General features: G+C 48.8%; 95 protein-coding genes (2 of these 95 cut by a window edge). 53 read left to right on the top strand and 42 right to left on the bottom strand.

All coding sequences use genetic code 11. The features are described from left to right. From SD10_RS05110 to SD10_RS05030, 17 genes are all read left to right on the top strand, one after another. Positions 1-538 carry the 3' portion of a sugar transferase gene (locus tag SD10_RS05110; RefSeq protein ID WP_046375978.1) on the top strand. It extends 140 nt beyond the left edge of the window, so only the last 538 of its 678 coding nucleotides appear in the window; the start codon falls outside the window, past its left edge; it ends in the stop codon at positions 536-538. A gap of 34 nt (positions 539-572) precedes the next feature. After that, positions 573-1,355: a WecB/TagA/CpsF family glycosyltransferase gene (locus SD10_RS05105; RefSeq protein WP_046375977.1), complete on the top strand. Its 783-nt coding sequence runs from the start codon at positions 573-575 to the stop codon at positions 1,353-1,355. Continuing rightward, positions 1,352-2,335 carry an NAD-dependent epimerase/dehydratase family protein gene (locus SD10_RS05100; protein ID WP_046375976.1) on the top strand — a complete coding sequence of 328 codons (984 nt, stop codon included), beginning with the start codon at positions 1,352-1,354 and terminating at the stop codon, positions 2,333-2,335. The genes SD10_RS05105 and SD10_RS05100 overlap by 4 nt, the downstream gene beginning before the upstream one ends. Further along, complete coding sequence (locus SD10_RS05095) at positions 2,335-2,679, top strand: cupin domain-containing protein (RefSeq protein ID WP_046375975.1); 345 nt, start codon at positions 2,335-2,337, stop codon at positions 2,677-2,679. Before SD10_RS05100 ends, SD10_RS05095 begins: the two co-directional genes overlap by 1 nt. A gap of 23 nt (positions 2,680-2,702) precedes the next feature. Continuing rightward, the gene (locus SD10_RS05090; RefSeq protein WP_082111524.1) at positions 2,703-4,136 is read left to right on the top strand and encodes a flippase; all 1,434 of its coding nucleotides are present in this window, start codon (positions 2,703-2,705) and stop codon (positions 4,134-4,136) included. Positions 4,137-4,138: 2 nt separating this feature from the next. Further along, positions 4,139-5,053: a glycosyltransferase family 2 protein gene (locus SD10_RS05085; RefSeq protein WP_052731077.1), complete on the top strand. Its 915-nt coding sequence runs from the start codon at positions 4,139-4,141 to the stop codon at positions 5,051-5,053. A gap of 26 nt (positions 5,054-5,079) precedes the next feature. Beyond that, complete coding sequence (locus SD10_RS05080) at positions 5,080-6,249, top strand: glycosyltransferase family 4 protein (RefSeq protein WP_046375974.1); 1,170 nt, start codon at positions 5,080-5,082, stop codon at positions 6,247-6,249. 44 nt (positions 6,250-6,293) lie between these two features. Then, the gene (locus tag SD10_RS05075; protein ID WP_227699148.1) at positions 6,294-7,514 is read left to right on the top strand and encodes an O-antigen ligase family protein; all 1,221 of its coding nucleotides are present in this window, start codon (positions 6,294-6,296) and stop codon (positions 7,512-7,514) included. Beyond that, complete coding sequence (locus tag SD10_RS05070; protein ID WP_046375972.1) at positions 7,511-8,395, top strand: glycosyltransferase family 2 protein; 885 nt, start codon at positions 7,511-7,513, stop codon at positions 8,393-8,395. The genes SD10_RS05075 and SD10_RS05070 overlap by 4 nt, the downstream gene beginning before the upstream one ends. A 4-nt stretch (positions 8,396-8,399) precedes the next feature. Then, the gene (locus tag SD10_RS05065; protein ID WP_046375971.1) at positions 8,400-9,668 is read left to right on the top strand and encodes a glycosyltransferase family 4 protein; all 1,269 of its coding nucleotides are present in this window, start codon (positions 8,400-8,402) and stop codon (positions 9,666-9,668) included. Between the two features lie 56 nt (positions 9,669-9,724). Further along, positions 9,725-10,612, top strand: coding sequence for an aldo/keto reductase (locus SD10_RS05060; protein WP_046375970.1), 888 nt, complete (start codon positions 9,725-9,727; stop codon positions 10,610-10,612). After that, a complete protein-coding gene (locus SD10_RS05055) occupies positions 10,609-12,282 on the top strand; it encodes a GMC oxidoreductase (RefSeq protein WP_046375969.1) in 1,674 nt (557 codons plus the stop codon). Before SD10_RS05060 ends, SD10_RS05055 begins: the two co-directional genes overlap by 4 nt. Positions 12,283-12,364: 82 nt before the next feature. Continuing rightward, a complete protein-coding gene (locus SD10_RS05050) occupies positions 12,365-13,633 on the top strand; it encodes a glycosyltransferase family 4 protein (RefSeq protein WP_046375968.1) in 1,269 nt (422 codons plus the stop codon). A gap of 79 nt (positions 13,634-13,712) precedes the next feature. Continuing rightward, a complete protein-coding gene (locus SD10_RS28600; RefSeq protein WP_052731076.1) occupies positions 13,713-14,963 on the top strand; it encodes a glycosyltransferase family 4 protein in 1,251 nt (416 codons plus the stop codon). 45 nt (positions 14,964-15,008) lie between these two features. After that, the gene (locus SD10_RS05040) at positions 15,009-16,592 is read left to right on the top strand and encodes a hypothetical protein (protein WP_046375967.1); all 1,584 of its coding nucleotides are present in this window, start codon (positions 15,009-15,011) and stop codon (positions 16,590-16,592) included. A 47-nt stretch (positions 16,593-16,639) separates the two neighbouring features. Further along, the gene (locus SD10_RS05035; protein ID WP_046375966.1) at positions 16,640-18,328 is read left to right on the top strand and encodes an IPT/TIG domain-containing protein; all 1,689 of its coding nucleotides are present in this window, start codon (positions 16,640-16,642) and stop codon (positions 18,326-18,328) included. A gap of 238 nt (positions 18,329-18,566) precedes the next feature. Then, positions 18,567-19,406, top strand: a complete 840-nt coding sequence (locus tag SD10_RS05030; RefSeq protein WP_046375965.1) for a LytTR family transcriptional regulator DNA-binding domain-containing protein — start codon at positions 18,567-18,569, stop codon at positions 19,404-19,406. A 111-nt stretch (positions 19,407-19,517) separates the two neighbouring features. Here the strand turns inward: SD10_RS05030 and SD10_RS05025 are convergent, their stop codons facing one another. Beyond that, the gene (locus SD10_RS05025) at positions 19,518-20,000 is read right to left on the bottom strand and encodes a response regulator (protein WP_046375964.1); all 483 of its coding nucleotides are present in this window, start codon (positions 19,998-20,000) and stop codon (positions 19,518-19,520) included. A 361-nt stretch (positions 20,001-20,361) separates the two neighbouring features. Next, entirely contained in the window at positions 20,362-20,682 is a 321-nt protein-coding gene (locus SD10_RS05020) for a hypothetical protein (protein ID WP_046375963.1), read from the bottom strand. Between the two features lie 917 nt (positions 20,683-21,599). Between SD10_RS05020 and SD10_RS29035 the strand changes: the two genes are divergently transcribed. Further along, entirely contained in the window at positions 21,600-22,067 is a 468-nt protein-coding gene (locus SD10_RS29035) for a response regulator (protein WP_082111522.1), read from the top strand. Positions 22,068-22,500: 433 nt separating this feature from the next. Then, on the top strand, positions 22,501-25,653 hold the full coding sequence (locus tag SD10_RS05015; protein WP_227699147.1) for a right-handed parallel beta-helix repeat-containing protein: 3,153 nt from the start codon (positions 22,501-22,503) through the stop codon (positions 25,651-25,653). An 84-nt stretch (positions 25,654-25,737) separates the two neighbouring features. Here the strand turns inward: SD10_RS05015 and SD10_RS05010 are convergent, their stop codons facing one another. Both SD10_RS05010 and SD10_RS05005 read right to left on the bottom strand, forming a co-directional pair. Beyond that, positions 25,738-26,454, bottom strand: a complete 717-nt coding sequence (locus tag SD10_RS05010; protein ID WP_046375962.1) for an outer membrane lipoprotein-sorting protein — start codon at positions 26,452-26,454, stop codon at positions 25,738-25,740. A gap of 103 nt (positions 26,455-26,557) precedes the next feature. Then, on the bottom strand, positions 26,558-29,128 hold the full coding sequence (locus tag SD10_RS05005; protein WP_052731074.1) for a TonB-dependent receptor domain-containing protein: 2,571 nt from the start codon (positions 29,126-29,128) through the stop codon (positions 26,558-26,560). 291 nt (positions 29,129-29,419) lie between these two features. Here SD10_RS05005 and SD10_RS05000 point away from each other — a divergent pair, with 291 nt between their 5' ends. From SD10_RS05000 to SD10_RS04970, 7 genes are all read left to right on the top strand, one after another. Further along, a complete protein-coding gene (locus tag SD10_RS05000) occupies positions 29,420-31,915 on the top strand; it encodes an SMP-30/gluconolactonase/LRE family protein (protein ID WP_046375961.1) in 2,496 nt (831 codons plus the stop codon). Between the two features lie 170 nt (positions 31,916-32,085). Next, positions 32,086-32,898, top strand: a complete 813-nt coding sequence (locus SD10_RS04995) for a glycoside hydrolase family 16 protein (protein WP_046579065.1) — start codon at positions 32,086-32,088, stop codon at positions 32,896-32,898. A gap of 70 nt (positions 32,899-32,968) precedes the next feature. Beyond that, positions 32,969-33,901, top strand: coding sequence for an SGNH/GDSL hydrolase family protein (locus SD10_RS04990; protein ID WP_046375960.1), 933 nt, complete (start codon positions 32,969-32,971; stop codon positions 33,899-33,901). A gap of 628 nt (positions 33,902-34,529) precedes the next feature. Further along, positions 34,530-35,060, top strand: a complete 531-nt coding sequence (locus tag SD10_RS04985) for a hypothetical protein (protein WP_046375959.1) — start codon at positions 34,530-34,532, stop codon at positions 35,058-35,060. A 620-nt stretch (positions 35,061-35,680) separates the two neighbouring features. Continuing rightward, positions 35,681-38,809, top strand: a complete 3,129-nt coding sequence (locus SD10_RS04980; RefSeq protein ID WP_046375958.1) for a SusC/RagA family TonB-linked outer membrane protein — start codon at positions 35,681-35,683, stop codon at positions 38,807-38,809. Between the two features lie 21 nt (positions 38,810-38,830). Then, positions 38,831-40,255 (top strand): SusD/RagB family nutrient-binding outer membrane lipoprotein, encoded by a 1,425-nt coding sequence (locus SD10_RS04975; protein WP_046375957.1) that lies wholly within the window; start codon positions 38,831-38,833, stop codon positions 40,253-40,255. A 429-nt stretch (positions 40,256-40,684) separates the two neighbouring features. Next, positions 40,685-41,128: a DUF1810 domain-containing protein gene (locus SD10_RS04970; RefSeq protein WP_046375956.1), complete on the top strand. Its 444-nt coding sequence runs from the start codon at positions 40,685-40,687 to the stop codon at positions 41,126-41,128. Positions 41,129-41,408: 280 nt separating this feature from the next. Here SD10_RS04970 and SD10_RS04965 read toward each other — a convergent pair whose 3' ends face one another. Continuing rightward, complete coding sequence (locus tag SD10_RS04965) at positions 41,409-42,536, bottom strand: LytTR family transcriptional regulator (RefSeq protein ID WP_046375955.1); 1,128 nt, start codon at positions 42,534-42,536, stop codon at positions 41,409-41,411. A gap of 187 nt (positions 42,537-42,723) precedes the next feature. Between SD10_RS04965 and SD10_RS04960 the strand changes: the two genes are divergently transcribed. The 4 genes from SD10_RS04960 to SD10_RS04945 all read left to right on the top strand — a co-directional run bounded on the left by SD10_RS04960 (position 42,724) and on the right by SD10_RS04945 (position 46,557). Next, positions 42,724-43,326 (top strand): DUF305 domain-containing protein, encoded by a 603-nt coding sequence (locus tag SD10_RS04960; protein WP_046375954.1) that lies wholly within the window; start codon positions 42,724-42,726, stop codon positions 43,324-43,326. 4 nt (positions 43,327-43,330) lie between these two features. Next, on the top strand, positions 43,331-44,731 hold the full coding sequence (locus tag SD10_RS04955; RefSeq protein WP_046375953.1) for a YncE family protein: 1,401 nt from the start codon (positions 43,331-43,333) through the stop codon (positions 44,729-44,731). A gap of 334 nt (positions 44,732-45,065) precedes the next feature. After that, positions 45,066-45,506 carry a MarR family winged helix-turn-helix transcriptional regulator gene (locus SD10_RS04950; RefSeq protein ID WP_046375952.1) on the top strand — a complete coding sequence of 147 codons (441 nt, stop codon included), beginning with the start codon at positions 45,066-45,068 and terminating at the stop codon, positions 45,504-45,506. Positions 45,507-45,564: 58 nt separating this feature from the next. Next, positions 45,565-46,557 (top strand): NADP-dependent oxidoreductase, encoded by a 993-nt coding sequence (locus SD10_RS04945; RefSeq protein ID WP_046375951.1) that lies wholly within the window; start codon positions 45,565-45,567, stop codon positions 46,555-46,557. Between the two features lie 468 nt (positions 46,558-47,025). Here the strand turns inward: SD10_RS04945 and SD10_RS04940 are convergent, their stop codons facing one another. Next, positions 47,026-47,607, bottom strand: coding sequence for a GrpB family protein (locus tag SD10_RS04940; protein WP_046375950.1), 582 nt, complete (start codon positions 47,605-47,607; stop codon positions 47,026-47,028). Between the two features lie 518 nt (positions 47,608-48,125). On the opposite strand from SD10_RS04940, the gene SD10_RS04935 reads away from it, so the two are divergent. Then, positions 48,126-50,051 carry a glycoside hydrolase family 97 protein gene (locus tag SD10_RS04935; RefSeq protein ID WP_046375949.1) on the top strand — a complete coding sequence of 642 codons (1,926 nt, stop codon included), beginning with the start codon at positions 48,126-48,128 and terminating at the stop codon, positions 50,049-50,051. 729 nt (positions 50,052-50,780) lie between these two features. Beyond that, entirely contained in the window at positions 50,781-52,052 is a 1,272-nt protein-coding gene (locus SD10_RS04930) for a hypothetical protein (protein WP_046375948.1), read from the top strand. A gap of 94 nt (positions 52,053-52,146) precedes the next feature. On the opposite strand, the gene SD10_RS04925 is transcribed toward SD10_RS04930, so the two are convergent. Continuing rightward, positions 52,147-53,229, bottom strand: a complete 1,083-nt coding sequence (locus SD10_RS04925) for an endonuclease/exonuclease/phosphatase family protein (protein WP_046579064.1) — start codon at positions 53,227-53,229, stop codon at positions 52,147-52,149. A 744-nt stretch (positions 53,230-53,973) separates the two neighbouring features. On the opposite strand from SD10_RS04925, the gene SD10_RS04920 reads away from it, so the two are divergent. Both SD10_RS04920 and SD10_RS04915 read left to right on the top strand, forming a co-directional pair. Continuing rightward, complete coding sequence (locus SD10_RS04920) at positions 53,974-54,426, top strand: YsnF/AvaK domain-containing protein (protein ID WP_082111518.1); 453 nt, start codon at positions 53,974-53,976, stop codon at positions 54,424-54,426. A 70-nt stretch (positions 54,427-54,496) separates the two neighbouring features. Next, positions 54,497-55,468, top strand: a complete 972-nt coding sequence (locus SD10_RS04915) for a YsnF/AvaK domain-containing protein (RefSeq protein WP_046375947.1) — start codon at positions 54,497-54,499, stop codon at positions 55,466-55,468. 97 nt (positions 55,469-55,565) lie between these two features. Here SD10_RS04915 and SD10_RS04910 read toward each other — a convergent pair whose 3' ends face one another. The 19 genes from SD10_RS04910 to lysM form a co-directional block, all read right to left on the bottom strand. After that, positions 55,566-56,447 carry an alpha/beta hydrolase gene (locus tag SD10_RS04910; protein ID WP_046375946.1) on the bottom strand — a complete coding sequence of 294 codons (882 nt, stop codon included), beginning with the start codon at positions 56,445-56,447 and terminating at the stop codon, positions 55,566-55,568. A gap of 106 nt (positions 56,448-56,553) precedes the next feature. Continuing rightward, entirely contained in the window at positions 56,554-58,128 is a 1,575-nt protein-coding gene (locus SD10_RS04905) for an ABC transporter permease/substrate-binding protein (RefSeq protein ID WP_046375945.1), read from the bottom strand. After that, complete coding sequence (locus SD10_RS04900; RefSeq protein WP_046375944.1) at positions 58,121-58,855, bottom strand: ABC transporter ATP-binding protein; 735 nt, start codon at positions 58,853-58,855, stop codon at positions 58,121-58,123. The genes SD10_RS04905 and SD10_RS04900 overlap by 8 nt, the downstream gene beginning before the upstream one ends. Further along, the gene (locus SD10_RS04895; RefSeq protein ID WP_046375943.1) at positions 58,852-59,133 is read right to left on the bottom strand and encodes a DUF427 domain-containing protein; all 282 of its coding nucleotides are present in this window, start codon (positions 59,131-59,133) and stop codon (positions 58,852-58,854) included. The genes SD10_RS04900 and SD10_RS04895 overlap by 4 nt, the downstream gene beginning before the upstream one ends. Before the next feature lie 61 nt (positions 59,134-59,194). Then, the gene (locus tag SD10_RS04890; RefSeq protein ID WP_046579062.1) at positions 59,195-61,123 is read right to left on the bottom strand and encodes a CocE/NonD family hydrolase; all 1,929 of its coding nucleotides are present in this window, start codon (positions 61,121-61,123) and stop codon (positions 59,195-59,197) included. A gap of 131 nt (positions 61,124-61,254) precedes the next feature. Next, positions 61,255-61,422: a hypothetical protein gene (locus SD10_RS29955; protein ID WP_227699146.1), complete on the bottom strand. Its 168-nt coding sequence runs from the start codon at positions 61,420-61,422 to the stop codon at positions 61,255-61,257. A 182-nt stretch (positions 61,423-61,604) separates the two neighbouring features. Beyond that, positions 61,605-61,805 carry a helix-turn-helix transcriptional regulator gene (locus SD10_RS04885; RefSeq protein ID WP_046375942.1) on the bottom strand — a complete coding sequence of 67 codons (201 nt, stop codon included), beginning with the start codon at positions 61,803-61,805 and terminating at the stop codon, positions 61,605-61,607. Beyond that, the gene (locus SD10_RS04880) at positions 61,802-62,275 is read right to left on the bottom strand and encodes a hypothetical protein (RefSeq protein ID WP_046579061.1); all 474 of its coding nucleotides are present in this window, start codon (positions 62,273-62,275) and stop codon (positions 61,802-61,804) included. The genes SD10_RS04885 and SD10_RS04880 overlap by 4 nt, the downstream gene beginning before the upstream one ends. A gap of 220 nt (positions 62,276-62,495) precedes the next feature. Beyond that, the gene (locus tag SD10_RS04875; protein ID WP_046375941.1) at positions 62,496-62,822 is read right to left on the bottom strand and encodes an L-rhamnose mutarotase; all 327 of its coding nucleotides are present in this window, start codon (positions 62,820-62,822) and stop codon (positions 62,496-62,498) included. A gap of 4 nt (positions 62,823-62,826) precedes the next feature. Continuing rightward, on the bottom strand, positions 62,827-64,290 hold the full coding sequence (gene fucP / locus SD10_RS04870) for an L-fucose:H+ symporter permease (protein WP_052731073.1): 1,464 nt from the start codon (positions 64,288-64,290) through the stop codon (positions 62,827-62,829). Then, a complete protein-coding gene (locus SD10_RS04865; protein ID WP_046375940.1) occupies positions 64,250-65,035 on the bottom strand; it encodes an L-fucose dehydrogenase in 786 nt (261 codons plus the stop codon). Before SD10_RS04865 ends, fucP begins: the two co-directional genes overlap by 41 nt. Before the next feature lie 223 nt (positions 65,036-65,258). Further along, positions 65,259-66,239: a type I phosphomannose isomerase catalytic subunit gene (locus tag SD10_RS04860; protein WP_046375939.1), complete on the bottom strand. Its 981-nt coding sequence runs from the start codon at positions 66,237-66,239 to the stop codon at positions 65,259-65,261. 46 nt (positions 66,240-66,285) lie between these two features. Next, positions 66,286-67,647: an alpha-L-fucosidase gene (locus SD10_RS04855; RefSeq protein WP_046375938.1), complete on the bottom strand. Its 1,362-nt coding sequence runs from the start codon at positions 67,645-67,647 to the stop codon at positions 66,286-66,288. Positions 67,648-67,703: 56 nt separating this feature from the next. Continuing rightward, positions 67,704-68,789: a M20 family metallo-hydrolase gene (locus SD10_RS04850; protein ID WP_046375937.1), complete on the bottom strand. Its 1,086-nt coding sequence runs from the start codon at positions 68,787-68,789 to the stop codon at positions 67,704-67,706. Positions 68,790-68,858: 69 nt separating this feature from the next. Beyond that, complete coding sequence (locus SD10_RS04845) at positions 68,859-69,293, bottom strand: OsmC family peroxiredoxin (protein WP_046579058.1); 435 nt, start codon at positions 69,291-69,293, stop codon at positions 68,859-68,861. A gap of 128 nt (positions 69,294-69,421) precedes the next feature. Beyond that, the gene (locus tag SD10_RS04840) at positions 69,422-70,306 is read right to left on the bottom strand and encodes a S1 family peptidase (protein WP_046375936.1); all 885 of its coding nucleotides are present in this window, start codon (positions 70,304-70,306) and stop codon (positions 69,422-69,424) included. Positions 70,307-70,403: 97 nt separating this feature from the next. Next, complete coding sequence (locus SD10_RS04835) at positions 70,404-70,676, bottom strand: hypothetical protein (protein WP_148562381.1); 273 nt, start codon at positions 70,674-70,676, stop codon at positions 70,404-70,406. Positions 70,677-70,795: 119 nt separating this feature from the next. Continuing rightward, complete coding sequence (locus SD10_RS04830) at positions 70,796-71,707, bottom strand: DUF937 domain-containing protein (RefSeq protein WP_046579055.1); 912 nt, start codon at positions 71,705-71,707, stop codon at positions 70,796-70,798. A gap of 174 nt (positions 71,708-71,881) precedes the next feature. After that, complete coding sequence (lysM, locus tag SD10_RS04825) at positions 71,882-72,349, bottom strand: peptidoglycan-binding protein LysM (RefSeq protein ID WP_046375934.1); 468 nt, start codon at positions 72,347-72,349, stop codon at positions 71,882-71,884. A gap of 223 nt (positions 72,350-72,572) precedes the next feature. On the opposite strand from lysM, the gene SD10_RS04820 reads away from it, so the two are divergent. Next, positions 72,573-73,877 carry an SGNH/GDSL hydrolase family protein gene (locus tag SD10_RS04820; RefSeq protein WP_046375933.1) on the top strand — a complete coding sequence of 435 codons (1,305 nt, stop codon included), beginning with the start codon at positions 72,573-72,575 and terminating at the stop codon, positions 73,875-73,877. A gap of 10 nt (positions 73,878-73,887) precedes the next feature. After that, positions 73,888-74,679: an outer membrane beta-barrel protein gene (locus SD10_RS04815; protein ID WP_046375932.1), complete on the top strand. Its 792-nt coding sequence runs from the start codon at positions 73,888-73,890 to the stop codon at positions 74,677-74,679. A gap of 134 nt (positions 74,680-74,813) precedes the next feature. Here the strand turns inward: SD10_RS04815 and SD10_RS04810 are convergent, their stop codons facing one another. Next, on the bottom strand, positions 74,814-75,320 hold the full coding sequence (locus SD10_RS04810) for a hypothetical protein (protein WP_227699145.1): 507 nt from the start codon (positions 75,318-75,320) through the stop codon (positions 74,814-74,816). A gap of 148 nt (positions 75,321-75,468) precedes the next feature. Beyond that, positions 75,469-75,807: a winged helix-turn-helix transcriptional regulator gene (locus tag SD10_RS04805; protein ID WP_046375930.1), complete on the bottom strand. Its 339-nt coding sequence runs from the start codon at positions 75,805-75,807 to the stop codon at positions 75,469-75,471. Between the two features lie 415 nt (positions 75,808-76,222). Here SD10_RS04805 and miaA point away from each other — a divergent pair, with 415 nt between their 5' ends. Then, positions 76,223-77,110 (top strand): tRNA (adenosine(37)-N6)-dimethylallyltransferase MiaA, encoded by an 888-nt coding sequence (miaA, locus tag SD10_RS04800; RefSeq protein WP_082111516.1) that lies wholly within the window; start codon positions 76,223-76,225, stop codon positions 77,108-77,110. Positions 77,111-77,162: 52 nt separating this feature from the next. Here the strand turns inward: miaA and SD10_RS04795 are convergent, their stop codons facing one another. From SD10_RS04795 to SD10_RS04760, 8 genes are all read right to left on the bottom strand, one after another. Beyond that, positions 77,163-77,456, bottom strand: coding sequence for a rhodanese-like domain-containing protein (locus SD10_RS04795; protein WP_046579053.1), 294 nt, complete (start codon positions 77,454-77,456; stop codon positions 77,163-77,165). A 103-nt stretch (positions 77,457-77,559) separates the two neighbouring features. Further along, a complete protein-coding gene (locus SD10_RS04790) occupies positions 77,560-79,425 on the bottom strand; it encodes a T9SS type A sorting domain-containing protein (RefSeq protein WP_046375928.1) in 1,866 nt (621 codons plus the stop codon). 24 nt (positions 79,426-79,449) lie between these two features. Next, complete coding sequence (locus SD10_RS04785) at positions 79,450-80,226, bottom strand: PASTA domain-containing protein (protein WP_046375927.1); 777 nt, start codon at positions 80,224-80,226, stop codon at positions 79,450-79,452. Positions 80,227-80,314: 88 nt separating this feature from the next. Further along, positions 80,315-80,917, bottom strand: a complete 603-nt coding sequence (locus tag SD10_RS04780) for a riboflavin synthase (protein WP_046375926.1) — start codon at positions 80,915-80,917, stop codon at positions 80,315-80,317. A 22-nt stretch (positions 80,918-80,939) separates the two neighbouring features. Continuing rightward, on the bottom strand, positions 80,940-81,704 hold the full coding sequence (locus SD10_RS04775; RefSeq protein WP_046375925.1) for a class I SAM-dependent DNA methyltransferase: 765 nt from the start codon (positions 81,702-81,704) through the stop codon (positions 80,940-80,942). Positions 81,705-81,765: 61 nt separating this feature from the next. After that, the gene (locus tag SD10_RS04770; RefSeq protein WP_046375924.1) at positions 81,766-82,701 is read right to left on the bottom strand and encodes a glycosyltransferase family 2 protein; all 936 of its coding nucleotides are present in this window, start codon (positions 82,699-82,701) and stop codon (positions 81,766-81,768) included. Between the two features lie 63 nt (positions 82,702-82,764). Continuing rightward, positions 82,765-83,880 (bottom strand): DegT/DnrJ/EryC1/StrS family aminotransferase, encoded by a 1,116-nt coding sequence (locus SD10_RS04765; RefSeq protein WP_046375923.1) that lies wholly within the window; start codon positions 83,878-83,880, stop codon positions 82,765-82,767. Further along, a complete protein-coding gene (locus SD10_RS04760; RefSeq protein WP_046375922.1) occupies positions 83,877-84,284 on the bottom strand; it encodes a sugar 3,4-ketoisomerase in 408 nt (135 codons plus the stop codon). Before SD10_RS04760 ends, SD10_RS04765 begins: the two co-directional genes overlap by 4 nt. Before the next feature lie 185 nt (positions 84,285-84,469). Between SD10_RS04760 and SD10_RS04755 the strand changes: the two genes are divergently transcribed. The 9 genes from SD10_RS04755 to SD10_RS04715 all read left to right on the top strand — a co-directional run bounded on the left by SD10_RS04755 (position 84,470) and on the right by SD10_RS04715 (position 94,967). After that, positions 84,470-85,114: a DUF1684 domain-containing protein gene (locus SD10_RS04755; protein WP_046375921.1), complete on the top strand. Its 645-nt coding sequence runs from the start codon at positions 84,470-84,472 to the stop codon at positions 85,112-85,114. A 97-nt stretch (positions 85,115-85,211) separates the two neighbouring features. Beyond that, positions 85,212-87,656, top strand: a complete 2,445-nt coding sequence (pheT, locus tag SD10_RS04750; RefSeq protein WP_046375920.1) for a phenylalanine--tRNA ligase subunit beta — start codon at positions 85,212-85,214, stop codon at positions 87,654-87,656. Between the two features lie 91 nt (positions 87,657-87,747). Next, on the top strand, positions 87,748-88,086 hold the full coding sequence (locus tag SD10_RS04745; protein ID WP_046375919.1) for a hypothetical protein: 339 nt from the start codon (positions 87,748-87,750) through the stop codon (positions 88,084-88,086). A 47-nt stretch (positions 88,087-88,133) separates the two neighbouring features. Continuing rightward, positions 88,134-88,421, top strand: coding sequence for a cell division protein ZapA (locus SD10_RS04740; RefSeq protein ID WP_046375918.1), 288 nt, complete (start codon positions 88,134-88,136; stop codon positions 88,419-88,421). A gap of 104 nt (positions 88,422-88,525) precedes the next feature. Further along, positions 88,526-90,136, top strand: coding sequence for a ribonuclease Y (gene rny / locus SD10_RS04735; RefSeq protein ID WP_148562380.1), 1,611 nt, complete (start codon positions 88,526-88,528; stop codon positions 90,134-90,136). A 229-nt stretch (positions 90,137-90,365) separates the two neighbouring features. Then, a complete protein-coding gene (locus SD10_RS04730) occupies positions 90,366-91,031 on the top strand; it encodes a DUF4230 domain-containing protein (RefSeq protein ID WP_046375917.1) in 666 nt (221 codons plus the stop codon). Between the two features lie 53 nt (positions 91,032-91,084). After that, entirely contained in the window at positions 91,085-93,106 is a 2,022-nt protein-coding gene (locus SD10_RS04725) for a M1 family aminopeptidase (protein WP_046375916.1), read from the top strand. A 14-nt stretch (positions 93,107-93,120) separates the two neighbouring features. Further along, the gene (locus SD10_RS04720) at positions 93,121-93,579 is read left to right on the top strand and encodes a VOC family protein (RefSeq protein WP_046375915.1); all 459 of its coding nucleotides are present in this window, start codon (positions 93,121-93,123) and stop codon (positions 93,577-93,579) included. Between the two features lie 173 nt (positions 93,580-93,752). After that, positions 93,753-94,967, top strand: a complete 1,215-nt coding sequence (locus SD10_RS04715) for a glycosyltransferase family 1 protein (RefSeq protein WP_046375914.1) — start codon at positions 93,753-93,755, stop codon at positions 94,965-94,967. A gap of 73 nt (positions 94,968-95,040) precedes the next feature. Here the strand turns inward: SD10_RS04715 and SD10_RS04710 are convergent, their stop codons facing one another. Further along, positions 95,041-96,717 carry an NFACT RNA binding domain-containing protein gene (locus SD10_RS04710; protein WP_046375913.1) on the bottom strand — a complete coding sequence of 559 codons (1,677 nt, stop codon included), beginning with the start codon at positions 96,715-96,717 and terminating at the stop codon, positions 95,041-95,043. A gap of 289 nt (positions 96,718-97,006) precedes the next feature. Between SD10_RS04710 and SD10_RS04705 the strand changes: the two genes are divergently transcribed. From SD10_RS04705 to SD10_RS04675, 7 genes are all read left to right on the top strand, one after another. Further along, positions 97,007-100,297: a SusC/RagA family TonB-linked outer membrane protein gene (locus SD10_RS04705; protein ID WP_046375912.1), complete on the top strand. Its 3,291-nt coding sequence runs from the start codon at positions 97,007-97,009 to the stop codon at positions 100,295-100,297. Between the two features lie 85 nt (positions 100,298-100,382). Next, a complete protein-coding gene (locus SD10_RS04700; RefSeq protein ID WP_046375911.1) occupies positions 100,383-102,131 on the top strand; it encodes a RagB/SusD family nutrient uptake outer membrane protein in 1,749 nt (582 codons plus the stop codon). A gap of 124 nt (positions 102,132-102,255) precedes the next feature. Next, positions 102,256-102,513 carry a hypothetical protein gene (locus SD10_RS04695; RefSeq protein WP_046375910.1) on the top strand — a complete coding sequence of 86 codons (258 nt, stop codon included), beginning with the start codon at positions 102,256-102,258 and terminating at the stop codon, positions 102,511-102,513. 212 nt (positions 102,514-102,725) lie between these two features. Then, positions 102,726-105,143 carry an endonuclease MutS2 gene (locus tag SD10_RS04690; protein ID WP_046375909.1) on the top strand — a complete coding sequence of 806 codons (2,418 nt, stop codon included), beginning with the start codon at positions 102,726-102,728 and terminating at the stop codon, positions 105,141-105,143. A 95-nt stretch (positions 105,144-105,238) separates the two neighbouring features. Further along, on the top strand, positions 105,239-105,901 hold the full coding sequence (locus SD10_RS04685; protein ID WP_046375908.1) for an HAD family hydrolase: 663 nt from the start codon (positions 105,239-105,241) through the stop codon (positions 105,899-105,901). A gap of 90 nt (positions 105,902-105,991) precedes the next feature. After that, positions 105,992-106,774, top strand: coding sequence for a hypothetical protein (locus SD10_RS04680; RefSeq protein WP_046375907.1), 783 nt, complete (start codon positions 105,992-105,994; stop codon positions 106,772-106,774). A 389-nt stretch (positions 106,775-107,163) separates the two neighbouring features. Then, the gene (locus SD10_RS04675) at positions 107,164-108,102 is read left to right on the top strand and encodes a DUF535 family protein (RefSeq protein WP_046375906.1); all 939 of its coding nucleotides are present in this window, start codon (positions 107,164-107,166) and stop codon (positions 108,100-108,102) included. A gap of 28 nt (positions 108,103-108,130) precedes the next feature. Here the strand turns inward: SD10_RS04675 and SD10_RS04670 are convergent, their stop codons facing one another. From SD10_RS04670 to SD10_RS04650, 5 genes are all read right to left on the bottom strand, one after another. Continuing rightward, positions 108,131-108,874, bottom strand: coding sequence for a response regulator (locus tag SD10_RS04670; RefSeq protein WP_046375905.1), 744 nt, complete (start codon positions 108,872-108,874; stop codon positions 108,131-108,133). A 16-nt stretch (positions 108,875-108,890) separates the two neighbouring features. Continuing rightward, positions 108,891-110,696 (bottom strand): histidine kinase dimerization/phosphoacceptor domain -containing protein, encoded by a 1,806-nt coding sequence (locus tag SD10_RS04665; RefSeq protein WP_082111515.1) that lies wholly within the window; start codon positions 110,694-110,696, stop codon positions 108,891-108,893. 317 nt (positions 110,697-111,013) lie between these two features. Next, positions 111,014-111,499: an MOSC domain-containing protein gene (locus tag SD10_RS04660; protein WP_046375903.1), complete on the bottom strand. Its 486-nt coding sequence runs from the start codon at positions 111,497-111,499 to the stop codon at positions 111,014-111,016. A gap of 84 nt (positions 111,500-111,583) precedes the next feature. Then, positions 111,584-112,504 (bottom strand): metallophosphoesterase family protein, encoded by a 921-nt coding sequence (locus SD10_RS04655; RefSeq protein ID WP_046375902.1) that lies wholly within the window; start codon positions 112,502-112,504, stop codon positions 111,584-111,586. Positions 112,505-112,635: 131 nt separating this feature from the next. Next, on the bottom strand, positions 112,636-115,343 hold the 3' portion of the coding sequence (locus SD10_RS04650; protein WP_046375901.1) for a DUF5686 and carboxypeptidase regulatory-like domain-containing protein. It continues 13 nt past the right edge of the window; the window shows 2,708 of its 2,721 coding nt (coding positions 14-2,721); its start codon lies off the right edge, out of view — the gene reads right to left on this strand; it ends in the stop codon at positions 112,636-112,638.

The raw sequence follows: 115,343 nt of genomic DNA, 5'->3' as shown, positions 1-115,343 counted from the left end.
CTCTATTCTTATTTGGCTTATACCTATACTAGCTCTATTGATCAAGTTAACCTCGCCGGGACCAGCCATTTTTGTGCAGTCCCGCACTGGGCGCAACGGTCGGGTATTTCCCTGTCTGAAATTCCGGACCATGACCTACGACCGGAATGCCGAATTTCATCAGGCAACCCAGCACGACATGCGCGTGACGCGCATCGGGAAGTTTCTACGCAAAACGAATCTGGACGAGATGCCCCAGTTTCTGAATGTGTTGGCGGGCCATATGAGCATTGTGGGGCCACGGCCGCACCCAATTCCGCTCGATGCCCAGCACTGGCATACGCTGCCCGGCTATAAGGAACGCTACACCGTTCGGCCCGGTATCACCGGACTGGCGCAGGCCAGAGGTGCCCGTGGCGAAACAGCCGAGTTGTATAAAATGAAAGTCAGGGTTCGCTACGACCATCTGTACATCCGTCGTCAATCGACCCGGCTGGATGCCAAAATCTGCTGGTGGACCGTACAGGCCGCCATCAAAGGCAACAAAAATGCCTGGTAGATCCATCTCCTTAACGCGTAAATAGTCCATCACCATGACAAAAGTCCTACAAGTGCAGCTCTATGATGCCGGTCTGCCCTCAGCAGTTCAGGACATCATCCAGCAGTGCCAGCCAACCGCTACCCGGCAGAATAAGTGCGTCAGTGCCACCGGAGCCCACGGCCTGGTAACGGCCTTCAAAGAGCCGGAGTTTAAGTCGGTCCTCGATTCGTTCTACTGGAATCTACCCGATGGCATGCCCGGCGTCTGGGTTGGCAAACTCAAAGGGGCCAAACAAATGACCCGTTGCTATGGGCCCGACTTTTTCAAATATGTATTTGAAAGCAGCGCCGATAAGTCGATCAAACATTTCCTGTGTGGCGGTCAGGAAGGAGTAGCTGAGGAGTTGAAACAGGCCGTTGGCCGGAAGTTTGGCAACTACCAGGTGGCCGGTACGTTTTGTCCGCCCTTTCGGGAAATGTCGGATCAGGAGTTTCAGGCATTGGGCGAGCAGATCAACCGATCGGGAGCCAACATCGTCTGGATTGGTTTGAGTACACCCAAGCAGGAACGCTTTGCCCGGCGGCTGGCCCAGTGGGTCGATGTCAACTTCATTGTGACAGTTGGAGCGGCCTTCGACTTCCACACGGACCGGGTCAAGCAGGCGCCAAGCTGGATGCAACGTATGTCACTGGAGTGGCTATTCCGGCTAATGTCAGAACCCAAACGGCTCTATAAGAGATACTTAGAAATTGTTCCTCTGTTTATAATCCTTAATGTAAAAGAATTTTTCTCACCCATTAAACAAACAACCGCTTCGGCGAATCAACAATTATGAAAAAAGCTCTCGTCTGTGGTGCTGGTGGCTTCATTGGTGGTCACCTTGTAAACCGACTCAAATCTGAAGGATACTGGGTTCGTGGAGTCGATGTAAAAGAAAACGAATACGGCAACACCAACGCCGATGAGTTCGTTATCGGCGATTTAAGAAACCCGGAAGTAGCCGACGAGGTGATCACGTCAGATCTGGACGAAATCTACCAGTTGGCGGCTGATATGGGCGGGGCAGGGTTTGTCTTCACGGGTACAAACGATGCTGCCATCATGCACAACTCGGTGCTCTGTAACCTGAACGTTCTCGAAGCAGCCAAGAATAAAGGCGTGAAACGGATATTCTATTCGTCATCAGCCTGTATGTATCCTGAGCACAACCAGATGGACCCCAACAACCCAAAATGCTCGGAAGAGTCGGCTTATCCAGCCAATCCGGACAGCGAATACGGTTGGGAAAAACTCTTCTCGGAGCGGTTGTTCCTGGCTTATCAGAAGAATCACGGTATCGAAGCCCGCATCGCCCGTTTCCACAACATCTTCGGACCAATGGGTACCTGGGATGGTGGCCGCGAGAAAGCACCCGCTGCCGTTTGTCGCAAAGTGGCAATGGCCGAAGATGGTGGTTCGATCGAAATCTGGGGTGATGGCAAACAAACCCGTTCGTTCCTGATCGTAGACGAGTGTGTGGAAGGTATCCGCCGGTTGATGAGTTCTGATTTTTCGGGTCCGGTAAACATCGGGTCGGAAGAGATGATCTCGCTCAACGACTTCGCTAAAATGGTCATCGACATTTCGGGCAAAAACCTGTCGATCAACAACATTCCGGGTCCATTAGGTGTGCGGGGTCGTAACTCCGACAACCACCTGATTACCGAGAAATTAGGCTGGGCTCCCTCGACTCCCCTACGGAAAGGTGTTGAGAAAACCTACGACTGGATTTCGGAACAGATCCAGAAGAAAGAACTCGAACCAGTAGAAGCCTAATGGAACGGATCACGGCCTCCCTTATGCACCTTGAGCGCGAGCTTACCGCTCATGCTCAGGGTGCGAAGCAGGTTTTCCTCCGGAATAGTGATACGCCAACGAATGTGACGCAGGTAGCGTATGGCACATTTACAAAGGCGGACTACTGCGAGCTACATGCCCACGCAACAATGGAAGAGTGCTTCTTTTTCCTGAAGGGCGAGGGTGTTTATGAGGTTGCCGATCAGCAGATTCCGCTGCAACACGGTGTTTTTGTCAGGATTCCGGCGGGGGTGCCCCATCGGCTCGAAGCGACCGGTGACGAACCCCTGGAGTATGTTTATTTTGGAATAGCCACGAATTGAGCTCTTTAACTAACAATCAAAGTATGGTAAGCAAGCAGGCAGCAACTGTCGATATAGCCGATGTGACCCTGCTGGATTCGGTCGCCGTGGATTCGGTCGCTGTGGATTCGACTAGCTCGAAGCCAAAGGCATTATCGAAGCCCGTGCTGAAGCGGTTTGCTATTAATGTAGCGTCGCTGTTCAGTGTTCACGTGGCCAATATGCTGTTGCCCCTGCTGACCGTACCGTATGTCGTTCGCATCATTGGGCCGGAGCGCCTGGGTCTGCTGAATTTTTCGCAGGCTTACGTTGCCTACTTCACGCTATTGATCAATTACGGATTCGATATGGCCGCCGTTCGAACGATTGCGGCCAACCGAACGGATAAAGCGCTGGTGAATCGGGCCTTCAGCGAGGTTATTGCCGGGAAAGCCCTGCTGTGGGTTTTATCGACTCTAATTTTTATGGGAATCACGTGGTTCACTCCCGAGTTCCGGTCGCATATTGTGCTGCACACCTGCACGTACATCACGTGTATTGGCATTGTTCTGTTTCCAGTATGGCTTTATCAGGCCATGGAAGATCTGGGGCGGGTGGCTGTTTTCAATCTGGTTGTCAAGGCCTTGTTCACCCTGGCCGTGTTTTTGCTCATCCGGAAGCCTGAAGATTATTTTTACCAGAACCTGTCTGTTAGCGTAGCGCAGGTACTGGTCAGCATCATTGCCATTACGGTAGCCATACGGCGCTTTAAACTAACATTCACCTGGCCAACGATTAGCCAGTTAGTCAATCGGTTTCGGGAGGACAGTACCCTGTTTTTCTCCTCGGTGATGATCACTCTGTATGCCGGCTCGACGGTCTTTCTGCTCGGTTTGCTTAGCAATGCATACGACGTAGGTATTTTTTCGGCGGGCACCCGGCTCGAAAGTATCTCGCGTTCCTTTGTTACGATGGGGCTGAATCAGGCATTCTTTCCCATTGTTGCCAGTGCGTTTGGCGCCAGCCGGGAAAATGGCCTGCACGTTGTTCGAATAACATTTTTCCCCTTAATGACCTGCATGGTCCTGGTATCGCTGGGGTTATGGCTGGTTGCTCCGGTCTTTATCACTTTATTCTACGGAGCTACGTTTCAGGGTGCCATTCCGGTATTACGGATTGTGTCACTGTTACCGATCATGATTGGGATCAGTAATCTGCTGGGCATGCATACTATGCTCAATTTGCGAATGGACAAAGCGTTCTTCCGGATAACCGCTCTTGGGTCCGTTGTTGGCCTGGTGGTCAACGCGGTACTGATTCAAAAAATGGGCTATGTGGGGGCGGCTTATGCCTGGGTATCGGCCGAAGCCTTCATTGCCTTATCCATGTACCTCTACCTGCGCAATCAGGGCATACAAGTCATTCAGTTGGCTTACTTCCGGGAAGCTGTTCAGTTCACGCAGGCCCGATTAGCCACACTTTTTAAACGAACGAATTGACAATGGCAACAGTAGCCGCCGTGGTTGTGACCTATAACAGGCTCGAAGACCTCAAAAAATGCATCGTTAGTCTGCAGACGCAAACGCACCCGCTTGATGCCATCTTTGTCATCAATAATGGCAGTACCGACGGGACCGACAAATGGCTGGCCGAACAAACCGGCCTTCAGATCACCACTCAGGCAAACCTGGGCGGAGCGGGTGGCTTTGCAACGGGTATCGATACGGCTTATCAGGCCGGATACGACTGGCTGTGGTGCATGGACGACGATTGCCTGGCCGCGCCCGATGCGCTGGAAACCCTAATGACGGCGCCCAATATTGGCCCCTGCATAAAAAACTGCGTCTCGGTCAGCAATAAGGATCATAGCGAATTAGCTTTTTACGTAGACCGGCCTAACCGCAACTACCGCAAAGTGGCGGATATGTCGCCCTTTGACCTGGTCTATGGGGTCGCCTTCTTTTTCAACGGCACGCTGATTAGTGCTGAAGTGGTTAAAAACGTTGGCCTGCCCGACAAGAAATTATTCATCTGGGGCGACGAGGTGGAGTACATGACCCGCGTCCAGAAAATGGGGTATCCGGTTGTCACCGTGCCCCGCTCCAAATTTTATCACCCACCTTCCTTTGATCGGGATGGTATCCCCTGGCCAGGTGCCTGGAAGCAGTATTATGCCGTACGAAATCAGCGCCGGGTATTCCAAAATATCCACGGCGACAAATACGGCAAACTCGTTTTTCTGCGATGGTCCATCCGGGCTACCCTAGGGCAGGCCGTAACCAGCCATAACAACAAGCTGTATAATTTCCTGCTATACAGCGAAGCGGCTCTCGACAGCCTGTTCAATAATTTCCGTAAGAAACCCGGCAGTATTCTCACCCTGAAACTGTACCGACTTCTGAATAAACAACCTTAGCAGCCGATAAAAAAGATCTGTTCAGTATGAGAGTTTTACTCGTTTCAACGGCCACTCAAACTTCCCGCACGGGCGTCACAGCGCATTACAATCGCTTGTTGGCCGAGTTGCCGGGCCGGGTAGACTCTGTCCAGCTCATAACCCCGGCCGATGCGCCTTTCCTTGTCAAAAAGACGTTTGGTCTATTACGCCGGGTTGCGGCTTTATTTGGTCAGAACGGCCGAGCGCTTTATTTGGAGCTGGAAAGTTTCATCAGCATATGGGCATCGGTTCGGCTAAAAAATTCAGGTTCATTTGATATCGTCCATGCGCAGGATACTACGTCCGGGGCGGCAGCTGCCATTGGTTTATTGCGTAAGGTGCGGGTGATCACTACTTGTCACTTCAACGACAACCCAATAGCTGAATACCGGGAAGCGTACAAACTCAATGCCTGGACCGACCAACGTTTAACCGACTGGTTTACTTACCTGTTCAAACAGCAGGACGCCTTTATTACGGTCTCCGGGTATACTAAGCGCACTTCTGCTTTTTTACGCCCGCAGGGGGCCGTCTGTACCGTTATTCACAACGGCGTTACGTTTCCACCCGTATTACCCCGGCAGGATAAAGGGCCTTTGACGATTGTTAATATTGGCACCATTGAGCCCCGAAAAAACCAACGGTTGCTCATCGATGCTGCCGATGAATTACGCAAGCAGGGCTTTACTAATTTCCAGATTCTGCTGCTCGGTGATGGCCCTAAACGGCAGGAGTGGGAAGCGCTCGTGAAGGCAAAAGGTCTGGAGGGTCTTGTTTCATTCCTGGGGTTTCAATCGGACGTTACACGCTTCCTGCAACAGGCTAGCCTGTATGTGCATACGGCCGCTAATGAATCCTGGGGATACACCATCACCGAGGCCATTTCGGCCGGAACGCCCGTACTGGCCCTGGCCACGGGAGGCATCCCCGAACAATTCGATAGCCAGAAGCCGGGACTACTGTCCGCCAAAGCGACCGCTTCAGAACTGGCTGAGGCCATTTTACGCTATCAGCATCCAGCCGATAGGCAACAGTTGGCGGATCGGCAAATGCAGTACGCCCGTGAACGGTTCCGAATGGATATCATGATCGATAAACACCTTACTTTTTACCGGGATGTTATGAACCGGCAGGAAGCAAGTTTCACCCACGAATCAACAGCCCTGACGGTATGATAACCTGGATATATAGATTCGTACTTTTTATGCTCCTCTTTGGGATGAGTGCCCTCATTTATGGGGGGAATTCGCTCCATCCTCTGTTGGATAAAGCCGTTAGCGGAACAACGCTGATTGGCATTCTTGCCCTGATCGTTTGTTACTTCTGGCAACCACCGCTCTACAAAACGGTAGCCTGGCTGCTGGGGTTAGGCGTCATTGGGCTGGTACTTGAATCGAAGTATGAATACGGGCAATTTGTATACTCGTATTTCGTCATCAAGCGATTTGCGTATTGTGGCCTTGCCCTGTTGGCCTATGTGGTCGCTACACAGGCGGGCCCGTTGAAGATCAAGTACGCGGTTTACCTGATCTTCGCCTTTTACGTCATCAATCAATTGTTTCTGGGCCAGATTTTCAGCTACAACCTCACCTCCGAGAGCCGGACGGTGACCTCAAACGAGGCTCTGTATCTGGTTATTCCGTGCCTGTACTACTTGCTGATGTATCTGAAAGATCGCAAAGTTCCCGATCTGCTGCTAACCTTATTTAGTTTCGCCTTAATCGTATTTCTGCTGCACCGTTCCGTGATTTCGGCTGCGATTGTGGCCATTGGTGTCGTGGCGGGCCTGTCGATGGTGGGCAAACTGTCAACGAGTGGTTTTCCCGTGGGTCGTACGCTGGGTACGTTTGTGATTTTGCTCATTCTGCTGGCTCCGGCCCTGGCCATGATGCCGGGCAATAAAGTCGATGCCTTTCTGGAAAACATCGGGGGAATTCTCGACCCTAAAGAAGACAACACCGGAAGCTGGCGGCTTGAGCAATCGGAGTATTATTTGAGCCAGATTCCCGACAAACCATTGCTGGGCTGGCGCTATGAAGGCTACGACCGGGGCGAGATTATGGTGAACGAAGACTTCCCCGAAAAAGGAACCATCATTCACTCGCAGTACATCGACATGCTGTATAACTACGGCGCAGTTGGCCTGGCCATCAATCTGCTGATTATCCTCGGCACGTTGCTGATCATGTATCGCCGAAACAAGACATTTACCACCGAGCAGACCGTGCTATTCGGCTTCCTTATCAGCGGTCTGGTCTACGGTGTCTCGTATCAGTTGCCCGTATTTTTCTGGGGTTTTGTTGGCCTGGCTATGTATTACGCCCTCAAACGCCCGGATGAAGAGTACCCAGACGATGAGTATATCACAGTGGACATTACCGAGTCATCGGATACGTCCCTACGCCCTTTTGTATCGACTAAAACTCAACAAGTTCTATGATTAGTATTGTTATCCCTGTCCACAACCGTTTAGAGTTTACCCGGCAATGCCTGGCGTGCCTGTCTGTTCAGACGTACCGAAACTTCCAGATTATCGTGGTCGACGATGGGTCGACTGACGGTACCGACCTCATGATCAGCCAGGAATTTCCGGAGGTCGTTGTGTTAAAAGGAGATGGCAACTTATGGTGGACAGAAGCTACCAACTGGGGCATCCGTTACGCCCAGAAACAGCAGGACAAACGCCAGGAAAGTTTCGTATTAACCCTCAATGACGACACCCGTGTGGCTCCCGATTATCTGCAAACCATGCTGGATGCCTATCGAAAACACAAGCCCTGCCTGATCGGCTCGGTTAGTGTCGACAGCGATAATCCCGAAAAACTGGAGTACGCCGGCGCGGCCTTTGAGCTGTATACGGCGGGGGGCCGGCACTTATCGGAAGATTACCACAACAGTTACCGGGAACTGTCATCGCGTACATCCTATGTGGAATCGCACTCGCTGCCGGGCCGGGGAACGCTGATCCCGATGGAGGTTTTCGACAAAATCGGGCTGTTCGACTCCAAGAAATACATCCACTACATGTCTGACATCGAGTTTTCGGTGCGGGCACGGAAAGCAGGCTATCGACTCATTGTTAATGTGCCCAGCGTGGTCTATGAATTCGTGAAGGCAACGGGCATTCAGGTTGAGCGCAAAGTAACCCTGAAAGAGTTTATCGACGGCTTTACATCGATCAAATCGCCCACGAACCTGCGCGTCCGCTACAACTTCGCCATCGACCATTCAAAGACTAAAGCGCTCTACTTCTGTTTCGACGTTGGTCGGATTTGCACGGGTTTTTTACTGCGTAAAGTTCGGATCATGAAATCGTTATAAGGCCATGAAAAAAGTGCTTCTATCTGCCTACGCCTGCCTCCCCAACCACGGCTCCGAAGAGGGGACGGGCTGGACGTATGCAACCACACTAAGCCTGAATGAGCTGGAAGTACATTGCCTGACAAAAAAGGACGGTGAAGTGGCTATCGATTCGATCCTGGACAGCGGCCAGTTTCCGAACCTGATGGTGCATTATGTGCGGCTGCCTGCCTGGGTCGATAAGTTCTGCGACTCTAACCTGATTGGCATGTATTTCCATTACATCTACTGGCAGTGGAGCGCCATGAAACTAGCCCGGCAACTGGATCAGCAGCACAATTTTGACATCGTGCACCACGTTACCTACGGCAGTATTCAGCTAGGTAGCTTCCTGTACAAACTTCGCAAACCGTTCATTTTCGGGCCGGTAGGTGGCGGGCAGCGGGCACCCAAAAATATGAAACGGTATTTTGGGGCTTACTGGACGCGGGAGTGGATGCGCGACTGGGTTGGCACGATACTTCAATATACCAACCCCGGCTTTTTCAAATCCGTACAAACAGCCGACCGCCTGGTAGTCACGAATCTGGACACCTACGCGCTGGCCCGTAAACTACGCCCGAACCTACCCATCGACCGGATTTGGGATGCGGGTCTGAATTCGACGTTTTTGCCCAAAAAGGCCATTGAACACTACCCCGACAGTACACTAAAATTGCTGTGGACAGGCCGATTACTTCCTCGCAAAGCCCTTGAACTAACCATTCAGGCCTTGGGAAAAGTGGACCCAGCCATTCCGGTTACGCTGACCATTGTGGGCGGCAAAGGCGAAATGGCCGAGTATGTTCCGCACTACATCGAGCAGTATGGCGTCAGCAAGCGGGTGAACTGGGTTGGCCACGTATCCTTTCAGGAAGTCAAGAATTACTACGAGCAGTCGGATGTATTCTTCTTTACGAGCCTGCGCGACTCCTGCCCACACCAGTTACTGGAAGCCATGGCCTACTCGCTGCCGGTGGTCACGCTGGACTTGCACGGGCAGGCCGAACTGGTCAACGACAACACCGGATTGCGTGTACCGGTAACCAACGAAGAACAGGTTGTGTCAGATCTGGCACGAGCCATCGAGTGGATGTACACGCACCCTTCTGAACGGATGGCGATGGGACAGGCAGGCTATTCCTTTGCCCAGTCGCAGCTTTGGGAAACAAAAATCCGAACCTTCATTGACGAATTATATCCGGCGGTGTTAGCGAAGCCGGTTGCCTATTCACCTGCTTTCAGGCGAGGGTAACGAATGACGCTACGCATTACTGACTCAACGACAACGTGTAAAACTAACTTCTCAACATGATTACCCTAGATCAACTGTCATCCTTAGGGATTGGAACAAGTCGGGCGGCATCGCTGGGAAGTCGGCTTTCTTCAGACTTTTTTGCCGGTTTCCTGCGCTTAGCGTCTGAACAAGGCGTTAATTTGATTGATACGGCCGATTTTTATGGCTCGGGCGATTCGGAACGGCTGATTGCCAAAACCCTGAGCGCTACGGGTCTTCCTTTTTTTGTTGTCACCAAAGCGGGGCTTCCCTGCGTGCACACACCCGGCTGGCTCTCGCCCCTCAACCAGATCGGCAAGAAGCTAAAACAACGGGCTGGTGCCAAGAGCAACTACACAGCGTCTTACCTGATCGAGAGTGTTCAGAAAAGCAATAACCGCCTGCGAGTCGAGGCCGCCGATGCCTTGCTGCTGCACGAACCGACCTGGGATGACATCGCCGATGCCGACTCCTGGGATGGCCTGGCCAAGATAAGGCAGCAGGGACTGGCCCGGTATACGGGGGTTTCCTCCAACGACTATCGGGTGGTGGAAGAAGGAATTCGCAGTGGGCAGGTTCAGCTCGTGCAAACGGCCACAGCCTGGCAGGCTGACGGCACGTATTCCATTCCTGATCTTTGCCAGAAACATAACATTCCGGTGATAGGCAACCAGGCATTGCGCCCCTATAAATCGCTTCAGGAAAAATTCAAACAGCACGAAACGGCGATTCATCAACTGGATGGTCTGGCTACTATGTCATTACCTCAATTCTTGCTGGCCTCCCTATTGGCTGACAAGAAAGTAAATACGGTGCTGTTTGGCACCAGCAATCTGACACACTTAGCGCACAATATTGCTTCCCTGCGCTATGTCGCTGCGTTAGCACCCTCATTGTCGAGATTAAACCAACTCCTGTCATGATCGTTACGAAAAACACGTTTCAGCCAGGGCAAAAACTCGACGCTGATATTTGCATCATCGGTTCAGGACCGGCCGCTATATCCATGGCCCTGAGCCTGAATGGCTCGCCACTTTCCGTTATCTTGCTGACGGGCGGAAGCTGGACCGAAACCATCGCCAATCAGGATCTATACCGGGGCGGTGTTTTTCCGGCGGGTTCACACGAGCCGTTGGAAGAGAACCGTCGGCGCCAGTTTGGGGGTACTTCGTCGGCCTGGGGCGGGCGTTGCATTCCCTTCGAACCCATTGATTTCAAAACCCGCTCCTGGGTACCCGATGGGAAATGGCCTATTACGTATGATGACCTGCTGCCCTATTATTACGAAGCAGCCGATCTGTGCCAGATTGGCCGTTTTGAATTCGATGCCCAGAAAGCGTTTCCGGATAGTAAGCGGGAAATCCTGGAAGGGTTAGATTCAGAGGAATTAATTTCCTATCCGCTGGAGCGCTGGAGCCCCCCGGTACATTTTGGCAAAGTCTATCAGGGAACGCTGGAGAACAGTAAAAATATCCAGGTATTGATGGATGCCCACGTGATTTCGCTGCAAACGCAGGACAATCCGAGTCAGGTAAGCCATGTAGACATATCCATGAGCGGCACCCGGCTATCCGTTCAGGCTCGTCGGTTTGTGCTGGCCACCGGTGGAATCGAAAATGCCCGCCTGTTATTGAGTTCAAAAAACGACCGCTTTCCAACTGGCCTTGGCAATCAAAACGATAATGTAGGCCGCTATTACATGGTCCATCTGAGCGGTATTTTCGCTGAAGTCAAACTTCGCGATAAACAAAAGCTCATGGCCGAATTTGAACGGGATGCCGGGGGCGTTTACTGCCGCCGACGCTGGTGGTTTCCCGAACCCGTTCAGGAAGCCAACAAACTACTGAACAGCATCTTTTTCCTTTACCACCCCAACACCACAAACGGACACCGCGACGTTCTATTCTCTTCCCGGTTCGTTGCCAAGTCAATGCTTTCGATACTGAGTCAGAAATCCGTAAACCGGTCGATCAGTAAGGCCCGGCAACTGATGCCTGCCCTCCGCGAGCATTCGGTCAATATTGCCAAAAACGGGTTGCTCGAAGTGCCTGACCTCATCCAGCTTAGCCTGAAACGAATGGCTAAACGGCGGTTGCCCTTCCTGCTTCCATCGAAGCGAAATGATTATTGGGGGTTGTATTTCCAGACAGAGCAGGCCCCCAACCGAGAGAGCCGGGTTTGTTTGTCTGAATCGCAGACGGATTCATTCGGCGTTCCTAGAGCGGAGGTTAAACTCGCTTTTCTGGATGCCGATATTGACTCGATCGTAAAAGCGCATACCCTCTTTGTAGATGCATTTACCAGCAAGGATCTGGGCGAAATACGGTATAGCGAAACGGGTCTCCGTACCTATATGCAGGAACGGCTCAAGGCATTCAACTCCGCATCGCACCATATCGGAACCACCCGCATGTCGGATGATCCAAAAACTGGGGTTGTGGATAAAGATGCCAAAGTGTATGGCTTAGACAATTTATATGTAGCGGGTTCTTCTGTATTTCCGACCGGCGGACACGCCAATCCAACCTTGACCATTGTTGCTCACGCGCTGTTGCTGGCCAATCATTTGAAACATAAACCCTTATCTGAATGACGCAAACCGGCCCTATCGTTCAACCAACTATCGGCCTGCATCTCTGGTAAAATTGACTCGTATTCCTCTTCCTACTCCCGTTATGAAAAAAATATTGGTTTCCGCTTATGCCTGTATTCCGGATCTTGGATCCGAAGAAGGGAATGGGTGGTTTTATTCATCCTTAATTAGCCAGCAGGGCTATCAGGTTACGTGCCTGACGAGAGACGTTGGCAAACGCCAGATTGAACAAAAACTAGCCCAAAACCAATATCCAAACCTAACGTTTGCGTACGTTACCTTGCCCAGTTGGATCGACAAGCCCTATTCCTTTGGCCTCCTGGGTATGTACTTCCATTATATTTTATGGCAGTGGGCAGCCATGCGGCTTGCCCGGAAACTGCACAAAGAAAGTCCGTTCGATTTGGTGCATCACGTTAGTTATACGAGCCTTCAACTGGGAAGTTTCATGTACAAGCTCAACATTCCGTTCATCTATGGACCCGTCGGTGGTGGCCAGGAAGCTCCCAGAACAATGCGCCATTACTTTAAAGATAACTGGGTGAAAGAACGGATGAGATCGCGGGTTAGTGCTCTAATGCTTCGCTTTAACCCCGGCTGCTACCAATCGGTCCGGCACGCCGATTATGTACTGGCCTGGAATGAGGATACCCGACGGATGATTCATTCATTGGGCCGCACGAAACAGGTTGAAAAGGAATTCGGGGGCGTTGGCAAACACTTTATTCCCTCGGAGCCCATTCATCGGCCCAGCCATAATTCGCTGGAACTGGTCTGGGTTGGTCGCCTGATGCCGCGCAAAGCACTGGAGCTTTCATTACACGGTTTCAGCCAGGTAGATCCAAAATTGCCTGTCCGATTGACGATTGTTGGCGATGGCGAAATGGGTCGATACGTACCCGAATACATCGCTAAATACAAGCTGGAGGATCGGGTAAACTGGGTCGGCAAAGTAAGCTATGACCAGGTGAAAGAATACTACCGGAAAGCGGATGTTTTCCTGTTCACCAGCCTGCGCGATACAGGGCCTGCACAACTGATGGAAGCCATGGGCTATTCGCTTCCGGTGGTTACCCTCGACTTACACGGACAAGCTGAGTTAGTGAACGATCACACAGGTATTCGGGTGCCCGTGACGGACCCGGATACCGTTGCCCTTAACCTGGCAAAAGCCATTACGTGGATGTACCACAATGAAACGAAACGAATGGAGATGGGTCTGAATGCCTTCCGGTTTGCGCAACAGCAAAAGTGGGAGTTGAAGATTAATCACATCGTCCAGAAATACTATAATCCGCTCTTGGAGCAAAGCGTCGGTCTGGCGTTTGCCATGAGCAATTTTATTGATTGACTGTACCAGATTCTGATGGCTCCAGCCAGGCAGGCTATCGAGTATGTATCTATCAACCCAACTAAACGAAATCAGTCCTATGTATATCAGCATTTTAGGCTCCATTGCAACCGACGACCTGTTGTCAGAAAACGCCCGGCAACAATTGGGCTCGTATCCAAAAGGGCAGGCTGGCGCCCCACTGATTAGCAATCTGATCAAAGAATATCTGGTACGCGGCCACAAAGTACTGGCCATCACGCAGGATGATAAATTGCCTGACGACGAACCACCCTTTGTGTATGAAGATCAGCAATTGACGTATGTCATTGTACCCAGACGGAAGCATACGTTTCGCCCCAATGGCAAACGGCCCGGCCGGACAGCCGATTTTTTCAGCTTTGAACGGGCTCAGTTACTGGCCGTTCTCCGGCGCTACAAACCGGATGTTGTTCATGCTCACTGGACCTACGAATATGCCCTGGCGGCCCTGTCGTATACACCCGATGCGGTGATCACGGTTCATGACAACGCCCGTATCATTTTCAATTACGTCCGTACCCTCAACCGTTTTTTTCACCTGCTGTTGGCCCGGTATGTCTTCCGAAAAGGCCAGCGATTTACCGCCGTGTCGCCCTACATGGCGGCAACAGTACAAAAGTGGACCTCTGCCCCGGTTACCGTCGTGCCCAATCCCGTGCCGATGCCTGCCAAACCGGGTAAGCCATCTAAGCCAGAAACGCCGATCATCAGCATGGTTGTAAACGGCTGGGACGATCGAAAAAACAGTAAAAATGCTCTGCTGGCGTTCAAAGGCATTCAGCAGGTGCATCGAAATGCCGTGCTTTGGGCCTTTGGAACGGCCTTCGAACCCGGTGCCGAAGCGGAAGCCTTTTGCCGGGAACATCAGATTCCAAATGTGGTGCTTCATGGTATGACGCCCTATGTTGAGGTATTGGAAAAAATATCGCAAAGCTCGCTGCTGCTGCATGCATCCCTGGAAGAATCGTTTGGGATGGTACTTGCCGAAGCCATGAGCTATGGTGTGCCGGTGGTGGCGGGCAAAAACAGCGGGGCTGTTGCCTGGGTGGTGGAAGATGGCGGACTACTGGTCGATGTGACAAAGATTGAGGAGATGGTTGGCGCCGTCGATACGCTCCTGTCCGATACCGCCCTTTATGAGCAATGTTCGGCAAATGCCATTCGGGTGGTACAAACACGATTCCCCGTCGAGCAGATTGCCGATCAGTTTCTGGCACTCTACCCGGCTTACCAGACGAGCCCACAACCAGCGGAACGCACCCAGCCGACCCACAACCAGTTAAGTCTCGATCCAGCTTACAAAAGCTAAGGCTCAGGAATAAAGTAAGTCGTTCAACATTTACCTGCGATGCATATGAACCAGCAAAAAGATAAAACCCGGTTATTAAGCATCGGCATGCTGTTAGTGATTTCTGTTAGCCTTATCACATCGCTATTTTTTAAGGAAAAATGGCTGTGGATGGATGAAGTGTTGAGCTACTTATTGATTTCAGACCCGTCGATCGTGCACATGAACGATGCACTGGTTAGCAGTATGGACCAAAACCCACCCATTTTCCCAAACGTGTACTGGGTTATCGGTCATTTGGTCAGTGAGAATCCGCAGTTCCTCCGGGCGGTAACGGTCGTAACGTTCGCGATCACAATAGTGTTACTGTACCAATACACAACAAAGCTGATAGGCAATTCTGTCCTGAACTTTGTGCTTATCGCGACGATTGTTGCCTTTACGTACCTGAACCTGAGCCTGTCGACACAAATACGTGGCTATGCGCTCTTCCTGCTCGTCAGTCTGGGATATTTTGTAATCATGCACCGGCTTATGGCGTCGCCCAATCGGGTAAGCTTGCTGGTAGCCTTTGGTTTGCTGGCCTTGCTTATGGTGTTCAGCCACAGTTTTGGCTTGTTTTACGCAGCGGCTTCGGGTGCTTTTTTTGCGGGGCTGTTTCTCCTGTCCAGAGATCGGCGTTACCTCCTCGTGCTGGCTGTTCACGCACTGATTTTAGTCACCTGGCTTTTAGTCTGGTACCCGAACTTTGTTATTCAGACCCAGGCAGGCAAACCGCATTCCTGGATTCCGCTTCCCACATTCTGGTCTTTTTTTACAATTGTAGGCGAACTGGCACCCAGTATATCATCGACGCTGGAGCGAAAATCGGTATTTCAGATTTTACCAATTCTCCGCTTTTTGGTGCTCATTGGATTGTGGGTATACATTGCGCTGCCCCGTTTGACCAGCCATAAATTCCGGGAGCTTCTCCGTGACCAGGCCTTTACTTTTTACCTGCTGTCTGGGTTTATGTATCTGCTCCCAATGGCTATTTCAGTGGGCGTATCGCTCTTTTACAGATCGGTGTTCATCAGCCGGTATTTGTGGCCGGGCCATTTGCTGGTCATTTATCAATTGGTGTACGCATTCTATTTTTTCCGCAGCCGCTGGAGCATCCGTCCGAACAGACTGGTGCTCATTACCAGACTTTTACCCTTGTATATGCTGTTGCTGGCTGGTTTCATTTTTTATCAGAACCGAAAACTCACGGCCTTCCCCAGTGGCGTACTGGCTTACTTACCTCAATTAGATAAACGTTATCCTGTTTTTGTCGAAACCGCCGACTACTTTCTACCCATCTGGTTTCACGACAAAACGACCAAAATCCGGTATCTGCTGGATTGGGAAACCGCGATGAACAAAAGCAATATATTACAGGCAACGGTAGAGCATAAGGTATTGAAATCTGTCCGGGAAAAGTACCATGTAACGAATATCATGACCGGACAGGAATTCAACCCGGTTACAGTACCACATTTTTATGTAATTGACGAAAGCAGTAATTATCAAATTGAACATTTTATTGAAAACGGCAAAGTCCAGATCATCCGCGAATTACCGATTGATATTGCCGGACATCGGATTCTTGAATGCAGGTTCCGCTCCTGACCGATGTTCTTTTCTCAATAATTAGTTTTAACCCAAAACAACGTGCTATGAAACAGGTAAAACAATTTTCGACCGGGTTACTCCTGCTGGTTGCCCTGATGGTGGTGATCATTTCCTGTAAGAAAGAGCCCACCGATGATCCACTGCCGCAGCCTGCTACCACTACAATCACCACGATTAGTCCGGCGACGGCTCCGGTAGGTAGTACTATTGCCATTACGGGTACGAATTTCAGTACCGACCCAGCCAGCAACACGGTTACCATTGGGGGCGTAACGGCCACCGTTGTATCGGCCTCCCCAACCCAACTGGTGGTGGTTGTGCCAACGGGTGCTGCGAACGGTCCGGTTTCGGTAACGGCCGGTGGCCAAACGGCCCAGAGTCAGGCAACGTTTACGGTGAGTATTCCGGCAGCCAAACCTGTAAAGGAAGTGCAGGGCACCCTTTTCGCGAATGTAACCTGGAAAAAAGATACGGTCTACCAGCTTCGCGGGATGGTCTACGTCCCGGCAAACTTCACATTAACGATTGAAGCGGGGACCGTTATCAAGGGATCAGGACCCGAGCTGGACCCAGCGGGTACGAATTATGCGGGTGCACTAATCGTTGAACGTCTAGGGAAGATCATCGCACAGGGTACGGCTGCTGCACCCATTGTATTTACCTCGGCAAAAGCGGCTGGCCAACGGGCACCTGGCGATTGGGGTGGATTGGCTTTGGAAGGTAAATCGCCGGTAAATCAGGCAAGGGCCGCGGCTTATCCTAACGGTATTCGCGGTAATGTGGAAGCCTATGGCGAGCCCTTCGATAACTCCGGCACATTGCAATATGTTCGCATCGAATACGCTGGCGCTGTTCAGCCGACTACTCCGGCAACCCGAATGGCGGGCTTAACGCTGATTGGTGTCGGTACGGGTACGGTCATCGACCACGTTCAGGTTTCGTATAGCGGCAGCGACGCCTTCGCGTGGTTTGGCGGCACGGCTAAAGTAAAAAACCTGGTTGCCTACCGCAATACGGATGATGACTGGAGCATTGACTGGGGCTTCGTCGGGAACACACAGTTTGGTGTATCGCTGCGCGACCCGGCCGTAGGCACCTCAACAGGGTCTAACGGATTTGAAGCGGAAGGCTATCAGGCTGCGGAGGCCGCTGATGTTACGCCGGTCGTTGCCATCAATGGGTACACGCAAACCGCACCAACATTTGCCAACATAAGCAATTTTGCGTTCAGCACGACACCAACCACCGGGCTTTATCAGGCCGGTATCTATTTGCAACGCAACACGGCGATCAACATTTATAACTCCTTAATTTATGGCTATCCGGAAGGGCTGCACCTGGCCGGTTCGACTACGGGTGCACTGGCAAACCTGACCAGCGGTACGCTCGATCTGAAAGGTATTGTACTGGCCAACGTGTCGACACCCGTAGTCGGCGTGGGAGCAATTACAACCGATCAGGCTACGGCTTACTTCACCACCAATGGGCGTTCCAATCAGGTCATTCAAACGTCGGATTTAGCATCGCTGTTGCTGCCGGGCGAAACCTTCAGTTTGAGTGCACCCAACTTTTTACCGCAAACGGGCTCTCCCCTGCTAACAGGTGCGGTGACGGGAGGCAAACTGGCCGATTCGTTCTTTACACCAGTAACCTACCGCGGGGCTTTCGGTACGGACAACTGGACAACGGGATGGACGAGTTTTAATCCTCAGGCTAAGGATTATGACCGCTAGCTCACTAAATTATACGTTGGTGATCCTAGGTTGTTGTATCTAGATGTAAAATGCGGAATGAACACACGGTTAAGGTATACTTCGTGTTCATTCCGCACTCAAACTTCCTGATCTAATGACGAACACAAAACTTTAATGGACATGTACAAACATATTATCTACTAGAACTATATGAATACATCTTTATATTAAAAAATACCTTAAGCAAAGCGAGTGTATATCTCAATGTATTGTTATTATGAGCGTTATTAAACCTGCCTTACAGTATCCAGAACTTATAACCCACTTGTCGGGGGCTAACAACTACTGCTGGCTCCACTTTCGGAATGGCGAAAAAAAATTGCTGGCGAAACCGATTAGTTACCTGGAATGTGAATTACCCGGATTTATTCGGGCGCACAAAACTGTCCTTATTAACCCAGAGTATGTAAAAAGTCTACATCAACCACCCCGCCAAAAAATGGCCGGTGAAATCCAACTAAACAACGGGCTTTCTTTTCCCGTTAGTCGCCGGCGCTGGAATCAGGTGGTCGATGCTTTAGCGTATCGTATCTCGCCCATTTCTAGTAAAGGTGCTGTAGACTATCCCGGCAGTACTGTTCCGCCCAAGGCGCCAACCCCGGAGGTAACGATACCAGAAAAATCTATTCTACTGGTTTCAGATGATGAGGCCAGCGCCTTGCTGGTAGGTCAGATGATTGATAAGAAGTGGCCAGGCTATCGGTTCCATACAACCAATCAGGCGAATCATTTGCCCGATTTGTTGGCGGGAGTTTCCGAGGAAGAATACCCAGCCCTATTGATATTGGACGCCCGCACCACCACGCTAGAACGTTTGCATACACTGCAGAGGCTCAAACAGCATCCTCAATTATGTCGATTACCCATCATTTTGCTGGTTTCACCCACAGATAGTTTAGTCACGGACGGGTATAGACGGCAGGCTAATTCGGTCATATCCCTGCAGGATGGGTACATCACATTTTCCCAAACGATTGAGCGGGTTTGTCAGTTCTGGCTCTTAACGGCGGCTTTACCAGGGGCAGCAAAAACAGCGGCCGTCGACGAGGTGAGATAAGTTTCTTTTGGCTAGAGGGTGGCTTTCCAGTTTGTGACCTCTGCCAACAAATTTGTTGTCAGAGTAACAACTAGTTATTTTATAGGAAAACCACCCTTAAAAAATTTTGGCTTAAACCGAAAATTGCAAGGGCGGGAGCGTAACGGTTTCCCACCAGTAGGTGCGAAGTTCTTTAAAATAAGCCAGCCAACCCGAGAACTCGTTTGGTTTCACGATGTAAGAGGAACTTCCCAACTGGTAAGAATCAGCTATATCGGTAGAATCATTTGACGTACTTAGAATAATAACGGGAATTTGATTACAAGGTGAAGGTTGATTTTTGATCTGCCGAAGCAATGCCCAGCCATCGGTACGTTCAGGCAGGTACAGATCCAGTAAAATCAGTTTTGGCGCGTCCCACTCCTGGCAATGCCATTCATTGAGCATCGTTATCGCTTGCTGAGCAGTGGTCGCTAGTACCGGAGTGACTTCGGCCAGGCATTGATCCATAGCCTTTTTCATAATCATCCAGTGATCCAGGTTATCTTCTACGATAAGTAGTTTAGCTCGATTGAAATTAGTTTTAATTGTATCCAGAGGTTGTGAAACGGGCATAAAATGTCATTGATAGCTTGTCCCCAAGTTACTAAATAGCTATCAATTAGCGCCAAACGTCAATTGAAAATTAATGTAAACCTTTTAACGAAGGTATATGCAACCATAAGATACATTAAGAACGCGCGCGTGCAATTTTGATATACCGGTGGTTTAACGGCTCAATAAAACTGATACTAGTTTTGTCTTGTAGCTAGTATCTATTTACAAAAAGTGAAACGAACATTCTATTAATTTCTCAGTTGCTACCTACTGGCTTACCGATACTTTATTTCTTATCAGCCGTAAATTTATTTACGCCACAAGACCATTACCTCATTAATTAACGATTATAGTCAATTAAATAATGTAATTGTGTCAATTAACTTGATAAGACAAACGTGATAGTCTTTGAGGATCCATCAATAGCGCGCTCCTGAATCATTAAGCCCAGATCTTCGTCGGAAAGTCGGTCACCATATTGGGGAAGATAGCCGAATGCGTCATAAAACTTTTCGAGGTTAAAAAAACACACGTCTAGCTTGACCATCCAGTCATCTATAACTGACTGATTTTCATACCAATCCTCAATAGGAGATAACTTTTTAATTAAATGCAGTTGCTTCTCTGATAATATAAATTGTACACGCCAATCGTTAACAGTCCATTTTTCATGCTCGATAGCGTCGATCAAGGTTCGCATAACGTTTTTTTCAGTAACAAATAATTATTTACCAACTTGGGGTAAAGTAAACTATTGTTTTTTGCTTTTCACAAGAATCTTAAACTGTTAGTTATCTACACATATGTTTTGTACCATTTTTAAAAAGAACAGCTACAATTTTATGGTACTTATAAATTCGATAATGGGGAATAACTTCCAGGCTTGCAGATGGAAACGCTTATTTTCCATAGCCAGCGCTCTTTTCAGGTAGTGTCGTTGTTCAGGGATGAATTTAAATAATTTTTCATCGTAGAAAACGGAAGCAACAGCTAAAGCCTGCAATCAAAACACATCCTCATGATAAACTCATAACCAGTCATCGATTATCCTGGACTCTTACCCACTTATATGTACAGGCTTATTTTTTTAAACTATAACACGCATTGTCAGGACACCATTAACCCTGCACAACCCGGATTTTTATCTATACAGTATCCGGCTTATAAATCGTTGGTCCCGCTCCGATACATTTCTCTGATTACAACACAACTATTAACCATCTGATCCAGACTTTGTGAACAGGCTAACATAAGTTATCAATTCAGCCAAATGATAAACATGATTGCCGAAATTTTTAGTAGTGTCGTAAATAGCCTGCTACGGCTCAGTAAAGGGCATTTAAGGTTTTTTCAAGAGCAGGTTCTTAAACCTACTCTCATTAACACAGTACGAGATTTATAACCAGGCAATATTGGAAGATGTAAAAACAGTTGAGCGCCCTGAATATATATAATAAATTTATGCGTTTACTAAGAAGGTATTGGCTAAAAAAAATAAATGCGTACGATAAGTATATCATGAATAAAATAGGAAATCGGTTTTATTACATAGGCGACTGCTTACTTTGTCAGTATATTTGGTATGAGTAAGTTTTCCAAGCAATTATATTAGCCTATATGACAAAGTTACCCACTACGAAACGTCGAAAATTACCTAGAATTCCGATTTTAGTCGTTGAGGATAACGCTGATCAATGGCTTATTATCCGCTCGGCTCTTGCTCAGTGCTTTCCAGAAGTAGAGCCTTTGTGGATGAACAATAACTTACAGGTTTTACAGTATTTGGAAAACTGTTTGTCAACAGAAAAACAGTTACCGCGTTTGGTATTAACTGATCTATATTTACCTCGCCGAGAAGATGGCTTTTCGTTGCTGGAATCAATAAAAGGCCATTCTGTTTTTCGCCAATTACCCGTCGTTATTTTAAGTAATTCTGAGGATAGTAAAGACATTGAAAAGTCGTACGCGCTCAGTATAGCATCTTACATTGTTAAGCCGGTTACGTATCACCAATGGCTGAATTGTTTTTATACATTCAGGCGTTACTGGCTGGAAGCGGTCCGGCTGCCTTCTCACTCAAACTGAGGCATTTTTTAAGTATTCTTCTTTATTAATTTAATATACGAATCGTCTGATTTAACTCCTGCAACTTTGATTTTAAGGCGCTAGTTTAATTTATATACGAACAAAAAAGTAGGTGCTATTACCCGTTTAAGCTGGGTAGTAGCACCTACTTTTTGTTTGTATGTATATCTAAGTTAAATTAGTAAATTTTTAATTTATTAAGCGGTTGACAAATTAGTAATATAAGGATAATAAATAGAATATCTTCTTACATTTATTCGTCATTATAGAATTAAGTAAACAAGGCTATTAGGTTATCACATCGGCCAATATTGTAAACTAAATTAGGTGGTAAGATTACCTATTTCACGTGTTTGTTAATTCATAAATACCTGTTCACACCACTTTACATGGATAGGATACGTTTATCTGTCCTATTCGAATGACGAACAAAATGTATTCAACATTACGGAAAATACTAACTCATTGTTTAACTATACTTGCGATTACTACTCAGTTATCGACCAGTTTAGCGCAATCGACCTATTACATAGCCAACTCGGGCAACGATGCAAACGAGGGTCGTTCTGTTACTTCTCCTCTTCGAAGTTTGAACCGGGTCAACCAGTTGAATTTACAGGTTGGTGATTCCCTCCTATTCCGCCGGGGCGATACATTTAGTGGAACTCTTATTCTTAGAAAATCGGGGACGTCAGCTAAACCGCTCTTCATTGGTGCCTACGGACAAGGGGCAAAGCCGACGCTCTCAGGGGCCGTTCCGGTAAAAAATTGGGTCAATTTAGGTAACAATCGGTGGCAGGCACCGTGTCCTGGCTGCGGAGATCGGTTGACAGGCGTGTACCGAAATGGACTGCCGCTCCCGTTAGGGCGCTACCCTAATTCAGACGCGCCAAATCGTGGCTACCTGACTGTACAAAGTCATGCAGGCGCTACTCAATTGACCAGTCAGCAAGCCTTAACAACGAACTGGACTGGTGCAGAAGTTGTACTTTTTCCGACTTACTGGATTATTGACCGGGCTACTATAACGCAGCAAACGGGCAACACACTTACCGTTGCTAACTCGTCTACCTATAGCCTGACCGACAACTGGGGCTTCCTGATTCAGAACCATCCAGCTACCCTCGATCAACCTGGCGAATGGTATTATAATCCGGCTAACCAGACGTTACAACTCTATGCAGATAGCGGCAATCCTAACAATGAAACGATCATAGCAAGCGCTTATGACCGAACCATTGATATAGCTAACTCGGCTTTTATAACGATCAAAGGCCTGACTATCGCGGAAGCAAACCATGAGAATTTATACGCCAACAGTGTATCCAATCTCGTTTTAACTGACAATGATTTTACCAGGGCCGGCGAGAATGGCCTGGTTTTTAACGGATCTGGCAGCAACATTCTTGTTGAGGATAACGCGATTACTCATATCAACAACAATGGTGTTTATATAGCTGCTTATCAGAACGTTACCTTCCGAAAAAATACCATTCGGGACGTTGGTGTTTCGCCTAATCGTGGAAAAAGTGGTGATGGACAGTTTACTGCTTTTCAATCCTTTGCTACCCAGAATACGCTGATTGAAAATAATGTAATTGATAGTGTCGGTTATATTGGCATGTCGGTGTTTAGCAACAGCATAATCCGGCAAAATCTGATCAGTAATTTTTGTATGGCGAAGAGTGATGGTGGTGGCATCTACCTTTGGAACGGAGCCCAGTTACCGCTGCACAACATTCAGATTCAATCGAATATTATTCAGAAAGGGATCGGCACATTTGGTCCTCTGTCAGCAACGGAATACAGTGGTGCACACGGTGTATTTCTGGACGATTGCGTTGAATCCGTTACCATGACTGACAACACCATAACGGATTGTCATGGGCTGGGCATTTACCTGCATGCGGTCAACCATGTGAATTTGATTCGTAATACATCCTTTAATAATACGGTTGGCCAGCTTATTCTCTATAATTACGATGCGCCCTGCCTGCCACGTGACAATATTCTGAATCAAAATAGCCTGGTTGCCAAAACCGCTACTCAACCAGTGGTCGGCTACATATCGGGCGCAAACGACTTAAGCAGTTTTGGCCGGATGTCGCAGAATTATTATGTCCGCCCATTTAATGACGCCTTTACCATACGGGCCGTTTATAACCGAACCGTCGTCAATGACCTAAACCTGGCACAATGGCAAGCCCAATTTAGTCAGGACCTTACCTCCAAAAGCAGCCCTATAACGTATAAAGATTACCGGTTGAAAAGTCTGAGCAGCACGAACCTCCTGGCCAATTCATTTTCTTCAACAAACGAAGGCTGGACAACCTGGAGCCCTTATAACAACGGGCAGGTTAGCTGGATTAGTAACGGCCTTCTCGACGGAGGTAGTCTACAAGTGGGGTTTTCTACGTCTTCTGGTCATGCAGACTCCTATGTGCTGGCTTATAAGAATATTCAAGCCATTACTAAATCAAAAACGTATCTGCTTCGGCTTGAAGCCCGCTCGCCAGCCTTAAAGAAAATCGTTGTGTTTATTCGGCAGCAGAACAGCCCTTATCAGGACTTGAGCCGCCGGTATGAGTTGCTGGTCGAACCAACTAAGAAGAGCTACGAACTAGCTTTGACAGCGCTGGCCAATGAATCCAATGCTTTATTGACGGTTCAACTACAGGAAGACAATCAGTCGGTTTGGCTGGATAATGTTTCGCTCCAGGAAACGAGCATTGATTCTGTTGATCCCAACGAGTTGATCAGGCTCGTTTATAACCCAACGTTAAAAGACAGTCTGATTACGCTCAGCCGTCCGTTTCGGGATGTTAAAAACCGGTATTATGCCCGTCAAATCTTATTAAAACCGTTTACATCGGCGGTTCTGTTACGCGACTCCCTGCCATCGGTCGATGTTAGCCTCACGCTGAAAAGCGACCGTACATCGATTAAAGTGGGGGATGTGGTATCGTTCTCACTTACCCTCCATAACGAACCTATAAGTCGTGGAAAAACGGCCAGTCAGGTGCAGTGGTCGTGTCGGCTGCCGGCTTCCCTGACGATGGTGAACCAGCTAAACTTACCACATGGCGATAGTCTGTTACGGGGAACCGTTCAGAAACTACTCACCGACACCACCATCGTGTTTCGCATGAAAGCAACAGCCGCCGGGAGCTATGATGTGGCGGCTCAGGTAACAGCCTCCACGTATGCTGACCCCGACAGCACACCGGACTCCGGCACCGACGATGGTGAAGATGACAGAGCCAGTGCCAGCCTGTTGGTTCGGCAACTGACCATCGCTGATACAACAGCCATTGTCACGGCGACAGAACCTACAGTAAATAGGGCGACACATGCGGTTTACCCTAACCCAACCAGTTATGACTTTTCGTTTGTCGCCGAAGCGGATATTACTTCCATTCGGCTCACCGACATGTTGGGCCGCGAATATTTTCGTCAGGAAGGAATCCGGCGTGATCAACTCATTCAATTTGGTCAATATGCATCGGCAGGGTACTATCTGCTGTCTATCCACTATAAAACGGGTGAACAACGAACGGTGAAGCTGGTGAAAATGGCTAGCTTATGAGTATAGCTAAGCTGGTTCTAAAATGCAGAAAGCCACTCGACGTCGAGTGGCTTTCTTTCATAAACTGAACATTTAGTCGGCCCCTTACTTCGCGGGTTTTTTAAAGATAGCCTCATCCACTTTAGGGTTGACCGTGATTTTGGTCGTTACCATTGTCAAAGCGCCCATTTGTGGGTTGGCAATTTCCATGGTGTTGGCAAACTTAATCCCGTCAACATCTTTGTAATCCGAAAAGCCCATTTCACCTTCCTGCCCGTTCATGACCATTTTAACTTTGTTGACCAGATACGTTTTGGCATCAACGTACTCATCGACCGTTTGACCATCTTTCGTCGTTACTTTCAGGTGATAAGCATCCTTACCATCCACTTTCTCTTTCCCAACCAGATCGACCTTGTTTCCTTTTTCTTTGTAGTTGACCAGTGGTCCAAAAGGATCCAGTTGACCAATTTGCTGCTTGATCTGGTCGGCAGGCATGTCTTCGGGCTCACCCGTTCCCTGCATCATGGTTGGCCGCAGCATCCAGCCGGTTGTTCCATTGACAACCTGAATCATGGAATTGCCCATCACCGATGATTCAGAGCGCATAGCCTTGCCCACCACGATCGTTGTTTTGCTCGGTATCTCCATACCCTGCACCGAAAGCGACCGTTCGGTAACCAGCGTAGATACGCCTTTCAGTTTGTCCATGCCGCCCAGGGCAGCAATGTGTTTGTCAATAATTTCATCGGCCGTTTGGGCATAAGCGCCTGCGGATACGAGAGCGGCCATTGCAACGGCCAGGAGTCGGGTAGTTTTCATGCGGTAAATAGAACTGTGCGTTCGTGTATTTTTAGGAAAAGTAATCACTTAACTAGTAACTCGGTGCTTTAATCAGAATAAAGTAGCCGGATCAGGCCACGCCTTACTGCCGGGGCGTACCACCGCCCGACGAACTGCCGCCTGCCGGAGCCTGTCCACCACCGTCGCTTTTCACGTCATCGTTGTTGACTGATTTGGCCTTTTTACGGGGCGCATCCATCGTCATCTTCCCAATCTTATACGTAAATGTCAGTCGAACGCCCCGGTTGTAGAGGTACACATCGTTTACCTGGTTGAACTGCGGTGAATTCAGGACCGTATGGATATTGAACCGGTTGGAAAGAAAGTTCTCGGCGGCTATGCCTACGCTTCCTTTCTTACTTTTAAAGTCCTTCTTGACACCAACTGTGTAGAACCCGAAACCGCCCTGGGTTCCCTGTAGCTGCACCTGTGAGCCCTGCATAAATCCGAAGGCCTGAGCGCCCCATCCGTTGCTAAACTGCGCCGAAGCAAACGAACCTCCGCCAACGTTGAACCCCGTATTCGTCAGGCTCTCCGAAACACCATCTGCATTGGTTGTCTGTCCGGTTAAGCTGGTGTAAAATACGTTCAGGAATATACCAACGTTAATTTTCGAGGTCACGGCTACGTTGGCAAACGTATTGGTACCATACGTGTACTGACGGCCAATATTCTGATAAGTCGTCACAATGGCTCCCACCAGCGTGTCGGATGGCTGCCGGACCTGTGTGATGGCGTTGTTGGTTGAGCGACCGAAGAAAGTGGCGTTGATAAACGTCTTTTTGATCGTTTTACTCACGCCCAGTTCAAAGTTATTGGTCAATTCAGGGCGCAGCGATGGGTTACCAATCGTAATGTTCTGAGGGTTGGCTGTGTTGAAGTTGGGGTTCAGCTGCTGCAGTCCGGGCCGTTGAATCCGGCGGTTGTAACCCAGTTTCAGCGTTGTTCCCTTAAACGTTTTCGAGGCATTAACGCTGGGGACTAACACGCCATAGTTTCCAATGCCAAGCGTTCCATCCTGTTCGGTACTGGCGTCGATAAAGGTGTGCTCATAACGCAGTCCGCCTTTCAGGGTATACCGTTTTTTGGTCGTGTAGGTATACGAGCTGTAGGCAGCGGCAATATTCTGGTGGTAGAGCAACGCGCCCTGGGTCCCATTTTTCTCGGTGGTAAATTCACCCGTTGGGCCAGCCAGTAAATAGCGATAATCGCTGTTAACCTGCCGAATAATGCCTTTGGCGCCGAACTCAATCAATTGATTTTTCCTGATAGGCGTCTGGTAATCAGTTTGCAGCGTAAATTCCTGGTTCACATTCTTGTTCAGGTTTTGCTGACGCCCGGTGAGCGCACCCGAACCATTCAGCAGATCGGCATCGAAGTTGTTTGTCAGATCGTTGCGGCTGTAGAGCGTCGAAACACTCCATTCCTGCTGAGGTTTGAACGTGTGCAGATAATCCACATTGGCATCGACTGTTCCCGAGAGATTTTTGGTATCCACGTCTCGGTTTGAGCTGGCCCCAGGTGTGCCGTTGGTAAATAGCCGCGTCACCAGATCCTGCTGGCTAAGCATGTTGCGAACACCATACCGCACACCAGCTGTCAGGGTTTGGTTTTTAGCCAGATCATAATCAAAACCCAGGTTATATTGCCCAAACAAGCCATTGCTGGTGCCATCGCCCGACTGGCGGGTCAGTGTAGTTACGCCGTTTACCTGGCTGGTTTGATCGAGATTGGTTTTCGTGATCGTGTTGTACATGGCCCGTCCAAACCCACCGATGGTAAAACCGGCCTTGCCTTTCCGGTAGCTCCCGTTCAACGACAGCATCGAACCCCGGTTACCTACCCCCGAATCTACGTTCAGGTTCAGCCCCTGCAAGCTGTTCTTTTTCGTGATAATGTTGATGATCCCTCCTGATCCTTCGGCATCGTACTTGGCCGACGGGCTGGTAATCACCTCTACCGTTTTGATCTGATCGGCAGGAATCTGCTTCAAGGCATCGGCAACGCTGCTGGCCACAATCGTACTGGGCTTGTTGTTGATGAGCACCCGAATGTTGGAACTCCCCCGCAGCGAAACGTTCCCATCGAGATCTACCGTCAGCAATGGCACTTTGCGCAGAATGTCGGTAGCATCTCCGCCCTTGGCGGTAATGTCTTTATCGGCATTGTAAACCAGGCGATCTACTTTTTCTTCGATCAGGGCCGCCTGTCCGGTTACGGTTACCTCCTCCAGCGTTTTAATACTTGAGCTCAATTTGATAACACCCAGATCTAGCGCCTGCCCATTGGTCAGCACCACATTATCGATCATTTTATTCCGGAAGCCAACGAAGGTGACGAGCATTCGGTACTCGCCCGCAACTAGTTTCGACAGCACGAATTTACCTTTTTCGTCGGCCACCGTTCCATCGACTGTTTTTCCTGTAGCTTTGTTAATCAGAGCAACACTGGCAAATTCAACGGCTTTGGCTTGCGTTGAATCTATGACGGACCCCGTTAATTTGGCATTTCCCTTCGGACTTTGATCTCCGGCGGTGCCGGGCAACGCTTTTGATTGCGTGGCGCCCCCCATACCCGGAAACTGGGCTTTGGCGGGTGTAAGCAAACTGGCAGCAAGTAACGTTGTGGCAATAAGTATAGCGTTCGATTTCATGGCATTGCTTTAAGTCGAACAAAGGTGTAGACAGCCTCGGACACCCGAAATCAAAACTGGACAAAGGGCAGAATAAACCGGATAGACATCGGTTTATTCCTGACGAATGAAATTAGTATAACGCCCCAACCCGTCGGTTTGGCACGAATCAAAAAATGGATTGGCTAGCGCTTATGCCGCATGGTGAAGCGCGTTAGTTAACAATCATTTAATCAACCAATCGCTCAGCAAATCAGTAGAATCTGCGAAAAACGCGGTTATTTTACCCAAAAATTAACAGGTATCGATTGTATGGCACAACGTACAACGCTTCTCTCCGTAGTAAGCTTCCTTCTTCTTTCGTTTCTGATTATCAGTTGTCATCGGACGAGCAGCAAAACCAGCTCAGCCGACGAAGCCGCTGTATACCAGAAGCTGGCTGCGGCTCGTGTTCAGCTTCCCAATGGCTGGGCCTTGACCCCACCAGGGCAAAGTGTCAACTTGGACGATTTGCCGCTAAACCTGGTCGTTTCTCCTTCCAAAAAATACCTGGCTGTTACAAACAATGGGCAGAGTACACAGAGTATTACGTTGCTGGATGCCCAAACGCAGCAAGTGCTGGATACGGCTAAAGTGAGCAAAGCCTACCTGGGGCTGGCGTTCAGTGCCGACGAAAAGCGGCTGTACGCGTCAGGCGGGAACGATAATAAAATCCTGGTTTATACCATTGACAACGGGCAACTAATGCCCGATGAACCGATTCTGCTGGCCAAACCCTGGCCCGTAAAGCTATCGCCAACGGGTCTGTGCGTCGACGATGCCAAAAACCGACTCTATATTGTCACCAAAGAAGACAGTGCCCTGTATGTTGCAGACACGCAGACCAAGAAGACACTCAACCGGATCAACCTTGGCAAAGCAGCTTATACCTGCCTGCTATCGCCGGATAAGAATGAGTTGTTTGTATCGCTCTGGGGCGGGTCCGGCGTGCTGGTGATCAACACGAATACCCTGGCTATAACGGCTAAGATTGCTACCAACAAAAACCCCAATGACCTGCTGCTCACCCACGACGGCAAGTATCTGTTTGTGGCCAATGGAAATGACAATACGGTTGCGCTGATCGATGTAGCAAAACGGCAGGTAATCGAAACGCTGACCACCTCGCTTTTCCCGAACGCGCCAGTCGGCACCACACCAAACGGGCTGGCTCTGAGCGATGACGAGAACACGCTCTACATCGCCAACGCCGACAACAACTGCCTGGCGGTGTTTGACGTAACCCGCAAAGGCCATAGCCACTCCAGCGGTTTTATTCCAACCGGCTGGTATCCAACGTCGGTCAAGGTTCTCGGCTCTAAAATTCTGGTCACCAACGGGAAAGGCTTTTCGTCGAAGGCAAACCCCAAAGGCCCAAATCCGGTGCGCTCGCGCGCATCGCAGCAGGTTGGGCCAAACCCACAGGCGAACGCTGGTCCCGTACAATACATCGCTGGATTGTTTAAAGGGACACTCTCCATTATCGACGTACCAACGGTTAATGTGCTAGCGGCCTATTCGCGGCTGGTTTATGCCAATACACCCTATACCAAAAGCAAGGAACAACGGGCTGAAGGCGAAGCGGGCAACCCAATTCCGATGCGGGTGGGCGATAAGTCACCCATCAAGTACGTGTTTTATATCATCAAGGAAAACAGGACCTACGACCAGGTTCTGGGCGACATGTCCGAAGGCAACGGCGATCCGGCACTTTGCCTATTCCCGCAAAAAATAACGCCTAATCAACACGCGCTGGCAAAGCAATTTGTGCTGCTGGATAACTTCTACGTCGATGCGGAAGTCAGTGCCGACGGACACAACTGGTCGTCGGCGGCTTATGCGAACGATTACGTCGAAAAAAACTGGGTGACCAGCTACGGCGGTCGGGGTGGTACGTATGATTATGAAGGCCAGAAAGAAATTGCGCACCCACGTGATGGATTCATCTGGGATCACTGTCAGCGGGCAGGCATCTCTTTCCGCAGTTACGGCTGGTTTGTGGATAATAAACCCAATATCAAGGTGCTGGAAGGTCATAATTGCCCCGATTTCAAAGGGTTCGACCTCGCCTATCAGGACACCAGGCGGGAGGAAGTATGGGAGAAAGATTTCGATCAGTTGCTGGCCGCCGGAACCTTGCCCAAACTAAACACTGTGCGGTTCGGAAACGACCATACATCGGGCGCTCGTGTTGGATTGCCAACCCCCGAAGCCGCCGTGGCCGACAATGATCTGGCCGTTGGCCGATTTGTCGAACATATAGCCAAAAGCCCTATCTGGAAAGAATCGGTCGTCTTCATTTTGGAAGATGATGCTCAGAATGGCCCCGACCACGTGGATGCTCACCGGTCCATTGCCTTTGTTGCCGGAGGCTTCGTGAAACGGGGTTACGTGGATCACACCATGTATTCGACCTCGGGATTACTTCGCACAATGGAGTTAATTCTAGGCCTCAAACCCATGAGCCAGTACGATGCCGCAGCTACGCCCATGTGGCGGTGCTTTGCCAAAACGGCGGATTCAAGCCCGTATGTAGCCCAGGCAGCCGAAGTCGATATCAGCGAGAAAAACGTAGCGGTCAACTCAAATTCAAGACGATCTTCTCAATTCAACCTCTCGCGTCCCGATGATATTGACGACCTTGTTTTCAGTGAAATCGTGTGGCAAACGGTACGAGGCTCCAAAAGTACAATGCCCGCTCCCCGCCGGGGTGCCTTCGTGCGGCTAGGGAAAAAGGTCGATGACGATGACGACGACGATGATGACTAAGTAAGCGTTGGATCCGTTGTTCTCATAACGCGCTAGCAACCTGAGAATGTTGGGTAGTCGCCGATCGTAAATTCACCTGTGCCATCATGAAAGATCCGCTCTTCACATCCGCCCAACAAATCAGTACGAGTCGGCTTGCGGTCAGCTACCCGTTCATTTTCCTGCTGCTCATGAGCAGTTATGGATTTTGTCAATCAGCCGAGGTAGCGGCTTCCAGGCCAAAGACGACCTGGAAACTGGTTTGGGCCGATGAGTTTACGGCCAATGGGGCACCCGATCCGAAAAACTGGACGTTCGAAAACGGGTTTGTCCGAAACAATGAGCTTCAATGGTATCAGCCTGACAATGCCCGTTGCGAAAATGGACTGCTCATTATTGAAGGCCGACGGGAGAAGCGGCCTAACCCGGCTTATCAGACCAACAGCACAACCTGGAAAACCAGTCGACCCTCCATCGACTACACGGCATCCAGCCTAACAACGAAGGGCCTGCATCAGTGGCAATATGGGCGATTTGAGATGAAAGCCCGCATCGACACCCATCCGGGGTTATGGCCTGCTTTCTGGACGCTCGGCGTGCTGGGAGAGTGGCCATCGAACGGCGAAATCGACATTATGGAATATTACCGGAATATGCTGCTGGCCAATGTGGCCTGGGCAACCAGTAAACGGTATACAGCAAAATGGAGTAGTATAAAAAAGCCCATAAATACCTTTTATGATCCGGACTGGTCAGCCAAGTTTCACATCTGGCGCATGGACTGGGACGAAAACGCAATCAGCCTGTACGTTGATGATCAACTACTTAACACAATTTCATTAGCCGAGACCATCAATCAGGATGGCACCGGCACAAATCCGTTCCGACAGCCACATTACCTACTGCTGAACCTGGCCATTGGGGGCGATAACGGGGGTGACCCATCGGCGACCTCCTTTCCGAGACAGTTTGTGGTCGACTATGTACGGGTTTATCAGCAATAGTTTTTGTTATCTATACGCAGTACCCTTGCCTACTCTTACGCCTATGACCGCCTGCCGCCTAATTATACCAATGACTTACCTTCTCCTGTTAGTCAGCCAGTTAGTTAGTTGGTGTTTCGCTCAATCTCCGTTCCCGGCCAACGTCCGCCGGGTTGTTTTTATCGGCAATAGCATCACCTATGCGGGTGCTTACGTTGTGGATATCGACGCTTATTTTACAACGCATTACTCGCAACAAGCGCCTGAATTTATTAATGTCGGGCTGCCGAGTGAGACCGTTTCCGGCCTATCGGAAGAGGGCCACGCAGACGGAAAATTCCCTCGCCCCGACCTGCACACACGGCTCGCCAGGGTGCTGGCGCTCACTAAGCCCGATCTGGTTTTCGCCTGTTACGGCATGAACGATGGTATCTATTTACCCTTTGACGAAAGCCGGTTCCAAAAATTTAAGGAGGGTATAAACTGGCTGCATGAAGAAGTGATTAAGTCGGGAGCTAAAATCATTCACCTGACGCCACCTATTTTCGACGAACTGAAAGGTGGTCATCCGGGCTACGCGGCTGTCCTGGATCGCTACACGGATTGGTTATTGGCCCAAAAAACAGCCTCAACCTGGGATGTCATTGATATTCATTATCCAATGAAGCAATATCTGGACGCCCACCGAAAAGTCGATTCCAGTTTTGCTATTGACGGTTTTGCTCTGGCCGAAGACGGCGTTCATCCGGGTGCCGTTGGGCATTGGATTATAGCCAAAAGTATTCTGCTGGGACTGGGAGAAAAAGCCGTGGCAAAGGCGCCCACCGTAGCAGCCGCAATAGGACCGATACCTAATACCGCACAAATTATTTCGCTGGTAACGGATCGTCAGAACATTATGAAAGACGCCTGGCTCACCACGGCCGGGCACGACCGCCCGGGTATGAAAACAGGCTTACCGCTGAAGGAAGCCAAAGTGAAAGCCGCCAGCATCGACGCCCAGATCAAGGCACTTATCCATTAGAAATCGTTCGCCTTACAGGTAAGCCTTCCTTCCTGAGCTACGTCTTTCAGTTAGCAGGTATAAAAAAATAGGTGAACCACGGAGGCACTTAGGCTAGAATCACCCTCATCTCAGTAAAATCGCCCGGAAGGCATCGGCTGTCAGGTAGCACAAATTGGCCTGGGTAGCTCACACCCACTTGCCAATTAAAGGTAATCAGATCATACCGCTTGCTCAGTGGGTGTAAAGGGTTATGGCGCATCGTAAAATGGCTGACGAAATTTGAGCCAGCAATCAACCGTTTTCGTTGAGCAACACCATAATTAATTCAGCACGGTACCGCTGCGTTTGGTTACTCATTAGTTTGCTGCTGGCAAGTCTTCTCAACCAGGCTCAGTCGATCGCTGCCCACCTTACTACCCTAACCTCAAAAGTAAGGAAAGACGAAAAAGGCGAAAGATTATCTGTAAACGCTGATAAACGTTTTGGCAGTGATAATTTAACGGGCCATGATCCAGAGTATGGTTTGTCGATTTTAATCATTACGCGCGCTCTTATATCAGCCGTAAGAAGACGCTTCCTAGTTTGGCCGCAACCAATCCGGTTGAAACGTTAAAAAGAGGATAACCACTCTATTCGAAATCACTACATGGAGCTTCCCCTATGGTTTATAGCCATTCTTCTGATCCTCGTGGGTAGCCTGTGGCTCCGACAAGGTATCCGACAACTGATCAAGTGGGCGGCTAGCCCCATTATAGGCAAGCTACCGGCGCTTCAGCAGAGCAGTCCTTTTGTGGTGACCAAAGCCGGCAAGTACGCCATCTGGCAGAGCCGTAAAACCTATGGACAGGCATCGGTGAAGATGTTCACGCCCACCATAACCTCGGTGCCGACGGGTAAAAGCTTGACGGTTTACAAAGTTTATTCCAATGTGATGGTCAGTGGTGTAGGGGAAACGCGTTTCCAGTTGTTTACCTTCTGGGCCCAGCCTGGAGACTACAAGCTCGAACTACCAGATCTTGGTCCGGAGCGAACCTACGCGCTTGAGATCCGGGAATACAAGCCAGCCTACCAAATGGTTTTGGCCATTCTGTTGACAATCATGGGGGCGGCTGCTTTCATCGTAGGCATCGTTATACTGATTCAACGTGTAATGCCTGGAGGCATGTCGTTGCACTAAAGTAACTCCCATCAGGACTCATGTATTGCTGTTTTTTATACTTGGCCTGGTCCTTCGCAGGCTACTACCTGGAGCGCGGTGGCGGGCCACTTGACAGTTATTAAAAAATAATCGTCTTATTAAACGCTCCTACTTGAGACGCATGAACGTTAACAGGTTTGCTTTTTAAAAAGAGGTCCATCATCAATGCGGGGTCGCCCGTGCGGAACCTTCCGCCAGGAAGCATCAGATGCTCAGTTATTTACAAGTATTCGACAAGTACGCCAACCTGTGGATGCATAGCTGGTGGAGTACAACACAGAACGGCCTGATGAGGCCGTCCAACTCAATCAGTGGCATACGGCCATGAAGTCCTATACAAGTAAGATTCCTGTTGAGCTGGGGGTGATTATCCAGAGCCAAATGTCCTCTACGACGATGATGCTAACCTGAGTTTTTCTCTTTTAGTAGACAAAAGGTTAATAAACATTTGCTCAGTCAAATGTAGTAGCCTAATAGACATAAGTCATATAAAATTGTACAAAACAATATTTGTTCATTTAAAAGCTTTGCAAAATTTTTGCTACGCCCTACATTTGCGCGTTTATGTATTTTTATTATTTGCTAACAACTACTCAAACATGAAGAAAATCTTACAGGTCTGCACGGTGCTGACTTTGCTACTCAGTTCATCGCTTGTTATGGCACAACAGGCCGAAGTAAGTGGAATTGTTTCTACGGATGGAGATGGTACTGTCTTGCCTGGCGTGAATGTATCTGTGAAGGGCACCACAACCGGCACCTTGACGAATGCTGACGGGCGTTATAGTCTCCGGGTGAATTCAGAGAAGGCTATATTGGTGTTCAGCTACATTGGGTATGAAAACCAGGAGGTTGCCGTTGGCAGCCGCCAGAGTATCAATGTAGCGTTAAAGCAGGACAACAAAGTGTTGAATGAAGTGGTCGTGACCGCCCTGGGGATCAGTCGCGAAAAGAAAGCACTTGGCTATGCTGCACAAAGTGTTAACTCGGAGCAGCTTGTGCAAAATCATCAGACGAACCTGGTTAATGCGCTCCAGGGGAAAGTAGCCGGGGTAACCATCTCCAGCACGGGCGGTGCACCTGGTCAGGGTGCCCGAATTTTGATTCGTGGCATAAACTCCATCGATGCAACCCGCGATAACCAGCCACTTTTTGTGATCGATGGTGTTTTACTCGACAACAGCACATCTACTGGGACCACAAATTCAGGTGCGGATGGCCGGGGTATGACAAACCGGGCCGCCGATATTAACCCGGACGATGTTGAAACCATCAATATTCTGAAAGGGGGCGCTGCTACCGCTCTCTATGGCCTGCGTGGTGCCAATGGTGTGGTTGTAATAACAACCAAGTCGGGGAAAGCCGGTGCCTTGCGCGCTAATTATAGTGGTACGTACGGGTTTGAGAATGTCAATAAATACCCGGAAGTACAGGATAAATACACCATTGGCTGGCAGGGGCAATATGATCCGCACAGTTTCTGGCCCTCCTTTGGTCCTACCGTAGCCGATGCGATCAAGATTGACCCAACGCACCCGGCAAAACTGTACAATCAATTCAAGGACGCTTATAATACCGGGAAGCAGTTTCAGAACAACCTGTCTTTTTCAGGAGGTACGGATAAGATTAACTTCCTGTCGTCGATTTCGCATTTGACGCAGGATGGCATTATTCCCTTTACAAACTACGGGAAGTTATCGGTTCGGCTGAATACGAACGTCAAATTCAGTGACAAGTTCAGCACGGGCGTTAACCTGAATTACATCAACTCCGGGGGCGATCGGTACAACGCCGGGCGTTACAGCGAACTCCTGAGCTACTGGTCACCGCGCTATGATGTCCGGGATTATCTGAAGCCCGATGGCACCATGAATACATATTCGGGAGACAATGCGAACCCGATCTATACGGCCATGACCAACAAATTCAGAGACAACGTAAACCGCCTGATTGGTGGTGTAAACTTCGTTTATTCGCCGTTGAGCTGGCTTACGCTGAATTACCGGGCGGGTCTGGATACGTATTCCGACGATCGGCTTGGCACGGGTCCTGGCCCCACGGGTCTGACAGGCGAATACATATCGGAGGACAACGGATTGGGCTTCATCAATCAGTATCACACGAACTTCCGGGCGATTACCTCAACATTTGCGGCCAGTGCGACGCATAAATTTGGGTCTGATTTTAACACCACGCTACGGGTTGGACACGATTTGTATGACCGAAAAATTCGCGGGTTTGGTGCGGAAGGTACCGAACTGACCGTATACAACTATTTCGACCTGCGGAACGCCAAAACGGTGGTACCTACCCAAAGCGCCGAAGACTATCGCCTGATGGGGATATTTGGCGAGTTGACGATGGATTACAAAGATTACCTCTACCTGACGCTAACGGGTCGAAATGATATTACTTCCTCGCTTCAGGCACCGAACAATTCCTTCTTCTACCCGTCAGTGAGCCTTGGGTATTTGTTTTCGCAGCAGTTTAAGTTGCCCCAGTTTATCAGCCTGGGCAAACTGAGAGCGTCTTATGCCAAAATTGGGAAGGATGCCGCCCCCTACTCGACGGCTACCGGCTATGGGTCCTATCAGAGTTTGCCATCTGGTTTGACCGGATTCACAAGAGGCTACTTACTAGGAAATCCAAGTCTGCGACCAGAATTTACGGATACATTTGAAGGGGGGCTAGAAATGAGCTTTCTGAATAACCGCCTGGGCCTTGACCTGACCTATTACAACTCAACCAGTAAGGATCAGATCATTCAGGTGAATGTGTCGTCGGGGACAGGCTATGAAAAAGCAGCCATCAACTCGGGCCAGATGCGCAACCAGGGGATCGAACTGATCCTGCGGGGCACACCCGTCCGGAAGGGGAAACTGAGCTGGGACGTCAACTTGAACTTCTCGGCCAACCGGAATAAAATTCTTAGCATTCGGGAGGGGTTAACCGAAATAAGTTACGCCACGGAGTATGGCTATGCCAACTCGACGGTCACCATGAAACTGGTGCCAGGTCTGGCTTACGGAAATCTGTATGGCCGGAGCTACCAGCGATATTATGCCAATGCCGGCGAAGACAATGCCACGACGGTCGATAAAAGTCGCCCGATCGTAATTGGTGCCAATGGCTTCCCGGTTATCGATACCAAACAACGGTTGTTGGGCAATACGCAGCCAAAGTGGATTGGCGGTCTGACAAATACTGTACGGTATGGCAACTTCACGCTGACGGCTTTGATGGACGCCCGTGTGGGTCAGGATCGGTACAACCAGATGGGTAACTTCTTCTCGGCCTTTGGCATTGCTAAATACACTGAAGATCGCAACGACATCAAGGTATTTGATGGCGTGCTGGCCGACGGCACCAAAAATACGAAAGCGGTTTGGCTGGGACAGGGCAAAGGCCCGGACGGCGTAGACTACGGTAATGGATTCTATCGAAACGTACACCGGGGTGTGTCTGAAAACTTTATCGAAGATGCCTCCTGGGTTCGGATTCGCTCGGTTGGGTTGTCCTATAACCTACCGACATCGATACTCAAAAAATCATTTGTGAAAAGCGCACGTGTGGGCGTAACGGGTAATAACCTGGCCTTGTGGACCAAGTATACGGGCTATGATCCAGAAGCTACGACCACAAACAGCGGCAGCAATATAGACGGTTTCTCTGGCTTCACGTATCCGGCCGTACGAAGCTTCCTGTTCACGCTGAACGTTGGATTTTAATTCATTTCTTTTCTGATCTCCATGAAACCATACACAAAACGATATACATTACTGATTCTGACGGCGTTCGTGATGAGCCTGCTGAGCAGTTGTAAGGATTATTTCGATCTCAACAGCAATCCAAACCTGATATCGAACCCACCGTTGGCGTCGTCCCTATCGACCACGACCCAGAAGACCGGTTTAAATTCGCAGCGGGTAGCTAATATTACGTCTTACTTCGTGCAGTATCTGGCTAGCCCAGGTACGGCCAGCCCGACCGATACTTACCAGAGCACGGATTATACGGGCACCTGGGATTATGTTTATTTTGGCATGGCCGATTTGTACGACATGAAAAAAAATGCGCAGGAACAGGGCGCATCGGAGTATGTGGGCGTAGCAGATGTCATGTTAGCCTACCACCTGACGCTCATTGCGGATATGTTTGGCGACGCGCCATTTTCAGATGCGTTTACCGGCACTACCCTCACACCCAAGTACGATACAGGGCAAACGTTGTATTCGACGGCGCTTACCTTGCTCAACGAGGGAATTACGGAACTCGCCAAAACGGATTCGAAACTTAAATTAAGTGCGCCCAACGACCTGATTCATAAAGGCAGTACGGCCGCCTGGACAAAAACAGCCTACATGCTGAAAGCCCGGATGCTCACGAAAGTATCGAAGCAGGGTACCTACAAAGCAGCCGACGTACTCGATGCGGTATCGAAATCATACGCGTCGAATGCCGATGACGCCCAGATGGCCACGTTTCAGTTGCGGAACCCCTGGGCGCAAATAGCCCGCGACAATGCCAATTTATTGCTCGATGGCTGGCTTTCGGCGCAGTTAATCAATCAATTAAATGGCACGACGTATGGGGTTTTTGATCCACGAATTGAGAAGATCACGGATAAAACCGTCAATAACGATTATAAAGGAACCGTAAATGGCCAGGGCAATGTGGGGGCGGCCAACACCATAAAAGACGAAAATTACATTTCGCTCAATTCGCCCCTTACCGGCGATGCATCACCCCTGCTGATTGCGACCTACGCGGAGTTGAAGTTTATCGAGGCCGAAGCGGCTTTTAGAGCGGGGGATAAGACCCGTGCGTATACTGCTTATTTAGCCGGGATTCAGGCGAATATGGATAAATACGGCGTTGCTGCTGCTGCCCGGGATGCCTATCTGGCCAATCCGGTGGTGGCTGTCGGTGCAACGGCGCTAACGATTGATCTTATCTTTAAGGAAAAGTACGTGGCCACCTACCTCAATCCAGAAGCCTGGAATGACGCACGTCGGTATGATTATCAGTACAAAGGGTTTAAATTACCCGCAAATGCGGCCCTTCCTACGTTCATTCGGCGGGCAGCGTACCCAAGTGGGGAAATCTCCAAAAATGGCATTAACGTACCAACGGAAGCTACGTTGTCAGAACCGCTCTGGTGGGATAAAAAATAAGTTGATCCTGGAGTCGACTTAACAGAAAGGCGTGTCACTGGTCTAACCAGTAACACGCCTTTCTGTTAAGTCATTGTTCTGTACTCTTACTCAAGACGGAATTGGATTTATAACAAAGCCCTGGTCGCGGTCCCTGCCGACGTGAAATGAAACAAACCTTAAACAACTAGTCGGAGTTGCCCACTATAGCCAACGCAGAATGCCTTCGTTGGCGCAGGACAGCCCTTTAGGTTTGGGGCTTTTACAGCTTAGATACGTATTGGCAATTCTCGTTCAGGCCCGTCATTCGGGTTTGATCCGATTCTGCAAACGGCCCCTTCCTGGTTAAGTTGGAGCCGAGTGACCACTGGCTTAGCCAACAATTGGCCCTCTTGTCAGGTTAAGTGTACGCTCCGATGTGGGCCAGGTTCATTCTCTCCAGATACGTTCATGAAAACAGATCATACCCTGCAACGCTTTATAGACGCTCAGCAGAGTAGCTATTCCAGAGCCCTGGCCGAAATTCGGAACGGACGAAAACAAAGCCATTGGATGTGGTACATCTTTCCCCAAATTGCGGGCTTAGGCTTTAGCGAAACGGCCCAATTTTATGCCATCAGCGATTTACAGGAAGCCCAGCTTTATGTAGAGCATCCACTCCTGGGAAGGCGCCTGATCGAAATTGCCCATGCCCTGCTTGACGTTGACGGGAAATCAGCCCATCAGATTCTAGGCAGTCCGGACGATCTGAAACTACACTCCAGTATGACCCTGTTTACTCTATTGACACCTACAGATCCTGTTTTCCAGGAGGTTTTAGCGAAGTACTTCAACGGCTCACCGGATGCACGAACGCTGGCGATTATCAACAATAGTTCTTCAGCCGCTAATTAACGCATCTGATAAACTGAGTTGAGAGACCGCCTGAGTAATCGCTGGGCTATCATCAAATAGCGTGCATTTGCTGTTTCGGACAAAATACACGGTCCGTCGTTGCGGTCACTTGCCATTAAAAAGTGCGAGTAGCAAGATTTTGAGAACTACGTTCGTCATTATTTTTAAACGCAATTAAGTGGCAACTGTATCAAACAGATAAACCCGTTGGATCAACGCCAACTAACAACGGATCATCGAGTTGACAGCTACCGAGTACCTGGCCATCAACAGCGGCCAATTACCGGTTGAGCCATTGCTTGAACTCGGCCGCCTTGTTTTTGCTGATTAGAATAGCCTCTGGCGGCTGAGGGCTAATGGCGATTTTCAATTGATGCTTGCCATACAGAAAAATCTTCTCAATGGCCCGAATGGAAATAAGAAACTGCCGGTTGGCCCGAAAAAACTGATCACCATCGAGTTCCTTCTGAAGTTCATCCAAACTCGTGTTGCTGGTATACACCTTGGCATCCTGGCAGTAAATGTAGGTCAGGGACTGCTCGGTATGAAAGTAAGCGATTTGATCGGTACTAATCACGACTAGCTCGTCTTTCCAATAGGTAAGAATACGGCGTCGGCTCCCTCCTTCTTCCGTCGGTACGACCGGCCCCTCGGCCGATGATTCTACCGGCTCGTTTTGAACCTTCAACTGATAACTCACCAGGCTGGCATTCAGGGCCGTTAAGCTTTTGACTTCATCGGTTAGCTGGTTCTTTTCCCCTTCCAATTGTTGCTGGTACCGATTGCCAATCCACCGAACGGCTAAAAAGGATAACAAAACCATCAAGGTACCGGCCAGTCCCTGGGCTAACAGAAATTGGGTATGTAGCTCATCCAATTGTCGACGGATGGCATGCAGATTCGCGTGGGAGGCCAACATCCAGCTCGTGTTCGCAATCGGTTGCACATAAATAATCTCCGATCCACGTCTATGGTCGCTAAACGTTCGCAAGCCTCCGGCGGCTTTCCCGTCGTTGAGCAATTCATAAAACGATTGGCTTTCACTTCCTGTAATCGGTCTAACCACTGAATTGTCCTGGTCGATCTGCTGACCGATTCGACTCGGATCGGGGTGACAGATTTCTTTTCCCACCGTGTCATACATACACACGAAGCCCGTTTGGGTATCTGTATTTTCGATGCTTTTCTGCAAACTAGCGGCTACCTGCTCCTTCCCCATACCATTACGCAGCTGCCCCTCCAGCAGCCGCTGAATTTCCCGAATCTCCCGTTGGCTAGATTCCAGTTGCGCATCGAGTAGTTGATTGGTCACTCTGGAAAACAGGTAATTTAGGGTCAACAGACTAATCAGCAGGACAATCAGCGAGAGCGCCAGCACCGTGTAGAGATATACCTTTTCTTTTTTCATTTCATAGAATTTACCAAACGACGTCTAGAGAAATGACTTCCTAAGCAGGACTTTTCAATGCGTTTTATTCGGCTTTACCACCCATTTTTGCCCATTGGCGTCCATTTCCCGGTATGCATTACGTTCAGACTACCATCTTTGTCAGACAAGCTACGAAGCTTATTCGAACAGTAACACACGGATGCTTATGAAAACAGCCTGCTTACTTTTTGTTCTCCTCCTCATCAATCCGTGGGTCCATGCCCAGCATACTCACCATACCCAGCCTGCACCAACTGCTAAAAACGTTTATCTGGCCATGATGGATACGATGATGGTGCAGATGGACCAAGCACCCATGGGCAATTCGCCAGCGGCAACTTTTCTGCACCAAATGCTGGCCCATCATCGGGGTGCCATCGCCATGGCAAGCTACGAGATCGCGAACGGTCACAACCGGGAGATGATTCAATTAGCGAAAAGTATCCTGATTGAGCAACAAAGCGAGATCGAGCAAATGCAGCTCTGGCTGAAACAGCTCAGGGCCGACACCGCTCACCCACCCGCTGCCTTTGGGGCCGCCATGAAGCAAACGATGGATGGCATGATGAATGCCCTGCCGGCAAATAAAGCCCTGTCTGACACGGATCGAGCGTTTGCCGCTGTTATGAAGCCCCACCACCAGGCGGCCCTTGCCATGGCAAAAGTAATTCTGCAATTCAGCGATGAGCCAGTTATTCAAGCTTATGCCCGTGGGCTTATGGCCAGTCAGCAGATCGAAATTGACCAGATGACAGATTATTTAAACTAAGACGATGAATCAGAAGAATCTTCTTTTGGGTCTGCTGCTGGTCAGCAGCGTCCCTTCCTACGCCCAATCCCGGTACGCCCACGACCGGGTGTATACGGCTAACCAGGTATCCAATACCGTATCGGTCATCGATCCCGCTACAAATCGGCTGCTGGGCGAGATCGATCTGGGTAAGCCTTACCCAAACGTCCTATCGCCCCTTTACCGAGGGCAGGCCCTGGTGCACGGGCTGCGCTATCTGGCTGCCAAAAGGCTGCTGGCAGTGGTATCGATCGGCTCCAACGCCCTCACCTTTATTTCGACCCAGACCAATCAGGTCCTTAAAACGGTCTATGTGGGCCGCTCCCCCCACGAGCCGACCTTCACGCCTAACGGCAAACAAGTCTGGGTTTCAGTACGGGGGGAAGCTTACATTAGTGTTATCGATGTGGCCAGTATGACCGAAGTCCGGCAGGTACCCGTCGCGGATGGTCCCGGCATGGTATCGTTTTCGCCCGATGGTAAGTTGGCCTATGTGTGCTCCAGCTTTACCCCTGAGCTTGATATCGTCAATACATCCACCTACCAGATCATAAAAAAAATACCCGTTGTCAGCCCTTTTTCACCCAACATCTTTACCAGCCCTCAGGGGGAATGGGTGGCGTTTACCCACAAAGATGTGGGCAAAGTGACGGTACTCAATGCCAAAACACAGCGCATCGCCAAGGTCATCAATACGGGCGCCATCACTAACCACGTAACCTTTACCTACCTAGCCAAAAAGCTGCGGATGCTGGTTACGGTAGGGGGCGAGAACAAAGTTCGGGTATTTGATCCGGCGCAGGATTTCCACCAGACAGACACCATCAACGTTGGCGCGCTGCCGCACGGGTTGTGGGCGGCTCCCGATGGTAACCTTCTGTATGTCGGCCTGGAGTATGCCGATCAGGTACAGGGCATTGATCTGGAAACTAGGCAACCGCTGCCGCCGGTTAAGATCGGCCAAAGTCCACAGGCCCTGGTGTACGCCGAAAATGCTGTTAGTAATGTAGGCAACCAGGTCAACCTTAGGCCCCTATCTGATTCCACGGCTACCCAGTTGATTGTACTTAACGCTACTGGCCAGGATAGCCAGGCCCAGGGCAAGCTGGCCGTACGGCCCATCGGCTTAACCGACTTGGTGGAACAGATTTTTTCGGGCCTTCAGCCCAATAGCTCGTACACGCTGGCCTTCAGCCGTTCAATACAGGCTCCCTACGCGATTGATTACGAAATTAATCAGTTCCATACCGATGAAAAGGGGCGATACATGGGTCAGTCGACTGGCTTAGTGCACTCGGTTCAGGACCAGGCGACTTCCACTTACCAGCACATTATCCTGATTGATAATCGAACGAACCAACTCCTCTTACTGGATAAGCCTTAGTCGGTAGTCCTAAAGCTACTTAGTGGTGAGATAACAAACGTCTGTCTCGATGTTGTGGCTCCCCTGACAAACGCGTGGCCGCTCCACGGTGGAGCGGCCACGGTGGAGCGGCCCCAATAATTCGTCGTTAACTGGACTAGATACCTAAAACGTACTTGCGGTAACGAATAAGGTTGCTTTTACGCTTTGTTACTGAGGCCATGCTTCCCTATACGACCGCTATTCCATGCAATTATATTCCCTGGAATATAATTGCATGGAATATAGTTTGAGCGCTATATTTGCATCGGTATAGCTTAACGGCCGACTTGGCGAGTAGCATCTTTTTACGTTTATGACTATTGAAGACGAGATAAATCAGCAGCGTTTTGAGAATGCGCAGCAGCAGGCGGCTATGAACGTCATCTTCACCGCCAATTGGCTGACCAATACCTACGCGCTTGCTCTTAAGCCATTGGATCTTTCGTTGCAGCAACTGAACGTCTTATCGATTTTAAAGGGGCAGCCAAAGCACCGGGCAACGGTTAATTTTATTCGGGAAAGGCTGATCGATCGAATGCCCAACGTTTCCAGGTTACTCAATAAATTAATGGAAAAAGGCTTGATCCAGAAAGACAGGAACACCTCGGATCAACGGGTTGTTCATATCCTTCTTACTGAAAAAGGGGCGGAAGCGGCTCGTAAAGGGCGAACGATTTTTCAGGCAGTTACCTATGAACTAAGCCATGACAAAGCCGTCTTACTCAATGATCTGCTCAATGAGTTTAGAGCGTAAGCTGTAAAATTTTTAACTTATTATAGTCCATGGATTATAAATCCATGATTACTTCATCATGAAAACAAAAACGATCCGATTAAAGAACCGTCCAGTGGGAGTGCCAAAACCAGGCGACTTTGAACTGGTTACTCAAGAGCTGCCCGGACTTTCCCAGGGAGAGATCTTACTCGAAGCCTCATATATTTCGGTAGACCCTTACCTGCGGGGTAAGATGTCGGGCACTAAAGAACCGCGGTTCGAACTTGGACAACCCATCACGTCAAAACTCATTGCCCGGGTGGTGGAATCCAGAAACCCGCATTTCAGATCGGGCGACTACGTGAGTGACTACCTGTTATGGCAGGAGTTTCAAATCGCCGGGGGCAGTGGCTTAACGAAAATTGACCCCCATCAGGCCCCGTTACCGGCCTATTTGGGTGTACTGGGCATTACCGGATTATCGGCTTACCTGCCCTTGTTAGACTATGGTCAGCCCAAACCAGGGGAAACGCTGGTTGTATCCGGGGCCGCCGGTGCGGTGGGAAGCATTGCCGGTCAGATCGGAAAGATTCTGGGCTGTCGGGTGGTTGGCATTGTGGGCAGCGAGGAGAAAGCAGAACTGGTAAAAGAGAAGTTTGGCTTTGACCAAGCAGTCAATTACAGGGGTTCCAACGACTTAAACGCAGCCATCGCTTCAGCCTGCCCTCATGGTGTCGATCTCTATTTTGACAATGTAGGCGGTCCGATTTCAGAGGCTGTCATCGCCAACATTAACCCGTATGGCCGGATCATCGTTTGCGGTGCTATTTCCAATTACAATGAAACAACGCCTGCCTTGAGCCCGAGTCTACTCCCCTTGGTCGTGTATAAATTTCTGCGAATTCAGGGATTTCTGATTGCTGACTTCTCAAGCCGTTTTCCACAAGCCCTTAATCAGCTACATGAATGGTTGCAGCAAGGGAAAATAACGTATTCAGAAACCATTGTGCAGGGCTTTGAAAATCTTCCTAACGCGTTTATCGGCTTATTTGAGGGGCTGAACCAAGGTAAAATGATCGTTGAAATTTAAGTAGCATCCGATGCCTGTCAGGAGCGTATGACTAAAGCCCTTCTTGAACTCGGGCAGGCCAAGACCCGCTTCGGGTCGTTTTGCCGTTTCATTCAAAATCCATCCCTTTAAAGAGTCCGTGCAACACGCATTCCACGCCATCAAAGCCATCCGGAACATTTTCTCCGGATTGATTATCGTGCTGTTGGCTTGGTCTCACTACCGCTGTTTCTGACCTTACTGGCCGGTTCCATTACTCTTCGTTGATTCGCTCATCGTCTGGCATAAGCCCGACAGTAACCCTTGGGCCATGCTTATTCACGGTGGTCCGGTCATCACGCTTTGGATACTCTGTTGATTTTTAGGGCAGTCAAGGCCAGAAACGACGAGATTTACCCTACAAGAAGGCTCGGCGGAACTGAGTCACAGAGCAGGCACGACGGGCCGAAGCGCACGGGGATGCAAGTCGCTCCAACTCCCGTACACCCATTAGCGGGTTTTGTTTGCCTGAGCAATGCTTTCCAGAGACGCGTTGTTAAACCCAGCCTCTCGAAGGATGGCCAGAATAAAAGGCGTCTTTCCTGCCACATATACATCAATATCAGTAGGATTTTCTTGGGCTAATCGCTTTTTGAGTTCGCCATATTCCTGGGCTTTTAGCGGATTTTGGCATAGATAGTCCCGAAGGACCAGATGATTTTTCAAGCTAAGGCTGTCTGATGGACAGACATATAAATGATGGTTTTGCCAATAGCGGGAAGATCCATCCAGGGGTACCTGATCTGACCTACGTTTAAAGGACTCTCTGTCTATAATTCCTAAGTTGCCCTGGTAATCGTAACCAAGCTGATCAAGTTCTTCTATGACAGCGTTTAAGGTTTTCCGGTTGCTGATTATCAGATCAATATCTAGAATCGGTTTTGCCGCAAGACCAGGAACAGACGTACTGCCAACATGCTGAATATCAGTCACCAAATTACCCAGACGCCTTTGGTAGACAGATTTTAATTGCTGGAATGTTAAGGGCCAGGCCGGGGAGTAGTCCTCAATACGTATGCTTGTTTTAGTCATAGTATAGCTTTAGGGTTGGTTTGTCATATACTCCAAGTTCTACAGGGAATCCAGCCTGTAGCCAGTTGGGGGCTTCTTTTTAAAGTCTAGCCGGTTGCAGCAAACTAAAGTCGACAGGTATAAAAAATGGGTCTATCTGAAAGTAGCTCTTTGGCTCTCAATTTGGTTCAATGAAACCGCCAATTTTAAACAGAATAAGACAACTATAAACCGGTGCTGCAGACTTCAATAAAATGATCATTTCTTTAGGCATATGAAAGTGCGCTGGCCATTATAAAGTTGCAATTCCTCGTTACCCGAAATATCCCGATGTGGCTCACCATGCTCAGGGAAGTTATCAAGACAGCCAGCTTGTGGGACTGGTTATCTGCTCAGAAACAAGTGAATCAATCAATAGCAACGACAAGCAAAGGGGGATTACAAAAACACTATTTTTAATGAGAATAAGTACTTTTTGTTACAAATTATCTTTTTTGACAGGCCCCTCACGTCACTACTAAGAACCCCAAATCAATCGTATGAGAGATGTATTTATTTACAAAGTATTTCCCTTTTTTGCCGGAGTCATTTTTCTTTTCAGCGGCTTTCAAGCCGTAGGCCAATCGATGAACCTGAGTTCAAAGTCTGGATCAAACAGAATTACCTTGTCTTTAACCAGAAAGGGAGAATTGCATTACCAGGTAGCACACCGGGATAAGCTCATTATTGCCGATTCTCCGCTTGGCCTTAACTGTGATGATCAAAATTTTACGGCTGGACTCTCTCTCGTAAATGTTTCACCCACTGAACCAAGACGGGAGACATATGACTTGAAGGTGGGGCACGTCAAAACGATCGATCATGTTCTTGAACATAAGAGTATAACGTTTAAAAACAGCTCTGGCGCGCTCATGATTGTTGATTTGGTGACCGGGAAGGAAGGCGTTGCTTTTCGCTACCGGTTTCCGGATCAGACGTCAAAAATACGGGTAATCAACTCGGAGCTCACAGGCTTTCAGATTGAGAAAAAGGCGAAGGGCTGGTTGCAGCCTTATAACAAAGCGGGAAAGGTAACCCCGGGCTATGAAGATTTTTACTTTAATATACATCCCGGCGACTCCATCAGTAACCCCCGTAATCCGTCGGTGGGATGGTGTATGCCGGCCCTTTTTCAAGTAAATGACAACAAAACCTGGGTGTTACTGGCCGAGTCCGCCACGGATGGTTTGTTTCCAGGTTGTCATTTGCAAGCTGATTCCAGGGATGGACTGTATAAAATCGCCTTTGCTGAAAAAGACGAAAAATATAACCTTCCTTTAAGCGACAATAATCATCCAACAGCCAAGCTCCCCTGGACGATGCCCTGGCGGGTGATCATTATAGGTGATCAGGCTGGGGACATCCTACTCTCAAGCTTGATTACCGATTTAGCGCCAGCCTCTAAACTGGAGGATGCTTCCTGGATCGAACCGGGCAAAGCTACCTGGTCCTGGTGGTCCCATCCTGAGGATCATTCCCCTGAAATCTATAATCAATTCACAGATCTGGCTGCCTCTTTGGATTTCGGCTATACGCTGTTTGATGCGGGCTGGGAGAAAGCCAACACCGAAGGGGGAATTATTGCCAAGGCTACTGCTAAGGGGATCAAACCCATGGTGTGGGCCTATTCAGCCGCGTATTTCGAGCCAGAGAAAAGAAGAAAGCGCTTTAAAGAATTGGCGGCTATGGGCGTCAAGGGAATTAAGATTGATTTTTGGTGCTCAGACCGGCAGGAGGTGATGGCCTGCTTTCAGTCATTGTTCGAAGATGCCGCCAAGGAGCATTTACTGGTCAACCTGCATGGTACGACTGTTCCAAGAGGCTGGCACCGAACGTGGCCAAATTTGATGACCGCCGAAGCTGTTTTAGGCACGGAACATTATTTTTATGAAGCTAGATATCCAGCTCTGGCCGCCGAGCAGAATACCCTGTTGCCCTTCACCCGAAATGTCGCCGGTCCTACCGACTACACTCCGTTTGCTCTAACCATTCGAAAATATCCCCGGTTGAACACGGGGGTTCATGAGCTGGCTACGGCAATGATTTATACGTCAGGGATTATTGATTTTGCGGATTCAAAAGAGGTATTTGATTCACTGCCTATATCGGTTCGCCAGTTGTTGAAAGATATGCCCGCCACGTGGGATAAGACGGAAAGTGTTGTAGCCCAACCGGGAGAACAGATCATACTCTTTCGTCAGAAGGAGAACCTTTCTTACATGGTGGGTATTAATGGTACCAGTAAAGTAGTGCCCGTCAAGTTAAATCTGGCCAGGTACGCCAAGGGGTTTTCTAAATTTAGAATCATTAGAGAAGGTGAAGATCCCTTGATGAGCTTTAAAACCGAAACCTATCCCATCACGTCCAGTTGGCAATACGCTTTTGCTCCTAGAGGAGGCTTTATTATCCAGTTTGTTAATGAGTAGGACTGGCCCAACAGGCAATTGCCCTTATCAGTTAACAAGCCCAAAATATGAGATTGGCGTTTCGAACTGTTAGTTGCGGTTCTGGTACGCCTGGGTGGTCCAACGGCGTACCGGTCACTACGGTAAGTAGTCTGGTTTAGAGCCTATAGCAACAGATGATCGCACAGCGGATACTGTATCGTCCGAAAATAAGTTGACCGTTTTGAGTTAGTCGTTCAATGCGGTTACCATTTTTTCTTAACCCGGAGTTACGCTGCTTTTTGTTGTTTGAACCCGCTGGTTTCTAATCGCTTTTCCAGCACCATTCCAGCGGACCATATTTGCTACGGGCCTCATTGGGACTGAGCCTGTTGCAGTTGCTACGTCTGCCAAGGGTTGTGTCCTGTTTCACTGTAAGTCATGTTACCCGCTTCGTGGCCCGTGAGGATACGGGTCACGGAGCGGGATAGCTGGGCCGTTGTTATTACCTGTCGGCAAACAGCGTCGGGCAGCGTCATAAGTAACCGGCAGCGCAAACAGTAAATGCGACAGTAAGAATAGCGATCGACCCTACTGAAAATAGATTATGCTGTAGAAACTTCTGGCCCATCTGTCAATGTTGTTTGTATACAGATCAGCACGTTGGTAACCTCCCTAAAAATCGTTACTTTAGCTCGTAGATAGCAAACCTATCTGCGGCTGGATAACCGACGCGCCATCTTACCACTCTTTAATACCATACATCATTCAATGAATAAAACCGCTGGGACATTCTTTGATCAGAAAAGCCCCAACAGCAAACTAAACATTCAGCAAACAAACTACACCATTGAGGAGGCCGAAGCGGCTAATCATGGTTTCGATCTGGCCGTTAAGCAGTTCCTGCGCGACTGGATTGAACAAGGTACCGTATCGACCAAAAGCCTGGAGGGCGAAGGCGATACAGAAGAATTTGTGGAGCAAGGCGCCCTGCGCAGCTTCTTTAAACACCGGGAGGATGCCTTCGAGCGGTTGCTCGAACAAGAGCCTATAGCCCGCCACCTACTTCGGCCTATCGACGAGGTTTATTTTCAGAATGACGCTTATGAGCCCTTACTGGCTCAATTCGAGAAGCGTATCTACAACATTGCCGCCCAGCGTGAACATCTGGAAGTGCCCTTTCGCTACAGCCCGCTCAGTCGGCAGGGCACCTATGGCGACACTATTCAGCTAACTGATACGAATGGTGAGCCCCCCAGAGAAGACATAGGCGTTTATTTTGGTACCCGCCGTACCGATAGCACAGCCTTAACCATTCTGGCGCACCAACTGCGCTGGGAAGCGATGGTGCCTTCTGAATTTGAACTACCCGTTCATGTGATTACGGAAGGATACATGGACGATTCGTTACGGTCTGTCAAAGCCATGACAGAACAACTGAACGAAGAAGGGGCGACCCAACCACATTGCTTCGTAATTCAGCGACGACACGCAGCCGACGACCGCCATTTAGGAGCCGCGCTGCTGGTGATGAACCCTGAGTTACCTTCGTTGCCCCAACGGATCATTTTCTGTGACACCCTCAATCCGGGCCAGCGACCGCCCTGGTGGGACAAATTCAAACAGAAAATTGACGCTGTTTTTCCTCAACCAGCCGACCAGGCACCCGCTTCAGACAGGCTTGAAGATGGGGGCGTAAAACTCCAGCGACTGCATGATGGCGTCCCCGTTCGTCATCAGGATATTGACTGTGCCTTTTACACCGCATCAATGTGCCGTGCGCTTATTCAACTGGCGAAAGCCGATGCTGAGTTGATTCTGAATGGTTCCATCGAAGCGGTTGTCAGCCAAATGACAGCTCGGATGCCCGAGTATTATGAACAGCCGAACCAACCCAAGGAGCCTGCCGAAGTACGGGAAGTTAACGTAGTTCGCCGGTGGAACACGGGATGGCAAGCGTTGAAGAATATGATGCAGAACCGTCTTACAGACTTGGCTGCTCAACTGACGGTTTCCAGCGAACAGCCTCTGGAATTTTCCTAACAAATTGATTAGCTATTTCGGGCAACCTTATGCGGGTTGCCTGAAAGGCTATAAAGCAACAGAACGCGTATATAGCAGACCGTTCAGTATTAAGTTAATTCTCCCTTGCTTCAACTATCTTTTCATGAGCCTCCTCTAAGTCGTCTTTCTCAGGCTGCGGCACCTCTTCGAGCACCCGCTCCGGTTCGGACACGTACGTTAAGGCAATAAACATGGGAAAATGATCGGAGCCGCCATTTGGCAGGCGGAGGATTTTCTGCAACTGAAAATGAGTCGAAACAAATACATGATCCAGTGGCCAGCGCAGAAAGAAATACCAGGCATGAAACGTATTGTACAGCCCACGCCCAATGCGAGGATCGAGCAGACCGCTTACGCGCTGAAACAAACGGGTTGTATGCGACCACGCCACATCATTCAAATCACCAGCGATAATGGTGGCGCCCCCTCTTTTTCGGGCCTCTTTGCCCACTAACAGTAGTTCGGCATCTCGCTCCGTTGATCGGTAGTGCTCTGTCGGGCTGGGTGGCATGGGATGAACGCCGTAAAAGTTTATTATTTGCCCGGAGGGTAACGCCAACTGCGCATATACGGACGGAATATCATCCTGAATCAAAAAGCGTAACTCATGGTGGCGAATCGGCAAGCGCGAATAGAGCAACATGCCGTACGTATTTTCCAGCGGGTGCAGCACCTGATGAGGGTAATCAGGGACGATTGACGCTAACGCATCCTGCCATTTCTGATTGGCTTCCAGCAGCAGAAGCACATCGGGTTTGTGCTTGTCAACCAGCTTCACGACGTGGTCCGTTTGGGAGTTGTCCATAAGTACATTGGCCACCAATAATCGAATCGTGTTAGTATCAGATCCACCGTTGCCGGTTCGGTTGACAACCCGAACAACCTGCTTTCGATGCAGGGGTGTAAACGGATAGATCAACCATCCCTGATAACACAGGGTTGCCAACAGACCAATGGGTATGATGGTATAATAACCCGTCAGGGTGTGGTCGACTGCCAGCCAGCCAATAAGCCCGATAGCGGCCAGTACGGTAAGCTGTAAATGAGGGAAATCCCACATCCGAATCCACCAGTAATCCAGACGGATAAAATTAAGAAATGAAGCTACTGTTACAACAAGGGCATAGACAAGCAGGACATAGTCAACAAAGTGCATGATGGTTTTCAGGATGGCGGTTGACAATTATAACCGCAAAAGTCAGGTAGCGGTTTTATAATCAATAGCAATTAACTTACTGTCAATGCCTTATGAAATCACAACTTGACAGGGAAAGAGTAAGACCGATGCGTTAGCTTTCGGGTGCTATCTATTTCATCCGCAATTTTTCAGGACTGCTAGCCGAAACGTTACCTGCCGATACAAATCAATGGGAATATAGGGGGTATTATTTACTGGAGAACCTTTCGTTTGACCCCCTATCCCACTCCAAGCTAGTTAGTCCATTTTAAACTGGCCCTTTTGTGTAGTTAGGGACAATGGGATAGGCAGAGCGAACGGTTTGTGCCCCTGTAAAGCAGTGCCAACGCTAACGTAAATAGCCAACTAGGCAAGTTCATCCTTTTCCCTGCGGTTGCAACAACGAATGGCGGAGCTTAATCAGGTATTGACTACTGAGATGACCCACTGCCTAAATTCGTCGGGAAGAGACCGATTGGCAAAAACCCGCCTACCACACATGGAGTTTTCATTGTCTGAAGACGATTGTACAGTGTATCGCCTGGGCTTATAATTTATGTGCACTTATCCAATCACATACAATGAAATACGAAAACACAAATCATTAACTATCAATTATATACCTCTCAAAAAATGAGAAGTTGGCAAGCAAATTACAAATCCCATAAAATACATAGGACAAATATTTTAAACAAAATTTGCCTTTCTCGTCTTTAAGATTGCATGAACTACGAAGCGGATTCAACTCAATTACCCAACCAAACTCAGCCTCCTGCAGCAGCAGCATGGACGGAGCAAACCCACCGGTTTGACGTCATCCAGGAGCAGGTGCAGGTCGACAAAGAGGTGGTCGAAACGGGTGTAGTTCACATAATAAAACGAGTGAATGAAGAACGTCAGATTGTTGGCTTACCAACTACTCGGGAGGAAATCACGGTCGAACGGGTTGCCGTCAATCGGTATGTCGAAACGCCCCCGAGCGTTCGTTACGAAGGCGATACCATGATTGTTCCTGTCTTGCAGGAAGTGATTGTTACACAGAAAAAGATTCTGTTAGTCGAAGAAGTATATGTAACAAAACATAAGGTACACGAATATCAATCGCAGGAGGTCCTTCTGCGGAAGGAAAGTATCGTGGTCGAACGGACGCCGGTTAATCCGGATAAACCAATCTGATTGTAACACCTAGGCTTTGCATCACCCTTTATTGCAATACATACGTTAAACTCAACAAAACCACAGACCAATGGCACAACAAACAGTAATCGGCGTATTCGATGACGCATCAGATGCGCAACGCGCCGTAGACCAACTAATCAGCAACGGTTTCTCACGTGACAGCATTGACTTGTCAGCTCAAACGTCGTCGAATTACAGCGACAGCACCACAACCCGCGTTGATCGGGATGATGACGACGATCACGATAGTGGGATTGGCGGCTTCTTCAGTTCGCTGTTTGGTAGTGATAGCGATGAGTCGCGCAAGTATTCGCATGTAGCCAATCGTGGCTCACTTGTAACGGTTCATGCGCAATCCGCGGATGAAGCCGAACGGGCTGCCGATCTGCTCGACGAATATGGCGCTGTTGACGTTGATGAGCGGGCGAGCGAATATGGATACGCAAATTATAACCAAAGCAGTAATACCCCGAACAGCGTAGAATACGGGGCTGCGAGCACAGGCGCTGCCACCACTGGTGTTGGTGCTACAGGTACAGGCTATGGTGTAACAGACGACCTGACAAACACAACGGATCGTTTACCAACAACGGATGCCGATCAGACAATTAAAGTCATTGAAGAGAACCTGGAAGTAGGCAAACGGGAAGTTGAGCGTGGTGGTGTGCGGGTGCGCAGCCGCATCGTTGAGCGCCCGGTGGAAGAAAGTCTGCGTCTACGGGAAGAGCGTGTGCATGTGCAACGGACTCCCGTTAACCGGCCCGCTACCGCCGATGACCTGAATGCATTCCAGGAAGGCAGCATTGAACTGGTCGAGCATGCCGAAGTACCTGTTGTTTCGAAAACGGCCAACGTCGTTGAAGAAATATCGGTCGGCAAAGAGGTTAACGAACGCGTTGAAACCATCCGGGACACCGTTCGGAGCACGGATGTAAATTTTGAAAACCTGCCCTCAACAGATCCATTGACTCAGACAAATCAAACAAACCGCACAATCGATCTGGACGATGACGCAAACACGTCCTACACCAATCGGTAATCGTTTGTATAAATAAGAAGCCCGGCTGTGTCTGCACAGCCGGGCTTCTTTATGGATCATATCTGTACCACTGAGTTTTAAGCTGACGCAATGAAACTTATTTATCATTGACTAAAGCGCCATTTGCCTGAAGGATTTTGCTAAAAAACAGCAGTTGGTAAGGCAAAGCGTTCCCCCAATATTCCCAAGTGTGAGCACCAGGGCGCTCCGTGTAATCATGTGGAGTTTTATTCGCCATGAGCCGGCGGTGTAGATCGCGGTTTGTTTCGATCAGGAAATCATCTACCCCAATGTCAAAAATCAACGGTAGGTTGTTTGCTTTCAGCTTGTCAGCCAGGGTCACCAGGGTATAGCCCGGATAGGGGGCATCGCCGTCTTTGGGGGGACCAATTAGTTTGGCAAAGTTATCGGCCCGTGATTTGGCAAAATCAGCAGGCACTTTCCAGGTTGCCGTGTTGATGTTCATGACACCACTCATGCTTCCGGCAGCAGCGTATAGGTCGGGATGACGGCTCGAGATAAACATAGCCCCGTGGCCACCCATCGACAAGCCTGCAATGAGCCGCCCTTTTTTATCCTGGATGGTTCGGTAGGTATTGTCAATTTTATCAATCAGTTCCTTCGAGATGAAGGTCTCAAATTGGCTGCTCTTGACCAGCGGGCTATCGAAATAATAGCTAGTGGGGTCGCCGTCTGGTGTAACGATGATCAGTTTATATTGATCGGCCAGTCGTTGAAGGAGCGTTTTGTCCGGTGTCTTGGTGAGCCAGTCCCGAAAACTACCACTTCCTCCATGAAGCAGGTACAATACCGGCAGCGGCTGCTTTATTTTTTTGTATCGCTGGGGCAGCACAACGGCCGTCCGAAGTGTTCGGTTCATGGCAGCACTGGGCACATCGAGTGTGTCAACTTTTGCATAAATAGCTGATACAGGAAAAGTTAGTAGAAGAACACAGGCCAACAGACGAGACAAGGTCATAACGAACACAGAAGTTAAGCGAGTTGATATACAGTAGGGCGATTGGGCCACAAAAACCAAAATTGACTTTTCGTCAAATGTAAACAAACGTAAAGTAGGTATCGGGCTATTTTTTGCTTAAATAACTGACCAAATCATCAATTGACTGGATACCATCCAGGCGAGCCTGACTCCGGCGCATCATCAGGCAATAACTGTTGCTGAACCCCAGCGGGCTTAACCAGTCGAGTTGGTACTTCTCCCGAAATTGTTGTCGGCAAAACTGATAGACGGAATCCGACTGCATCGTCAGTTTCGTCAGCGTTGCCACCGGGGGCTGCAACACCACCAGCAAACCCGTACCCGTGTATTCAGGATAGAAATCAATAGCACCCGTCCGCAAGGCATCGAAACAAATTTGCGTACCGCCAAGGCCGGTTTTGGTAATGACCCGCAGACGCGTTTGTCCCTCAATGAGTTGTCGATAAATTTCAGCCAGAATATACTGCTCAGTAAACACCTTTGACCCCATTACTACCGTTTCCGTACGCCTGTCGGGTGAATCCGCAGCGAGCCGGGGGTCTTTGTACAACCCTACTCGCTTCAGAAAAAAACGAGCAACCAGTTCCGGCGATTCCTTTTTATAGTCGACCTGATAGTTCAGGGCTGTCATGACCGAATCAGTCAGTTTTCCCGCCAGTAAATTTAGCGTTGGGCCAAGCTCGGGGTGACGTTTGAGCGTTACCTGCCGAACAACCGGGGCCGCATCGTAAGGTGGAAAAGCATGTTTATTATCCGTCAGAACCAGCAAGTCGAAGGCTTTAATCCGACCATCGGTGGAATAGCCGCTAATGATATCGACCTGCTCCCGCCGGATAGCTTCGTACATCAGATTCTGATCAATAAGCCGGGGCCGCAGGTGCAGGCCATAGGTTTTTTGCAAGCCCGGATAACCGTCGGCACGACCATAAAATTCGTGCGCAAAACCTGCAATCAACTTATCCTGCCGACCGGGCAACAAATAAAACGCCGACAGAAACGGGACTAAGAACACAAACACCAGCGCCCCAACGCGGAGTTTTTTGGCAGATAAACGCTGCAGGCGGGCCAGTCCAAAATCAAATCCGACGGCCAGTAAAGCGGCTGGAATAGCACCCGCCAGCATCATATTGACATTGCTGAGCGCTATACCACTAAAGATAAATTCGCCCAGGCCACCCGCAGCTACATAAGCCGCCAGTGTTGCCACGCCTACATTAATGACCGTTGCCGTTCGAACACCGGCAAAAATAACGGGCAGGGCCAGCGGCAATTCCACTTTGGTCAGTACCTGGTTCCGGGTCATGCCGACACCCGTTGCAGCTTCCTTTATCAATGGACTCACTTCGGTGATGCCAACGTAGGTATTTCGGATGATGGGCAATAAGGCATAAAGAAACAAGGCTACGAGAGCCGGGCCAACCCCAATGCCGAGCACCGGAATCAGGAAGCCAAGTAAGGCTACACTCGGTACTGTTTGCAACACGCCCGCAACGCCCAACACACCACTTGCCAGCCGGGTTTGGCGAGAGATAAAAATGCCAAGAGGCACGCCGATCAGCAAGGCGACCAACAACGACACGAACGTCAGACCGATGTGCGTGAGCGTCTGTTCCAGCAACTTATCAGCATGATCACGAACAAATGCGAAGAAGTCAGTCATGCAGCCGGTGGGGTTTGTCATCCAGAAAATCGCGCACGAAATCAGTAGCCGGATTGGTCAATAACTCGTCCGGGGGGCCAATTTGAACAATACGTCCCTTGTCCATAAGGGCAATGCGGTCGGCCAATTCCAGCGCTTCATTGACATCGTGCGTTACCAGGACCACCGTCGTTTCACGTAGTTCGCTCAGGCCGAACAGCTCTCGCCGAACGTGTTTTCGGGTAAAGGGATCCAGGGCGCCAAATGGCTCGTCCATCAGTACTACGGGTGGATGGACGGCCAGCGCTCGTGCCAGTCCAACGCGCTGCCGCTGCCCGCCACTCAGCTCAGCCGGATAGCGCATGAGCAGGCTCGTGGGCAGTTGAAGTTTGTCCATCAGTTCACGAATTCGCTCCTGAGTCCGGGCAGTCTCCCAGCCGAGCAGTTTCGGAACGGTGGCAATGGCATCGGCAACCGTGTAGTGGGGAAACAAGCCGCCATCCTGAATCACGTAGCCAATTCGTCGGCGTAACGCAGGGCTGGGCTGCTGCTGAACGTCCAGACCATCGACTTGAATGGAGCCACTTGTGGGTTCAATCAGGCGATTGATCATTTTAAGCGTTGTCGTTTTGCCACACCCACTGGTGCCGAGCAGCACGAGTGTTTCTCCCCGGCCAACCGTAAGCGACACATCCTGAACGGCCGTATGCGAATCAAAACGTTTTGTCAGCTTGCGGACCTCAATCATTCGACAACCTGTACGCCTTTCCAGAAGGCTATCCGGTTTTTGATTTCGCTGGCGGCTGGTTTGGGCTCGGGATAATACCAGGCCGCATCGGTATTGGTTTTGCCATCGACCGTCAGTGAGTAATACGATGCCAGGCCTTTCCAGGGGCAGGTCGAATGCGTTGAACTATCAGTCAGAAACGTAGCGTTGACCGATTCCTTCGGAAAATAATGATTGTTTTCAACAACGACCGTGTCGTTACTTTCGGCGATGGTTTCGCCGTTCCAGATGGCTTTCATGCGTGTAATGCGTTAGGAGTTTATCAATTCTACTACAACCGTATAAGCGAACAACTGGTTTCTATTTCAGTACCTGAACCTCGATCACCGAGTTGTCATACACGCGATGCGTCGCCTTCTGAAAGTCGGCGGCATCAGCTTTATAAATGTTGTCCACGTATTTCTGCGGGTTCCGGTCGATGAGCGGGAACCAGGTACTTTGCACCTGAATCATGACCCGATGCCCTTTTTTGAAGGTGTGAAGAACATCCTGCAACCGAAAGTTCACATCGGTTATTTCGCCCGCCTTAAAGGGTTCCGGCTTCTCGAATGAGTTGCGGAACCGACCCCGCATCGCTTCCGAACGAACCATTTGCTGGTAGTTACCCAGCGTGATGTTTTTGTTGGGCATGTATGGATGATTGGGTTCGTTGGGCGGGTACACATCGATGAGTTTAACAACCCAGTCGGCGTCGGTGCCGGTCGTACTCACTTTCAGTTTGGCCATTATTTCACCGCCCAGCGTCATATCTTCGGTCAGCACATCCGTCTGGAAGGTAAGCACATCCGGCCGACGCCCGGCAAACCGCTGGTCTTCAGACATGTAATTGAAGGGCGTAAAGCCTTGCGTTGTCGTAATGTCTTCAGTGTACGGTACAGGCTTCATTGGGTCGCTGATGAACTCCGAGAATAGGTTATTTGTCGTGTTCATCGTCCGGTTGTTTGCCAGCGTTCCATCCGACATCAGGAAAAATTGCATTTTGGGCGTATCGGCAACCGGCCATTTATCGAACGTTTTCCATTCGTTACGGCCGGTATTGAACAGATACGCTTCGGGCAAACCCGTTTTGCCGTCACCAGCGCCTTTCAGAAAATGGGTAAAGAATTTTGCTTCGATATTCCGCTGGTAGAACGTAGCGATGCTATCGCCAAAATAGATGTTGCTATGCAGGGTATGGCCCGTCTCGCGCGACCAGCGACCATGCCCGAACGGTCCCATAACCAGCGTGTTGTACGTATTGGGATTATTCTTTTCAACCGTTTTGTAGATGTTCAGCGGGCCATATAAATCCTCAGCATCGAACCAGCCGCCTACCGTCATCACAGCGGGCCGGACATTTTTAAGGTGAGGAATGATGCTCCGCTTTTGCCAGAACTCATCATAGTTGGGGTGATTGACCGTTTCCTGCCAGTAAAAATTATCCTTATAATATTTGTCGGCATTCTTGAGCGGCCCCAGGTCATATTGCCATTGAAAGCCATCATTCGAGCCCGTCTTGATCATCTGATCGTTGTACCAGGGCTTCGTGGTCGGCTCAGGATGCTGCACGCCAAACACCGGAAAGGTGAACAGGTAGGCCTGAATGAAAGCGCCATTATGGTGAAAATCGTCGAAGAAAAAGTCGGATACTGGCGCCTGTGGCGAAGCGGCTTTCAGGGCCGGGTGCGCGTTGGGCAATGAGGCCGCCGTATAGAAACCCGGATAACTGATTCCCCACTGTCCTACCCGACCGTTGTTGTTGGGCACATTTTTCAGCAGCCAGTCGATGGTATCATACGTGTCCGAACTCTCATCGATAGCCGTGGTACTTATGGGTACTGAAGCTTTCTTTTTCCCTTTTGCGGCCACGGCTGGTTGTTGATCCGTTACGGTCGGTGTCATATTTGTCCACGTTCCCTCCGACGCCCAGCGGCCCCGAACATCCTGATATACAAAAATGAATTTGTCACGCATGAGGGTTTGGGAGGGGCCAAGCTGTGCCGGATACGCATCGGCGCCATACGGGGCAACGCTGTAACAGGTGCGCTGCATCAGAAACGGATACGTTGTTGTTTTCGACGCATCCTTCGGGACGTAGACAGTTGTATGCAGTTTTGTCCCGTCGCGCATGGGGATTTTGTACTCAGTTTTCTGGTAGTTATCGCGAACGAAACTGCTGGTTGATGTCTGTTGCGCCTGTGCGGAAAGAGTTAACGCAATGACGAGAAAAGCGTAAAGCCAATAGTTCATACGAATCAGCATGTATTGATGGAGTTATGCCGGTAAAGATAGCGATATGCGCAACATGGGCTACCAACAAAAAACGCCTGACCGAAGCAGGCGTTTGACACTAGTTTACGTTGACTGCACAAGCAGCATGATTACAAATCGCAGGCTCTAACATAGACAGGCTTCCCGTCCCGTTCGATGACCAGCGTGTCGTCTTCACCTTTTGCCTTCTCCACTAACCGTTTGTGAGCCAGCCGAAAGCCGTCCATGACCTTTTTGAAATACTTTCCTGTTTGACTGGCGTTTCCATAGCGATTCAACCAAATAATTCCACAACGTCTGACAATGCCCGTTCATATCTTCGATAAATAACATCAATAGGAATGTTATACCCACCCATTGATACTCGTTTCGCTACGAAATCAACGGTCATCGTGGTTTTGCCGCCGGTTCGGCGTTCCGACCGTTTGGCGCGGCCATAATATACAAATTCGGCATCGCGTCAGTCGGTCTCTTCAAGCGTAAAGATATGTTCTACCGCTTTATTAAAAACCCGTGCCAGCTTCAGGGCCAGGATAGCCGAAGGGACGTAGCGCCCCGTTTCAATTGAGTTGATCGTCTGCCGACTGACACCAATGCGGTCGGCGAGCTCAGCCTGCGATAGGTTATGCTCCGCCCGCTCTACTTTCAGTCGGTTTTTCATAAAGCCAGCAAGATGTGGTTATTCCGGTAAATGAGCCATCGAAACCGGATGATGAAGACCAGCAACACTGTGAACATGTTGTAGATCATGACGTTAAAAAAAGCATCATCGTAGACCGTCAAAATAGCGATGGCCAGAATGATGTAATTGGCATAAACGCTCCACTGCAACGCTTCGAGCCGCAACTGACCTATCATTTCATCTTCCACTTTTTCTCTGGAAAAGGCGATTAGCAGCAAACCGGCGATGATACCGATAGCGGCTACTTCATCGGTTAGATCCTGATTATCCATCAAATGCGTTATCGAATTACCAGACGTTATCGTGATCGACTCGCTCAACCAATGTGCCGTTAACCAGCCAATCTTGAAATCAGCATACATAGCCGCCAGCCCAAGGATTGTTGATGGAACGAATACCAGCCAGCCAATGAGCCAGAAACGGTTCGGAAAAAGCCACTTTGTTTTCATGAGCATGTAAAGTTTGTTTGACATTTCAAACGTAAAGCAAATTTACCAATATATCAAATAAGCTTTACATTATTAGCTACAAAAAACAGCAGACTCTAGGGGTAGAGTCTGCTGTGTGAGTGCTATTCAGTTCCTGTCAGTTTTAAGAATTGCATCGGTGACCCGGCTGACTCCACTCAGGCAAGACACTGCTGAGTTCAGGAATCTCCTGCCCCCAAACTCACAATTTAAAAAACCGCTCCATCAGCACCCACTTCTCACCTGGTTTCGCGGTGGGCAGGGCTTGCTGGTAGCTCCACATCAGGGTCTCCCATTTCTGCACAATCGGACTGGCGGCATCGGCAGCGGCTTTGGCCTCGAATGAAAAACTTTCGTCGGTTTCCATGATCATAAACAGCCGATTGCCGGTGCGGTAAAGCTGCATGTCGGTAATACCCGACTCACGGATACTAGCCTCAATTTCAGGCCAGATCTGCAGGTGATGACGCTCGTACTCGGCTATGGATGTCGGGTCGTCTTTAAGGTCGAGGGCGAAACAGTAACGCATCGAATTAAGGAGCTATTCCAGGAGGAATGACTGGCGAATGCAGGTCGTCGACGGTAATCTGATAGCCCCGTGTAGCGTAATACAAAATGTAAGCAAAACAAACCAGAGGTACCAACAGGGCATAGACCGCACCTTTGGCAAAGAGCGCCCCGGCAACCAGCGGCAACAGAGCACCACCCACAATGCTCATGATGACTAGGGACGACGCAATTTTCGACTCCACGCCCAGCCCTTTGGTGGCCAGTGCAAAGATGGTTGGAAACTGAATAGACTGGAAAAAGTATGTAAAGCTTAGGGCAATAACGGCCGTTAAGCCACCGGTTGCCATTGCCAGAACAACCATAGCCACGGCCCCGGCGGCATACATGGCCAGCACGGTATTAGGCCGAATACGCGTCATCAGTGAGGTACCGACGAAGCGGCCAAGCATAAACAGCACAAGCGCAAACGATGCGTGGAAGCCTGCAATCTGCGTCGGCGACATATCCGTTGGCGAACCCGTTACTGAATTGATAAAATTCATATAGCCTTCGGCTAATGCCCAGTGGCCCTCCCGCGAAAAATCAAGTTTAAGATCAACAAAATACCCCCAAAGCGTAGCCTGCGCCCCAACGTTCACAAACTGGGCAATGATACCCAGCGTCAGGTGCCGGTGCCGAAACAGGCTCGTAATGGGAATATTACCGGCCGACTGCTCTTCCTCTTCACCCACTTCAGGCATTTTGGTGACGAAAAACATCACCGTCATCAGGGCGATGATTGTCCCAATAACCAGATACGGGCCCTGTACCGAAAGAGCTTCCTGCACCCGAATGGCCTCCGCCTGTACGGGGGCCATCGCCTTCAGCATATCGGGGGTGTATTCGGTTTTGGAGAAGATAAACAACGCACCAATAATTGGCCCCAGAATGGTACTGATTCCGTTGAACGACTGCGAGAAGTTGAGCCGCCACTCGGCTTTCTGTGGATCGCCAAGCACCGTAACGTAAAGATTGGCGGCTGTTTCCAGAAAGGCAATTCCGCACGCCATAGTAAACAGGGCGAGCAGAAAGAAACTATACACCCGCACTTCGGCCGCCGGATAAAACAGGAATGCCCCGCCCCCATAAAGTAATAGCCCCAATAAGATACCACGCTTGTATCCATACTTGCGCATGACATAGCCAGCGGGTAAAGCCATAAAAAAATAGCCGAGGTAGAATGCAAAATCGACAATACCCGCCTGAAAACGGTTCAGGTCCAGCGCTATTTGAAATTGCTTGATCAGCGACCCGTTCAGGCTATTGGCCAGGCCCCATAGAAAAAACAAACTGGTGACAAGGGCGAAAGCGATACCGTAATTCCCGGTCGAGCCGGATTTAATCTTGGGCGACGTTGTCGAAGTAGGTAAGGGCATTCGAATGGTCAGATTTAGGAAAGGCAGGAAATTAATCAGTAATCGAACGATCCAGGTGTGTATAACCGCCATCGACGTGGATGAGCTGGCCAGTCGTATGGCTCGATTTATCGGACAATAGAAAAGCGACCGCATTAGCGAGTTCCTCGGGGGTAGTCATGCGGTGTTCGAGGGGGATTTTCGAGACAATCTGTTTTAACTTTTCGTCTGGATTAGGCAGCGTTTTGATCCAGCTGGCATAGAGTGGCGTCCAGCTTTCGGCCACCACCACGCAGTTGACACGGATACCGTAGGGGAGCAATTCAACGGCCCATTCGCGGGTCAGCGCATTACGTCCGCCGTTAGCAGCCGCGTAGGCCGAGGTATTTCCCTGGCCCGTTTCGGCTACTTTCGAGCCAATGTTGACAATAGCTCCTTTGGAGGCTTTCAACGCAGGCAGGGCATGATGCGCCATGAGGTAGTAATGCACCAGGTTTTTGTGCAGCGACGCCAGGAACCCTTCATACGACCCATTCTCCAAGCCTACCCCATCGTTCACACCGGCATTATTGACCAGGCCATCGATGCGGCCAAACTGAGCCAGTGTTTGCTCCACCGCCCGTTTGCAATCGTCGGGCTGAGTCAGTTCGGCAACAAACTGATGCACCTGACCACCCGCAGCCCGAATAGCGTCGACGGTTTTCAGGTTATCTTCTTCATTGCGGCCAATAATAACAGGAATGGCCCCTTCGGCGGCCAGCACTGTCGAGATGCCTTCACCAATACCCTTGGCGCCCCCCGTAACAATAATGATTTTATCTTGTAGGTTCAGGTTCATAAACAAACAGTCATTGACTGTCATTAAGTAGTTAACGCCTTTAAACTACTTAATGACAGTCAATGACTAGTTGAGGAGGAAGTAAATTAATATGAATTATAAATCGCTGACGACTTAAGCACTTTATCAGCAGTCTCTCCCAGAAGAATTGTTGTCATCCCGACCGGTCCGCCGGTGCGGCAGGAGGGATGACAACAATAACTTATTCATTATTCACGTCAATTTACGGAACGTACGTTTCCAGCACGGTCATGTCGCCATCGGGAACAAGCGTCACGTTGTCGACCGACGCCGGAATCAGCGCACACTGGCCCATTTTGAGCGGTACGCTATAGCCACCCGGCGCTTCGATGGTGAGCGCGCCGGCCACACAGATTAGGATCACAAACGAGTCGATGTGCGTGTAATCATGCTCCACTTCTTCGTTGAAATTGAGCACGTTAGTAACGAAGTAATCGCTTGTCACCGCATTGACGCTCTCGTTGAGTTTCTTTTCGTACTGCGTTTTGTAGTCGTCGTAATGATGATAATTGATGGCATCAACGGCCAGGTCTGTATGCAGTTCGCGCTTCTGGCCCGTGGTCGCATCGACCCGGTCGAAGTCATAAATCCGGTAGGTCGTATCCGACGTCTGCTGAATTTCGGCGAGCAACAACCCTTTGCCAATGTAATGCACACGACCGGCAGGCAGGAAAAAGACATCGCCAGGCTCGGCGGACTCAATATTCAGCAGATCCTGAATCGTGTTGTCGGCTACGGCTTTAACGTATTCCTCTTTAGTAACTTCCCGATTGAAGCCGGAATTCAGTTTAGCGCCTTCGTCGGCCTGCATGATGTACCACATCTCCGTCTTGCCAAAGCCGCTTTTACGTTCTGCAGCTAATTTATCATCGGGGTGCACCTGAATTGAGAGGTCGTCGTTGGCGTCGATAAATTTCACCAGTAGCGGGAAGCGATTGCCATATTTCTCGTAAACATGATCGCCCACTAATTCACCTTTGTATTGCTCCACTAATTCGTGGAGTGACTTTCCCTGAAGACCGCCTTCTTTAACAACCGAAAGATTCCCGTCGACATCCGACACTTCCCAGGTTTCGCCACAGTTGGGCAACGGCGAAAAATCTTTTCCCAAAATGGTCTTAATCTTCTGGCCACCCCAGATTTTATCTTTAAAAATGGTCTCGAATGTGAGCGGATACAGCATAAGTTGATTGACGATAAATAATATGGTTAACGAATGATTTTAGTCGCTATTCGCGGGCGGAGGCCTTAAATACGCCAATTTCAGCAAGTTGCACCGCTCCGTTGGCATTTGTAATAAACAGGCGCAGTTTGGAAGATGTTACTGCCGGGAAGCGCAGCAAACGTTTGTAGCCCACCGTTGTAAACGATTGAAGGGACTTCCAGTTGCTGCCGTCCCAATACTCGATCCGGCCACTGGCCACCCGCTGCCCATTGGCAATGTTTTCCTGAATGGCTATCCGGTCAAAGGACTGACTACCATTCAACTCAATCGTTAAGGGCTGATTGGCCGATAGTGTAGTGAATGTGCTCAGTTTTTTATCCGTCAGGGAAGGCTGTTTCATGACCAGATTTTGTCTGAATGTTTCGTCCAGAATGCTCCGGAATTCTTTCAGGCTGGCGATGTCTGGCTCCGAGAACAGGCCATCCCGATTGGGCGGTACATTGAGTAACAGCAAACTATTACGCCCGACTGATTGGTAATACAGATCGACCAGATTCTTGCCTGACCGCACTTTTGTGTCTTCGGCCGCGTGATAAAACCAGCCCGGCCGAATGGATACGTCGGTCTCGGCAGGAACCCATTGTTTGCCCGTGGCGTCACCCCGATTCAGGTATTTGGGATCAGCTTTTCCAGGGGCCAGGCCCTCAGTATTGATCGTTGACCAGCAGGTTTCACCCGCATTCCCCGACTCGTTGCCCACCCAGCGAACATCAGGCCCTGCATCAGAGAACATGACTGCGTTGGGTTGTAATTCACGTACCAGCGCCCAATATCCGGCAAAATCGTAGGTCATGTCTTTGGCATTTTCGCCCTTGGCCCCATCGAACCAGACTTCGGAGATCGGCCCATAATTGGTGAGCAATTCGCGGAGCTGGCTTTTGTAATAGTCATTGTACGAAGCTGTTCCGTACCGGGGCTCGTGGCGATCCCAGGGCGAGAGATACACCCCAAACTTCAATCCGAATTCCCGACAGGCATCGGCCACTTCTTTCACCACATCGCCCTTACCGTTCTTCCAGGGACTACTTTTAACGGAATGATCGGTTAGTTTGGATGGCCACAAACAAAACCCGTCGTGGTGTTTTGCCGTAATAATGGCCATTTTGAATCCGGCCTCTTTCAACGCTTTAATCCATTGCCGTGCATCAAGCTTGGTGGGGTTGAAGATCGCGGGACTTTCCGTGCCATCGCCCCACTCCTTATCCGTGTACGTATTGACCGTAAAGTGCAGGAAGGCCGTGGTTTCCAATGGTTGCCAGGCAAGCTGACGGGGTGTCGGCTTGGGTATAGCACCGGGCTGGGCATATCCCAGCAATGAACCCAGCAAACTGATAATGAGTAGCCCCTTATGGCCTATTTGCTTCATGGTAATGAGATTGACGGTATTTTGGGACTGTCTTATAAAGTTATAAGTTAGATTAATTACACAACTCGCTCCAGCATCTGAATGTACCCACTTACGCCTTCTTCTATTTCGCGCAGGTAAATGAACTCATCGGCCGAGTGCGACCGGGCGGAGTGCCCCGGCCCACACTTGAGCGACGGGCAGTTTAGTACGGCCTGATCCGATGTGGTGGGCGATCCATATGTATGACGACCCAACGCAATACCCGCCTGAACGATGGGGTGTTCGGCAGGAATCGACGACGGTTTGAGCCGGATGGAACGGGGCTTCACCTCCGACTGAATATTTGCCCGGATCGTTTCGATCACCTCTTCGAGCGTATATTGCTCCGTCACACGCACATCGATTGTGAAGGTGCAGGTGTCCGGTACTACATTGTGCTGTGTACCGGCATTGATGATCGTAACCGATAATTTAATGGGTCCCAACGTTGGCGAAACCTTCGGAAACTGGTACGTTGTGAGCCAGTTGATGTCCTGAACAGCTTTGTAAATAGCATTATCGCCTTCGTCGCGGGCGGCATGGCCGCTTACGCCTGTGGCGGTACAATCGAGCACCAGCAACCCTTTTTCGGCTATGGCCAGTTGCATTTCGGTGGGTTCACCCACAATGGCAAAACTAAAATCAGGGAGTTTGGGCAACAGCAGTTCAAGTCCATCGCGGCCCGATACTTCTTCTTCCGCCGTAGCCGCCATCACTATATTATAAGCCATGTCGGGCCGGTCATAAAAATAGGCGAAGGTAGCCAGCAGCGAGACTAGGCAGCCTCCGGCATCGTTACTCCCAAGGCCAAACAATTTACCGTCGCGCTCTAGTGGTTCAAACGGGTCGAGCGTCCATGACTTATTTGGTTTGACCGTATCGTGGTGCGAGTTGAGCAACAACGTGGGTTTAGCCGAATCAAAATAGCGATTCTGCGCCCAGACATTGTTTTTCAGCCGCTGACAGGGAATCTGCTTTTGCTCGAAAAATGCTTCGATCACCGCAGCCGTCTGTTCTTCTTCCCGACTGAATGATTGAATCGCAATCAGGCGTTTGAGCAAGGCAAGCGCTTCATCGGCGAGCTTCGTTTGTGCCGGGGGCGTGTCTGTAAGTTGGGTCATAAAAAAAGCGTTGGCCGCTCAAAGATACAGCCAACGCAATAAAGTCGTTCTTATGCTCCTGTTATCTATTTATTGCAATGTAGCGACCTTCGTCACCTGAATAGATGGATTGAGCGCCCGTGAAATTACGCACATTTTGGCGGCATCCTCGGCAATCTGATCAAACTGTTCAGCCGACATGTTGGGCACTTTACCTGTAATCTGCAATTCGATGGCGGTGATTGTCAGCGTGTCAGTATCCAGCGTGAGCGTTGCGTTCACCGTCAATTCATCGGGCGTAAAGCCAGTCTGGCCCATGGTTGCGCTAACGGCCATGCCATAGCAACCAGCATGTGCAGCGGCCAGCAGTTCTTCGGGATTGGTACCTGCTTTGCCGTCTTCGCTTACGAGTCGGGTTTTGAATGAATACGGGGTGTTACTCAATACCCCACTGAAGGAAGAGATGGCTCCGGTTCCGTCCTGTAAACCACCTTTCCAGATGGCAGATGCTCTGCGTTTTAACATGGCCGTGTAGTGAATGTTCGTTTGTGGCATTCGGTTATCTAACCCAGAAACACTGGTGAGGGTTTGCTGGTAACAAACTCTTCACATACCCGTTCAGGCCAAACGGACCATCGGCCTGTAAAAGGCAATCACCCTTCGTAGAACTTCACGTTCTTCTCCCGTAAAAAAGCTTTGATTACATCGACGTGTACGCACTGACCTACGTTCAGAAACGGGTAGTTTGACACACGGCTTTTACGGCCGTTGACGAGGACTTCCTGGTCTTCAATATCGAAGCCCAGATGGAGGTGGCGTGTAGCCGATTGCATTCCATAGATCAGGCCGTTTGTGTCAAACAAAGGCCCCCCGCTTTGACCCCGAAGGCCGGGCGTGCTCAGTTCAATGCCGGTAACCGCGTTATTATCACCCGAGAGCCGGGTAACGATGCCATCGATGGGAAAGCTGGGCGAAACAATACGCCCGGTGGTTGTCCACTCAATATCGTCGACGGCCGGGTTGTAGCGAAAGTTGGTAAACTCGGGAAAGGGATAGCCTAAGCGGCACAAGCTCCGACCCGGTTTTATACGGCTGGTATCGCCCAAAAAAACAGCGTGTGAGCGATACAACAAACGATTGTACCCTTCAAAACGCAACAGCGCAAGGTCCTGGGTTGGGTGGTGATCGATACTCAGTTTTTCGAACTGGTCAACGCAGTTCACAAAATTATTCCGGACCCGAATAATGGTATCGGCACTGAGTTTAAACTTCGTTTCTAACTGGCTAATTAAGTGAGCCGCATTCTTTTCCCGTAAGGCCTCCCGGCGGGCCCCCTGAAACTCGCGGTAGTTGTGGTAAATGGGATCGCTCTGCCTGATCAATTCAGCAACATGCTTACAGGTAATGGCGCATCCGTGTTCGTTTATAAAAAACAGCGTCGCTGTTCCGGGAACAATCTCATTGTGGCCATACAGCCGGACAATGGAATGCATAGGCTGGGTAAACAGATTAACGCGTTCAATGGCGTCAACAAACATAAAATGATCGTAGTAGGTAAACCGCGCTGGCGGTAAGTGAGCACGCAAGTTAACGAATCCCGGCTCACTTACCGTGCCAGACCTTCGGTAGACTGCCTTACTTTTTAGGCGTCACCTTCACTTCGGCTGGCACAACCGCGCCCCGGTCTGCGCTATCAGGTGGTGCTTGCTGAGGAGCGTCTACCGTATTGTTCGTTGTATCGCCCTGACGCCCAAACACGGAGCTATCGCTGGCGGCCGTTGTGTTGGACGTACTGCTTTCATTGTTTTCCGTTTTTTTGCTGGAACAGTTCCCGAGTGTCAGGCTGGTGCCAACAATGAAGGCCATGCATAGCCAGGACCGAACGGATTGAATGCGATTAGAAATCATAGTTTTTCAAACGTTAGAGAGTTAATAAAAAGGCTTGCCTGTCATGTAGTAAAACTTAAGTTTTACCAATCGCACAGCAGCCGCCGGCCATCGGCAGTACCACATTCGCTTCGTATCTATTATTTCTTTGTGTCCGATGAATCGCGGATACCTAGTGGGCCCGAAGCTGTCGAGTCATCTGTTTGACCATGAGCATCCTGAACACTTTGTTTTGTGGCCGCCGAAGTATCTTCGACCGCATTAGGTTCAACGCGTGAGGTAGAGTCGGTGCTAACACCGTCGATACTGTTCTCATTTTCACCACACTTCTGAATGAGCAGGGCCAGCACCAGCACCGCAATGGCAATCATGGCCCAGCGGAGCCAACGCACGTTTTCCTGTCGCCGGTCGCCATCTGTGCTCTTCGGTATGTTCGGGTTGACAGGCGTACCACTGAAATTATCAGCGCCCTGAACTTGGGTTTGCGGTCCGGCAGGCGTCACTAGTTCATCGAATCCCAGGAGGCTGCTAATTCCATCCAGACCTGTGGGCAAGGCCTGCCGGAATTCGGTTGCCTGACCGAGTAACAGCGTCTTCAGACTGTCGGCGGTGAGGCCCTTTTCCTGCTCCTGCCGACCCAGAATTCCCATTAATACCGACCCGGCCAAACCGAGTATAGTCCTGACCGACTGTGGTTTTGCGCCACTATACACACTGAGTAGCTCAGTTGTACGGGTCAGCTTATCCCCAAAGATTTGATCAATAAAACCGGCATCAGCCGTGGTGGCTTCAGTAATTGACTGCGTTGAGTCAATCACCTGACTTACATCGAAGGGTGTTCTGGAGTAGTCGCCTTTATCTAATGAACTGACCATTGTTGATGCACCACCCGATGCCTGTACACGCCGGGTCAATCCGCCCAGCAGGATTGGCAATGCACCGTTAATAGCTTTCAGTGTATTCGCCGACGATTCATTTAGCACACCACTAATCTGGTCAACTACCGCGGGCGTAAACTGGTCTTTGATGTAAGGTAATAAGCGAACGGCCATAAGTTTTTCATGAGTTGAGATACATAAAACTGACCATTCGCCCGAATGTTCGTTTTTGAGCAGCGTAGTTATGAAATGAACGCACAAAAAATCGGGGTTATAAAGTTGTAAAGCAATTGCCTTCATAGAAAGCACTTTACGACGTTATAACCCCGCTTTTTTATCTGTAGCTTTTTATAACTGCGGAATACGCAGAACCTGATCCGGATAGATCAAGTCGGGATCTTTCAGCATTGGCTTGTTGGCTTCGAAAATAATACCGTATTTCATTGGGTCACCATATACTTCTTTGGCAATTTTCGACAACGAGTCGCCTGACTTTACGGTATAGAATTTTCCTTCTGGCGCTGGCTGATCAACAGACAACTGGTTATCGACGGCCGATACGCCTTCTACGTTACCTACGGCCAGCGCGATTTTCTCAGCATCTTCCTGCGACTTAACCGAGCCCGTTATGGTAACCGTATCGCCTTTTGTTTTTACAGTTAAACTGTTATAGGCCAGGCCTAGTTGCTTAACGTGATCGAGCAGTGCCTGAGCGCGTATTGGCTCGACAGCTTCTGCCTGAGCTGGCGCAGGAGCCACGGCGTCGTTGTGAAAAATTTTCTCGCCTACACCTTTGAAAAATGATAAAAGACCCATCTGTTTACTATGGTTTTAATGAAACAAGTACGAAATGGCCAGCAATTAAGCGAACTCATTTGTGACAAACAACTACCGGGGCGTAAGCTTTGTTTAAAATTAAATATACTTAATCCCCGGAGTTTTATGAGAATAACAGCATTTGTATATGCATAAACTAGTTACTTTTGCGTTCTTTTTTTACAAGTTTATCTTTATTTCTTACTATCAATAACATATTCGAATGCAACTAAAAAACAGGTTTCGGTGGGGGCTGATGCTGTCTATGTTTGCAGGCATAAACGCTTGTACCAACAATGACATTGACCCAAACGCTGGCAGTGGCGTGGCACCAACAAAAGGGAGTGCCGACTTTACCAAGTATGTAGCCGTAGGTAATTCATTAACAGCCGGTTACGCTGATGGCGGACTTTATCGGGAGAGCCAGCTCAACTCGTATCCCAGCATTTTAGCGACTCAATTCGCCACGGTGGGTGGTGGTAGCTTTGTGCAGCCTTTGTTTACCGAAGCTCAGCTAAATGGCACAGGCTATCTAAGGCTGAAAAAATTGCCAGCCAGCGCTACAGGTTTACCTACTCTTGATACGGCAAAAACTCAACTAGCCGTAAGAGGACTATCAACGGCCGGGACACCCTTGTATACCAAGTTTACAGATGCTAACCAGAATTTAGGGGTTCCGGGTATTCGGATGTCTGATATACTTAACCCAAATTATGGGTCGCTTAATCCCTATCTTGAGCGATTAGTGTCCACGCCAACCGCCACAACGTACTTCCAGTATATGAGCGATAACCTCAACGGCGCTACGTTCTTTACATGCTGGCTTGGTAATAATGATGCACTCGGGTATGCTACATCGGGGGGAGACACGCCCCTGACACCTACGGCCCTGTTTACAACGAACTTTACGGCTGCCATGAATAAGTTGACCGAGGGCAATCGTAAGGGCGTGGTCATTGGCATTCCTTCTATTACGATAACCCCCTATTTTACTACGGTCACGGCGCAAGTAAACACGTTGCTAAAGGCACAAGGTATTCCTGGCCTGGCAATCCGTTCCAAGTCAGCGCCTGGCGGAGTTCGGCTTTCCGGAACTGGCGATTATTTTTTGCTCTCAATAGCTTCTGTTTTTAATAGTTTTATTGCCCAAGGAGTAGGGCTAAGTGCTGCCAATCCTATACCAGATCAGTATGTATTAGATGCCAGTGAAGTAGCTACGCTGAACGCCAGTATTAATACTTACAATGGCATTATGAAAACGCAGGCCGATGCCAAAGGCATTGCGTACGTTGATCCGAATGCCGTTTTGAACCAGGTAGCGGCCACCGGAGGTCTTACCCAAAATGGCATCAACTACACGGCCAGCTTTATTCAGGGTGGCGTGTTTAGCCTGGATGGCATTCACCTGACACCAGCCGGTTATGCGCTGATGGCTAATGAAATCATTAAACAAATTAATGCGAAATATACGGCCACCATACCAACGGTCAACCCAGCCAACTATCGTCGTGTACTTCTGCAACAATAATCGTTCATTCATGAAAGTAAGTCAACTATCAATAGCTGCGCTGTTTCTGATCAGCATGTCGACAGCCATGGCCCAGACTCGCCCGTTCGAATTTGGTATTAAAGGAGGAGCCACCTTCACGCACGGATTCACCAAAGTTCCGGCACAAGCCGTAGGTAGTGTTCAGGTACCTAATCTGGAAAATAAGAACAATGGGATCGGGTACGGTTATTCGGGTGGATTGTGGGCTCGGAAAAACTTCAACACGTTTTTCATTCAGGCCGAGGTTACCTACAACCGATTTGTGCTGAAGCAAAAAACGGCAGTTACTCTGGATGTAAATGCAAACCCAGCCCTGGCCAATGCATTGCCGATTACAGTACAGCCCGGCCTGATCAACGCCAGCCTGAATGCAACGTCAGAGTCTGTTCTGGAAGCGGTTGATGTACCCGTTTTATTTGGTAAGCGCTGGATGGGCGGAAAGTTGCGCGGCTACGCTGGCCCCAACTTTATTTTTGTGCAGAAAGCCACTCTCGACCGGACGACATCGGGCGTTCTCAACGCAAACTCAACTGTGAATTTTCCACAAACAACCATTCCGGCGTCAAGCGCAAGCACAAATTTGCTTAACAAATACGAAGCTCAGAATCTGGAAGTGAAGGATTTCACGTATGCCGTTGAACTTGGTGTTGGCTACTCGCCAATTCCATTGCTGGATGTTGATCTTCGGTATGCCGTTCCTGTGGGTGGTGTTTATAAAGACTCTAACATTACGGGCTTCCTGGGCATCGCTACCGTTACCCTCGGCTTCAAAGTATTCTAAGTAAATTTATTTTAGTTGCATAGCGTAAAAAGAGAGTGGCTGACGCATTATCCTTGCGTCAGCCACTCTCTTTTTAAACCATCTGTTTATGATAGCCTAAGCTATTTGTATTTGAGTACTTACTTACGATTTCCTCACTCAGCTATTAACGAAAATCCGGCACCCGCCGGTTGCAGTTTATAGCGCATCATCTGGTAGCCACCAGACGGTTCGGCATTTGCATCGCCGGGCTGATAGATAGGGAACTTACGACAGAGAATGTCCTGCTCCACCCACAAGCTATCGTGGCCCATATACCCTTGCGGCATCGTGTTGCGCCAGTTGGCAGGCGTAATATCGGCCTTGCGCTCCGGCAAAAACTGCCAGCCATAGACACGGCCAAATGAACCGCTGCCATCGCTGGTGCTGTAGACGTATAATTCAGGAAAGCGATTATTATCCAGATCAGCTACTTCCGCACCCGTCACCGCCCCATCGACACGGACCTGGAAGTTGGTCAATAGCAGTTCGCCACGATAAGCCTTGACCTGTACCTCACGTACACGCCCAGTATCTGCGGCCGTTACAGTGAATGTGTATACGTTGAACCGTAATGCTTTATTGAACAGGCTTTCGACTGAGGCCGCTTGTTGATAGGCCATTGTGGAAAGGACACCTTGTCGCTTACCTTGAGCAGCCCCGACAAGCCATATCATGCCTACTAAAAGACAGCATATCCTCCCAACCATTGACTCCGTTTACTTAATGTGTTATCAAACAACGACATGGAGTCAAAAAAAGTTGATATACTTACGGTTCCAGAAATAATTCTCCGATTGATGTCAGTTTCAACAAGGTCGGTAACACCTGCATCCCTTTAGGTGTCAATTTATATTCGACACGGGGCGGCACCTCGCTATATGACTTTTTTTCAATAACTCCCAGACTCACCAGAACCTTAAGTTCTTGAATTAAAACCTTCTCACTTACTTCAGGAATCATCCGACGTAATTCACCATAACGTCGGGCTTCAGTACCTACCTGATAAATTATGTACAGCCTCCATTTTCCGCATATGATGTCCAATGTTTTCTGAAGAGCTATATGCTTAGGGTCAATAGATTTTCGGTTCTTAACAGAGTCGTTCATGGGAAAAAAGCTACTAACCTTTTGGTTCGTAACTCACTGACTAAAAGAGAGTTATATCAACACTAGCAAATATATAAATTTGTAATAAATCTCATGCATGGCCTCTTTTTCACGGATTGTTTTTAAAAAAATATTTTCGTTAACTACCTATCAATCAACAAAAAATATTTTTTAAAAAACTAAATTAATATAGTCATTTTTTACCCCTCCCGATCAGTATAAGCTCAAAAGAGAATCGTAACGGTTCAAAATGAATTATTTAGTTACTGGCCGTAGTTAAAACCCAGGGATAAATCATTGAGCGTTTATACTCACAAAATTGTTAGGAAACGGCCAGCTCGGCCAGTTAGGTATTTAAGCAGAAAAAGAAGACATCGTTTTCCTGGCTTACCTTTGTTGCCTTACTGATTTTGCGTTGAAAACTTTACTTGTTATAGCCGGTCCGACGGCGGTGGGGAAAACCGCCTTGTGTGTTCAACTGGCCAAAGCGCTGAAAACTGATGTGATTTCTGCTGACTCCCGCCAACTGTATCGTGAGCTAAGTATTGGCACGGCCAAGCCAACGCTTGAAGAAATGGATGGGGTCAGCCATCATTTCGTTGACTCACACTCCATCTTGGATCCAGTCAATGCCGGACGATATGAACGGGAGTGTCTGGCCCTGCTCGATGAACTATTTAAAACAAAAGAGGTCGTGATTTTATCAGGTGGGACGGGTCTTTATATCAATGCCGTTTGTTTCGGTCTGGATGATATGCCAGCCGTTGACCCTTCCCTGCGCGAACGCTTATTTGCGCGGCTTCAACAGGAAGGATTAGAGAAACTACAGTCTGAACTGCGCTTATTGGACCCGGTCTATGCCCAGACGGCCGATTTACAGAATCCGGTTCGGGTAACGCGGGCTCTGGAAGTATGCCTGTCTACGGGAGAGCCCTACTCGTCTTTTCGTCGACGAAATACCACCGAGCGGCCTTTTCGTTCGGTGCTGATTGCCCTAGAACGCCCGCGTGATGAACTGTATACGCGTATCGACGGCCGCATGGACACTATGCTAAAGGCAGGCTTGGTTGATGAAGTCCGTTCGCTTCTCCCCTACCGTCAACTGGCGGCTTTACAAACGGTTGGCTATCAAGAAGTTTTTCCTTACTTGGACGGACTTTATGACTATGAGGAAATGGTTCGTTTGTTAAAGCGCAACTCAAGACGGTACGCCAAACGACAACTTACCTGGTTCAGAAACCAGGGCAAGTATAAATGGGTAAGCCCGGAAGACCTGATAAAATACAGGATGTATGATGTATGATATAGCTTCGCTATTATGTCGTCTATCATACATCCTGTATCATACATTTTTCTTACTGCGCCCGGTAGGCCAACATGCCGCCAATAACGTTCCGAACGTTATTGAACCCGTTTTCCTCCAGAATTTGCTGCGCCATAGCACTACGTTTGCCTGACCGGCAATGGACGATCACTTCCTCGTCCTGCAAGCCATCGAGTTCGTCTAATTGATGCGGCAGGTCGCCAAGAGGAATTAAGGTGGCCCCGATGTTATCCGCTTCATATTCGTTGGGTTCGCGAACATCGAACAAATTCAGTTTCTCGCCCTTATCGAGCCGCTCTTTCAATTCCTGTACGGTAATATCCATGGTTAATGAGTAATTGTAATAAAGCGACAGGTTCATTCATGCAATGGACTATTCTCGGTGCTGTTCGCACCAGCCAGTTACAACGAACTAATTTATCACTTCGTTAGTGTTGAACAATCAATTTTTGTACGGCCGACCGTTTATCCGCGAAAAGACGGATTAAATATAAACCATCGGGCAGGTAACTCAAATCTAACGTTTGCTGCCCGCGACTTGGTTCAAGGGTAAGCAATACCCGACCCGTGGTGCTTATCACATCCAACTGGGTTACGTGTGGGTCATCCCACCGGATGAAACCCGTGGTTGGATTCGGGTAGGTACGCAACAGTGCCAGAGGTTCGGGCTCCGGAACAGCCGTCACAATGGTATCGGGTTTGGCCCCCATAATAGGTCGTAGCATAAATGCTCCTTGTACATTCAGAGAGGCCGTTGTTAAATTCTGATCCCAGTTACTGCCCGCATTGTAGAAGATTTGCGATCCAAACGGGCTATTTTTATCGAACCCCAGGCGCAGAAACGTCGTGTCGCTACTACTAATCTGCTGATAACCAACATAAAACGTATCTTTTACAGAAACGCTTTTTGTAAATTTAAACTCAACAAACCCGTTCCGAGATGTCGGATACTGCGTGGTGAATGCCTGCTGATAAATCGCGGTACCGGGTCGGCCAGCCCGGTTACTGTAGACGTTGATGACGAAAGACTGACCCGTTTGATTGGTTGTAAAGGGCACAATACACGCCCGGACACCGCCAATCGCATCGGGTTTATTGAGGATAAACCGAACCGCAATTTGCTCCCGCTGCCTGATTTGCTGGGCATATTCCCAGGTACCATCGTCGTAAGCATAATAGTCGTCCAGAGCAGCTACCGCCGAAATCGTATCGTTCCGCCGAAGGTTTATGCCGGGAATGGACGGATTTTGATCATCCGTAGTGAGCAGGTCAATCTTGTAGCGTAATAAGGCTCTGGTGGCTGAGCCAAACCCGGAAACAGGCGCAGGCTTTGCGGCTTTGCGCTGTGAACTGAGCGATGGGATCAGCATCGAACTGGTCTGTGGATCGTCCTGCACGATACGCCCCGACACCTCATCCCGTATGATGAAATCGAAGGTGGTGAAGTTGAAATTGTTAAACAGATTGTTGATATCTGTCCTAACCGAATCGGCCATCTCGCCAGCCGGATTAACGACATATTGCGAGAGCGGCATGGCCGTATAGCGCCTTAGCAGCGGGGTAAGCGCCTGCCTGACCGCTACATCTTTCACAAATCGATCATTAACCGAGCGCCCCCGGTTCAGGTAAATATAATCAACATTCCAGGTATCAAACGGCCCGGATTCGCGCCCAAATGAACGAAACCGAAAGGCAAATCCAGCATGAAAAAAGGCGGCACTCCGAACTGGCACAAATACCTGAAAAAAGTTATTGTTAACGGTTCCTCCCACCTTGGCCCAAACCGTTTGCCAGGTTCCCGTGCGATCCAGAAACTGAACGGTGAGCGAATCGCCTGCCAGCCGGCTTAATGAATCGCCGGGATCAGGCAGTTCGCCCTGCCCTTTAGCTTGCCAGTAAAAACTCAAATAAACAGAATCCGCAGCCGACAAGCCCGCCAGACTGATTGGCAATGAGGCTAACGTATCGGTGTATCCCTGCGCCAGCGGATTGTTCTGCACATAAGGCCGCCCATTCGCCTGTAAACCGTCAAACGACGCAACGTTGATGGTAGGTTGGCCAATCGCCATGGTGTTGTTGATGTACACGCCACTGCCTGGCTGCCAAAGAGCTGGATCGGGCTGGTCGAGGCCGGGGCGGCCACTAGCTGTCGAAAAATCGTCGAAGAACGGGAGTTGCAATGGCGTTTGGGCATTCCCGATCAGGTAAGATAAACTAAAAAACAGCAGCAAAAAGCCGCGCAGACAACGTCCGGCAAACGGGTTAAGCGACTGACAAACTAAAGCAATTCTCATCGGGTATCAGGGCCGGAAACGGGTTTATTGGTCGGGCTCAATGGGCCCCACGATCCACAAATCCATTGTTTCGCCAACGCGGATGCGTTCGCCAGACCGGGCTTCGGGTCGCTGCCGGACCACAGTGCCGACTTCCTTCTCAGGATCTTCAACGGAAATTTTCGTGCCAACTTTTAAATTTGATCCACGAATGGCCGCTTCGGCTTCATCGAGAGGCAATCCTACAACGTTTGGAATCTCAAACATCGTACTTCCCAGTCCATCACCAACTTCAAGGTCTATTTGAGCACCCTTCGGAATGGGCGTCCCGGCTGTAATTTCCTTGCCATTGTACAACTGCCGCAGTACTGAGTTTTTGGCTACATCGGGCACATAAATGGGTGGCCCACTTACCAGATCCAGCGACTTTAGATTTAACTGCGCACTCCGAAGCGTTAGACTAACCAGATTGGGCATCTGCACCATCGGAGCCACCCGTTTCGTAATCGTCACATAGATTTTACGGCCCTCTTTCACTTTAGAGTTTGCCCGTGGATACTGCTGAATAACCGTTAATGGCTGCGCACCAGACACAAATGTACAATCGCTTACCTCATAACGCAGGTCGCGATCGTCGAGCAGATTCTGCATCTCATCCAAGCTCAGGCGCGTCACATCGGGCACCGTAATGGTCTGCCCGTGATTGGTCGTAAAAGGCAGATAAACAAAGAAAAAAGCCAGAAAAAAGGCCGCCAGCAGGGCTATAATAATGCCAATATGAATCAGCAGGTCAAAAAAGGAGCGGGTGCTGATTTTAGCCATTCGGGAGTGGTGATTAGTGGCGTTTTACTGGCGCCACTCTGTTCAGTTGGTTTACTCGTTTCACAAAAGTAGCAGAATCCACAACGGGCTACCGATAGCCCGCAAACATTTTTTTCAGGTATTTACCCACAATATCGAACTCCAGATTGACAACATCGCCAGCCTTTAGATTCCGGAAATTGGTATGCTCGTACGTATACGGGATAATGGCCACCCGAAACCGATCCGCTTCTGAATTAAAAACGGTTAAACTAACGCCATTGATACAAATAGACCCTTTTTCGACCGTTACGTTCTGATTTGCCGGTTCATTGCCTAGTTCGTACTGAAAGTCGAATAACCAGCTCCCATCCACATCCTGTACGTTGGTACAGATACCGATTTGATCGACGTGTCCCTGCACAATGTGCCCATCGAAACGGCCATTGGCGGGCATACACCGCTCCAGGTTGACCCAACTGCCCGTGGCAAGCTTACCCAGATTCGTTTTTTTCAAGGTCTCATCGATGGCCGTTACCGTATAGCTTCCATCGGCGATGCTGGTAACGGTCAGGCAAACGCCATTATGACTGACACTCTGGTCAATTTTCAGTTCGGGGGCCAGCGCCGACTCAATACGAAATGTCAGATTAGTACCTTCTGCTTCAATACCCGATACAACACCGGCGGATTCAACAATACCTGTAAACATAAAAAGACGACTTACGAATCACTTACAATTTCTTACTTACTATGAACAGCGAACTGCCAAAGGGGGTTCGCGGTAAAATCGCCCGCTCAGTCCGGACAGCCTGGTAGAGTGTTTCATTGATCCAGTGACTTGGCAGATACACATCTGATTGGGCTTTATCAGAAGAATGCCAGCCTAATGCCAGTTGCAAACGCTGCCACTGCCGAATCAGCAGAATCAGCGGAGACAAAACGAAACTCCAGTAGGTAGCCGACTGAATAGACAGGCCATGTTGAGGCAATAGGCACTCAAAATCGGCTCGAACAAATCGCCGGATAATGCCAACCGCTACATCATGCTCTCCGCGAAAGAGATCGAATGCGTTGTTATTGCATACCAAAACGCCACCCGGTTTCAGTCGATCAGACAGGGCAGTTACCAAAAGGGGCAGATCGGCTTCTGTAAAATAACAGAACACGTCATTACACACGATAATGTCGTATTGCACAGCGGGCTCAAAACCAGCCAGATCCTTCAGGTTGACCAGTGTAACCGGAAGTTCGCGCTGCTGGCAGAACGCCACCGCATCGGCCGAGCCATCGAGTCCTCTCAGATTCGTATAGCCCCGCCGACGTAGAAAATCCAGCAAGCCACCCGTACCGCATCCGGCGTCCAGAATGGCCATATCCCGGCGCTGGCCAAACTGTTGTTGCAGGGCCGTGTCTACACGCTCATGCAAACTACGGTACCACCACAGTTGCCCCTCCAGCCGAAACATTTTCTCGTATTCTTCCGTACGACCGATCATAATTGTGAAAGAGCGAAAGAGTGAATGAGCGAAAGAGTGTCCCGTTGAACCGCTCTTTCGCTCATTCACTCTTTCGTTCATTAAGTCTTTCGCTCTTTTTGATTACATACGCCGGCAAACCACTATGTGCCATGAATAACTTACCCAAATATTCTCCTAACACCCCCAAAAAGAGCAGTTGAATACCTATGCCTGTCAGGATGGCCCAGGCAACAAGCCCCCAGCCCGTCATGGTTGTGCCATTGAGTAGCCAGCTTATCAGAAAAAGCACACCGCTCAGGAAGCCCAGCCCGAACAAGACAGCACCCAATACCGTAAACAGACGAATAGGCCATAGCGAGTAGCCGATAAATACGTTCAGAAATAGCGAGATTAACTTACGAATGGTATAATTCGAACGCCCCTCCAGGCGCGTATTGTGAGGTACTTCCACGCTGCTTACGTTACGTGTTGTCCGAAAAATCAACCCGTCGATATAAGGATACGGTCCCTGATACCGAATAATTTCGCGCACAACCTCCTGCCGAATCAGCTTGAAACTTGACAGATAAATATCCCGTGGTTTATCGATTGAATATGTCGTTAAAGTATTGACCAGCCAGCTGCCCAGATTTCGAAACCAGTGATGCTGCTTTTGTGCATAGCGGCTATAAACAACATCGTATTGCCCTACTTCGGCTGTTTCAACGAGCGTCAGAATGGATTCGGGTGGGTTTTGAAAATCGTCGTCAATAATGACAACATACTCGCCTTTGGTATGGGTAAGCCCGCATAACACCGCGTTGAATTCACCGAAGTTCCGGCGTAGCGAGATGAACTGCACATTATCAAAACGATCTTCCAACTCCTGGCATACCGCTTCCGAACGGTCGCGACTCCCATCGTTAACCAGTATGATCTCGACTCGTCTCCCACTCAGACACGTTTGCAGACGGTTGACCAGTGGCGCTATCGTGCGCTCACTGTTATAAACCGGGATAACGACAGACAGGTGCATGGGTAATGAGTGAAAGAGTTAATGAGCGAAAAAGTATGACTTGGAAATTAACCTTTCGCTCATTCAGTCATTTGCTTTTTCGCTCATTGAATTGATCGTCTCAATGATATACTCCACATCATCATCCGTCAGTGCTGGATTGAGCGGTAAACTGACTACTTCCCGATGCAACTGTTCAGCAAGCGGAAACGACAGATGAGCATAAGCTGAGTAGGCCCGTTGCCGATGGGGCGGAATTGGATAATGTGTATCGGTACCGATTCCCCGTTCGTGGAGATAAGTACGAAACTTATCACGCTGTGAATGCCTAATGACAAACAGATGCCAGGCATCCTGCGCCAGTTGATTCGCGGGGGGGAGCTTTACAGCAGGGTTTTTCAGACCATTCAAATACCGTTCAGCTATCGTGCGTCGGCGGGCGTTATTCTGATCAAGCAAAGGTAATTTCACCGATAAGATGGCCGCCTGAAGTTCATCCAGACGACTGTTTACGCCCAGGTAGTCATTGACATACTTTTGGCTGGAGCCATAATTTCGCAGTGCCTGAATGCGTTCGGCCAGGGCATCGTCATTGGTAGTGATGGCGCCGGCATCGCCCAGAGCGCCAAGATTTTTACTAGGATAAAAACTCCAGCCTGCCGCATCGCCAAGATTACCAGCTCGCCGGTTCGCCCTATTTCCTTCATAAGTAGCCCCATGCGCCTGAGCCGCATCTTCCAGCACGTTTAAGCCATACCGTTCTGCCAGCGTATTGATGGGTGTCATATCGCAGCAGCGACCATATAAATGAACGGGTAAGATAGCCTTCGTTCTGGGCGTTATGGCAAGTTCTATTCGGGACGGGTCGAGCAGGTAGGTCAGCGGATCGGGTTCAACAAAAACGGGCACCAGGCCAGCCAGCGTGATACTCAGCACCGATGCGATATACGCATTGGAGGCAACAATCACTTCGCTATTGGCGGGAAAAGCCCAGGCCTTCAGGACCAGTGTCAGCGCATCGAGTCCGTTGGCAACGCCAATGCAGTGGCGTGTCTGGCAGTACGCGGCAAACTGTTGTTCAAATGCCTCTACTTCCCGCCCTAAAATATACCAGCCTGAATTTGCCACCCGCTCCATTGCCTGCTGAATGGTTACCTGGTATGGCTCATTAACCCGTTTCAGATCTAAAAACGGAATCATTCCGAGTCAGCCATAAGCACCCGATCCACATAGTTACCATTCGGATAGGGTTCGTATATGTAATCGTTTTTGTCGTATAATTCATTCGATATGACAAGCAGAATGGCATCGTCGGAAAAGGAATCCATAATGTGCCAATCCTCGGGTTGCAGCACCAGACATTGCCGCGGGTTTGTCAACAGAAAGGTGTCTTCCTGTGTTCCATTATTATTATATACACGGCAACTGCCACTCAGGCAAACGAGTGCCTGCCAGGTGCGGTGATGCCGATGGCCTGCCCGGGCAGTGTGCCCAGCTTCATAAATATAAAAGACGCGTTGAATAACACCCGGAATAATTCCTTCAAAAACAGTTAAGTTTCCGGTATTGGATTCAAATGTTTTCAATTCATAGAGTTTGGCCATTCTAAGCGTAAATTTTAGATTTGAAAAAGGAAGTATTCATTTAAGGCTTTAAATATATCAAAAAACTATACAAAGCAAATGTAACGCAATCAACAAAGCTGAGTACAATTACTCAAAATCTCTTGGCTGCCAGTCACCATTAGAATACTTAATTTTAGTTAAAGTCAATTTATGATCATTTGGTTATGTTAAGAAATAAATTTTTTCTTACAGGGTTATTTTTACTCACGTTAATAGTGTTGTATTTCACCTTTTTTGATGGTGGCAACATGACCTCCGCGAGTGGTTTAGAGGCAACGGTTAAGCCAGAAACGTACCGTCAGGAACTAACGACAAAGCGTACAGAGAAAGATCAGTTCATGCGCACGAATGGCGAGTCTCCTATTCAGGATAAATCATCGTTCAACGGACTTAGTTATTTTGCTCCTGACCCCACCTACCGCGTTGTTGCCCGGCTTGAACCCTTTGCCGATAAAACGCAAAAACTGGTTGTCAGCATGAGTGACGGCAGTGAGGAAGTATACGAAAAATTTGCCCATGCCGTGTTTAGTCTGAACGGCGAAGCGCATCGATTACTGGTTGTCAAACTCGCCAATACCTATTCCATTTTGTTTCGGGACGCGACTTCGGGTAAAGAAACATACGGTGGTGGCCGTTATATTGAGCTTGACCCAAATCAACTAACAGATAGTCAGGCAATTATTGACTTCAACACGGCGTATAACCCATATTGTGCCTACAACCCAAGATATGCCTGCCCGCTTCCCCCTGGCGAAAATAAACTCCCAATTGCGGTGAAGGCAGGTGAGAAATATATTACTCACGAATAACAGGTCTGAGAGACCGCCCAGTTTTTTGCCGTCAATTTACTGCAGGTGCAATCAAGCAATTGGCTAACTTTGCGGTAATAATCTGCTTTGCCGCTGTATGGAAGTTTCCTATAAATGGTTACAAGAGTTCATTGAATTGCCTGAGTCACCCGAAGAAGTTGGTAAATTACTGACATCAACGGGCCTGGAAGTTGAAGGAATTGAGAAAATAAACGCCGTGCCCGGAGGGCTGGAGGGCGTCGTTATTGGTGAGATACTTACCTGCGTCAAACACCCGGATGCGGATAAACTAAGTTTAACCACGGTTGATGTAGGTGCCGATCAGCCGCTGCCTATTGTTTGTGGCGCCCCCAATGTGGCGGCTGGCCAGAAAGTTGTGGTAGCCCTTGTCGGAGCAACACTTCACCCCACCGCAGGAGATGCGTTCCAAATAAAGAAAGCTAAAATTCGTGGAGCAGCTTCCGAAGGGATGATCTGCGCTGAAGACGAAATCGGGTTAGGTACATCGCATGCGGGGATCATGGTACTCGATATGGAAGGTCCGGCGTCCCGGATGCCCAACGGTACACCGGCCGCCCGTTACTTCAATCTCGAAGCTGATTACCAGATCGCGATTGGCCTGACGCCCAACCGCATCGATGCGGCTTCTCACCTGGGAACAGCCCGAGACCTGAAAGCCGTTTTAAATCGCCCGCTTCGGTTGCCTTCGGTTGATGCGTTCGCTATCAATAACACTGATTTAACGCTTAATGTACAGGTCGACGACACAACGGCCTGCCCACGGTATGCAGGCCTTACCCTGAGTGGCCTAACGGTCGGCGAATCGCCGGATTGGCTCAAACAACGGTTGTTGAGTATTGGCCTCAACCCCATCAACAACATTGTGGATGTAACGAATTTCGTTTGCCACGATTTGGGGCAGCCACTGCATGCTTTTGATGCGGCAAAAATTTCGGGCAATCAGGTCATCGTTAAAACGCTACCCGAAGGCACGCCATTTGTTACACTGGATGGTGTAGAACGTAAACTCACGGCCACGGACCTGATGATTTGTGATGCCGAAAAACCCATGTGCATCGCGGGTGTATTTGGCGGTCAGTACTCCGGCGTGTCCGCGCAGACAACCAGCATTTTTCTCGAATCGGCTTATTTCTCACCAACGTCTATCCGCAAAACCGCGCAACACCATGGTCTGAAAACCGATGCTTCGTTTCGCTTCGAGCGGGGCATCGACCCGAACATTACAATCTTTGCACTCAAGCGGGCGGCTTTGCTTATTCAGGAAGTGGCTGGCGGAACCGTTAGTTCGGCAATTACCGACATCTACCCAACGCCTATTGATGCGTTCCGGGTGCCGGTTCGCTACCGTAACATCGACCGGTTAATTGGCATCAAGATTGACCATACCGAGATTCACCGGATTCTGGACGCCCTGGATATTCAGGCTGAATCAATCGAAGACGATGGTTTCATAGCGATTGTGCCGCCCTACCGCGTCGATGTGACGCGGGAAGCCGACGTGATCGAAGAGATTCTTCGCATTTACGGGTTAGATAACATACCGCTTTCGGCGAATCTTTCGGCTGACTCGCTCTCTGAATTCCCTAAAACGGACCCTGATCAATGGCAGAGCCGTGTAAGCCAACTCATGGCGGCCAATGGATTCTACGAAATCCTGACGCTGTCATTGACCCGACCTGCTTATAACGATGCCATCCGGCAATCTTTAACCGGAGACGACGTCACTCTTCTCAATCCGCTAAGTGATGACCTGTCTGTAATGCGGCAAACCTTGTTGTTTTCGTCCCTGGAAACACTGGTGTATAATCTGAACCGGCGGCAGAAAGACTTGAAAACGTTTGAGTTCGGCAAGGTTTATCATAAAGTAAAACTTGAGGATGGATCTCCCAAGTACGTTGAGCGGATGCGATTAAGCCTGGCCATGATTGGGAATCAAAACCCGGAAAGCTGGCTTCAGAAAGGCCAGCCTGTAGCTTATCATGACCTGGCAACGGCCGTACAACGGGTTCTGAACTTGTTCAGGATCAAATCGTTCGAAACGCAGCCAGCCGATACAACACTTTTTCAATATGGTCTAACCTATGTTGTCAATAAAAAACCATTGGTCAGCCTGGGGTTAGTTAATGCCAAACTGACAAAACTGGTAGACCTGAAGCAACCTGTATTCTATGCAGATTTCGACTGGCAGGCTTTGCTGAAGCTGGCTTCCGGCAAAATTCGTTACGAAGAAGTATCCAGGTTTCCTGAAGTTCGGCGTGACCTGTCGCTCGTCATTGACAAGGCGATTTCATTCGAACAGATCAGCCGACTGGCCCGCCAAACGGAACGGAAATTATTACGCACGATAAATGTGTTCGATGTGTATGAAGGTGAAAACCTTGGTGAAGGAAAGAAAGCCTATTCGGTCAACTTCATGTTGCAGGATACGGCTCAGACCCTCACCGATGTAACCATCGATAAGACAATGCAACGGCTCATGGCCGCTTTCGAGCAGGAGTTGGGCGCGGTAATTAGAAAATGATTAAGTGATAGATTGCCTGAATGATTGAATAATTATTGCAAACATTATTCAATCATTCAGGCAATCTATCACTCAACAATTTGTTAAAACTGTGGTAAGCGAACATCAAATTATTGCCCTTGTTGAGCGGTTTGAGCATAAACTCAAGCTGCTGACGAGAGCATATACTGATACGCAGAAGCAGGTTGAACAACTGGAACTGGAAAATTCGGCCTTGCAGGAAAGCTTGCGAAAAGAGCAGGAATTAGTAAGACAACTACGGAAAAAACCAGTTATTCCAGAAAAAAATACACCAAAGTCGAAAGATGTTGGTATAATTGTAAAAGACAATCTGTCTGAGACAGATACGAATGCTGAATTAAAACAACAACTCGACGAGTATATCCGGGAATTGGAACGGTGCATTGCTCACTTGAGTAGTTTGTCATAAACCCAAATTGGCTCCGGGGCCTAGCCCCATCTGAGCCGACTGCAGCGATGGAAGAATTGCCAATTCGCGTAAAAATTGCCGACCGATTCTACAAACTAGCTGTAGAGCCGGAATCAGAGGCTATTGTGCGCGAAGCCGCCAAATTGATTCAGGATGAACTGAAGCAGTATCGGGAAAGAGGTCTGTCTGATACACAGGAAGCCCTGGCAATGATCGCTTTCGACTGCCTGGTTACCAAGCTCAGAGGAGAACGACAGATGCAACGATTACAACAGATGGTGTTTGACAAAATAACTCAATTAGATCAGGTCGTCACGCCGGTCATTTCGACATAAAAAACGGCGGGCTTCCACCCTCAAAATACTCAGAGTTGACGTTCAGAGCACTCGTATTGCAGCAGGTTGATGGTTTATTTTTTCAACCTTAACGATATAGTCCGATGGACATTCCAGTTTGGTTAACGATTCTTGCCGCCCTTGTTGGGGGTGGTATTGGCATATTAATTGGCCGTCAAACCATGGCGGGCGTTCACGCAAAGCAGGAGAAAGAAGCAGAAGACAGAGCAGCTACTATCTTAAAAAACGCTGAATTACAAGCTGAAACAATTAAAAAAGATCGAATATTAGAGGCAAAAGAGAAGTATCTGAAACTGAAAACCGAATTTGAAGAAACGACGAATCAGAAACGAAATCTACTCCTTCAGAACGAAACGAAGCTCAAGCAGCGCGAACAACAACTAGCCCAACAGGCCGATCAGCAACGGAACCGCGAAAACGAGTTGAATCAGCAGCGTAATGAACTTGGGCAACAGAAAAATAGCCTGGCACAGCAGATCGACGCCCTCAACAAGCGCCGGGAAGATGTGGACAGACGTCAGCAGGAAGCGGATCGGATGCTGGCCGATCAGGTCGCCCAACTCGAAAAAATTGCGGGCCTTTCTGCCGATCAGGCTCGTGAGCAACTCGTTGAAAACCTCAAGGCTGAAGCCGAAACGCGGGCGTCTTCCTACATCAAAAATATTGTTGAAGAAGCCAAATTAACCGCTACTAAAGAAGCCAAAAAGGTGGTTATTGAAACCATTCAGCGGACGGCTACCGAACACGCCATCGAGAACTGCGTATCGGTTTTCAACATCGAATCCGATGATGTGAAAGGCAAAGTAATTGGCCGGGAAGGCCGAAATATTCGGGCGCTCGAAGCCGCCACAGGTGTCGAAATCATTGTTGATGATACTCCAGAAGCGATCATTATCTCAGGCTTCGACCCGGTTCGTCGGGAAATTGCCCGTTTATCGCTACACCGTCTGGTTCAGGATGGGCGCATTCACCCCGCCCGTATTGAGGAGATTGTTGCCAAAACCCGCAAAAACATCGAAGACGAAATCGTTGAAATTGGCGAGCGTACGGTTATTGATCTGGGTATTCATGGTCTCCACCCCGAACTGATCAAGATGGTTGGCCGGATGCGCTTCCGCTCCAGTTACGGCCAGAACCTCCTGCAACACTCCCGCGAAGTGGCTAAGCTTTGCGCAACCATGGCTGCTGAGTTGGGGTTAAATGCCAAGCTGGCCAAACGGGCCGGGTTACTCCACGACATTGGTAAGGTCTGGCCCGAAGAAGCCGAGCTTCCCCACGCCATTCTGGGCATGGAACTGGCGAAAAAATACAAAGAGAATCCCGAAGTCATCAACGCCATTGGTGCTCACCACGACGAAATCGAGATGACGAGCATGATCTCGCCCATCGTTCAGGTATGCGATGCGGTATCGGGTTCCCGGCCGGGTGCTCGTCGCGAAATGATGGAGTCGTACATTAAACGGCTCAAAGAGTTGGAAGAACTGGCAGGTAACTTCCCTGGAGTGACCAAGTGTTACGCCATTCAGGCAGGCCGTGAGCTGCGGATCATGGTCGACGCCGACCACGTATCGGATGAACGGGCGGGTGTTTTATCGTATGAAATTTCGCAAAAAATAGAAAAAGAAATGCAGTACCCCGGCCAGATCAAAGTGACAGTCATTCGGGAAATGCGGGCAGTCGCTTACGCGAAATAAATAGTAGAAAAAGCATGCGGGTTAAACAGATAGAACGAATTAAAACGGATTGGCAATTGGTAAAAATCTGTTTTGATTCGTTCTATCTGTTTAACCCGCATGCTTTATATCGGCTGATTGAATAAATTTCTTACCTACCCTTTGGGTATTATTTGTTGGGGCAACTCTCGCAGTGATGAAGTCGAGTTCTTAAACTCGACTTCACTGACTTAACCAGTTCCTGAATGAAATGGATTTCTTAACCACCCTTTTACTTTTACTCGTTGGCGCAGGCGGAGGGGCGGCTCTGGCTAGCTCCGTGCGGAAACGAACAGGGATCACCAATGTCCGTCGGGACTCGGTCCTGCTATTGGAGCGTATTGAGAAAGTATTTAAAGTGGTAATGGCGGAAGGGTACTTTTCAGAGATCTACAACTATCAGGATCAGAAGAAAATCTTATACGTATTGAATGACCCAAAAAAGGCGATGGTCATTGCGAAAGCAAAAGTGCTGGTGGGCTTTGACTTTGCCAAAGTTCGATTCAGGGCGATGGAAAACGGCGATAAAAAGCTCATCATCGAATCGTTTCCAGAACCTGAAGTCCTGTCTATTGATACAGATTATACCTTCTACGATATTCAGGCTGGGATTCTGAATCATTTTAGTGGGGACGATTACACCCAGATCCTGGATGAAGCCAAACAAGCTATGAATGAGCGGGCTATGCAAAGTGACCTGCCCAAAATCGCTACTAACCAGATTCAATATATGATGTATCAATTGGCTAGTTCAATGGGCTGGCAGCTCCAATTACCTGAGGCCGAACAACAGAAGCTCGAAGAGACCAAAGCCCAGGCAGAAGCGCGAGCGAAGGAAAACAAACGGTTGAATTCTGGTCAGTCAGGCGAAAACTAACATTACGCTAACTTAATGCCTGCTCTAAAGGTTGATAGGAAAACTCATCGGATATGCGCATTGGTTACGTACTTCTGTTTCTATTTCCCCTGTTTGCCACCGCTCAGCCTATTGTTGATGGCGGACAATTCTGCCAGATGGGCAAGGTGCGTTACTTTGGGCAGCTAGCTGCTAATCCCAAAGCACGATTAGCCTACCCCGGCGATGCAACCATTGATGTCACCTATTACGGACTTGATCTCCGACTGACCACTACGCCCGCCAAATTAATCGGAGCCACGACCATCACGCTGAAAAGTACAGCAGCTAATGTCAGCAGTTTTTTTCTGGATCTGAATTCAACAACCACAACAACTGGCTTGGGCCTGCGGGTTGATTCCGTGAAAGCGGGCAGTCAGCCGTTATCGTTTCAGCATGCGCAGAACAAACTAACCATTACGCCCCCTCAACCTCTGGCGAATGGACAGGCCCTAACGCTAACCGTTTTTTATCAGGGTGTACCAAATGGCACCGCCAATGGCAGCTTCCTGTTTGATAAACATGAAACGACGACTGATCCAGTCATCTGGAGCCTGAGTGAGCCCTATGGTGCATCGGACTGGTTTCCTTGCCGGGACACTCCTGCCGACAAGGCGGATTCCTCCTCCGTTCGCATTACAGCTCCCGCTCAGTTAGTCTCGGTTTCGAACGGGAAGCTGATCAGCACGACCACCAATACCGATGGTACCCGAACGTACTTGTGGCGCAATAGCTACCCAATTGCCCAGTACCTGATTTCAATAGCCGTATCGAATTACACGCAATATGATACGCCGTTTACGTCTGGAAATCAGACGATGCCGGTTACCCACTACATTTACCCGGAAAACCTGGCTCAGGTTAAGAGTAGTCTCGACCTAACCCCAAGCATGCTTCAGCTATTCAGCAATCGGTTCGGTCCTTATCCATTTTTGCGGGAGAAATATGGGCATGCGCAGTTTGCCAGAAATAACGGCGGGATGGAGCACCAAACGATCACATCCATGGGAATTAGCTCATTGACACCCAGTGTAATTGCACATGAACTGACCCACCAGTGGTTTGGCGACAAAATTACCTGTCGGGACTGGCAGAATATCTGGCTGAACGAGGGCTTTGCTTCCTATGGCGAAGCCATCTATGCAGAGTCGGTTAGTGGGCAAGCGGGTTATTTGTCGACGATGAATAACTTCATGAGTAGTGCCCGAACGGCCCGTGGCTCAATTTATGTTCAGGACATCAGTAGCACCAATAATATTTTCAACAGTGCCCGCACCTACGCCAAGGGAGCAGCCGTTTTGCACATGCTACGGGGTATTGTGGGCGATGACTTGTTTTTCCAGACTTTGCGTACTTACGTGGCTACGCCAACGCTGGCCTACAATACAGCCGTGACTGAGGACTTCCAGGCTGTGGCGCAGCAAGTATCCAATCGTTCTCTGGATTACTTCTTCAAGGAATGGATTTACGGTGAAGGATACCCAACCTATAAGGCGACGGTTAGCTCGGGAAGCACAGCTAACACTATAACCGTACGACTTGAACAACGCAACACGACAGCCACCAATCCGAGCTCATTTACAATGCCCATTCAGATGAAGGTACAATCGGCAGCTGGCGACACAACCGTGACGGTACTGAACGACCGTGCCGATCAAACGTTTACATTGCCTGTTCGGGGCACTATTTCAGGACTCGTAATCGATCCTAACAATTGGATTCTCAAAACCGTCGAATCAGTCACCTTGCCTACATCCGTAACAACGGGTCCAGCGATCGTAACCGCCGTCGACAATCCAACCTTGGATACATTCCGTGTTTACCCAAACCCCACAACGGAAAGCGTATTGATCGATTTCACCTTATCGACCACGGGAGCGGCCAACATTTCGCTGGTGAACCAACTGGGCCAGCGTGTTCAAACAGTTCAGGAGCCAGCGCTTAGACCCGGTACATATACCCGAACAATCAGCCTGCGAGGGCTGGCTGCCGAGCGCTACACGATAACAATCGAAACGCCTGCAGGACTGCAAAGCCGGGTAGTTTTGGTTCGGTGACGCCTTTATTCTGCATGAAAAAATTAGTACTATTTCTGTTGCTTACTGTTAGCCTGTTGACTTGGAATCTGGTTTCAGGACAAGACAAGCTAGGTATCACCCGTCATAACCACATCTCGATTCATGTTAAGGATGTGCCCACAAGTGCCGCTTTTTATCGGGATGTCATCGGCCTCAAACCCATACCGGTACCCGAAAATCTGAAGGCAACACGAGCCTGGTTTGACCTCGGTAACGGTCAGCAAATTCATCTTCTGGATGGTCGGACGGAACAAATTGTTCATGATCGTAACGGTAGCCATTATGCGCTCTTTGTTGACGACATTAACAAATCGGAACAATATCTAAAAACCAAAAATATACCCTATCACCGACAGGTACGCTTTGATGGTATCGTTCAGGTTTACTTCTCCGATCTTGACGGCTATTTGTTCGAATTGAATGAAGATAAAAAGTCGACAACGGCCAACTGAGTAAGTCAGGCCATTAAGATAGCTGGTAGGAAGGCACTGCCAGGTACGGGTCCGCTTCCTCAATTAAACGAGTTGCGGACTAACATTTTCGGGTGGTTTGGGTTTTATAAGTAGAATGAGTAGTCTGGTCAACCGACGAACTGGATATACTTATATAATCCCCTCCTATAGTTATGAAAGTACCACCCTCAACGCATGCTCTTGGCGATAATGCCGCCCTCTCTGTTTCATCTACCATACCTACCTACACCCACAAGTCGACTTTCGATACCAGGGTTAACGATGTTGCCGATCTGATTTGCTTCTCGCATTTACGCTGGAATTTCGTTTACCAACGTCCCCAACACTTACTTGGTCGGGCAGCCAAAAATTACAAGGTCTGGTTTATTGAAGAACCTATTTGGAGCGATACGCTACACATGAGCATCTGTCAACAAACAGACCGCCTGACAGTACTTATTCCTCACCTGCCTCACGGAACCAAGCCTGAAGAAGCTATTCAGCTTCAACGGCAGTTACTGGATGAGTTTATGGCCAGCGAGCGCATTCATTCATTCATTGCCTGGTATTATACACCCATGGCTTTGCTTTTCAGTGACCATCTGAAACCAGCGCTTACGGTATATGATTGCATGGACGAATTATCGGCCTTTTGGGGCGCGCCAGCTCAACTACTGGAAAAAGAAAAACAGCTTATACAACAGGCTGAGATTATGTTCACCGGTGGCTACAGCTTGTATGAAGCGAAACGAAACCGGCACCCATACGTATTTGCTTTCCCAAGCAGTATTGACTTTGCGCATTTTGCATCTGCCCGGAAGCCACAGCCCGATCCAGCCGACCAGCGTACGCTGCCTAACCCACGGATTGGGTTTAGCGGGGTTATCGACGAACGATTCGATTACAAGTTGTTGACTGAATTAGCAGACCGTCGCCCGGAATGGCAGTTTATTTTATTAGGTCCAATTGTAAAAATTGACCGGGCTTTGTTACCAAACAAGCCAAACGTACATTATTTGGGTATGAAAGCGTATAAAGAGCTTCCCGCCTATTTTAGCAATTGGGACGTGGCTATGCTCCCTTTTGCCCTAAACGAATCGACGAAGTTTATAAGCCCAACTAAAACGCCCGAGTACTTAGCGGCAGGTTTGCCTGTAGTCTCAACGCCCATTCGCGATGTCATTCGCATGTATGGATCGAAAGAATTCGTTCAAATTGCCGACTCAGCACAGGCCTTTGAAACAGCCATCGAACAGGCACTGGCCAACCGCAAAGCCGGCAACTGGACGGATATTGACGCATTTTTGAATGAAAACTCCTGGGATCATACCTGGAGTGAGATGAATCGACTCCTGACAGCTCAATTGAGTGTTGTCGTTGATCAATAAAACACCCAATAGTCAGAGGCTGGCGTGAAAGTAACTAGCGCCAGCCCCTAACTAGCTGATGGCTTACCTACTTTCATTCGCCCTTTGGGACAACAAGGACAACATCTTCCTTTTCGACCAGCACCTGCCCTTCCGCCAACCCTTTAGGCTTGCGAACATATTTCTTAGGTGTCACAATGACCGGGCATAAACTATCGGTTCGACGTCTGGAATACCAGGCCGCTAGCTCAGCAGCGCGCTCAATAACGCTTCTGGGAAACGTTTTACCTGCTTTATATTTTACAACCACATGCGAACCTGTAACATCGCGGGCGTGTAGCCACAGGTCATCCTTATAGGTATATCGCTGCGTAAGCAAATCGTTATTTTTCGCGTTTCGACCAATCAGAATGCGAAACCCTTCGTACGTCACTTCCTTAAATAAAGCCGCCACTTCACCCGTACTGGCTAAAATACCCTCACTCAGCAGATTATGCTGCTTGACGTATTTACGGAGTTCTTTTAAACTCTGTATTGTAGCCAAATCGGCTTTCTGCTGCTCGATACGAATTAATTCTGCTTCACGAGCGGCTATCTGATCATGCAGGTGTTGCTCTTCTATTTTTTCGTTTTTAGCCTTTCGGTAATAATTCTCTGCGTTCTTCTGCGGACTCAAATCTGGTTTAAGCTTGATGTCAATTGGTCGGTCGCGGTAGAAATCGTATAGGGTTAACCGTTCAGGCGATTTCACACTTGGAGTAGAAGATATATCATGTAAATTGGCCATTAAAATATGGCCAATTTCTTCATGGCTAGCGCCCTCCTCCTTCAGCATCAGCCGCTGCAGGGATATGTCGATTTGAGCTTCAGCCCGCTTGCGACGCTTTTCAATCAACCTAAACAGATTAGCTTTCTCAAGCTCAAATGTCGTCAATCCGTTCAGAGCAACGAAGAACCGGTTGGCAGCTTCTATAGGGTCATTGTATTCCCGCGGAGGAGGGTCATCAGCTTGGGCGTCAAAGGGAAGCAGGCTCAACGTTGGCTTGTGATCCAGTCGAATCAGGTAATAATGCGGCTGTTCTAATTGCCGTACAGCATCCTGAATAATTGACCAGGACTCTCTACTTCCCAATTCAATGCCTACCTGCCTGGCTCTATGATCAATCCATTTGTTAACGACTTTACCGAACGTCGGAAACAGTTTTCGATGGTCGAAGTGCGCTTGTTCAAAGGCAGTATACGATTGGTCAATAGGGCGATCAAAGGCATCAAGTCGAAGGTCTTCGTCGGTTGCTAACTGCCGATTGAATAAATCGATCACCTTATTGCCCTGAAAGGCTAGTAAGTTAGGCCGATTGCCAAAGAATTTAAAGACCAGCGTAAAATCGTCCTCCAGTAGAATAGCCAGACAACGTTCATTCAGAAAGGATCGCACGCCCAGTACAGCCCGTTCCTTACCCGGTTCACTAACCACCGAGTTAAATAGATCGACACTGTTTGTACGGGCACGCTGAACGGTATCGGGAAAAAACAAACCTGAGAAATCGGGCCGTAGCGTCGCTTTAATGTAGAATGGTCTATAATAATTGGCTTTTCCTTTAGCTTGGGCAAACACCAAAACAACCTCGTCCCGATCCTGGCTGAAGCACTCCATAAACCGGAGCCCAAGCCCATGCACAGATTTATCTGAAGCAACTGGGGTAGAAGTACTCAATAACTGCAATTGAAGTGCTGGAACGAGCTGCTTTATAAAGTAATAATTCGTGTGCATAATGTAACAAACCTATATCTAAAGTGGCCAGGCCATTTTTTCAAGCAAGTGCAAATTAAACTTAACTCTATCTAACAAAAAATATAATTTATTGAATTTTTAGGCTCCAAAAAATAGCCTAAATGTCTGATAATCAGCTTTTTGATTTATTTTAAATATAACAATACGTATAATTAATAAGCTTTTAATAATGTCCATATGACATATTTATTACGATTTCACTTTGAAATATAATTTAATCAGCATAATATTGATGCGTTTAACTCAATATAAAACCAACCTAATCTTCATGAAAGCACCGCTCTACAGATTTCTGCAGACCGCTTTTCTGGGTACAGTCCTATTACTGTGGAGCCTCACCGCTTCTGCCCAGGACCGTCGCCTGACGGGTAAAATTACCGGCGTTGATGGCCCTGTTCCAGGCGCTAACGTTGTTTTAAAGGGTACTCAAACGGGTACATCAAGTGACGCTGAAGGCAACTACGCCATCAACGTTCGGGGCGCGAATCCAGTACTGGTCATATCGGCTATCGGTTTCAAAACACAGGAAGTTACAATAGGCAACCGGACAACCGCTGACGTTACGCTCGAAGACGATGCCACCGCCTTGAGTGAGGTTGTGGTAACGGGGTACTCGACGGAGAACCGTCGGGACGTAACTGGAGCTGTATCGACGGTAAAACCAGCCCAGTTGAAAGTTGTTCCTTCAACGAACGTTGAGCAGCAATTACAGGGACGGGTAGCCGGGGTAACCGTAATCACCAACGGGCAGCCGGGCACAACAAGCCAAGTACGGGTACGTGGATTTGGTTCTTTCGGCGGTAACCAGCCTTTATACGTTGTTGATGGTGTGCCAACTCAGAGCATTCAGTACATTGCACCGGATGATATTGAGACAACTACCGTTCTGAAAGATGCAGCTTCTGCCTCTGTTTATGGAGCTCGTGCCGCATCAGGCGTAATTGTATTGACAACCAAAAAAGGTCAGCGTCGGGCTCAAAAACTGAGCATTTCCTATGATGGCTTATATGGTGTTACGGATCCAGGTCATGGTCAAAAAATCCTGAACCCACAGGAGCAGGCTGATTGGACATGGCAGGCGCGTAAAAACGATATCTACCAGGCTGGCGGTACAGTTGGTCCAGATAGCTTTACAGGAATTGCAAATGGCCAGTATGGTTCTGGGCAAACCCCTGTTCTACCAGATTATTTGCTGGTTGGTAGCCGGACCGGCGTTCCGGCATCGCAGGTTGATTTAACCGCCGAAGCGGCTAAATACAACATCAACCCTGCCAACGGAGCTATTTACAACGTTATTCCGGCAAACAAAGCAGGTACGGACTGGTACGGAGCCATTACACGGGTTGCTCCGCTGATGCGTCATACATTAGGTTTCTCAGGTGGTACCGAATCAAGTCGTTTCTACGTTAGCTTAGGTATGCAGAAACAGGCCGGGATTATAACGTATAACGATTTCTCGCGTTACACGTTCCGGGTTAATACGGAGTTCGATATCACGAAGAAATTGCGGTTTGGTGAGAACATCCAGTTCGCTTATGTTTCAACCACTGGTCTACAGGGTAGTACAGGAAATGCTCTTGGGAATTCAACCAACAACAACTCCAGTGTTGCTGCCGATGAAAACGATATTTTATTAGCGTTCCGTCAGGCTCCGATCATACCAGTTTATAACTCGTTTGGTGGGTATGCGGGTACTGCTGCATCAGGTTTCAATAATGCCCGTAACCCTGTGGCTAACCGCATCGGAGCTAAGGATAACCTGAATTATAACATCTTTGCTTTTGGTAATGCTTACTTAGAGTACGACGTAATTCCCGCGTTAACGCTACGTAGTAGCATAGGTGGAAACTATTTTAGCAATTACAACAATTCGTATAACCGTTCTCAATATGAGAACTCAGAAAATAATACGAACTACGTGTATAACGAAGCATCAAACGTTGGTTTAGCCTGGACTTTTACCAATACGGCCCAGTACAAGCAGAAGTTTGGCATTCATGACATTAGCGTATTAGCTGGTATTGAAGCACTCAATACAGGAAACGGTCGGGGAATCAGTGGTTCAGGTCTCAATCCTTTCTCTACGGACCCTAACTATGTAACTATTGGAACCACAACGCCAGGGGCTACACGTAGCGTAAACAGCTACTACGGTAAAGGGAATAATTTCTACTCCCTATTTGCTCAGGCACGTTATACGTTCAATGATAAGTACATCGTTACCGGTGTCATTCGGCGTGATGGCTCATCACAATTCGGCTCTGAGAACCGTTATGGGGTGTTTCCAGCTATATCGGCAGCCTGGCGTCTTTCATCTGAGGATTTCATGAAGAACTTACCTTGGATTTCAGATTTGAAAGTGCGCGGTGGTTATGGTTTAATGGGTAATTCGAACTACTTAAGTTCAACTAACCAGTATAACCTGTTTGGCTCTAATGCTGCCAACAGCTATGATATTACAGGAGCAAACACATCGGTTCAGGCTGGTTACTATCGTAGCCAAATCGGTAATGCTGCAGCTAAATGGGAAACCAGCATAACCTCCAACATTGGTATTGATGGTGCCTTCTTTAACAACAAATTAGAAGTAGTTCTTGATTTCTGGAAAAAAGATACGAAGGACTTACTCTATCCTTTAGCACTGCCAGGCGTTGTAGGTACTCGTGCCAACGCACCCTATGTGAACGTTGCTAGTATGAGTAACAAAGGTATTGACCTCTTAATCACGACAAGAGGAAACGTTACCGGCGATCTGGGTTACGAAGTAACAGCAGTAGGTAGTGTTCTGGACAACAAGATTACAGCCATCGCGCCATCAGTGCCTTATTTCACCGCCAATGGTCAACGTCTAAGTACGCCTGTCGTTCGGAATCAGCCAGGTCATGATTTATCTTCTTTCTACGGATATAAAGTGATTGGGTTGTTTAACTCCAAGGAGGAAGTAGCTGCCGCACCTACCCAAAGCGGTGCAGGTCCTGGTCGTTTCCGGTACCAGGATACAAATGGTGACGGTCAGATCAATGATGATGACCGGGTATTTTTGGGTAGCCCAATCCCGAAATTCACAGGAAGTTTAACACTGACGCTGAAGTACAAAGGTTTCGACCTGAATACCCAGCTTTATACTTCGCTTGGTAACAAAATCTTTAACAACTCGAAATGGTACACCGACTTCTATCCTTCTTTCCCAGGAGCGGCTGTTAGCGCGCGTGTAAAAGATTCTTGGTTGCCTACGCATACAAACACTACTGTGCCCATTTTTGAGAATACATCAAACTTCAGCACAAACACTCAGGCCAATTCATATTATGTAGAGAATGGCTCTTATGGACGTATGCAATATCTGACGTTGGGTTATACCTTCCCAGCTTCACTGTTGAGCCGGGCTAATTTGAGCCGATTGAGACTGTCACTGTCTGCGACCAACCTGTTCACGATCACCAAGTACAAAGGCTTAGACCCTGCCGTTGGTGGTTCAGCTGACCAGAACTTTGGTATCGACATTGGCAACTACCCTGTTACCCGTGGCTACAACGTAGGTTTAAGCTTTGGTTTTTAGAATTAACACTTACTTAGCAGCGAGTTTGATACCTATAAACTCGCTGCTTCAAACAATAATTATCTACTCTTAGATAAGTCAAACAATGAAAAAAATCATCTTGAAGGGTACTATCGTAACATTGGCACTCACCATGGTTACGTTTGCTTGTAAAGACAAATTTTTGGATGTCCCTGCAACAGGCCAGTTGGCCAGCAATCAGTTGACATCTAAAGCTGGTCTTGAAGGCATACTTTTGGCGTCCTATTCGCAATTAAATGGCCGGGGCTTTTCGCGGGCAACCAGCTCTTACAACTGGGTACGCGGCAGCGTGTCGGGAGGTGAAGCGAATAAAGGCTCTAACTCCGGAGATGGAGGTGGTAACACTAACTTCTCAACATTCCAGCGCTATGAAATATTGCCCACTAACGGTGATATTAACGACAAGTGGAAAGGGATGTATGAAGGTATTAGCCGGGCCAATGCTGTTCTTCGGACGCTGCCCTCGGCCGGTACCGACGTATCAGATGCTGATAAAAAACGGATAGCCGGTGAGGCTCGTTTTCTTCGTGCTCATTACTACTTTGAGTTGAAGCGGTCATTCAACATGGTACCTTATGTTGATGAAACAGTAGATTACGGATCAGGTATTGAGTTAGTTAAAAATGATGTAGATATCTGGCCGAAGATTGAGGCAGATTTCAAATTCGCTCAAGACAACTTGCCGGAAACCCAGGCTGCAGCTGGCCGGGCGAACAAGTGGGCTGCTATGGCTTATCTGGCCAAAACGTTCCTATATGAGAAGAAGTTTGCTGAAGCTAAAGCCCTCTTCGATCAGGTTATTGCCAGTGGTCAAACAGCTAATGGTAAGAAATATGCGCTGGTAGCAAATTATACAGATGTATTCAACGCTACCAAAGACAACAACGAAGAGTCGGTGTTTGCTATTCAGGCTGCCGTTAATACCGGTGATGTTTCTAACTCGGCTCAGGAACTGGATCTTAACTTCCCGTATAATACGGGTTCGAATGGTCCTGCCGGCTGCTGTGGTTTCTTTGCCCCAAGTTTTGAACTGGCGAACTCATTCCGCGTTGATGCCAAAGGATTGCCTTTATTGGATGGATCTTATAATGTTGGCGCAAACCAGTTGAAGAATGATCAGGGTATTGACTCAAAAGCTGCTTTTACGCCAGATGCTGGTCCTGTTGACCCTCGTTTAGACTGGTCGATTGGTCGTCGTGGCATTCCTTATTTAGACTGGATGGTTCACCCTGGCCTGGACTGGATTCGTGACCAAAGCTATGCAGGTCCATTTTCGCCTAAAAAGTTTGTCTTCTACCGGTCACAGGATAAAAGTTTGACGGATGGTAGCTCCTGGACTGATGGTTATTCAGCTATCAATTACAACATCATTCGTTATGCCGATGTGTTATTGATGGCAGCTGAAGCTGAAATCGAAGCCGGTACGTTAGAAAAAGCGCGCACTTATATCAATCAAGTTAGAACTAGAGCGGCTAACGCTGATGCTTGGGTAAAAACTGCTGATGGAAAGAATGCAGCCAATTATGTAATCAGCACCTACACAACACCTTTCGCGGATAAGACAGCGGCCTTAAATGCTGTTCGGTTTGAACGTAAGTTGGAGTTGTCGGGCGAAGGGCACCGTTTCTTTGACCTCGTTCGCTGGGGTGTTGCAGCGCCTGTGCTTAATGCTTTCCTAAGTTATGAAAGCCAAAGACTACCGCTTGGTTATTCGGGAGCTAAATTCACCGCTGGAAAAGATGAATACTTCCCAATTCCTCAAGTACAAATGGACCAACAGCAAGGTATCTTTAAACAGAACCCTGGCTACTAGGCTCATTAATGCACTAGTTAATTGAATTGAAAATCCCCTTTCTACTATGTGGAAAGGGGATTTTTTTGCCAAACAATCCACTTTGTTGCCAGTTATTACCCTACTCAACAAATAGACATACAAAATGGCAAATCACAAAACCACAGACCTGCCTGGTTCGAAGGATTTACAGGCAAACCATAAACGGACTCGCAACTACGAAGCCCATGACACGGGAAAAGACCGTCCTAACGCAGAGCGCAATATGACGGGTTCCAACAAGAGCAAACAAGATCCTGAAGAAGATCATGACACCACAACTAAAACCAAGACTGAACTCGCTGAAGAGCGCGGAGGGCATGGGCACTCCGGACACAGCAGTAGCCGAAATGGTAGCCGGTAGTTAAAAAAGATGAAAGATGAATGATTTACAAATCATTCATCTTTCATCTTTTTTTAAAGTCTCTTTTGCGTATTTGTATCTATAGTCATTCAGCGAACCCACTCCCCTTCCTTACTGTTATTTATATAAAGCTACGCCAGTTGGGTAGCTTTACTCATTATTTATAGACTATTCTTTCCCATAAGCCACTCGATTAAGAGCGGCTCCACATAATGCTTTATCCCAACACCTTAGAGAGTAAATTAGGGTTTAACACTATCCGCGAAAGACTAAAAGAGGCCTGCGTCAGTCCACTGGGGCAGGATTATGTCGAAAAAATTCGCTTCAGCGATAATGTGCAACTGATTGATAAACTGCTTCGCCAAACCACCGAGTTCAAGCAGATTGTCCAGTATGAAACGGACTTCCCGTCGAGTAATTATATTGATGTCAGGCCCCACCTGGGCCGTGCTCGGGTAGAAGGAATTGCCCTGACAGAAGACGAATTCTTTGACCTTAAACTGGCCTTACGTACCATTCAGGATTGCCTTCGTTTCCTGTCCAAGCGAGAAGAATCAAACAGTTTTCCTTTTCTGCGCGAACTGGCTGGGCCAGTGGGAGTTGATAAAAAATTGACGGACTCCCTGGAACGGGTTATCGACGATAGAGGACATATTCGCGATTCTGCCTCACCGGAATTAGCCAGCATCCGTCGTCGGATCATTGCAGAACAGGCTAATCTCCGCAAACGGCTCGACAGCATTTTACGGCAGGCCCGTCAGAATGGCTGGATTCCGGACGATCTTTCCTTAACCGTACGGGGCGGGCGGCTGGTGATTCCCATTGCGGCCGAACACAAGCGCAAAATTAAGGGATTCGTTCATGACGAATCCCAAACGGGTCAAACGGTCTATCTGGAACCCGCCGAGGTATTCGATGCCAACAACGAAATTCGTGAACTGGAATACGAAGAACGCCGTGAAATTTACCGTATTCTGCTTGCCCTTACCGATCAGATCCGGCCTCATTTGGAGGAGTTGAAACGCGCCGTCAATTTTTTGGCTCAAATTGACTTCATCCGGGCTAAGGCTAAACTAGCAATTCAATTAGACGCCATTATGCCGAAACTGCATGAGCGGCCGTTCATTAATTGGACAAACGCCCGCCATCCACTGCTCTTCTTGTCGTTTTCGAAAGTGGGGAAAACGGTCGTGCCACTCAGTGTTCGCTTGGATGAAAAGGCCCGAATCCTCATTATTTCTGGGCCAAATGCTGGTGGTAAGTCAGTGGCGTTAAAAACCATTGGCCTGATCCAATACATGCTGCAATGCGGTTTACTTGTACCGATGGCCGACTATGCGGAGATGGGTATTTTTCAAAATCTGTTCATCGATATTGGTGATGAACAATCACTGGAGAATGACCTGAGTACCTATTCGTCGCACTTAACGGCGATGAAGCAGTTCTTGATTGGCGCCAACAAACGGACACTTTTCCTGATCGACGAATTTGGTACGGGAACAGAGCCAGGATTGGGGGGCGCCATTGCCGAGTCAATTCTGGAAGATCTTAATAAATCAGGGGCGTATGGTGTCGTCAATACACACTACACCAACCTGAAAGTGGTTGCCGACAAAACACCGGGCCTAATCAACGGCGCTATGCGGTTTGATGGTGAGCATCTGGAGCCACTCTATCAATTGGAAATCGGTCGGCCGGGCTCTTCATTTGCGTTCGAGATTGCCCAGAAAATTGGCTTACCCAAAGGCGTTATCGACCGGGCCAAAGAGAAGCTTGGTAACCAGCAGGTAAATTTTGAGAAACTCCTGAAAGAGCTGGATATTGAGAAGCGTGTGTTCTCCGAGAAGAATATTGAAATTGGTATCAATCAGCGTAAACTCGCCCAGCAGCTTGCTGAATATACCGCTCTAAAAAATCGCCTGGACAACGAACAGAAGCAGCTTCTCAACGATGCGAAGCAGAAAGCCAAAGCATTAGTCCAGGAAGCAAACCAGCGAATTGAGAATACGATTCGGGAGATTAAGGAGAACAAAGCCGAGCGAGAAGCCACCAAACAGGTTCGTCAGACACTAGAGCGGTTCGAGCAAAAAGAACTCAAACCTGAACCGGTCGTTATCGAAACGCCCAAACAAGCAGAAGACGAGTTCGAAAATGACAATGGGGCCATTTCGGTGGGTAGCTATGTTCGCATATCGGGTCAAAATGCCATTGGCCAGGTGTTAGCCCTTCGTGGTAAGGACGCCGAAATCCGTATTGGCGATCTAAAGTCAAACGTGAAGCTGAACCGGCTCGAAAAAGTCAGTAAGAAAACCTTTACGGCTGCGACTGAAGTGCGGGACGACCGTCCGCGAAGCCAGGGCGTTGACATGAACGAGAAGATGCAAAACTTTAGCTTTAACCTCGATATTCGTGGAAAGCGAGGGGAAGAAGCCATCGGAGAAGTCGATCGGTTTGTCGATGACGCCTTGATGCTTGGCTATCCCGAACTGCGCATTGTTCATGGCAAAGGTGATGGCATTTTACGGACGCTTGTACGAAATCACCTGCGCGGTTACAAACAGGTAGGTAAGATGGAAGACGAACACGCCGATCGGGGCGGAGCGGGTGTAACGATTGTGAAGATGAAATAACAGTGTTTGGTTTATGGTATTTGGTTCACGGCAGCCCGTTGCGATAGGACTACCGTAAACTAAATACCATAAACCGGTTACCATAAACCAAACGCATGAAAGCTGTAATTTTTGACATGGATGGGGTTATTGTTGATACAAACCCGCATCATCGCATTGCCTGGCGCGAGTATTACCAGCGATATGGTAAAACACTAAGCGACGCCGACTTTGTACAATATGTCTCGGGGAAGCATAATAACGACATCCTGAATCATCTTTTTTCGGGGAAGGTCCTTACCGCCGACGAGTCGAAGCAGTTGGCACAGGAGAAAGAAGCGTTATTTCGGGAGTTATATAGCAAGGAAATTACGCCGGTCGTGGGTCTGATTCCCTTTTTACAATCCCTGAAAGATGCTCATATTCTCACGGCTGTAGCGACGTCTGCCCCTGTCGAAAACCTCGACTTTGTGATGGATGCCCTTAGCCTGCGCCCTTACTTTGACGTTTTACTGAACGAAAGCCTGGTTAGCCATCCAAAACCTGATCCCGAAATCTATCAGAAAGCGATGGATATGTTAGGTGTTGATCCAGCAGAGAGTATCATTTTTGAAGATTCCATGACGGGTATTCAGGCAGCCAAGGCATCGGGTGCCTCGGTTGTAGGCATGGCAACGACGCAGTCGCCGGATGAACTCCGCCCCTTTGTCGATGATGTTGTCGCCGACTTTAGTCAAATGACGCTCGATCGGCTGGAAAAGCTGGTTAAGATTTTTTAACAGGATTGAATGCCATCAACCCGTATTTTTGTAAATTCCGTTTTATAGCTTGGTCTGACAACCCAGTTTGTCTCTATAACTCAACCCCCTATGCCCATTAAACGCCTGCTATTTGTTTGCCTCGTCAGCCTCTTCAGTTGGTCGGGTAGTGCATGGGCACAGGGCAAGTATGTAATTGGAACGGTCATTGATCAGGCCACCAAACAGGGTGTTGACCGGGCTACAGTCATTAATAAACGTAGTCGCCAACGAGCCAGGACAAATACTACGGGGCGTTTTTTTATGACGCTCCAGCCCGGCGATTCCTTGATTCTAACCAGTCAGTTGTACGATCGTACCGGCATTCTCTACAATGGTGGCGATAATCCAACTATTATTGCCAAGGCACTTCCCCCTATGCCCTACCGTGTCGTTGACCTTGCGGAGGTAACCGTTACAGGAAAACGATATGAAGAAGTAAAACGCGAAATTCAGCAGATACTTGATGAGCCAACAGCCTCAAAAAAAGTAACCGGTGAGCAGGCTTTCGATAGGTTGGCCGATGGCGCGGGAGTTACCTTATTGTATGAGTTGTTCGCCAAGCGGCCTAAAACCGACAGAAAAGCGTATTACATCATGCAGCAGGATCGTCGGCACGCGCTCGCTTTGGAGCGATTTCGGCTTTTGGTGGAACAGTCGACTACGTTGAAGCCAGACGAAATCGACCGTTTTTTTGACTTCTGCGACTTGGAAGATGACTACCTGCTCAAAGCTGAAGATTACGACCTCATCAACACGATTCAGCAATTACGCAACCGGTATCGCGATGGCTTTAACCGACCCAGCCGCATTTCGCCCGACCCGGGTCAGTCGCCGGTGCCTAAACAACCCTAAGTCCGGTTATCCTCAAAACCAACGTCTTACCTGTGCTTTGTCGTTCAGGTACTGTTCTTCGCGCTCAACAATGCCTTTCTGCACCACTACGAGCAAAAGGATGAGTAGCAGCAAACTCCACTAAGTAGTAGTGCTGACAATGGCCGTGGCAATTCCCTATTTAGCCACCGTCTCCTTCTCTTTTTGGCCAGTATTCTAGTATAGAAATGTGACCACTAAGGAACATGTATTTGATGCTATTTTAATAGAAGTATCCTGGACGAGTCAATCAATTATCCTGAGCTACCGCATAGTAAAGTAGACCAGAAGGTTAGCCGCTTATCCGTTTTTAATGAATAAGTTGTCATTAAAAGTAATGCGCTTTCGACCACTCCAACCATAAAAATTCAATGAAACTATTTACTGGGCCTGTCAGCCTAGCGGCCCATCTATTAACCTATACCCGCTCAATAAAGTCTACAACATTATATCGGGTGACGAATCAGGTAGCGCGCCGGGGAGTGCTCTACACACTAAAAACAGGCTTCCGGTTCAGGCGAATTATCTGGCACGCACAAAGGCATCGTTATCTGGCCAAGTTACTGAAAACCAGCCCACAAGTAATTACCCTCTCTCAGGAAAACCCCCGACTACTTTATAAATACCTCGGTCAGTATTTAGCCCTTGATTTGCCAACTAAAGACAAGCTGGCAATGCTCACTAGCCATTACCATTATTTCACTAAATACGTACGTCCCCACTTTTTTGACGATGTTCTTCACAAAACCTATATCTGGCAGGACTGGCAGGGTGATGACTCGTTTAGAATTGGTCTGTTTTTCCCCGTGGGTCTGGACTGGGAAGGCGAATTGGCCGTCGTATTGGAATACAACACAATTCCAGTTTATACGATTCGCTTTACAGTGGTTGCTGATCAGTTGACGAACTCGTTATTTGGTGAAAGTATCTTTGTGGGAGGGATACAAGGGATTAAAAATCCTGACCTTGTCAAGCAAGCTACCAAAACGCTATTTGACATCACCCCCGCGGCCTTACTGATGGCGTCTCTGCAAGGGATTGCCCAAGCCTGTAGCCTGAAATGCATCTGGGGCGCAGGCAATGAACGACAGTTGGCCAATGGAGCGGCCTTCTTTAACTATGATGCCTTCTGGGATGCGTTAGGAGGCCAAAAACAGCCATGTCAGTTATATACGTTATCGATTCCTTTTCCAGAGAAACCAATTACCTCAATCAAGGCTAACCATCGCAGCCGCACCTTACGAAAACGGGAGTATAAGCACAAAGTCACTCAACAGGTTAGAGCCCATTTTGAAATACAACTGCGCTAGTGGCTTCTTGCCTTCCTGGCAGATAACTTTATTTTGTCCGGACGATGGTCAGCTTTTTCATTAACTCCTTTCGACTTGTCGACGGAATTTGAATGGGCGTTTTATGATTGATCAGAAACAGATGATTTCGCTCCAGCCGTTCCAGATGGTTTAAATTAATAAGTAGTGACCGTGACAGGCGGTAAAAATTAGGAGCTGAAAAATACTGCGCCAGATGACTCAAATTCGTACTGATATGATGAGGTAACTCTTTCTGAATCATAAAAACTTTCACATACGAACCATCGGCCTGGAGATAAAGAACATCGTTCATATCAATTTTTTCATGGCCTTTGTCGACGGGCAAATACAATGTTCCCGACATAGAAGCCCCGCTTGTGTTCTTCTGATTGTAGTGAAAATAGTAGTAAGCTAGTTCGACCTGTAACTTTAGTTCATCGTGTCGGAAAGGTTTCAGTAAATAAGCGGCTGGCAGGGTTTCTTTAGCGAGTTGAAATGTTTCAACGTCTGAATTAGCAGTCAGATAAATAATAGGCATCCGATGTTCAGCAATCAGTTCTCTGGCTGTGGTAATGCCATTTTCTGTAGATCCCTCCTCCAGATGAATGTCAATAAGTGCCAGATCGGGTGGATTACTTTTGGCAGCTCGTATGGCTTGCTCAAAATTACGGGCAATGGCCGTGACTTTATGACCGGCTTCCTCCAACGTTTCGCGAAGATCCATGGCCGTAATGGTTTCGTCCTCCACAAGTAGAATTTTCAATGACTTCATCCCTTGTCTTCCTGAATTAGGCTTTAAATACCATTGAAAATAAGACGCCTGTAAACTCCTTGCTCTCACCAGAGACGAATGAGTACGTTCCGCCTAACTGCTCGGCCTGAGCCTGAATTAGCTGCATACCAAACGAAATCGGCAACGTCTTAACTTCCGACTCAGACCAGCCTGCGGAAACGGGTTCATAGCTCCTTTCATCAGACCAGCCAGCCTCTTCCAGTCCGGGACTGGAAAGTCCCGGGCCATTATCGGCTACAGTGAGGTGAATTCTGTTATTGTTACGATGGCAGCTTATCCTGAAAGCAGGAGATTCATTATCAGCAAAAGCGTATTTGCAGGCATTGGTTGTCAACTCGTTCAAAATGAGCCCAAGTGGAACAGCTTTGTCGGCGGGGAGCGAAATCTTGTCAATAGAAAACTGCGGTTGAAGAACCGCAAACCCATAAGCCGTCAAGACTCCACTCACCACCTCCTGAATAAATTCGTCGAGACTGGCTTCGGCTAGTTTATCGCCATCGTACAGGCGTTGGTGGAGAATAGCCATCGACTGTACACGTAACCGGCTTTCTTCGATCGCTTTTTTAGCCAGCTCGTCGGTTAGTCGTTTAGATTGCAGACTCAGCAGGCTCGATACGACCTGCAGGTTGTTCTTAACCCGGTGGTTCTGTTCTTTAACAAGGTCTTCATTCCGACGGCTAATCCGTTGATTCTTTCGATACAATCGGAAGAAAACAGCACTCACGACAACTGCTATCAGAAAGAGCGCCGACACAGCCATCGTAATGCCTCTTTGTAGACGCAGGTTCTGGGTATTCAACTTGATTTCCTTCCGCTGAGCGCTTAAGAGCGATTCTTTTTTTTCTGCTTCAAACTCTAAACTCAGCCGACTAATAGCACCATTACGATCAGCAACCAGCTTGATACGCTCCAGTTCACTTAATTTTTTTAGCCGCTCAAACGCCTTTTCCCATTGGCCTGAGCCCTGGAAATAATAGACAAAAGCAGCCTCCAGGTCCAGCCGGGTTTCATACTCATTTAGCTTTGCGCGCTCGTACAGTTGTTCTGCTTTGTTGAGCGCCTGCAAAGCAAGCGCGGGTTTGCCGAATGCGGAGTAAGCCTCCGACAAATGCATCAGCGTGTTGACGCGGGAACCCTGTTTTTCTTTAAGCGTAAACAGATCGAGCGCCTTTTCGAGATAAGGAATGGCCCGTGGGTCTTTTACTTTGGTAAACAGCGTCCCCAGTTCAATCGTGGCTTCGGCAATGCCAAGTGTATCCTTTATTTTATAGGATAGCGCTTCCCGTTTCGAGTAAAAAGAAAGAGCCTGGTTGTAGTAAGCTGTTTTGTGGGTTGTCGATTGGTTTTGCCATTGGGTTAGGTAAATCCTGCCTAAAACGCCATAGGACCGAATCAATGCTTCATCAGACTTGATTCGCTGGGCTATCTGCAACGAACGAGTGGCATACCGTAAGGCTTGTACAGCATTACCCATCTTATCTTCATTTTCGCTCAGGCGAACATATAGGCGGCTCAACTCGAAGGAGTCGCCCTGAGGTTCCTGCAGGCGAAGCGATTTCAAAAAATAAACCTGAGCCGTCCGGTAGTCTCCAGCAAACACATAGGTTTTACCAAACAGATACCAGGCTTCGGCCAATAGGATCGGATCGTTCTTCTTTCTGGCTTCCTGCTCTAGTTGACTAGCCCGTTGTATTCGGTCGGGCTTTACGTTCAGATAAGGAGTTTTCTGAGCAATACACTCGCTTAACATGATTAGCCACAGCACCATTAAGTAGTTTACGTACTGGAACAAACGGAGCATATAGCTGTGGCAAAAGAAGATTTATAAGCGGAATTAGTTACTCAAATCTAATAAATAGCGATTGGTTTATAACTACAAATAAATCAAAAGAAAAAAGAGCAGTCTCAGAAGAAAATATGGTGATTTGACACAACTATAGTTGTAGCTAACGACACAAATTGGCTTATTTGTAAATACAAGCTAATTTACTTATGCGTAATGATAGCTTATTAGGCGGCTTTCCGCTACTATCCACACATCTTTAATTAATGTACTAATGCTCATTGACCGTTTTCAATACAGTAGTAGATTCGGCTAGCTTAGTTGGGTCAATCCATTTATTCGCTCAGATTAACCACAACCGCATCACCTACCCTGATCTGCCCACCCTGTACAACCTTTGCGGTCATACCGCCATGCCCGCGCATGGTGTTGTAACCACCGGGCCCAAGGGTTGCTTCCATTTTAGAACAGGGATGGCATTGACCGGTGATTTTCAGAATCACATCGCCAAGTTGAATCTGTTTGTCTTTCAGTGCCAGCAGGTTTATCCCCGACACCACAATATTCCGGCGCACCAAAGCTGGATCAAGGATATCGCGGCCTAATAAAGCAGCCACAACGGGCAGGTGCTCGGCCTGGATGAGGGTTACGTGGCGGCTTCCACTTTGCCCCCTGTAATGGTCGCCAACAAGGCCTTTCTTTTCAGATACGGCAACCGAATCAACCACCTCTACGGCGGTATTGCGTTCAGGCCGGATGCCTATCCATTCCACCCGACCGGAGCGGGGAAATACATTAAATAAATCGTTTATGTTATCCACTCGATTTTTTGTGAGTTACTTGCTGAACGAAAGTTTTCCAGACGAAGCTACTCACGGCAATCAATTAATTCACAACACTACTGGCTAATAATTCACATACGTATTCACAACGGACCCATCATTGAACAGATCAACGATGGCATAGCCGGCGGCTGTATGTTTGTATTTCCCAAACCACCAGGCTCCACTAACGGCTCCATTGCAGAAATACGAAACACCATTGTAGTCAACCCGGTCCGTTAAATGAATATGGCCGCTAAGGGCGGCCTTTACGTTTGGATAACGATGAAATAAGTCGGTAAGGCGAACAGTGTCGCTGTGCATCCAGCGAGAGGGAACATTCCAGTTTTCGCCCGCAAAACGCTGCCCGTCAAAAAACACGCAAGCGGCCAGAATCGGCACGTGCGAAACAATCAGAATGGGCGTCTCAGCGGGCGTTTGCTTTAAATCAGCCTCGAGCCAGGTGAACTGTTCCTCGTCTATATGAGCGGTGTACCAACTGCCATCGGGTTCGGGCTGAACGCTATCCAGCATAATAATATGCCAGCCATTCTGGTCTAGGCTGTAGTAGCGCTTCGTTAATTGAAACTCGTCCATCGCCCATTGTCGACCGGCGTCAAAGCAAGCTTTGGTTTCCTTCGGGCACCAGATGTCGTGATTTCCAATACAACTCAAGACGGGCAGGGCATTTTCGCTCCGGAGAACCTCACCATACAGGCGCCATTGTCGGCTAACGCTGTCTTTCTGCCGACCGTGCGCTTCCATAATCGCGTCGCCACCATTCACAATCAGATCAGGCTTGTCCGGCAAATTTTGTACATGGTGCAGGCACCGTTCAAACCCTTTGGCGGCCCCAATCAACGGCTGCATGTGGGTATCGGTGAGGTGGGCAATGCGTAACACCCGCTGTTTGGAACGTGTTACCGCTTGAGCAGATACCAAATTATTTACCGAGAGAGCAGCAAAGCCCGCTCCTACTCGTTTGACAAGATCCCGACGATTCATGCAGGCCTACTTTGGTTTACGCAAAGTAAAATGCCGAACGTGACGTGTTGATTAAACCAGGTTTATGATTTTGTTAGGTTATTAACTTAAGGAGAGGAGATTTATTCATACATACCATTTTCTGAACAGAGTTACCGCCCAAACTTCAGCGTCGTGCCAATTCTAAACCCTAAACCCTGATATTTGGCATCCTGCCATTGCGAAATGACTTCCACCCGGAAGAAAGGCAGCACCTGCGGAATCAGACCATCCAGTCCATAACCCACTTCTGTGTAGTTTTTGGAAGCTGGGGTGTAGAGGTAATGCACGAATAAATTCTCTTTCAGTCCCAGCAACCGAACGACTGTTAACTGCGTAACGAAAAACTTGCGAAATTCAGCCAGCACATGAGCTTCAGCAAAACGCTTAGCCGTACTGTATTGATAATACGGCAGTAATCTATAGGTCGAAACGACATCACCCTGCTGGAAGAAAAACTGATTTCCCTCAAAATGCTTGAAGTCAGGAAAGTATACCTGGCGATCATTCAGGAACGAACCCGCGCTGAGTTTATAATTCAACCGGCTTCGAATGCCTGTTTCGAACGAGTGGCTAATGCTCGCCTGTAAGAAATCATAGTCAACCTGGTCCATGCCTTTGCGGTAATTTACCGTCAATAGTGGACTTTCATTATCACGCCGGGCAATACGTCGGCCATTGCGAATCGTGTATTGAGTAGCCCCCAACCGCGCCGACGCGGTCAAATTAAGCAACAGCGCATTATGCGTTGGGAAGGCGGTTGTAGCAACTTCGGCGTTCTCGGGACGGTTAGGTGTAAACGTTCGCTCGCGCCAGTTGATCCAGGGCTTCAGATCTTCGCGGTAGTTGGTCAATTCAGACCGTCGGGCGTACTCCAGGCTACCCGTCAGGGCAACCCGCTCGCTGAATGGCGACGCGCTAACGGTCAGGTTCAGAAAATCTTTCTGATATAGCTTCGCAAAATTCTGCTCGAATAAAAGCGTCGTCAGCGAGTTCAGAAACGGACTGATCGGATTGTCGGGATTGTACTGGTACAAATACCGTCCGCCCGACAGGGCCACGCGTGTGTTTTTGTGCTGATAACTCGCCAGGCCATAACCCACAACCTGTTTCCGGCCAAACTGATAACGGCCCGTACCGCCCACGTTCCACTCACCCAATTGAATTTGCCGGAACCGATTGACCGAATCCACTTTCGCCCGATACCGGAAATTGAGCGCTCCTTCCAGCGTGTAACCCTCAACCGTGTTATACTCGACGCGTGCCAGCGGGCTAGTATAAATCAGGGCACTTCGTTTCGTCAGCCCCCAAGTGTGCCCGCTCAGCAGTTGACCAATCGAAAACTTATTGGCCGCTTTTTTCTTTTGTTTATCGGCTAAAGCAAGGCTATCACGCTTGAGCGAATCGGCTTTCGTAAGCACTTTTATCTCACGAATCAGCCCCAGGCTATCCGCTTTCCGATAGCTTTTTATTTCGGCGCTGGTAAGCGGCACCGAGCGCAACGAATCCCAGTATACATTGGAGCGTTTGCGCGCCAGCGAATCGACTTCCAGCGAGTCGTCGCGCACAACCGTTACATCTTCTTTCCGGTTTTTTCGAGCCTGTTTTTCCTGTTTCTCGTATTCTTTGACCATCTGCCGCAGGTTTTTGGTCGAAAACTCCTTTTGTTTTTTGACTAGTTCGTCAAAATTTTTCCCCTTTATATCGCTTTTCGAGAGGGTTTGGGCGGGTGCTCCTTTCTTCTCGTCAGCTACTTCAATGTCTTCAACAAAAGCAGGGTTTACGACAAATTCACTGAAGGTCAAATTTCGGATGTAGTAGCCGCTGGCTTTCACGCCCAGGTAGGTGCCTTTTCCTTCATACCGCTGATTCGTCGGCATCCAGACCCCTTGGATGGGGCTACAGATATGCCGGACCGAAATAGAAATGCCAATGTTGTTGACGGTTTCTAATTGCAGGCTGTGGATGGCCCAGGTGTTTTCGATAATGTAAATCGTTCCCCGAAAAACGCCTTCGCCATACTGTCGGGGTATAACCTGAATTTTACTGATCTCGACCGGCGTACCGGATGGCCCTGGCTCGCGGAACGTGCCTTTGTATTCAAACTTATAATAGGCAAACGCTTTAGGCGATAAGGGCGATACGGCACCGGCAATGGTGGGGTTATAAAAACTGGCGTTGTAAAACTGGTTCGGGCTTAAGAAATCGCCCTGTGAGTTGCGGTTCGCAATAATCCGCTGCCGAAACGTGTTGGGCTGGGTGAACGATACTTCGGCTACGGTTTCGTTGAGCAGAGGAACGCCTACTTTAAAATTAGCTTCTTTCTCGGCTTCTTTTAACTGTTTCCGAAACGCCATTTCGGCCAGATTGGGCAAGTCGATAACGGTAAATGACGATTTGGTGTAGACCCGCGCCTTAAACCGCTGCACCTGCAACTGGTGGAACCGACTTTTGGCAATGGCCCGGCGCATGATCGTGTAGGCCGGGTCTTCATTTCCGGCCTTTGTCTGCACTTCGGCCAAGCGCAGTGCCTGCTCCTCAAGGGTAGCATCCAGCGTAGCGAAGTCAGTACCTATCTCAACCGATTTTTGGTTCGACTGAAAGCCCAGGTATTGAAAGACAATGTCGTATTTACCGGGTGCCAGCCCGATTTCATACCGGCCCTCCGCGTTTGTGATTGTGCCTTTAGGGGTTCCTTTCACAATAACAGCCGCAAATGGTAACGCTTCTCCCTGTTTGTTTTTAACCGTACCCCGCAGACCGCTACTACCGGTTTGTGCAGGAACCGAGGTCAATGAAATGAATAGAAGTAGTATCAGTA

Origin of the sequence: Spirosoma radiotolerans (genome assembly GCF_000974425.1) — a bacterium.
Classification (GTDB): domain Bacteria; phylum Bacteroidota; class Bacteroidia; order Cytophagales; family Spirosomataceae; genus Spirosoma; species Spirosoma radiotolerans.
Note: the sequence above shows the minus strand (reverse complement) of the source record. Positions and strands in the feature narration are given on the sequence as shown.

Excerpts from the sequence above, each read along its gene's own strand:
- SD10_RS05105 (WP_046375977.1), top strand. The coding sequence starts at position 573 with ATGACAAAAGTCCTACAAGTGCAGCTCTATGATGCCGGTCTGCCCTCA.
- SD10_RS05100 (WP_046375976.1), top strand. The coding sequence starts at position 1,352 with ATGAAAAAAGCTCTCGTCTGTGGTGCTGGTGGCTTCATTGGTGGTCAC.
- SD10_RS05095 (WP_046375975.1), top strand. The coding sequence starts at position 2,335 with ATGGAACGGATCACGGCCTCCCTTATGCACCTTGAGCGCGAGCTTACC.
- SD10_RS05090 (WP_082111524.1), top strand. The coding sequence starts at position 2,703 with ATGGTAAGCAAGCAGGCAGCAACTGTCGATATAGCCGATGTGACCCTG.
- SD10_RS05085 (WP_052731077.1), top strand. The coding sequence starts at position 4,139 with ATGGCAACAGTAGCCGCCGTGGTTGTGACCTATAACAGGCTCGAAGAC.
- SD10_RS05080 (WP_046375974.1), top strand. The coding sequence starts at position 5,080 with ATGAGAGTTTTACTCGTTTCAACGGCCACTCAAACTTCCCGCACGGGC.
- SD10_RS05075 (WP_227699148.1), top strand. The coding sequence starts at position 6,294 with ATGAGTGCCCTCATTTATGGGGGGAATTCGCTCCATCCTCTGTTGGAT.
- SD10_RS05070 (WP_046375972.1), top strand. The coding sequence starts at position 7,511 with ATGATTAGTATTGTTATCCCTGTCCACAACCGTTTAGAGTTTACCCGG.
- SD10_RS05065 (WP_046375971.1), top strand. The coding sequence starts at position 8,400 with ATGAAAAAAGTGCTTCTATCTGCCTACGCCTGCCTCCCCAACCACGGC.
- SD10_RS05060 (WP_046375970.1), top strand. The coding sequence starts at position 9,725 with ATGATTACCCTAGATCAACTGTCATCCTTAGGGATTGGAACAAGTCGG.
- SD10_RS05055 (WP_046375969.1), top strand. The coding sequence starts at position 10,609 with ATGATCGTTACGAAAAACACGTTTCAGCCAGGGCAAAAACTCGACGCT.
- SD10_RS05050 (WP_046375968.1), top strand. The coding sequence starts at position 12,365 with ATGAAAAAAATATTGGTTTCCGCTTATGCCTGTATTCCGGATCTTGGA.
- SD10_RS28600 (WP_052731076.1), top strand. The coding sequence starts at position 13,713 with ATGTATATCAGCATTTTAGGCTCCATTGCAACCGACGACCTGTTGTCA.
- SD10_RS05040 (WP_046375967.1), top strand. The coding sequence starts at position 15,009 with ATGAACCAGCAAAAAGATAAAACCCGGTTATTAAGCATCGGCATGCTG.
- SD10_RS05035 (WP_046375966.1), top strand. The coding sequence starts at position 16,640 with ATGAAACAGGTAAAACAATTTTCGACCGGGTTACTCCTGCTGGTTGCC.
- SD10_RS05030 (WP_046375965.1), top strand. The coding sequence starts at position 18,567 with ATGAGCGTTATTAAACCTGCCTTACAGTATCCAGAACTTATAACCCAC.
- SD10_RS05025 (WP_046375964.1), bottom strand. The coding sequence starts at position 20,000 with ATGCCCGTTTCACAACCTCTGGATACAATTAAAACTAATTTCAATCGA.
- SD10_RS05020 (WP_046375963.1), bottom strand. The coding sequence starts at position 20,682 with ATGCGAACCTTGATCGACGCTATCGAGCATGAAAAATGGACTGTTAAC.
- SD10_RS29035 (WP_082111522.1), top strand. The coding sequence starts at position 21,600 with ATGACAAAGTTACCCACTACGAAACGTCGAAAATTACCTAGAATTCCG.
- SD10_RS05015 (WP_227699147.1), top strand. The coding sequence starts at position 22,501 with ATGTATTCAACATTACGGAAAATACTAACTCATTGTTTAACTATACTT.
- SD10_RS05010 (WP_046375962.1), bottom strand. The coding sequence starts at position 26,454 with ATGAAAACTACCCGACTCCTGGCCGTTGCAATGGCCGCTCTCGTATCC.
- SD10_RS05005 (WP_052731074.1), bottom strand. The coding sequence starts at position 29,128 with ATGAAATCGAACGCTATACTTATTGCCACAACGTTACTTGCTGCCAGT.
- SD10_RS05000 (WP_046375961.1), top strand. The coding sequence starts at position 29,420 with ATGGCACAACGTACAACGCTTCTCTCCGTAGTAAGCTTCCTTCTTCTT.
- SD10_RS04995 (WP_046579065.1), top strand. The coding sequence starts at position 32,086 with ATGAGCAGTTATGGATTTTGTCAATCAGCCGAGGTAGCGGCTTCCAGG.
- SD10_RS04990 (WP_046375960.1), top strand. The coding sequence starts at position 32,969 with ATGACTTACCTTCTCCTGTTAGTCAGCCAGTTAGTTAGTTGGTGTTTC.
- SD10_RS04985 (WP_046375959.1), top strand. The coding sequence starts at position 34,530 with ATGGAGCTTCCCCTATGGTTTATAGCCATTCTTCTGATCCTCGTGGGT.
- SD10_RS04980 (WP_046375958.1), top strand. The coding sequence starts at position 35,681 with ATGAAGAAAATCTTACAGGTCTGCACGGTGCTGACTTTGCTACTCAGT.
- SD10_RS04975 (WP_046375957.1), top strand. The coding sequence starts at position 38,831 with ATGAAACCATACACAAAACGATATACATTACTGATTCTGACGGCGTTC.
- SD10_RS04970 (WP_046375956.1), top strand. The coding sequence starts at position 40,685 with ATGAAAACAGATCATACCCTGCAACGCTTTATAGACGCTCAGCAGAGT.
- SD10_RS04965 (WP_046375955.1), bottom strand. The coding sequence starts at position 42,536 with ATGAAAAAAGAAAAGGTATATCTCTACACGGTGCTGGCGCTCTCGCTG.
- SD10_RS04960 (WP_046375954.1), top strand. The coding sequence starts at position 42,724 with ATGAAAACAGCCTGCTTACTTTTTGTTCTCCTCCTCATCAATCCGTGG.
- SD10_RS04955 (WP_046375953.1), top strand. The coding sequence starts at position 43,331 with ATGAATCAGAAGAATCTTCTTTTGGGTCTGCTGCTGGTCAGCAGCGTC.
- SD10_RS04950 (WP_046375952.1), top strand. The coding sequence starts at position 45,066 with ATGACTATTGAAGACGAGATAAATCAGCAGCGTTTTGAGAATGCGCAG.
- SD10_RS04945 (WP_046375951.1), top strand. The coding sequence starts at position 45,565 with ATGAAAACAAAAACGATCCGATTAAAGAACCGTCCAGTGGGAGTGCCA.
- SD10_RS04940 (WP_046375950.1), bottom strand. The coding sequence starts at position 47,607 with ATGACTAAAACAAGCATACGTATTGAGGACTACTCCCCGGCCTGGCCC.
- SD10_RS04935 (WP_046375949.1), top strand. The coding sequence starts at position 48,126 with ATGAGAGATGTATTTATTTACAAAGTATTTCCCTTTTTTGCCGGAGTC.
- SD10_RS04930 (WP_046375948.1), top strand. The coding sequence starts at position 50,781 with ATGAATAAAACCGCTGGGACATTCTTTGATCAGAAAAGCCCCAACAGC.
- SD10_RS04925 (WP_046579064.1), bottom strand. The coding sequence starts at position 53,229 with ATGCACTTTGTTGACTATGTCCTGCTTGTCTATGCCCTTGTTGTAACA.
- SD10_RS04920 (WP_082111518.1), top strand. The coding sequence starts at position 53,974 with ATGAACTACGAAGCGGATTCAACTCAATTACCCAACCAAACTCAGCCT.
- SD10_RS04915 (WP_046375947.1), top strand. The coding sequence starts at position 54,497 with ATGGCACAACAAACAGTAATCGGCGTATTCGATGACGCATCAGATGCG.
- SD10_RS04910 (WP_046375946.1), bottom strand. The coding sequence starts at position 56,447 with ATGACCTTGTCTCGTCTGTTGGCCTGTGTTCTTCTACTAACTTTTCCT.
- SD10_RS04905 (WP_046375945.1), bottom strand. The coding sequence starts at position 58,128 with ATGACTGACTTCTTCGCATTTGTTCGTGATCATGCTGATAAGTTGCTG.
- SD10_RS04900 (WP_046375944.1), bottom strand. The coding sequence starts at position 58,855 with ATGATTGAGGTCCGCAAGCTGACAAAACGTTTTGATTCGCATACGGCC.
- SD10_RS04895 (WP_046375943.1), bottom strand. The coding sequence starts at position 59,133 with ATGAAAGCCATCTGGAACGGCGAAACCATCGCCGAAAGTAACGACACG.
- SD10_RS04890 (WP_046579062.1), bottom strand. The coding sequence starts at position 61,123 with ATGAACTATTGGCTTTACGCTTTTCTCGTCATTGCGTTAACTCTTTCC.
- SD10_RS04885 (WP_046375942.1), bottom strand. The coding sequence starts at position 61,805 with ATGAAAAACCGACTGAAAGTAGAGCGGGCGGAGCATAACCTATCGCAG.
- SD10_RS04880 (WP_046579061.1), bottom strand. The coding sequence starts at position 62,275 with ATGAAAACAAAGTGGCTTTTTCCGAACCGTTTCTGGCTCATTGGCTGG.
- SD10_RS04875 (WP_046375941.1), bottom strand. The coding sequence starts at position 62,822 with ATGCGTTACTGTTTCGCCCTCGACCTTAAAGACGACCCGACATCCATA.
- fucP (WP_052731073.1), bottom strand. The coding sequence starts at position 64,290 with ATGGCGGTTATACACACCTGGATCGTTCGATTACTGATTAATTTCCTG.
- SD10_RS04865 (WP_046375940.1), bottom strand. The coding sequence starts at position 65,035 with ATGAACCTGAACCTACAAGATAAAATCATTATTGTTACGGGGGGCGCC.
- SD10_RS04860 (WP_046375939.1), bottom strand. The coding sequence starts at position 66,239 with ATGCTGTATCCGCTCACATTCGAGACCATTTTTAAAGATAAAATCTGG.
- SD10_RS04855 (WP_046375938.1), bottom strand. The coding sequence starts at position 67,647 with ATGAAGCAAATAGGCCATAAGGGGCTACTCATTATCAGTTTGCTGGGT.
- SD10_RS04850 (WP_046375937.1), bottom strand. The coding sequence starts at position 68,789 with ATGACCCAACTTACAGACACGCCCCCGGCACAAACGAAGCTCGCCGAT.
- SD10_RS04845 (WP_046579058.1), bottom strand. The coding sequence starts at position 69,293 with ATGTTAAAACGCAGAGCATCTGCCATCTGGAAAGGTGGTTTACAGGAC.
- SD10_RS04840 (WP_046375936.1), bottom strand. The coding sequence starts at position 70,306 with ATGTTTGTTGACGCCATTGAACGCGTTAATCTGTTTACCCAGCCTATG.
- SD10_RS04835 (WP_148562381.1), bottom strand. The coding sequence starts at position 70,676 with ATGATTTCTAATCGCATTCAATCCGTTCGGTCCTGGCTATGCATGGCC.
- SD10_RS04830 (WP_046579055.1), bottom strand. The coding sequence starts at position 71,707 with ATGGCCGTTCGCTTATTACCTTACATCAAAGACCAGTTTACGCCCGCG.
- lysM (WP_046375934.1), bottom strand. The coding sequence starts at position 72,349 with ATGGGTCTTTTATCATTTTTCAAAGGTGTAGGCGAGAAAATTTTTCAC.
- SD10_RS04820 (WP_046375933.1), top strand. The coding sequence starts at position 72,573 with ATGCAACTAAAAAACAGGTTTCGGTGGGGGCTGATGCTGTCTATGTTT.
- SD10_RS04815 (WP_046375932.1), top strand. The coding sequence starts at position 73,888 with ATGAAAGTAAGTCAACTATCAATAGCTGCGCTGTTTCTGATCAGCATG.
- SD10_RS04810 (WP_227699145.1), bottom strand. The coding sequence starts at position 75,320 with ATGGCCTATCAACAAGCGGCCTCAGTCGAAAGCCTGTTCAATAAAGCA.
- SD10_RS04805 (WP_046375930.1), bottom strand. The coding sequence starts at position 75,807 with ATGAACGACTCTGTTAAGAACCGAAAATCTATTGACCCTAAGCATATA.
- SD10_RS04795 (WP_046579053.1), bottom strand. The coding sequence starts at position 77,456 with ATGGATATTACCGTACAGGAATTGAAAGAGCGGCTCGATAAGGGCGAG.
- SD10_RS04790 (WP_046375928.1), bottom strand. The coding sequence starts at position 79,425 with ATGAGAATTGCTTTAGTTTGTCAGTCGCTTAACCCGTTTGCCGGACGT.
- SD10_RS04785 (WP_046375927.1), bottom strand. The coding sequence starts at position 80,226 with ATGGCTAAAATCAGCACCCGCTCCTTTTTTGACCTGCTGATTCATATT.
- SD10_RS04780 (WP_046375926.1), bottom strand. The coding sequence starts at position 80,917 with ATGTTTACAGGTATTGTTGAATCCGCCGGTGTTGTATCGGGTATTGAA.
- SD10_RS04775 (WP_046375925.1), bottom strand. The coding sequence starts at position 81,704 with ATGATCGGTCGTACGGAAGAATACGAGAAAATGTTTCGGCTGGAGGGG.
- SD10_RS04770 (WP_046375924.1), bottom strand. The coding sequence starts at position 82,701 with ATGCACCTGTCTGTCGTTATCCCGGTTTATAACAGTGAGCGCACGATA.
- SD10_RS04765 (WP_046375923.1), bottom strand. The coding sequence starts at position 83,880 with ATGATTCCGTTTTTAGATCTGAAACGGGTTAATGAGCCATACCAGGTA.
- SD10_RS04760 (WP_046375922.1), bottom strand. The coding sequence starts at position 84,284 with ATGGCCAAACTCTATGAATTGAAAACATTTGAATCCAATACCGGAAAC.
- SD10_RS04755 (WP_046375921.1), top strand. The coding sequence starts at position 84,470 with ATGTTAAGAAATAAATTTTTTCTTACAGGGTTATTTTTACTCACGTTA.
- pheT (WP_046375920.1), top strand. The coding sequence starts at position 85,212 with ATGGAAGTTTCCTATAAATGGTTACAAGAGTTCATTGAATTGCCTGAG.
- SD10_RS04740 (WP_046375918.1), top strand. The coding sequence starts at position 88,134 with ATGGAAGAATTGCCAATTCGCGTAAAAATTGCCGACCGATTCTACAAA.
- rny (WP_148562380.1), top strand. The coding sequence starts at position 88,526 with ATGGACATTCCAGTTTGGTTAACGATTCTTGCCGCCCTTGTTGGGGGT.
- SD10_RS04730 (WP_046375917.1), top strand. The coding sequence starts at position 90,366 with ATGGATTTCTTAACCACCCTTTTACTTTTACTCGTTGGCGCAGGCGGA.
- SD10_RS04725 (WP_046375916.1), top strand. The coding sequence starts at position 91,085 with ATGCGCATTGGTTACGTACTTCTGTTTCTATTTCCCCTGTTTGCCACC.
- SD10_RS04720 (WP_046375915.1), top strand. The coding sequence starts at position 93,121 with ATGAAAAAATTAGTACTATTTCTGTTGCTTACTGTTAGCCTGTTGACT.
- SD10_RS04715 (WP_046375914.1), top strand. The coding sequence starts at position 93,753 with ATGAAAGTACCACCCTCAACGCATGCTCTTGGCGATAATGCCGCCCTC.
- SD10_RS04710 (WP_046375913.1), bottom strand. The coding sequence starts at position 96,717 with ATGCACACGAATTATTACTTTATAAAGCAGCTCGTTCCAGCACTTCAA.
- SD10_RS04705 (WP_046375912.1), top strand. The coding sequence starts at position 97,007 with ATGAAAGCACCGCTCTACAGATTTCTGCAGACCGCTTTTCTGGGTACA.
- SD10_RS04700 (WP_046375911.1), top strand. The coding sequence starts at position 100,383 with ATGAAAAAAATCATCTTGAAGGGTACTATCGTAACATTGGCACTCACC.
- SD10_RS04695 (WP_046375910.1), top strand. The coding sequence starts at position 102,256 with ATGGCAAATCACAAAACCACAGACCTGCCTGGTTCGAAGGATTTACAG.
- SD10_RS04690 (WP_046375909.1), top strand. The coding sequence starts at position 102,726 with ATGCTTTATCCCAACACCTTAGAGAGTAAATTAGGGTTTAACACTATC.
- SD10_RS04685 (WP_046375908.1), top strand. The coding sequence starts at position 105,239 with ATGAAAGCTGTAATTTTTGACATGGATGGGGTTATTGTTGATACAAAC.
- SD10_RS04680 (WP_046375907.1), top strand. The coding sequence starts at position 105,992 with ATGCCCATTAAACGCCTGCTATTTGTTTGCCTCGTCAGCCTCTTCAGT.
- SD10_RS04675 (WP_046375906.1), top strand. The coding sequence starts at position 107,164 with ATGAAACTATTTACTGGGCCTGTCAGCCTAGCGGCCCATCTATTAACC.
- SD10_RS04670 (WP_046375905.1), bottom strand. The coding sequence starts at position 108,874 with ATGAAGTCATTGAAAATTCTACTTGTGGAGGACGAAACCATTACGGCC.
- SD10_RS04665 (WP_082111515.1), bottom strand. The coding sequence starts at position 110,696 with ATGCTCCGTTTGTTCCAGTACGTAAACTACTTAATGGTGCTGTGGCTA.
- SD10_RS04655 (WP_046375902.1), bottom strand. The coding sequence starts at position 112,504 with ATGAATCGTCGGGATCTTGTCAAACGAGTAGGAGCGGGCTTTGCTGCT.